The 101,686-nt window shown below is 62.6% G+C and carries 97 protein-coding genes and 2 riboswitches (1 of these 99 only partly in view); of the genes, 59 read left to right on the top strand and 38 right to left on the bottom strand.

Annotated features, from left to right (window positions below):
* Positions 1–107: 107 nt before the first annotated feature.
* Complete coding sequence (locus KHO31_RS26170) at positions 108–386, bottom strand: hypothetical protein (RefSeq protein WP_211624434.1); 279 nt, start codon at positions 384–386, stop codon at positions 108–110.
* Positions 387–596: 210 nt separating this feature from the next.
* Positions 597–1,604: an AAA family ATPase gene (locus KHO31_RS26165; RefSeq protein ID WP_211624432.1), complete on the bottom strand. Its 1,008-nt coding sequence runs from the start codon at positions 1,602–1,604 to the stop codon at positions 597–599.
* A 972-nt stretch (positions 1,605–2,576) separates the two neighbouring features.
* Between KHO31_RS26165 and KHO31_RS26160 the strand changes: the two genes are divergently transcribed.
* Positions 2,577–2,891, top strand: coding sequence for a hypothetical protein (locus KHO31_RS26160; RefSeq protein WP_201071457.1), 315 nt, complete (start codon positions 2,577–2,579; stop codon positions 2,889–2,891).
* A 43-nt stretch (positions 2,892–2,934) separates the two neighbouring features.
* On the opposite strand, the gene KHO31_RS26155 is transcribed toward KHO31_RS26160, so the two are convergent.
* Positions 2,935–3,354, bottom strand: a complete 420-nt coding sequence (locus KHO31_RS26155) for a DUF4279 domain-containing protein (protein ID WP_201071456.1) — start codon at positions 3,352–3,354, stop codon at positions 2,935–2,937.
* A 13-nt stretch (positions 3,355–3,367) separates the two neighbouring features.
* On the bottom strand, positions 3,368–4,285 hold the full coding sequence (locus KHO31_RS26150; protein WP_211624444.1) for a hypothetical protein: 918 nt from the start codon (positions 4,283–4,285) through the stop codon (positions 3,368–3,370).
* A gap of 190 nt (positions 4,286–4,475) precedes the next feature.
* Here KHO31_RS26150 and KHO31_RS26145 point away from each other — a divergent pair, with 190 nt between their 5' ends.
* The 4 genes from KHO31_RS26145 (at position 4,476) to KHO31_RS26130 (ending at position 5,846) form a co-directional block, all read left to right on the top strand.
* Positions 4,476–4,661 (top strand): hypothetical protein, encoded by a 186-nt coding sequence (locus KHO31_RS26145; RefSeq protein WP_201072452.1) that lies wholly within the window; start codon positions 4,476–4,478, stop codon positions 4,659–4,661.
* Complete coding sequence (locus KHO31_RS26140; RefSeq protein WP_201071455.1) at positions 4,580–4,801, top strand: transposase family protein; 222 nt, start codon at positions 4,580–4,582, stop codon at positions 4,799–4,801. The genes KHO31_RS26145 and KHO31_RS26140 overlap by 82 nt, the downstream gene beginning before the upstream one ends.
* Before the next feature lie 291 nt (positions 4,802–5,092).
* On the top strand, positions 5,093–5,470 hold the full coding sequence (locus tag KHO31_RS26135) for a helix-turn-helix domain-containing protein (protein WP_201138720.1): 378 nt from the start codon (positions 5,093–5,095) through the stop codon (positions 5,468–5,470).
* Positions 5,471–5,543: 73 nt separating this feature from the next.
* Positions 5,544–5,846, top strand: coding sequence for a hypothetical protein (locus tag KHO31_RS26130; protein WP_201138722.1), 303 nt, complete (start codon positions 5,544–5,546; stop codon positions 5,844–5,846).
* A 43-nt stretch (positions 5,847–5,889) separates the two neighbouring features.
* On the opposite strand, the gene KHO31_RS26125 is transcribed toward KHO31_RS26130, so the two are convergent.
* A complete protein-coding gene (locus tag KHO31_RS26125; RefSeq protein WP_201138723.1) occupies positions 5,890–6,909 on the bottom strand; it encodes an NADP-dependent oxidoreductase in 1,020 nt (339 codons plus the stop codon).
* 164 nt (positions 6,910–7,073) lie between these two features.
* A riboswitch (yybP-ykoY riboswitch) is annotated at positions 7,074–7,241 on the top strand.
* Between the two features lie 104 nt (positions 7,242–7,345).
* On the opposite strand from KHO31_RS26125, the gene KHO31_RS26120 reads away from it, so the two are divergent.
* The gene (locus KHO31_RS26120) at positions 7,346–8,356 is read left to right on the top strand and encodes a sodium:calcium antiporter (protein ID WP_201085793.1); all 1,011 of its coding nucleotides are present in this window, start codon (positions 7,346–7,348) and stop codon (positions 8,354–8,356) included.
* 25 nt (positions 8,357–8,381) lie between these two features.
* Here KHO31_RS26120 and KHO31_RS26115 read toward each other — a convergent pair whose 3' ends face one another.
* Positions 8,382–9,440, bottom strand: a complete 1,059-nt coding sequence (locus KHO31_RS26115) for an HAD family hydrolase (protein WP_211624430.1) — start codon at positions 9,438–9,440, stop codon at positions 8,382–8,384.
* 623 nt (positions 9,441–10,063) lie between these two features.
* Between KHO31_RS26115 and KHO31_RS26110 the strand changes: the two genes are divergently transcribed.
* The 7 genes from KHO31_RS26110 (at position 10,064) to KHO31_RS26080 (ending at position 19,528) form a co-directional block, all read left to right on the top strand.
* Positions 10,064–10,858 carry a hypothetical protein gene (locus tag KHO31_RS26110; protein WP_236061274.1) on the top strand — a complete coding sequence of 265 codons (795 nt, stop codon included), beginning with the start codon at positions 10,064–10,066 and terminating at the stop codon, positions 10,856–10,858.
* 24 nt (positions 10,859–10,882) lie between these two features.
* On the top strand, positions 10,883–12,298 hold the full coding sequence (locus tag KHO31_RS26105) for a DUF1254 domain-containing protein (RefSeq protein WP_236071472.1): 1,416 nt from the start codon (positions 10,883–10,885) through the stop codon (positions 12,296–12,298).
* A 28-nt stretch (positions 12,299–12,326) separates the two neighbouring features.
* Positions 12,327–13,817 carry a DUF1254 domain-containing protein gene (locus tag KHO31_RS26100; protein ID WP_211624428.1) on the top strand — a complete coding sequence of 497 codons (1,491 nt, stop codon included), beginning with the start codon at positions 12,327–12,329 and terminating at the stop codon, positions 13,815–13,817.
* A gap of 99 nt (positions 13,818–13,916) precedes the next feature.
* A complete protein-coding gene (locus KHO31_RS26095) occupies positions 13,917–14,891 on the top strand; it encodes a SphA family protein (protein ID WP_201071439.1) in 975 nt (324 codons plus the stop codon).
* 6 nt (positions 14,892–14,897) lie between these two features.
* A complete protein-coding gene (locus KHO31_RS26090; RefSeq protein WP_201085795.1) occupies positions 14,898–16,088 on the top strand; it encodes a BamA/TamA family outer membrane protein in 1,191 nt (396 codons plus the stop codon).
* 167 nt (positions 16,089–16,255) lie between these two features.
* Positions 16,256–16,984, top strand: coding sequence for an LbetaH domain-containing protein (locus KHO31_RS26085; RefSeq protein ID WP_201071435.1), 729 nt, complete (start codon positions 16,256–16,258; stop codon positions 16,982–16,984).
* A gap of 168 nt (positions 16,985–17,152) precedes the next feature.
* Positions 17,153–19,528 (top strand): carbohydrate-binding family V/XII, encoded by a 2,376-nt coding sequence (locus KHO31_RS26080; protein ID WP_236071469.1) that lies wholly within the window; start codon positions 17,153–17,155, stop codon positions 19,526–19,528.
* Between the two features lie 22 nt (positions 19,529–19,550).
* Here KHO31_RS26080 and KHO31_RS26075 read toward each other — a convergent pair whose 3' ends face one another.
* The 6 genes from KHO31_RS26075 to KHO31_RS26050 form a co-directional block, all read right to left on the bottom strand.
* Positions 19,551–20,213, bottom strand: coding sequence for an acetyltransferase (locus KHO31_RS26075; protein ID WP_201085796.1), 663 nt, complete (start codon positions 20,211–20,213; stop codon positions 19,551–19,553).
* Between the two features lie 32 nt (positions 20,214–20,245).
* A complete protein-coding gene (vioA, locus tag KHO31_RS26070) occupies positions 20,246–21,394 on the bottom strand; it encodes a dTDP-4-amino-4,6-dideoxy-D-glucose aminotransferase VioA (RefSeq protein WP_201071431.1) in 1,149 nt (382 codons plus the stop codon).
* Positions 21,395–21,440: 46 nt separating this feature from the next.
* On the bottom strand, positions 21,441–23,786 hold the full coding sequence (locus tag KHO31_RS26065) for an O-linked N-acetylglucosamine transferase family protein (RefSeq protein WP_407945965.1): 2,346 nt from the start codon (positions 23,784–23,786) through the stop codon (positions 21,441–21,443).
* A 295-nt stretch (positions 23,787–24,081) separates the two neighbouring features.
* The gene (gene fliT / locus KHO31_RS26060; protein WP_211624426.1) at positions 24,082–24,381 is read right to left on the bottom strand and encodes a flagellar protein FliT; all 300 of its coding nucleotides are present in this window, start codon (positions 24,379–24,381) and stop codon (positions 24,082–24,084) included.
* A gap of 19 nt (positions 24,382–24,400) precedes the next feature.
* The gene (fliD, locus tag KHO31_RS26055; protein WP_211624424.1) at positions 24,401–25,918 is read right to left on the bottom strand and encodes a flagellar filament capping protein FliD; all 1,518 of its coding nucleotides are present in this window, start codon (positions 25,916–25,918) and stop codon (positions 24,401–24,403) included.
* A gap of 158 nt (positions 25,919–26,076) precedes the next feature.
* Entirely contained in the window at positions 26,077–27,222 is a 1,146-nt protein-coding gene (locus KHO31_RS26050) for a flagellin (protein ID WP_201071422.1), read from the bottom strand.
* Between the two features lie 268 nt (positions 27,223–27,490).
* On the opposite strand from KHO31_RS26050, the gene KHO31_RS26045 reads away from it, so the two are divergent.
* Both KHO31_RS26045 and rpsU read left to right on the top strand, forming a co-directional pair.
* On the top strand, positions 27,491–28,432 hold the full coding sequence (locus KHO31_RS26045) for an aldo/keto reductase (protein WP_201085800.1): 942 nt from the start codon (positions 27,491–27,493) through the stop codon (positions 28,430–28,432).
* A gap of 358 nt (positions 28,433–28,790) precedes the next feature.
* Complete coding sequence (rpsU, locus tag KHO31_RS26040) at positions 28,791–29,003, top strand: 30S ribosomal protein S21 (RefSeq protein WP_006050883.1); 213 nt, start codon at positions 28,791–28,793, stop codon at positions 29,001–29,003.
* Between the two features lie 115 nt (positions 29,004–29,118).
* Here the strand turns inward: rpsU and KHO31_RS26035 are convergent, their stop codons facing one another.
* Entirely contained in the window at positions 29,119–29,544 is a 426-nt protein-coding gene (locus tag KHO31_RS26035; RefSeq protein WP_211624423.1) for a hypothetical protein, read from the bottom strand.
* A 336-nt stretch (positions 29,545–29,880) separates the two neighbouring features.
* Complete coding sequence (locus KHO31_RS26030) at positions 29,881–30,477, bottom strand: DNA-3-methyladenine glycosylase I (protein ID WP_211624421.1); 597 nt, start codon at positions 30,475–30,477, stop codon at positions 29,881–29,883.
* A 140-nt stretch (positions 30,478–30,617) separates the two neighbouring features.
* On the opposite strand from KHO31_RS26030, the gene KHO31_RS26025 reads away from it, so the two are divergent.
* Positions 30,618–31,499, top strand: coding sequence for a BadF/BadG/BcrA/BcrD ATPase family protein (locus tag KHO31_RS26025; RefSeq protein WP_211624419.1), 882 nt, complete (start codon positions 30,618–30,620; stop codon positions 31,497–31,499).
* Positions 31,500–31,586: 87 nt separating this feature from the next.
* Positions 31,587–32,408 carry a Cof-type HAD-IIB family hydrolase gene (locus tag KHO31_RS26020; protein ID WP_211624417.1) on the top strand — a complete coding sequence of 274 codons (822 nt, stop codon included), beginning with the start codon at positions 31,587–31,589 and terminating at the stop codon, positions 32,406–32,408.
* Positions 32,409–32,454: 46 nt separating this feature from the next.
* Here KHO31_RS26020 and KHO31_RS26015 read toward each other — a convergent pair whose 3' ends face one another.
* Both KHO31_RS26015 and aqpZ read right to left on the bottom strand, forming a co-directional pair.
* The gene (locus KHO31_RS26015; RefSeq protein WP_211624415.1) at positions 32,455–33,150 is read right to left on the bottom strand and encodes a histidine phosphatase family protein; all 696 of its coding nucleotides are present in this window, start codon (positions 33,148–33,150) and stop codon (positions 32,455–32,457) included.
* Positions 33,151–33,294: 144 nt separating this feature from the next.
* Entirely contained in the window at positions 33,295–34,035 is a 741-nt protein-coding gene (gene aqpZ, locus KHO31_RS26010) for an aquaporin Z (RefSeq protein WP_201071408.1), read from the bottom strand.
* A gap of 290 nt (positions 34,036–34,325) precedes the next feature.
* On the opposite strand from aqpZ, the gene KHO31_RS26005 reads away from it, so the two are divergent.
* On the top strand, positions 34,326–34,628 hold the full coding sequence (locus KHO31_RS26005; RefSeq protein ID WP_201071405.1) for an H-NS histone family protein: 303 nt from the start codon (positions 34,326–34,328) through the stop codon (positions 34,626–34,628).
* A 294-nt stretch (positions 34,629–34,922) separates the two neighbouring features.
* On the opposite strand, the gene KHO31_RS26000 is transcribed toward KHO31_RS26005, so the two are convergent.
* Positions 34,923–35,987 carry a glycosyltransferase family 4 protein gene (locus KHO31_RS26000; RefSeq protein WP_201071403.1) on the bottom strand — a complete coding sequence of 355 codons (1,065 nt, stop codon included), beginning with the start codon at positions 35,985–35,987 and terminating at the stop codon, positions 34,923–34,925.
* Positions 35,988–36,695: 708 nt separating this feature from the next.
* Between KHO31_RS26000 and flhD the strand changes: the two genes are divergently transcribed.
* The 20 genes from flhD (at position 36,696) to KHO31_RS25900 (ending at position 59,042) form a co-directional block, all read left to right on the top strand.
* Positions 36,696–37,016 (top strand): flagellar transcriptional regulator FlhD, encoded by a 321-nt coding sequence (gene flhD, locus KHO31_RS25995; RefSeq protein ID WP_268961893.1) that lies wholly within the window; start codon positions 36,696–36,698, stop codon positions 37,014–37,016.
* Between the two features lie 51 nt (positions 37,017–37,067).
* Positions 37,068–37,628, top strand: a complete 561-nt coding sequence (flhC, locus tag KHO31_RS25990) for a flagellar transcriptional regulator FlhC (RefSeq protein WP_201071398.1) — start codon at positions 37,068–37,070, stop codon at positions 37,626–37,628.
* 252 nt (positions 37,629–37,880) lie between these two features.
* Positions 37,881–38,741, top strand: a complete 861-nt coding sequence (motA, locus tag KHO31_RS25985; RefSeq protein WP_006050895.1) for a flagellar motor stator protein MotA — start codon at positions 37,881–37,883, stop codon at positions 38,739–38,741.
* Positions 38,742–38,762: 21 nt separating this feature from the next.
* Entirely contained in the window at positions 38,763–39,770 is a 1,008-nt protein-coding gene (gene motB, locus KHO31_RS25980; protein WP_201071395.1) for a flagellar motor protein MotB, read from the top strand.
* Positions 39,771–39,854: 84 nt separating this feature from the next.
* Positions 39,855–40,232, top strand: coding sequence for a response regulator (locus KHO31_RS25975; RefSeq protein ID WP_201071393.1), 378 nt, complete (start codon positions 39,855–39,857; stop codon positions 40,230–40,232).
* A 98-nt stretch (positions 40,233–40,330) separates the two neighbouring features.
* Positions 40,331–42,625, top strand: coding sequence for a chemotaxis protein CheA (cheA, locus tag KHO31_RS25970; RefSeq protein WP_211624413.1), 2,295 nt, complete (start codon positions 40,331–40,333; stop codon positions 42,623–42,625).
* Positions 42,626–42,706: 81 nt separating this feature from the next.
* Entirely contained in the window at positions 42,707–43,237 is a 531-nt protein-coding gene (gene cheW / locus KHO31_RS25965) for a chemotaxis protein CheW (RefSeq protein WP_054038497.1), read from the top strand.
* 49 nt (positions 43,238–43,286) lie between these two features.
* A complete protein-coding gene (locus KHO31_RS25960; RefSeq protein WP_211624411.1) occupies positions 43,287–45,176 on the top strand; it encodes a methyl-accepting chemotaxis protein in 1,890 nt (629 codons plus the stop codon).
* A gap of 204 nt (positions 45,177–45,380) precedes the next feature.
* Complete coding sequence (locus KHO31_RS25955) at positions 45,381–46,382, top strand: CheR family methyltransferase (protein WP_407945964.1); 1,002 nt, start codon at positions 45,381–45,383, stop codon at positions 46,380–46,382.
* The gene (gene cheD / locus KHO31_RS25950; RefSeq protein WP_201071384.1) at positions 46,379–47,149 is read left to right on the top strand and encodes a chemoreceptor glutamine deamidase CheD; all 771 of its coding nucleotides are present in this window, start codon (positions 46,379–46,381) and stop codon (positions 47,147–47,149) included. Before KHO31_RS25955 ends, cheD begins: the two co-directional genes overlap by 4 nt.
* 5 nt (positions 47,150–47,154) lie before the next feature.
* The gene (locus KHO31_RS25945) at positions 47,155–48,243 is read left to right on the top strand and encodes a protein-glutamate methylesterase/protein-glutamine glutaminase (protein WP_201071381.1); all 1,089 of its coding nucleotides are present in this window, start codon (positions 47,155–47,157) and stop codon (positions 48,241–48,243) included.
* Between the two features lie 64 nt (positions 48,244–48,307).
* Entirely contained in the window at positions 48,308–48,703 is a 396-nt protein-coding gene (gene cheY / locus KHO31_RS25940; RefSeq protein ID WP_201107660.1) for a chemotaxis response regulator CheY, read from the top strand.
* A gap of 1 nt (position 48,704) precedes the next feature.
* Positions 48,705–49,415: a protein phosphatase CheZ gene (gene cheZ / locus KHO31_RS25935; RefSeq protein WP_236061256.1), complete on the top strand. Its 711-nt coding sequence runs from the start codon at positions 48,705–48,707 to the stop codon at positions 49,413–49,415.
* 278 nt (positions 49,416–49,693) lie between these two features.
* Positions 49,694–50,239 (top strand): DUF2844 domain-containing protein, encoded by a 546-nt coding sequence (locus KHO31_RS25930; RefSeq protein WP_201085805.1) that lies wholly within the window; start codon positions 49,694–49,696, stop codon positions 50,237–50,239.
* Positions 50,240–50,254: 15 nt separating this feature from the next.
* Complete coding sequence (locus tag KHO31_RS25925; RefSeq protein WP_211624409.1) at positions 50,255–51,547, top strand: DUF3443 domain-containing protein; 1,293 nt, start codon at positions 50,255–50,257, stop codon at positions 51,545–51,547.
* Positions 51,548–51,873: 326 nt separating this feature from the next.
* Positions 51,874–53,085, top strand: a complete 1,212-nt coding sequence (gene flhB / locus KHO31_RS25920; protein ID WP_211624407.1) for a flagellar biosynthesis protein FlhB — start codon at positions 51,874–51,876, stop codon at positions 53,083–53,085.
* Positions 53,082–55,184 (top strand): flagellar biosynthesis protein FlhA, encoded by a 2,103-nt coding sequence (flhA, locus tag KHO31_RS25915; RefSeq protein ID WP_201085808.1) that lies wholly within the window; start codon positions 53,082–53,084, stop codon positions 55,182–55,184. The genes flhB and flhA overlap by 4 nt, the downstream gene beginning before the upstream one ends.
* 337 nt (positions 55,185–55,521) lie before the next feature.
* Positions 55,522–57,417 (top strand): flagellar biosynthesis protein FlhF, encoded by a 1,896-nt coding sequence (gene flhF / locus KHO31_RS25910; RefSeq protein ID WP_211624405.1) that lies wholly within the window; start codon positions 55,522–55,524, stop codon positions 57,415–57,417.
* The gene (locus KHO31_RS25905; RefSeq protein WP_201071360.1) at positions 57,410–58,279 is read left to right on the top strand and encodes a nucleotide-binding protein; all 870 of its coding nucleotides are present in this window, start codon (positions 57,410–57,412) and stop codon (positions 58,277–58,279) included. The genes flhF and KHO31_RS25905 overlap by 8 nt, the downstream gene beginning before the upstream one ends.
* Before the next feature lie 28 nt (positions 58,280–58,307).
* Positions 58,308–59,042 (top strand): RNA polymerase sigma factor FliA, encoded by a 735-nt coding sequence (locus tag KHO31_RS25900; protein ID WP_054038479.1) that lies wholly within the window; start codon positions 58,308–58,310, stop codon positions 59,040–59,042.
* 51 nt (positions 59,043–59,093) lie between these two features.
* On the opposite strand, the gene KHO31_RS25895 is transcribed toward KHO31_RS25900, so the two are convergent.
* From KHO31_RS25895 to flgA, 5 genes are all read right to left on the bottom strand, one after another.
* Positions 59,094–59,504 (bottom strand): type II toxin-antitoxin system HicB family antitoxin, encoded by a 411-nt coding sequence (locus KHO31_RS25895; protein WP_201140172.1) that lies wholly within the window; start codon positions 59,502–59,504, stop codon positions 59,094–59,096.
* Positions 59,501–59,683 carry a type II toxin-antitoxin system HicA family toxin gene (locus KHO31_RS25890; RefSeq protein ID WP_201085811.1) on the bottom strand — a complete coding sequence of 61 codons (183 nt, stop codon included), beginning with the start codon at positions 59,681–59,683 and terminating at the stop codon, positions 59,501–59,503. The genes KHO31_RS25895 and KHO31_RS25890 overlap by 4 nt, the downstream gene beginning before the upstream one ends.
* A gap of 307 nt (positions 59,684–59,990) precedes the next feature.
* A complete protein-coding gene (locus KHO31_RS25885) occupies positions 59,991–60,437 on the bottom strand; it encodes a flagella synthesis protein FlgN (RefSeq protein WP_201071355.1) in 447 nt (148 codons plus the stop codon).
* Positions 60,438–60,531: 94 nt separating this feature from the next.
* Positions 60,532–60,891, bottom strand: coding sequence for a flagellar biosynthesis anti-sigma factor FlgM (gene flgM / locus KHO31_RS25880; RefSeq protein ID WP_211624403.1), 360 nt, complete (start codon positions 60,889–60,891; stop codon positions 60,532–60,534).
* A gap of 186 nt (positions 60,892–61,077) precedes the next feature.
* Positions 61,078–62,604, bottom strand: a complete 1,527-nt coding sequence (gene flgA / locus KHO31_RS25875) for a flagellar basal body P-ring formation chaperone FlgA (protein WP_201085813.1) — start codon at positions 62,602–62,604, stop codon at positions 61,078–61,080.
* Between the two features lie 227 nt (positions 62,605–62,831).
* On the opposite strand from flgA, the gene flgB reads away from it, so the two are divergent.
* The 12 genes from flgB (at position 62,832) to flgL (ending at position 75,268) form a co-directional block, all read left to right on the top strand.
* A complete protein-coding gene (flgB, locus tag KHO31_RS25870) occupies positions 62,832–63,326 on the top strand; it encodes a flagellar basal body rod protein FlgB (RefSeq protein WP_201071349.1) in 495 nt (164 codons plus the stop codon).
* A 109-nt stretch (positions 63,327–63,435) separates the two neighbouring features.
* Positions 63,436–63,861, top strand: a complete 426-nt coding sequence (gene flgC, locus KHO31_RS25865; RefSeq protein WP_093640844.1) for a flagellar basal body rod protein FlgC — start codon at positions 63,436–63,438, stop codon at positions 63,859–63,861.
* Between the two features lie 10 nt (positions 63,862–63,871).
* Positions 63,872–64,603, top strand: coding sequence for a flagellar hook assembly protein FlgD (locus KHO31_RS25860; RefSeq protein ID WP_201071347.1), 732 nt, complete (start codon positions 63,872–63,874; stop codon positions 64,601–64,603).
* Positions 64,604–64,646: 43 nt separating this feature from the next.
* Positions 64,647–66,182 carry a flagellar hook protein FlgE gene (locus KHO31_RS25855; protein ID WP_201071344.1) on the top strand — a complete coding sequence of 512 codons (1,536 nt, stop codon included), beginning with the start codon at positions 64,647–64,649 and terminating at the stop codon, positions 66,180–66,182.
* A 19-nt stretch (positions 66,183–66,201) separates the two neighbouring features.
* Entirely contained in the window at positions 66,202–66,960 is a 759-nt protein-coding gene (gene flgF / locus KHO31_RS25850) for a flagellar basal-body rod protein FlgF (protein WP_201071341.1), read from the top strand.
* A gap of 30 nt (positions 66,961–66,990) precedes the next feature.
* On the top strand, positions 66,991–67,779 hold the full coding sequence (flgG, locus tag KHO31_RS25845) for a flagellar basal-body rod protein FlgG (RefSeq protein ID WP_201071338.1): 789 nt from the start codon (positions 66,991–66,993) through the stop codon (positions 67,777–67,779).
* A 30-nt stretch (positions 67,780–67,809) separates the two neighbouring features.
* Positions 67,810–68,508 (top strand): flagellar basal body L-ring protein FlgH, encoded by a 699-nt coding sequence (gene flgH, locus KHO31_RS25840; RefSeq protein ID WP_211624401.1) that lies wholly within the window; start codon positions 67,810–67,812, stop codon positions 68,506–68,508.
* Positions 68,509–68,510: 2 nt separating this feature from the next.
* Positions 68,511–69,707 (top strand): flagellar basal body P-ring protein FlgI, encoded by a 1,197-nt coding sequence (locus KHO31_RS25835; protein ID WP_236061253.1) that lies wholly within the window; start codon positions 68,511–68,513, stop codon positions 69,705–69,707.
* A gap of 12 nt (positions 69,708–69,719) precedes the next feature.
* Entirely contained in the window at positions 69,720–70,718 is a 999-nt protein-coding gene (gene flgJ / locus KHO31_RS25830) for a flagellar assembly peptidoglycan hydrolase FlgJ (RefSeq protein WP_201071331.1), read from the top strand.
* A gap of 412 nt (positions 70,719–71,130) precedes the next feature.
* Positions 71,131–71,904 (top strand): flagellar brake protein, encoded by a 774-nt coding sequence (locus KHO31_RS25825; protein ID WP_201071328.1) that lies wholly within the window; start codon positions 71,131–71,133, stop codon positions 71,902–71,904.
* 156 nt (positions 71,905–72,060) lie between these two features.
* On the top strand, positions 72,061–74,037 hold the full coding sequence (flgK, locus tag KHO31_RS25820) for a flagellar hook-associated protein FlgK (RefSeq protein ID WP_201071325.1): 1,977 nt from the start codon (positions 72,061–72,063) through the stop codon (positions 74,035–74,037).
* Between the two features lie 10 nt (positions 74,038–74,047).
* Complete coding sequence (flgL, locus tag KHO31_RS25815; protein WP_201085814.1) at positions 74,048–75,268, top strand: flagellar hook-associated protein FlgL; 1,221 nt, start codon at positions 74,048–74,050, stop codon at positions 75,266–75,268.
* Positions 75,269–75,423: 155 nt separating this feature from the next.
* On the opposite strand, the gene fliR is transcribed toward flgL, so the two are convergent.
* The 13 genes from fliR to fliF form a co-directional block, all read right to left on the bottom strand.
* The gene (gene fliR / locus KHO31_RS25810) at positions 75,424–76,206 is read right to left on the bottom strand and encodes a flagellar biosynthetic protein FliR (RefSeq protein ID WP_201071319.1); all 783 of its coding nucleotides are present in this window, start codon (positions 76,204–76,206) and stop codon (positions 75,424–75,426) included.
* 46 nt (positions 76,207–76,252) lie between these two features.
* On the bottom strand, positions 76,253–76,522 hold the full coding sequence (fliQ, locus tag KHO31_RS25805) for a flagellar biosynthesis protein FliQ (protein ID WP_201071316.1): 270 nt from the start codon (positions 76,520–76,522) through the stop codon (positions 76,253–76,255).
* Positions 76,523–76,587: 65 nt separating this feature from the next.
* Positions 76,588–77,421 (bottom strand): flagellar type III secretion system pore protein FliP, encoded by an 834-nt coding sequence (fliP, locus tag KHO31_RS25800; RefSeq protein WP_201071313.1) that lies wholly within the window; start codon positions 77,419–77,421, stop codon positions 76,588–76,590.
* Entirely contained in the window at positions 77,421–77,954 is a 534-nt protein-coding gene (fliO, locus tag KHO31_RS25795; RefSeq protein ID WP_236071476.1) for a flagellar biosynthetic protein FliO, read from the bottom strand. Before fliO ends, fliP begins: the two co-directional genes overlap by 1 nt.
* Before the next feature lie 128 nt (positions 77,955–78,082).
* Positions 78,083–78,547, bottom strand: coding sequence for a flagellar motor switch protein FliN (gene fliN / locus KHO31_RS25790; protein WP_201071309.1), 465 nt, complete (start codon positions 78,545–78,547; stop codon positions 78,083–78,085).
* Positions 78,540–79,538, bottom strand: a complete 999-nt coding sequence (gene fliM / locus KHO31_RS25785) for a flagellar motor switch protein FliM (protein WP_201071307.1) — start codon at positions 79,536–79,538, stop codon at positions 78,540–78,542. The genes fliN and fliM overlap by 8 nt, the downstream gene beginning before the upstream one ends.
* Before the next feature lie 50 nt (positions 79,539–79,588).
* Complete coding sequence (gene fliL / locus KHO31_RS25780; RefSeq protein ID WP_201071305.1) at positions 79,589–80,095, bottom strand: flagellar basal body-associated protein FliL; 507 nt, start codon at positions 80,093–80,095, stop codon at positions 79,589–79,591.
* A gap of 1,027 nt (positions 80,096–81,122) precedes the next feature.
* Positions 81,123–82,652 carry a flagellar hook-length control protein FliK gene (locus KHO31_RS25775; protein ID WP_211624396.1) on the bottom strand — a complete coding sequence of 510 codons (1,530 nt, stop codon included), beginning with the start codon at positions 82,650–82,652 and terminating at the stop codon, positions 81,123–81,125.
* 61 nt (positions 82,653–82,713) lie between these two features.
* Complete coding sequence (gene fliJ / locus KHO31_RS25770) at positions 82,714–83,163, bottom strand: flagellar export protein FliJ (protein ID WP_201071301.1); 450 nt, start codon at positions 83,161–83,163, stop codon at positions 82,714–82,716.
* Positions 83,164–83,165: 2 nt separating this feature from the next.
* Positions 83,166–84,842: a flagellar protein export ATPase FliI gene (fliI, locus tag KHO31_RS25765; RefSeq protein WP_211624394.1), complete on the bottom strand. Its 1,677-nt coding sequence runs from the start codon at positions 84,840–84,842 to the stop codon at positions 83,166–83,168.
* Positions 84,836–85,519, bottom strand: a complete 684-nt coding sequence (fliH, locus tag KHO31_RS25760; RefSeq protein WP_201071297.1) for a flagellar assembly protein FliH — start codon at positions 85,517–85,519, stop codon at positions 84,836–84,838. Before fliH ends, fliI begins: the two co-directional genes overlap by 7 nt.
* Positions 85,506–86,501, bottom strand: a complete 996-nt coding sequence (fliG, locus tag KHO31_RS25755; RefSeq protein WP_201071295.1) for a flagellar motor switch protein FliG — start codon at positions 86,499–86,501, stop codon at positions 85,506–85,508. The genes fliH and fliG overlap by 14 nt, the downstream gene beginning before the upstream one ends.
* The gene (gene fliF / locus KHO31_RS25750) at positions 86,491–88,287 is read right to left on the bottom strand and encodes a flagellar basal-body MS-ring/collar protein FliF (RefSeq protein ID WP_201071293.1); all 1,797 of its coding nucleotides are present in this window, start codon (positions 88,285–88,287) and stop codon (positions 86,491–86,493) included. Before fliF ends, fliG begins: the two co-directional genes overlap by 11 nt.
* A gap of 237 nt (positions 88,288–88,524) precedes the next feature.
* On the opposite strand from fliF, the gene fliE reads away from it, so the two are divergent.
* The 5 genes from fliE to KHO31_RS25725 all read left to right on the top strand — a co-directional run bounded on the left by fliE (position 88,525) and on the right by KHO31_RS25725 (position 91,805).
* Positions 88,525–88,860, top strand: a complete 336-nt coding sequence (gene fliE / locus KHO31_RS25745) for a flagellar hook-basal body complex protein FliE (protein WP_201071291.1) — start codon at positions 88,525–88,527, stop codon at positions 88,858–88,860.
* Between the two features lie 295 nt (positions 88,861–89,155).
* Entirely contained in the window at positions 89,156–89,590 is a 435-nt protein-coding gene (gene fliS, locus KHO31_RS25740) for a flagellar export chaperone FliS (protein ID WP_201071290.1), read from the top strand.
* A complete protein-coding gene (locus KHO31_RS25735) occupies positions 89,587–89,913 on the top strand; it encodes a flagellar protein FliT (protein ID WP_074281902.1) in 327 nt (108 codons plus the stop codon). The genes fliS and KHO31_RS25735 overlap by 4 nt, the downstream gene beginning before the upstream one ends.
* Positions 89,914–89,994: 81 nt before the next feature.
* Positions 89,995–91,440 (top strand): flagellar hook-length control protein FliK, encoded by a 1,446-nt coding sequence (gene fliK, locus KHO31_RS25730; protein WP_201071287.1) that lies wholly within the window; start codon positions 89,995–89,997, stop codon positions 91,438–91,440.
* Positions 91,440–91,805 carry an EscU/YscU/HrcU family type III secretion system export apparatus switch protein gene (locus KHO31_RS25725; RefSeq protein ID WP_201071284.1) on the top strand — a complete coding sequence of 122 codons (366 nt, stop codon included), beginning with the start codon at positions 91,440–91,442 and terminating at the stop codon, positions 91,803–91,805. Before fliK ends, KHO31_RS25725 begins: the two co-directional genes overlap by 1 nt.
* A gap of 7 nt (positions 91,806–91,812) precedes the next feature.
* Here the strand turns inward: KHO31_RS25725 and KHO31_RS25720 are convergent, their stop codons facing one another.
* Both KHO31_RS25720 and KHO31_RS25715 read right to left on the bottom strand, forming a co-directional pair.
* Positions 91,813–93,231: a coniferyl aldehyde dehydrogenase gene (locus KHO31_RS25720; RefSeq protein ID WP_201071282.1), complete on the bottom strand. Its 1,419-nt coding sequence runs from the start codon at positions 93,229–93,231 to the stop codon at positions 91,813–91,815.
* A gap of 77 nt (positions 93,232–93,308) precedes the next feature.
* The gene (locus tag KHO31_RS25715) at positions 93,309–94,994 is read right to left on the bottom strand and encodes an isovaleryl-CoA dehydrogenase (protein WP_211624392.1); all 1,686 of its coding nucleotides are present in this window, start codon (positions 94,992–94,994) and stop codon (positions 93,309–93,311) included.
* A 309-nt stretch (positions 94,995–95,303) separates the two neighbouring features.
* Here KHO31_RS25715 and KHO31_RS25710 point away from each other — a divergent pair, with 309 nt between their 5' ends.
* Together KHO31_RS25710 and KHO31_RS25705 are read left to right on the top strand one after the other, a co-directional pair.
* Positions 95,304–96,962, top strand: coding sequence for a GMC family oxidoreductase (locus KHO31_RS25710; protein WP_211624390.1), 1,659 nt, complete (start codon positions 95,304–95,306; stop codon positions 96,960–96,962).
* Positions 96,963–97,114: 152 nt separating this feature from the next.
* The gene (locus KHO31_RS25705; protein WP_211624388.1) at positions 97,115–98,857 is read left to right on the top strand and encodes an OmpA family protein; all 1,743 of its coding nucleotides are present in this window, start codon (positions 97,115–97,117) and stop codon (positions 98,855–98,857) included.
* An 85-nt stretch (positions 98,858–98,942) separates the two neighbouring features.
* Here the strand turns inward: KHO31_RS25705 and KHO31_RS25700 are convergent, their stop codons facing one another.
* Positions 98,943–99,950: a LysR family transcriptional regulator gene (locus KHO31_RS25700; protein ID WP_201121994.1), complete on the bottom strand. Its 1,008-nt coding sequence runs from the start codon at positions 99,948–99,950 to the stop codon at positions 98,943–98,945.
* A 222-nt stretch (positions 99,951–100,172) separates the two neighbouring features.
* On the opposite strand from KHO31_RS25700, the gene KHO31_RS25695 reads away from it, so the two are divergent.
* Together KHO31_RS25695 and ahcY are read left to right on the top strand one after the other, a co-directional pair.
* On the top strand, positions 100,173–100,970 hold the full coding sequence (locus tag KHO31_RS25695) for a glycosyltransferase family 2 protein (protein WP_201138735.1): 798 nt from the start codon (positions 100,173–100,175) through the stop codon (positions 100,968–100,970).
* 81 nt (positions 100,971–101,051) lie between these two features.
* Positions 101,052–101,188, top strand: a riboswitch (S-adenosyl-L-homocysteine riboswitch).
* A 33-nt stretch (positions 101,189–101,221) separates the two neighbouring features.
* Positions 101,222–101,686, top strand: partial view of an adenosylhomocysteinase gene (gene ahcY / locus KHO31_RS25690; RefSeq protein ID WP_120302799.1) — the start only. 951 nt of this gene lie beyond the right edge of the window; the window shows 465 of its 1,416 coding nt (coding positions 1–465); its start codon is at positions 101,222–101,224; its stop codon lies beyond the right edge, outside the window.

Below are 101,686 nucleotides of genomic sequence, written 5' to 3'. Positions count from 1 at the left end.
AGAGCGCCGACGACTACGAGGCGCTGCTACCCTGGAAGCTGGGCAAGCGGGAGCACGAAAAAAACGTCTAGGTCAAGTCTGCGGGAGGGACGTGCTTCGCTGATCGCTTACTTTACATCGACCTCGATGTATTCGGAAATGCGCTTTGCGAAAGCGGATAGTTTCCCGTCGGGAACGTGAAGCACCACGACGTCATGGTCGTCGTGCGCGATGACGGTCAAAAGTTCGATGCCGTCCTTTTTCCATTCTACCGAGCCGTAGTCGTACGCTTTGCGCGGTTTGAACTCAACGGCTATTGTCATTCCCCTGCGTACGGGAAGCCCGAGCTCCTCTCGCTGCTGCTCGAGGTTGTCGATGTTGTCCGTAAGCTCATCGAGCTGCTTCAACAGCCTTTTTCCGTGTGCCCCTCGGTTCCTCTGTGGGGCAGGGTCCCGTACTACATTTAGCGGGGAGCGGAATTTCAACCCGTTCACGTATCCATCAATGGACAGGTGATTTTTAAGTTCGTCTGCCATGCTCTCAAGTTCTGTTTTGTTTTATTCGCTTGAGAGTCTACAACAAGATTTACCGGCACTTGCGGGAGCAGCAACCGGTTTTTACCGGCGTAAGTCGTGACCCTGAGCTCGCTCTTCCAGGTGCAGTATGACGCTTGCCTCACTCACAGTTTGGTGGCCTTCCATAATTGCGTCTTTCAACGCATCAAGGCAGGCCTTAACAATGTCTGCGTGAGACTCACCCTTGCCGGCATTAGCAAGGCGCCGATAGTCAATATCGGACGTCCCGAACACACCCAGGCTGTTCTTCAGCAGCGCTTCAATCTGCCGCTCATCAGGCGCTTCATACTGAATGACGTCGTCAAAACGACGGAATAGGGCTTTATCCAAGTCTTTCCCGTGGTTCGTGGCGGCAATCAGAAGGCTATCCGATGCATCCTGCTCAATGAGCTGCAAGAACATGTTCAGCGTTCTGCGCATCTCGGCCACGTCATGCTGACTGCCGCGCTGCAGTCCGAGCGAATCGAACTCATCGAAAAAATATACACCGCGCGTGGATTTCAGCGCCTCGAAGACCAGCCGTAGCTTTGACGCGCTTTCACCCATAAATTTGGTGATGAGGCTATCGAACCGCGCCGTGAAAAGTGGCAAGCGAAGCTCGCCCGCCAGTGCCGCAGCCGTCATGGTCTTGCCGGTACCCGGTGGCCCGACAAGCAGCAACTTCCGACGGGGGCTCAGTCCGTGGCTGTGCAACTGCTCGTGGTGACGCTGTTCCCGAAGCACGCGATTTAACTTTGTATGGACAGAGTCTGACAACACCATGTGTTGTAAGTGTTCGTGCGGATACTGCACTGTCAGCAATTCGGAGAGTTCGCCCTTCGGCTGAGCGAGTGGAATCGCGCGTTCAGCACCCTTACTCCGCACGGAAGAGAGCCCCGGCTTTCTACCAGCTTTCGCCGCGTCTACCAGGTCACGCAGTTCCGCCGCCAGTTTGGCATGACCACGATGCGCCTCGTCCGCGGCCATTTGCATGGCGACCGCGAAGAAATGCTCGTGATTGTCACCAGCGTACGCGCGCAGTAGTGCTTTCACTTGGTCAGAACGTGCCATCAGGAACCTCAAAAAGTCTCGGAACGAAGTATAGGCTTCCTGCCGGGTTGATGATGCTATTATAGCAACTTGTTGCGATTACAGCATTAACGTCAGCATGATTCCACCCAGAACCCAAGGCGAGCTGATTCGATGGGCACGCGGCAAAAATACTCAAGCTGAATTCGCAGCTGCTCATGGAGTCAACAAATCCTCGTTATCGAGATTCGAAGCCGAAAAGGCGGGCGCGCCTACACACCTGATAAACGATTGCCTCGCACAGCTCGCGGATTTCTTGCTGGCGAATCCTGGCGCCGCCGACGGAATCCAAGACGCATTGGACAACGCTCGGAAAACGGTCTCGTTACTAGAAGGCCTCGCTGGAGTGGACGGGTAAAGTACAGTACATTACTGTATATATATACAGTAATTGGGCGAGTTGGCAGTACCAAATACCCGCTTGGCCGAAGACGACTACATATAGATAGCGTCGCCTGATGCGCGGAAGGCGGAAAAAGCGTGCGACGACCGGAGTTCGAACTCGGTTTTGCTATGCCGGCGAAGTTGAATGGGTAAGCTATGGCTGCACAGCCTTACCAGGCAAGGCTTTGAGAGAGGTTTCTATTGCGACGGCCGTAGGGTGCACCTGAGGCAAGTGCGACATGTGTAGGGTGACAGTAAGCTAAAATCGGCTATCCAGCGCGCCCACCTTCCCCCCAAAGCCAGTCGCAAACATTCGTGAACGACAACAGTAGGGTGTCTTTCGCGACATCAGTAGGGTAACGACACACGGTACAAAATCACCACCACGAGGCACCTGCGAGGCAGTTCAATGTCTAGCCAATGTCTCTCGCCCTGGTAGCAAAAGCGCTACAGCCGCGTCCCCTGCCTCTCCCTCCTCTGAGCTTCCCAGTAACGTCCCCTGTGCGTATTGCCTCTCGCCTGGACAGGCAGTGATCGGGCACACGTATGGTTTTCCTACTGGAGATTACGATGCGGCGTGCCCTAGCCCTGCTGGCCCTATCCACCACCTGTATCACCGCTCACGCATTCAACGCGGCGCAGCGCCGCTACCTCGACGGCATAACCGTGGAGGGCATGGTGCAAATGAGGGATCGCGGGGAGTCTTACGAATCGGCCACCATGCTCTACCGTGGAGCCAATGTGCAGAAGTCGATTGGTGAACGCAACGCCAACAAGATGATCTCGTGGACCGACGCCGTTTATCACGCAGAGTCATTCCGAGGCAAATCACCGACCGAAGCACGCAACGTAGTCACGATGGACTGCCTAGGCGGAATCCAGTGACGGATCCAAGCATCCTCCAGGTCGGCCCGCGCTGCGCCCGCATCTACCGATACTCGTCAATCTCGATTGAGCCGCCGAGAGATTCCATCATCGCCCGGATGTCGCTAGGCACATCAGGTACGCGGTCGCCGGCCTCGTTATCCCAGTAACAGAAGAAACGCATCTTCGCATTGGTTTTGGCGAGGATTTCGCGCAAATCATCTCGTGGCAGTCCGAGCCTCTCTATGAGATACCTCAGGTGCGGCTCAAGCCTGTCGGTTTTCACGGCTACTTTACTGCTAATACTCCAATAGCCGAATCGCCATCTGCTTTCGCTGAGACGGCCTGATGTCGTCACCTTTCGCTCCCCCTTCACTCCGGAACGCTCGGGCGTCACTCCGAAATACGCGGTCCAAAACTCGGGAGGCTCAACGTCCTGATAGATTGAGAAGGAAGCGTATGCAAGGGAGTTATCGGCTGGCATTGTGAATTCGTCCTTAAGGTGCATAGGCATGCATGTTGTCGATGTTCATTCCGTTGAAAGACACGTCCCCATTGTCATGCCAGATAACGTTGTCATCCCCTCTCAGGTCGTTTTCATCCTTCATTGCATGAACCATGTTGCCGAACGTTTTGCGGTCGTAGCCGAGCATTTTTGCTGCGTAGTTTGGATTGTTCGTGCTGGCCGCTAACTCCTCTGTGTCACCGCTCGGTGCATCCTCGCCATAGTCGAACGGCTGCGCATCACCCAGCGGCGTGGAAGTGCCGTCGTCAGCGCTCGGCTGACCGGTGTTGGTGTCATCCGTGCCGGTGTCACTGCCCAGCGCAGCACCGGCCACGTCTTCGACCACGCGAAGCCAATCGCTCGCGATGCGAGCCCCTCTCACGGCGGCCAGTTGTGTTGCCTGCGAGGCTGGGTCGTAAGGGCCAGACAGTACCGGCTCGCCGTTAAACGAGGTGGTGCCGGGTGGGAACAGATAGGCTGAACGCCCCATGCTCCCGCCCCCGCCGGTCGTGGGCCATCTCAGCGGGGCAGGTGTTGGCCGCGACACCCGGCAACTATAGTTCGCTTCGCGATTGATAATCGGCACTAGCCGACCGGACGCAACCGCGTCCTTGAACATGCGTTCGACGCCCGCGTTGTCGTTGGGCAGGTTCCAGTGCGCCACGTTCAGGTGCTCGCTCAGGAACGCCTGAATCTCGCGCAGATTGGTGCCGCCGCTTATTGTTCTCAGGTCCCAGCTTGGCCGGAAATGGCTGGCGAAGTCCCGCTGGTCCTGTTCAAGCTGCTTGCATTCGTCGTCCTTCATGAATCGAAGTGAGTCGCCGGATTCGCTACGGTAAGCATCGGCCAGCACTAGGGTACATTGCCAGCCGATCTCCAGCGGGACATCAAGTGTGTTCCATGACGCCATGCAGCCCCCATTTGACTATAGCCTTCGGAAACTAGCACAGACGCGTCGATCGAACTGTCAAAAAACGTAGCGCTTGTCGGACTAGCGCAGGGCCATCGCATGAAGCGGCGTTAACAATCAAGTCCTTCCAGGAAGGGCTTGTAAACAAAGGCGGAAGCTCGTTAACTATCGTTTTTTGCGCGGCGAAACGATGCACGACGACATCCTGAGCATTGAAGAAGCCTTCGGTGATCTGAAGGACACACGCAGCCGCACGCCGGCCCATGACCTGACCGGAATGTTGATGGTAGCGTTGTGCGCGATTCTCTCGGCTGCGGACAACTGGATCGTGAGCTATGGGGACAGGCAAAGCTGGAGTGGCTGCGCCGCTACATAGCGCTGGAACAGGGCATCCCGTCTCACGACACCTTCGGGCGGGTGTTCGTGGCGTTCAATCCGAAGCAGTTAGAAACCTGTTTCATCCGCTGGATGAGCGCTCTGTGCCCTGGCGCTGGCCGGTCAGGTGGTGGCGATTGACGGCAAGATCGCGGCGCTGCGTGAGCATGACGCAAGCTCGTTGGGGTGTTGCGCGTTTGCAGTACCTGCTAGCCGACGTGCGGGTACTGATTCTGACAGGAACCAACCGTAGCGTCTCCAGTTCTTCCTGCGGGATGCGCGGCATGAATCCGTCCCCGGGTAAAAACCAACCAAGAGGTTTGTGATTAACAATAATGCGATTTTTGAGTACTCTATTAAAGAGTAAAATGATTTATGAGATAGCGAATCGGAGTTATAATAATAGTTGGATTTTCACCGCTGAACTTAGCCATGCACCCAAAGGACGAACAGTTTTTCAAGGCACTGGGCACGCGTATCTCTTGCGCTCGTAAGGCCCACAAGCTCACCCAGCAGCAACTCGCCGAGCGGCTTGGTATTGCCCAGCAGACCCTCGCTCACTACGAAGGCGGGCGGCTGCGACTACCCGCCTCACTGCTACCGGAGTTGACCAGAACACTTGGGCTTTCATCCGATGAACTGCTGGGGCAGAACGTCACCCCAGACGGCAAACGCGGCCCATCCTCTAAGCTGCAACAACAGATCGAGGCGATCAGCCGGCTACCGAAGGCGCGGCAACGCTTCGTGTCCGAGATGCTTGATACGGTGCTGGCACAGGCCAGCAGTAAGGAAGGAGATTTGAAGCAGTAGAAGAAGCGCGGGCCGCATGGGCGGCAACCCATACGGCCCGCTGACCACCACCAACTCATATGAGGAGTTGACCATGGCTGATGCCAATCTTAAACCACGTCGCGCACGCGACAAACACGTCACGCGCATTTCCGTTGCGCTTGAAGCAGACCGCACGCACGAAAACGGCGGGCGTACTGCCTTTCCCTGGATGCAGATTACCGATGCCATGCTCGAACACGCCGGCTTCCTGCCCGGACACCAGGTCCTGTTCAGTATCGACCACCGGCTCGGACACATCACCATTACCCCGGACTATGACTACAGGGTCGCCGGCAGGTACATGACTGCGGCAGAGACCGAGGCCATGCTGCAACGACGCAGCAAACGGAAATGAACAATCCACAAACAACAACCCCGGCTAGCGCCGGGGTTGTCGATCACACCCTGACCAGCAGCTTCCCAAGATTCTTCCCTTCAAACAGGCTATTCAGCGCCTGAGGCAACGCGTCAAACCCATCGACATACGTCTCCTGGTAAACGATCTCCCCGTTCTTCACCCACGGCGCGACGGTCTGCAGCATCTCATCCATCCGATGCACGAAATCACGCGCCAGAATCCCCTGGATCGTCGCACGCTGAAACAGCATGTGCTGCAGGAAACGCGGCGCAAGGTCCGGCGTGTCCAGCCCACCGTCGTATTGAGCGATCGCACCACAGATCACGATCCGCGCGCGGCGCTTGATGAGCGGAATCACCGCATCGGTGACCATGCCGCCCACGTTGTCGAAATAGACATCGACGCCGCCGGTCGCCGCCTGCAGCGCTGACTGCAAGCCTTCGAGCGTGGGATGCGCCCGGTAGTCGACTGCGCCATCGAGCTTCAAAGTGTCCGTCAAAAATGCGCACTTGTCCGGGCCACCTGCAATCCCGATCACCCGACACCCCGCGCGCTTGCCGAACTGCGCGACCAGCGAGCCGACCGCGCCCGCCGCACCGGACACGACCAGCGTGTCGCCCGGACGCGGCTTGCCCGCTTCCATCAACCCGAACCACGCGGTGCGTCCCGGCATGCCGAGCACACCGAGCGCGGTCGAAACCGGCGCGGCGTCGGGGTTCAGTTTGGTCAGTTCGCTGTGATGGCACTTGGCGTACAGCTGCCAGCCGCTATAGGCCGACACCCAGTCACCCTGCTTGAAAAGCGGGCTCGCCGACGCCACCACTTCACCCACCACGCCGGCCCGCTGCACGATCCCGAGCGGATGGGGCACGTCGTAGGTATTGCGTTCGTGCTGCTGGATTCGAATGTACGGATCGACGCTAACGATACGCGCGCGGATCAAAACTTCATTCGATGACAAATTGTCGTCGAGTTCGCTTTCGCGCAACGCGTAATGCTCATCGCCAACGCGTCCTTCGGGGCGCTTGACGTAAAACCACTGGCGATTCTGGTAGTTCATGTTAAGACTCACTGCTGTCGTAGACGGTGAGTGATCTTACCAGCGGTACCATGGCCCGCTCGCGCACCTGACGTCGCATCACGGGACAGGCGCAGCAAAGCCGGTAGGCGCCGGAGCAAGCCTCAACTTCCAAGCTTGTTGAAAGCTGCGCATCCAGTTAGAATCCCCCGGTCATTGGGGAGTAGCCTTCCTTCATCCATTGAAGGAGAGCGCGTCAACATACTTGGCCTGCGGGTCATGGCGCGTTCGACCGGGTCGGTTTGGCGAGACCATTGGCGCATTGCTTCGTTCTGGTCGGACGGGTCGCGGTGCGTCATTGGTTCGTCGCCTACGTCCGACCGCGGAGTTGCCCTGTGAAACATCGTTGTGCCCTGTCAGTCGCCCCACTCGCCCGTCCGTTGTGCCACGTCCCCTTTGCATGTGCAGGGAGCCGCGCATGACCAGTCTCCTGTTCGAACTCGCCATCATGCTGGTCGTCATTCTGGTGGCGGCGGAGCTCTTTACCAATGCACTCGAACATCTCGGCGAGCGCCTGAAAATCTCGGAGGGCGTGACAGGTTCGCTGTTCGCGGCGGTCGGTACCGCTTTGCCGGAAACGCTTGTCCCGCTGCTCGCGATTGCCGGCGGCACCACTGATAGCGCGGTCAATCAGGAAATCGGCGTCGGCGCGATACTCGGTGCGCCGCTCATGCTCTCCACGCTTTCCACTTTCCTGATGACGCTCGCGATCCTCGGTTCGCGCGGCGCCCAAGGCTGGGTCACGCCGGAGCGCACGGGTTTCACGCGCGATCTGAACTACTTCCTGTGCGCCTTCGTGCTGGCGGCCGCGGCGATGTACGTGCCGCACGAACAGATGATCGTACGGGCGCTGTTCAGCGTGGCGCTGGTCGGCGTGTACGTCACCTATGTGGTGATGACGTTCCGCGCGTCGAACAAGCTGGTCGACGCCGGCCACGGCACCGAAGCGCCGGGCAAGATGCTGCTGTCGCGTCTCGGCTTGCCCACCAATCTCGTGACCATCGTGGCGCAACTGGCGGCGGCGGTTGCGTTGCTGGTGTGGGGCGCGGAGGGCTTCATTCACGGTGTACGCGGCGTGTCGCAGACGCTCGGCATCTCACCACTGCTGCTGTCGCTGCTGATCATTCCGATCGCGACCGAATTGCCGGAGAAGGTCAACAGCATCCTGTGGATTCGCCGTGGCAAGGACACGCTGGCGTTCGGCAACATCACCGGCGCGATGGTGTTTCAGGGTACCTTGCTGCCGGCAATCGGGATTCTGCTGACACCATGGACGCCGCGCATCGAAGTGGTGACCGGCATCGTGATTACGCTCGCCGCCGCCGCGTGGCTGCGGATCAACGTGCGCGAGCGTGGCGTGCCGGTGTGGGCGCTGCTGGTGTGCGGCGTGCTGTACGCCACGTATCTGGCGATTACGCTAACCCGCTAAGCGTGGCCTTCCCAACAAGCCGCCTTTAATTGGACGGCGCTGCTGCCGTTGCCGCGCTATCCGGCTTGAACACCGTCCTCCAATCACCCTTCATGTCGACGACGAGCCAGCCTTTCGCGCCGGCTTCGTCCAGACCCTTGTCGAGCTTGCCGCTTTTCGCCGTGCGGTCGTACGCATACTCCCGTTCGCCGTCGGTGTGATGCAGCAGCGCCGCGAAGCGCGGGCCGTCGCCGGCCGAGGTCCATTCGAGCATCGGCACGTCGCCGTCCGCGTTGCCGAACGCGATCACCGGACGCCTGCCGATCACGCGATCGATAGCGAGCGGTTTGGCCGCGCCGTCGACGAGATTGTCGACCTGCGCAAGCCGGGTCAATGAGACCGCGCCGTTCGTCTGGCTGTACTTGTATTTGACGGTGCTGCCGATCACCTGCTCGGGCGGAATGCCATACACGCGCTGCGCCATGTCTCGAACGAACTCGACATCGCTGCCCGTCACCAGGTAGGTCTTGAAGCCGTTGGCGCGCAGATAGGCAAGCAATTCGAGCATCGGCTGATACGCGAGGTCGGTGTACGGCCGGTTAAAGCGCGGATCGCTCGCGGAGTCGAACCATTCGTGCACGAGCGCGGCGAATTGATCGCTGGTCATGCCGGCGTGCGCCGCCGCCAATACCTTCATCGAGCCGGCGTCGCCGCTCGCTGCGATACTTTTCAGATTACCTCGCAGAATCGAGCGGAACGGTTCCTGCCGCTTCCATTCCGGATGCCGCCCGGCCACCGTTTTCACCCGTTGCAGCGCGAACACCAGTTGCACCGAGGCGGGTTGCTCCGGCCACAACGTACCGTCATTGTCGAATACGGCGATCCGGTCAGCGCGCGCAATGAAATCCTTCGACTCGGGCGTGGTGACCAATGTGACGAAATCGACAATCGAGCGTTTGGCCGCTGTGTCGTTCCATGACGCGAGGGCTGCGGCGGTCGACGCGCCGGCCGGCGACTCGCTCGCGTCGTGGCGCGGCGTAATGGTGCAAGCTGAAAGAACCACGACGGTCAAAGCAATGCAGTACCGGTGCATCGTGCGAATCATGAAAGCCTCATCAAATGCGGTGGGTCGAATCTAAAGCGAGCGCAAGTCTAATGGGACGCGGTGATTGTTGCAGCCCATTCTGTTGCTTTTTTGAGCGGCGGCGTCAATGTCAGTAAATTGCAATGACATATGGCGCTATACGGCTTCTTATACGTCGCGCGAACAAATGCTCATGACACTGGCAAAAGATATGCAATGAGAATGGCTATAAAAATCTAAGCCGAGCGAAAATTTCCTAACTTTCGTTCGTGTTACAAATTTATCTCTGTAATCTACTGAAACGTTTGCTACCATCCCGTCACGAAGTTTCAAATTGTGAATTTTTTACCTCCCGCATGCTTCGTTTGGTGCGGCGTCTCTTTATTCTGAAAGGAGCGTCCATGCAAGCCCTGTGTCCGGTCGTACCGTCTTTCCTGCTTGCTCGAGAGACTTAGCGCGATTTAATCGCGCGCCCAATCTGCTTCGCATATTTCCCCGGTTGCGCGTGGCTGCCGGGTGGGTGGATTCGCGCCCGCGATTGGTTTGATTCAATTCGAAAATACGAATGCTATTTCTTTGGCTCTATTTGCTTTAAGCAAAGGAGTGCGTTCGCCTATAAAAATGCCCATGGCCGAGGTACGAGAATGGGTTGTAAATGTGTGGGTTGGTCGGCAGCGTTATACGCCGCCTCGGTGGTGTTGTCGCCTGCGTTCGCGCAGGTTTCGGCCGATGAAGCCAATAAGAGTAATAACCCGCTCAATCTGGCTGCCTCATTCAACATCCAGAATTACTACACGCCAAGCGTGTTCGGTGCGAGCGCGCACACCAACGATCTGCTCTTGCGCCCCACCGTGCCGATCGGCCCGAACAGCCTGATCGGCGTGCCGCAAATCTTCCGCGGCACCGTGCCGGTCAGCACCCGGCCTGACCCGAGCGGTGGTTACAACACCGGCCTCGGCGACCTGAATCTGTTCGACATCTTCCTGCTCTCGCAAGGCGATATGCAGATTGGTGTCGGTCCGCTCGTGACCATGCCGACAGCCACCGACCCAAGCCTCGGAACCGGCAAGTGGCAGGCGGGTCTTGCCGCTGTCGCCGTCAGCGCGACGAAAGCGCGACTCCTCGGCGCGCTGGTGCAATGGCAGCACTCGTTTGCAGGGCAAAGCAGCCGGCCGACCACGCAGTCGCTCACTGCGCAGCCGTTCGGCATTTTCAACCTGCCGGGCGGCTGGTATATCCGCTCGACCGGCACCTGGACTTTCGACCTGCAGCACGGCAGCTACTACATTCCGGTCGGCCTTGGCGCCGGCAAGGCGTGGAAGGGTGGCTCGACCATCTATAACGCGTTTATCGAGCCGCAGTACTCAGTCGCCCATTCCGGCGCAGGTGTGCCGAAGTTCACGATCTTCGCCGGCCTGAACATGACGTTCGGCAAATAGACCGGAAACTGAGGGAAAGCGAACATGACATTTCTTGAACGCCTGCAAATCGGTGCAGTCGTCGCCGGCCTGTCGTTGACAATGTTGCCGGCTACGCAAGCCGCCGCCCAGGCTGCCGCTTCATCCGCGACTGTCACGGTCTCACCGGAGGAAGCGCGCGCGATCGCCAAGGATGCGTATCTGTACGCGTATCCGATGCTGTTCAACTACAAGACGCTCTACCAGCAGGCCGTCGACCCAGGCTCGAAAGCCTACGTTGGCGGCTTCGACAAGTTCCGTCACTACTCGCAGCCGTACGGTCCGGACAACAAGGAAATCGTCACGCCGAACAACGACACGCCGTATTCGTGGGCGTGGCTCGATCTGCGACGCGAGCCGTTGATATTGAGCGTGCCGGCGGTACCGAAGGATCGCTACTACTCGTTCCAGTGCGTCGACATGTACACGTACAACTTCGCCTATATCGGTTCGCGCGCGACCGGCAGCGAGGCGGGCCGCTATCTGTTCGCTGGCCCGAACTGGCATGGCGAGACGCCAAAGGGCATCGACAAGGTAATCCGCTCGGAGAGCGACCTGATCCTCGTGCTCGGTCGCACGGTGCTGAACGGTTCGAGCGACGTAAAAAACGTTCAGGCGATCCAGAAGCAATACAAACTCACGCCGCTGTCCACCTTCGAGCATACGGGCGCACCGCCGCCCTCTCCGAAAATTAACTTTCCGAAGTGGGACGAAGCGAAAGCGACTTCAGTCGATTTCATCGCGTACCTGAACTTCCTGCTGCAATTTACCCAACCGCCCGCACCGTCGGAGGCAGAACTGATGCAGCGCTTCGGCAAGATCGGCATTGCGCCCGGCGCGTCGTTTGATCCTGCAGCGTTGCCGCCCGAAACACGGGCGGCGCTCGGAGCCGGCGTGGCCGACGGCAAAGCGGCGCTCGCCGATGCCGAAAAGCACACCACCGGTTCGTTCGATCTGTTCGGCACGCGCGAGCAAATGAAGGATGACTATGTGAAGCGCGCCGTGGCGGCTGCGATGGGCATTTACGGCAATACCAAGGAAGAAGCGGTGTATGTCGGCACCCATGTGAACGGCGAGCACGAGCAACTGGTCGGCACTCAGCCCTACGTCCTGCACTTCGACAAAAAGGACCTGCCGCCCGCGAAGTTCTTCTGGTCGATGACGCTGTATGACCTGCCTGCGCGTCATCTGGTCGCCAATCCGATCAACCGTTACTCGATCGGCGACCGGACCAAGGGGCTGAAGTACGGCGCGGACGGCTCGCTGGATATTTACGTGCAGAACACGTCGCCGGGTGCGGAGAAGACTTCGAACTGGCTGCCGGCTCCTGCGGGCGCATACGACCTGATCACCCGTATCTACGGCCCTGACCAAGCGGTGCTCGACGGTAGCTGGAAATTCCCCGAACCACAAAAGCGCTAAGCCGCGCATGGACGAATCTGAGGACACTATGAACAAGAAAACAGCGACATGGGTCACGGCTGCCGTGCTGGCGTCGGTCGCCGCCCCCATTCTGGCGAAGACGCAGCAGGATCAGCCGGCCCATACGACCGCCACCACGGCATCCGTGCCGGGCCCAGTGGCGGGCTACGCGATCTCTGAAGAATACGCGCGCCTTGTGGCGCGCCAGACTTACTTCTGGGCGTGGCCGATGGTGAACGTCTACGGCCGCCTGCTGGCGATGAAGCAGATGCCGCAGCCGGGTCTGAACGGCGGCGTCGTGCCGGTCGCACCGCCCAATCATCTGTCGATGCTGCGCGACTATATCGAGCCGCAGGAGCGATTTGTCGCGTGCCCGAACCAGGACGTGGTCTACGGCTCCTCGATCCTAGATCTGAACCAGACGCCGGTGGTTGTGCAGGTACCGGATTTCGGCAAACGTTTCTGGGTCTATCAGGCCGTCGATTTGCGTACCGACGGGTTCGCGAGTCTCGGCAAGATGTACGGCACGCGTCCGGGCTTCTATCTGTTAGCGGGTCCTGACTGGCACGGTCAGGTGCCGAAGGGCATCCGCCAGGTGTTCCGCTCGCCGACCGGAGTCGGCAGCTTCATTCCGCGTGTTTTCATGGACGACACGCCTGAAGATCGCGAGGCCGTGCAGTCGGTGATTTCGAAGGTCGGCCTGTACCCGCTCGCGGAGTACGACGGCAAGGTCAAGGAGACCGACTGGTCGAAGCTGCCGAGCTTTGGCAAGTCCGGCGACAGTTCCGTCGGCGCGAGTGCGGAAGAGATTAAATGGGTCGATCCGAATCGTTTCTGGGACATGCTGCCCGCGGTGCTCGACGAGACGCCGCCGCAACGCGGCGAAGAAGCGCTCTACGCGCAGGCGCGCGCGCTGATCGCGGCGGCGCAGAAAGATCCGGCAATCAAGGCAGCGATCATCGACGAAGCGACCAAGACTGAGACGAATCTGGTCACGCCGCTGTTCAACTTCAACACCTTCGGCAAGCAGTTGCCCGCCAACTGGAACACCATCAGCAACGGCGCGGCATTCGGCACGGACTACTACACGCGCACGGCGGTGGCGAAGTCGAACATCTTCGTCAACAAGCCTAACGAAACCAAGTATTTCTATGCCGATGCCGACGCATCCGGTCAGCGTCTCGATGGCAACGCGCACTACACGGTGACGTTTGCCAAAGATAATTTGCCGCCGGTCAAAGGCTTCTGGTCACTCACGCTGTACAACTCCCACCACTTCTTTTCGCCGAATGCGCAGAAGCGATACTCGCTCGGCACCAAGAACAAGGACCTGAAGTTCAATGCAGACGGCTCGCTGACGCTCTACGTGCAGAGCACCAGCCCCGGTGACGACAAGGTCTCCAACTGGCTGCCGGCGCCGGCGAACGAAGCGTTTTCGCTGTACGTCCGCGCTTATTGGCCGCAGCAGGCGGCGCTCGACGGCAGCTGGACGCCGCCGCCCGTCAAGCGCGAACCGTGAGGCACTCACTGTTGAATACGCGGACCGCATGCTGCTGCGGTTCGTTCACCCCTTGTTCCGCCGCGTCCAATCGCGCGGCACTTCCTATCCGAGGACGCCATGAGTCGCCCAAACCGTTTGTTCAATAGTCGGCCACTCGCTAGCCGGTTGTGCAGAGGTGCGCTTCTTACCTCCGTCGGCTTGTGCCTGTCCCAACAAGGGTGGGCGACCGAAGGTGGCATCGGCAGGCCGATCACCGGCATGCAGGTCACACCGTACGCGGGTGTCGTGCCGCCTACGGACGACTGGATCGTCTCGGCCACCACGATCTACTACGAAGGCTCGCTCGGTGCGAGCAAGACGATTCCGATCGCCGGTCAGATCACGTCGGGCGTCGATGTCACGGCTGTCTACACCATCGTCAACGCGGTCAAGACGTGGGGTATTACCTTGGGCGGCTGGAACTTTGCGTCCTCGTTCGGGGTGCCGCTTCAGTACACCGACATTTCGTCGTTTCACGGCCGGTTGCCGAACGACCACGGCACCCAGTTCGCCGACCTCTTCTTCACACCGGTGGTGGCCGGCTATCACCTGACCAAGACCGACCACATCGCATTCAGTGTGCAGATTTATGCGCCGACCGGTGCTTACAGCACGAGCCGGCTGGCCAACGCCGGCCAGAATACGTGGACCTTCACGCCGACGGTCTCCTACACGAAGCTGTTCCCGAAAGAAGAGATCGAGCTGTCGTTGAACTACGGCGTGGGCTTCTACACGCCGAATAAAGACACGCAATATCACAACGCGCCGGTCAGCGTGCTCGATCTGCTGGCGCTCAAACGCTTCAGCGGCGGCTGGGGTGTCGGCGTGGTGGGCGGCTATATTCAGCAGCTTGGTCACGACAGTGGCGGAATTGCCGATGTCACCGGCGGCAATCAGGGGCATTCGGTAGGTATCGGGCCGATGGTCACGTGGGCGGGCAAGGTTCAGAAGACGCCGGTGTCGGCATCGCTGCGGTGGGTCAACGAGTTCAACGTCAGCAACCGGCCGAAGGGGAACGCGGTGGAACTGTCGGTGAATGCCACCTTCCAGTAACGGAGCATGCATCTGGTGATCCGTTGCTTCTTGCGTGTGCCGTTTTCCGTCGACGCCGTTCCGCCCATCGATGTCGATTCTCCCTGCAGCCGTGTGCTGAGTGCTTCGGCGGTGGCCGCCGCGCTGTTGCTCATGTCGGTCCACGGCCACGCGGAGTCGAAATTCACCGATTCCGAAGACGGTGCATTCGACCTGAGCAATCTGCTGCTGACGCATCGCGGCGTCTTGCCCGTGCCGACGCTGATCACCGAGCCGGCGGTCGGCTACGGCCTGGGCCTCGGCCTGCTTTATTTCTCGCTGCCGAAGAAAAGCGCCGACGCGCCGGACGATTCGAAAGCCCCGCCGAACATCACTGGCCTGGGCGGCTTTGCGACTGGCACGCATAGCTGGGGCGCAGGGCTGATGCACTTCCACACATGGGACGACGACCACATCCGCTATCTCGGCGTGATCGGCAAGGTCGGGTTGCATCTGAACTACTACGGCATCCAGAACCAGCCGCGCGCCTACCAGCTCGACGGTATCGCGGTGGTGCAGCAGGTGCTGTTCCGGATTGGCAACAGCCACTGGTACGTCGGCCCGCGCTATACCTTCTTCGACGCAAGCACGCGCTTCGATTCGACCATTCCGGCGGGGATCCGTCAGTTCGAACGAGACCAGCGCGTCGCCAAGGGCGGTGTGGTGGTCGACTACGACACGCGCGACAACATGTTCTATCCGTCGAGCGGCACCTATGCGGAGCTCGAAGCGGACCTCGCGCGCGGCGGCCTCGGCAGTTCCACCAACTTTCAGGAGCAGACGGCACGCGGCTATCAGTGGATCCCGCTGTCGAAGAGCTGGGTGCTCGGCCTGCGCGCCGACACCGGTTTCTCACAAGGAAACATTCCGTTTTTCGCGCAGCCGTATGTGTCGCTGCGCGGGGTGTCCGATGCGAAGTTCCAGGACAGCAACCAGCTCACCGCGGAAGCCGAAATCCGCTGGAACGCCACGCCGCGCTGGTCGGTGCTCGGCTTCGGCGGGGCCGGCAAAGCCTATGGGCACCTGCATTCGTTTTCGGATGCGCCCACCGCCTTTGGTTTCGGCACGGGTTTTCGTTACCTGGTTGCCCGCAAGCTCGGCGTGACGATGGGGATCGACGTCGCGCACGGGCCGGGGCAGAACGCTTTTTACGTGCAGGTGGGGAGCGCCTGGCGATGAGCCGTGAAACGTGGTTATGCATCGAAGTGGTCGTGAAATGCTCCGCTATTCGACGAAGTGCGCTATCGCGCCCGCCGATATGCTGATTGGGACCATCGTCGCCATTTGCGACCTCGATGTTGAGGCGTGGCCGGCGACGCGATGCGAACCACTTTTTGCGGACCACCATGAACGTAACCACATCAGACGACTTTATCGGAGTTCAGCCCCAACACCCCTTCTCGAAAGCTTTCATCGTGCTGGGGTATCGGGATGGGTCGATCTCGACGATCCCCAATAACTTCTTTCGCGACTGGCTGGATGAAGAAGCGAAGGTTGGGACCTTCTCGATTGGCAAGTGTTCAGGGATCGGTGTCGGTTCGATCGCCAAATACGATGCCGGATTGCAGAAGCTGGTAGTCGGAAAATATGTCGCGGGTGGCTTGAGGCTGAAGTTTCTGCTGAATGGGCAGCACGACATGCGGACGATTTCAACGTCGATGCTCAGCGTTTACGGAAGCGGGCTGAACAACGTACCGCCGCCTCAGTACAGCGACACGGTAATCCGCAACGACGTGTGGATCGGCGACGAAGCGATGTTTCTTGGCGGTTCCACCATCGAAAATGGATGCGTTATCGGTGCAAGAACGGTGGTGCCGCCGAACTTTAAAAGCGAACCCTACGGCATCTATGTGGGTAGCCCTGCACGCCTTGTTCGGTTCCGTTTCTCCGAGCGTATCCGCGAGAAACTTCTTGAGCTTGCATGGTGGGACATGCCGATGCCGTGGATGCAAAGAAATAACGACCGGTTCCTTGTTGACCTGACGGCAGACGAGGGGCGGTCAATGGAAATCCTGGCCGAGTTGCTGCGTGCAAAAAACCAGTCCGTCGAGGCGATGGTCGCGACGAAGACTTGATGCGTTAGCTCGGAGCTGGATGGGATTGCTTGATATTGGAGGTCACGCTGACGGCGAGCAAGAGCGAATTTGCATCCTTGCCGATCAGCGGGCTCGATCGACCTGTCGACCGGGCCCGCTGCGTCCGATGACCGGTCTATCCCGCCGTCAATGCTCATGGAGCGATGCATGCTGAAAACAACGATAAAGCGATCCTTGCTGGTGCTCGCCGGCGTCTGTACGTCGCTTGCAGTGACACTCGCTACGCCTGGGCAGGCGCTCGCCGCTGCCGCGGTGCAGCCCGCATTGCAGCCCCTTCCGACGGTCTGGCCGCGCGACTTCGATAGCGCACAGCAGCGCATCGAGCTGTATCAGCCGCAGGTGGAAGTGTGGCAAGGCAACCGGATCGAAGGGCGCGCGGCTTTCGCCGTCGGGGCAAAGGACGCGACGCCCAACTATGGCGTCGCGCATTTCACGGCGCGTGCTGAAGTCGACAAGACCCGTTCGATCGTACAACTGCTCGACATCGTGTTCGGCCAGGTCGACATGCCGGCTACGCCGTCCGCTGCCGCAGGCGTCAAAACCGCCTTGCAGGCGCGCATCCCGAAAGATGGCCTGACGACCTCGCTCGAACAATTGCAGGCCAGTTATGCCAGCACCCACGAAGGCGGCGAACCCGGCATTGCGGTACAGAACAACGTGCCCAACATCATCTTTGCCGAACGCCCCACGTTGCTCGTACTGGTCGACGGCGACGCAAACTGGCGCGCGCTCGGCGACACGCACTATCAACGCCTGATCAACACGCGAGCGATGCTGCTCAAGGACGCGAGCGGCGTGCTGCATCTGAACGTCGCGGGCTACTGGTACGAGGCGAAATCGCTCGACGGCCCATGGCATCTGAACACGGCGCCGCCACACGAGCTGGTCGCCGCGGCGAAAAACGCGCAGACCAATCTGAAGTCCGACCCGATGCTTCCCGCCGACGGCAAGAAGCCCGCACAGGCACCCGACGTGGTGGTCGCGGCGCAGCCGGCCGAGCTGGTGGTGACGAACGGCAAGCCGGCGCTGCAGCCGGTGAAGGGCGTGAACCTGCTCAGCGTGACCAACGCAGACCACGCGCTCTTCGTCGAGCCGCGCGACAACCATTACTACCTGCTGCTGTCGGGCCGCTGGTTCAGCGCGGCAACGCTGAACGGGCCGTGGACTTTCGTCGACGGCAAGAGCCTGCCCGGCGATTTTGCAAAGATCGCCGCCGACGACCCGCACGCGAATGCACTCGTCTCCGTGCCCGGCACACCGCAGGCGAAAGAGGCCGCGATTGCCGCGACCATCCCGCAGACAGCAACTGTGTCGCGCAAGACCACCACGTTGAAGGTCGTCTATGACGGTTCGCCGAAGTTCGTCGGTATCGCGGGCACGTCACTGTCATACGCGGTGAACACGGCGACGCCGGTGATCCAGACCGCGCCTTCGCAATTCTTTGCGGTCGCCAACGGGATCTGGTTTACCGCGAGCGCGGCGAGTGGCCCGTGGCTAGTCGCCGATACCGTACCGGCTTCGATCTACGCGATTCCGGCGGCTTCGCCCGTGCACTACGTGACGTACGTTCACGTCTATTCGGCGACGCCGGATACGGTGGTGGTCGGCTATACACCGGGGTACATGGGCGTGGTCGTCAATGCGGACGGCACCGTGGTGTACGGCACCGGCTACGTGTACGCGCCGTATGTCGGCGACGTCTACTACGGCTACCCGGCTACCTACGGCTACGGCGCGGGCTTCGCCCTCGGCACCACGGTGGGCTTCGCTTTCGGCTTTGCGATCGGTGCAACGTGGGGCGCACCGTCGCCGTACTGGGGGCCGTATTGGGGCGGTGGCCCGTGGAGCTGGCAATACGCGAACGTTAACCAGGCCAACATCTACGGTCGCTGGGGGCAGGGCACCGTGACCCACGCGAGCGGCTGGAACGGCTGGACAGGCAATAGCTGGGCGGGAACGGCGGCATCCGGTTTCAATCCGTACACCGGCGGTCACTTCCAGGCGAGCCGTGGTGCGGTCGAGAACGCCTACAACGGTAACTTCGCAGCCGGGCGGCAAGGCTCGTTCAGCAATCCGTCGACGGGACGCAGCGGGGCGGCGCGCGGCGGTGTGGTGGGCAACGAAGGCACCGGCGATTATGCGGCGGGCAGGCAGCGCGCCGGCTACAACGCGCAGACGGGACGCTACGGCGCGGCTGAAGCGGGCGTGACCGGCAATGCGTATTCAGGCGATCACCAGGCGGGCACGAAAGGTATCGTGGGCAACAAGGACACCGGCAAGGCCGTCGCGTGGAATAACGGCAATGTCTATGCAGGCAGCGATGGGAATGTTTACCGGCACGATCAGGGCGGCGGCTGGGAGCAGCATAGCGCGGACGGCTGGCAGCCGGTTCAGCCGAACGCCAGCCAGACCCAGCGGCTCGACTCGCTCAGGCAGGGACATGATCTTGGGAATGCGCGGGCCAGTGGACAGTTTCAACCGCAGCGGCACTTCGGCGGTGGGGGTGGACGGTTCAGGCGGTGAGGCGCTGGTGGTTGGGCCGGGGCTAAAGATATTGGTCGCCCTGTTGGCGGTCGCGTACCTTCTTCGCGGGGTTGCCGTACGTCACCGAAAAAGCATCGACCGCCTTCAGAACGATTGATCCGGCGCCCACTACGCTGTGCTCGCCAATTGTGATTCCATGACGCAACACGGCGCCGATGCTCACGGCGGCGTGGTTGCCGATGCGGCAGTTGCCGCCGGTGGTCACGCCCGGCGCGAGGCTCGAGAAATCTTCCATGATGCAATCGTGATCGAGCGACGCCTTCGTGTTCACAATGCAGAACCGACCGACGCGGCAGTCGGCATTGATGACCGCCCCAGCCATGACGACCGTTCCGGGACCGATGCTGGTCCCTTTGCCGATGCTGGCCGCCGGATGTACCGCACTGACGAACGGCAATTGCGGACGGACATCGGCTACTTTGGCGGCTACATTCGCGCGAACGCTGTTATCCCCGATCGCTACGATGACGCCCTTCAGGTCGTGCTCGCTGACCAGTCTGTCCAGATCGGCCTCGCCGCCGAGAACGCGATAACCGAGGGTTGCTTCGCCAACTGCCCGAAAAGCGTCGATGAGGCCGGCGATCCGGTAGCACCCCTGTTTTTCAACGATGTCGATAATGACTTTGGCATGGCCGGAAGACCCAACAAGCACGATGTTTTGCACGGGATACGTCCACCTTCTAAGACCGGCTCAATTCATTGAATACCGGCGACGATGCTGACAATGCGTTCCACCTGTGCCGGGTCCAGATCAGGGTAGATCGGCAGGCACAAAATCCGTTTCGACGCCGCACTGGCCGCGCTCAGGTTGTCCTTGTGCGACGACGGCAGGCCGCGATACATCGGGAATTCGGAAATTAGCGGGTAGAAGTAGCGTCGCGCATAGATATTGTGTTCCTTCAGGCGCTCATACAGCGCGTCACGGCTGATCGGAAAATTGTCTTCGATCTGAACGGGAAAGTAAGCATAATTCGCGACTTTTTCGCCCGCATCCGACAGGCAGCGGATGCCGGGCACGTTAGCCAGCAACTCGCGGTACTGCGCGTCGATTGTCTTGCGTTTGGCCAATGCATTGTCGACGTGTTGCAGTTGCAAAAGCCCAAAGGCGGCATTGATCTCACTCATCTTGCCGTTGATGCCGGCTGCAACGACCGTCACCTCATCCACGAAACCGAAGTTCTTCAGATGGTCGATGCGCTGCTTGGTTTTCGCATCCGGGCAGATGATCGCGCCGCCCTCGAACGTGTTGAAGACCTTGGTGGCGTGGAAACTGACGATCGACAGATCGCCATGCTTGAGCACGCTGCCATCTTCGGTCTGTACACCGAACGCGTGGGCGGCGTCGTAGATGACTTTGAGGTTGTAGTTGTCGGCGATCTTCTGGATGGCTTTCACGTCGCAGGGATGGCCGTAGCAATGCACCGGCATGATCGCGGTCGTTTGTGGCGTGATGGCCGCTTCGATCTTTTCCGGGTCCAGATTGAGCGTGTCCGGATCGACGTCCACGAAGACCGGCTTGATACCGTTCCAGAGGAGCGAATGCGCGGTCGCTGCGAACGAATAGGGCGTCGTAATCACTTCGCCGTTGATGCGCAGGGCCTGCAGCGCCGTGACGAGGGCCAGCGTGCCGTTCGCGAATAGCGCGAGGTGCTGCACGCCCAGATACTCGCAAAGCGCCCTTTCAAGTTGCTGATGGAACGGCCCCCCATTGGTGAGGATTTTGCTGTTCCAGATTTTCTCGAGATACGGCATGAACTCAGCCAGCGGCGGCAGATGCGGCTGAGTCACATAGATGCGTTCATCGTCCAGCGACGCGATCGCACGAAGAGGAGCGCTTGAGCCCATGGTTTCCTCGCTACTGTTTTTTAGTCCGGGTCACGGATGACGGCCGTTATGCGGTGTGAACCGGGTCGCCGCCTGCTGCTTGCGGAACGTGCGTGCTGATGGCTGCTGGAGCGAGACCGTCGCACCAGCGCTGCCACATCGTGCGAAATGCGCGTGAAAGGCTTTCTGCGACAACTTCCGGCTGGAACGGGGCCGACTGCATGCAGCGCTCCCGCAACGCCGTGCGAATGGCGGCGAGTGCGGGGATGTCGGAGGCCAGCTTGACGCCCTTCGCCACGAAGTCGTCCGCATCTTCGGCCGCGAACGCGTCGAGACCCGAATGGGCGAGCCATGCTGTCGCTGCGCGGCTCGCCATTGTTTTGCCGGTTATCGTCAGCGTAGGCACGCCCATCCACAACGAGTTCAGAACGGTCGTCGAACCGGTATAGGGGAAAGTGTCGAGACAGATGTCGACCTGAAAGTGCTGTTGCAGGTAGACCGCTATGGTGGAGCGCGGTCGGAAGGTCAGCCGGTCTCGTGAAATACCCTCGTTGACGAACCAGTTAACGAGGTTTTCATCGCCTTCGTCGCCGGTCATCGAACCCAGCACCATCCGTGAAGTAGGAAGCTCGCGAAGCAACCTCGCCCACACCGCGATCACGTCGGGGCGCAACTTGTTCAGCCGGTTGAAACTGCCGAACGTGATGTAGCCGTTGTGCATGGCAGGCAGGATGTTGATCGGCGGCGAATTCCTGTCCGGCTGGAACGGTCCGATGGCGGCCAGGTGCACGAGCTTCTCGGAGAACTGCTGCTCGATTTCGCCGAACGGCGTAAAGAAGCGGTCGCTGAGATAGTAGTCCATCGCATCGAGACCGGTCGTCGCCGGGTATCCGATCCAGCTCACCTGAATCGGTGCAGGCTTGCACGCAAACGCCTGCAGCCGGTTACGACCGGTGTGCCCGCTCAGGTCGATCAGGATATCGATTTTATCGGCGCGGACTTTGGCGATGAATTGCTCGTCCGTCATGCCGGAGATCATGCTCCAATGGCGCGCCTGGGTTCGCAACCACTGCGTGTAATCGTCCTCTTGCACATGGTTGTAATAGACATGGAGCTGCAGGCTCTCGTCTTTCGCGAGCGGTTCGATGATTGGCATTAGATAGGATGCCACTGCATGCCGGAACAGGTCGCCGGAGACGATGCCCACTTTTAACTGGCGATCAGGCGCGCGGCTATTCGTATGACGCGGCTTCGGCAAGCGCAGCGATGCTTCATGAAGCCGGGCAAACTCGCGATGTTCGGCGTAGATTTGCTCCGCAGCGATGCTAGGGTTGTGCGCGATGGTGAAGAGCAAATTGCTGCGCGTCGGTGCATTTTTGGGATCGAGCTCGAGCGCGCGGCGAAAGCATAGCTCGGCCTCGTCCGTGGCGCCGGCGTTAAGCAGAACGACGCCCAGCGTGCTATGCGACTCCGCGTAGTCGGGCGTGAGTTCGGTTGCACGACGGCACTCGGCGATCCCTTCGCGGGTGCGGCCTAAGCTGGCGAGCACCATGCCAAGGATACGATGACCTTCTGAATGGTCCGGATGCAGTTCGAGCAGTTTTCTGCACTCGGCTTCTGCATCGGCATACTGACCAAGCAAGCGCAGCAAGTCAGCCAATGCCTTGCGAACGTCGGGATCGCCGCTACCAAACGTTATGGCGTTTCTCAGGGGCTCGGCGGCGTCGCTGTATTGGCCAGCTTTATGAAGAGCGATACCGAGGCAACGCCACGCGAAGCCGCTCGACAGAAATCGTTCCGTCAGGCTTCGTCCGAGCTTGATGGCATCCGGAATGTGGCCTCTGGCGTAGAGCGTGTTGAAGCGGCTTATCTCTTGTGGAGAGGGGCGGCGCGTATCGAGTGCTGCCGTTGTGGCCTCCGTGGCGTCCCGGTCCGTCGAAATGACCACCGTCGTAGAGGGTTCCGGCGATACAACGACCGGCGCGACCGCGGCAGTGGCGTACCCGGCACTGCCGTGTGCCATCCGCGTAATCAGTCCGTCGACTGCTGGCCCCTTCAATCCCCTTTGCTGTCCCATTTCGAGTGCCAGCCATGCCGCCTGAATCTGGTCCGCGTCGATCAACGCGTTGATGTACGCGACCCAGAATTGCCCGTTATTCGGCGAGCCGCCGAGCGCGGCTTCGAGGTGTGGCACGGCCTCGACAGGACGGCTGCGCTGCGCGTACAGCACGCCGAGGTTGTACTGCACGTCGGTGTGGCCGGGCATGGCTTCGAGGATCGCCTTATACAGCGCTTCGGCGTCGTCGAACTCCTCCTTGTGGTGGTGCGCCAGCGCGGTCTGCAAAACCAGAGCGATGTCATGCTCGAGCTGTTGTTCGGGCGTCAAAGGTCCAACGGTTGGCTGCTCGTGCAGGAGAGTCATGGTGTCAGCGCAGAATGGTCTATGACGGAAATTGTGCGACGGGGAGGGCGTTTCCGATGCGCGGAGATGACGGTGAAAAAGCCGCCTGTTTAGCGCATGGAGAGCGGCGGGGGAAGACCGAACGCCAAGAAAAAAGCCCGCACGAGGCGGGCTGAGGGAACGAGCGCGCCTCACTTCAGCGCGTGGTTCTTATTATTGGGTACTGCAGTTCAGTGCTACGGTGCCGTTCTGCGGGGCGATCCTGCGCTTCGGCCCGTACGGTTCGGCCGCCGGACTTTGAGCCCGCTTACAGCCGGGCGATCCTCTGATATTCGCCGGCGGCTTTGGTGCGCCCCATCGCCGCTTCGAACTCGATGTGCAGTTCGTTCTGGGTGGTTTCCGCGTCGGCGAGTAGCGCTTCGTCGATGGCCTGAATCCGGCGGATCATCTCCAGCGCCGCCGGTTCCTGATCCGCCGACAGCGACATCAGCAGCGGCGAGCGCGCTTCGGTCAGGCGGGCCGCTTCCGGCCAGTCCGCGAGCGAGGCGGCCTGTTCGATTTCCCGGGTCATCGAGAGCAGCCGTTCGATCAGTTCGGTCTGGTTCATTTCGATCGGGTCCCTAGACTTAGGTGTTGTTCGCGGACGCCAGCGCGCCGGCGCTGTTGGCGCCACCGAACAGGGCGGTCAGGTATTGCGAATTGTTGTTCATGGTTGCCATCAGCGTGTCGAGCGCGGTGAACTGTGCCTGATACTGGCTCGTCAATTGAGCCGTGTAGTCGGCGAGCGCGCCTTGCTGCGTGGTGATGCTCGCCAGATCGGTATTCAGCGCAGTGGTGCGCGTATCGATGAGGCCGCCGGTCTGCGTGAAGTTGGTGATGCTGGCGTTCAACTGCTCGGCGATGCCGTTGGTCGAGTTGAAGAGTGACGCGACTGTCGCTGGACTGCTCGTCAGCGCGGTGCTCAGCGTGGTGTTATTAATCACCATCGTGCCGTCTGCCGGGTCGTCCTTCAGCGTGATACCGATTGCCGCCAGCGTGCTGCCCGTGCTGCCCGAGCCCACGGCGCCCCCGACGATCGTGGCCAGCGTGTTCTGGATCGTCTGCAGCGTCGAGTCGCCCAACAGCGGGCCTTGCGACGAAGACGAGGAATTGAACGAAGTGAGCGTCGCCATCGTTGTGACGACGGTGTTGTAGAGGCTGACGAAATTGTTGATCGCGGTGCTTTGCGCCGAGGTGTCGGCCGCAATGTTCAGCGTCTGCGTGGTGCCCGTGGAAGCGGCCGCCAGATTCAGTGTAACGCCGGAAATAGCGGTGGTCACCGAGTTGGTCGAACTGCTGGCCGCGATCCCGCCGATCGTGAATTCCGCATCCTCGGCAGCCGAGCTCTGCGTCCAGGCGTTGCTCGAATTCGCGGAAGTAATCGTCGACTGGCCCCCCGTGGTGCTAGCAGTCGAAGTCACGCCGAGGCTCGACAGGCCGTTGTCGGTGGTGACGTTGCTGGTTGAAACGTTGATGACGTTGGCTGCGCCTGTATTCGCCGCGCGCAGCACGAGGTGGGCGCCGGTCGAGCCGGTCACGATGGTCGCGGTCACGCCGGGGTTGCCGCTACCCGAGTTGATCGCGGAGGCAATGCCGGCGAGCGTGTTGTTGGTGCTGTCGACGTTGATATTCATCGACTGGCTGCCGAGCGAGATCGTCAGCGTGCCAGTGCCCAATTGTGTCGTGGCGCCGAAGGCTGCCGAGGACAAGGCCTGCGAGCTGGCAATCTGAGTGACCCCCACCGAGTAGCTGCCGGCAACGGCGCCCGTACCTGCGGTGGCCGTCAGTCCAGTGCCGCTTGCGGTTGCCGCGAAAGTTGACAGCGTGGCGCCGGTGGCAAGGCCTGCCATGCCCGACTGTAGCGCGTCCAGCGCGGCGGTCAGGGCACCGTATGCGGATACCTGCGTACTGTCCGAAGTTTGTTGCGCCGTCAGAGACGCGGCTTGTCCCGCGGTCTTCGCGTTCACGAGCGCCGTAACGAGCGTCCCGACGTCCATCGACGAATTGCCGGTCGAACCGCTAATGATCGATTGCGCGGCCGATTGCAAAGCGGCATTGGCGGCGGCGGTTGACGCAGCTGTAGACGTGGTTGAGATCGAGGACATTGCAGAGGCTCCGGGCGTCTGGAAATCTGTATTGGGTGGTGCGCGATGCTACATCACTTCGTGATGGGAATGCACAGCGGGAGGCATGCCTCCCGCTGTTTGGAACCCGGTGATGCGCCGCACTCGCGTGCGGCGCATCACCGTTACTGCGTCAGCTCTTATTGCAGGAGCTTCAGAACTTGCTGCGGGTTCGAGTTAGCTTGCGCCAACACCGAGATACCAGCTTGTTGCAGCACTTGCGCCTTGCTCAGGTTCGCCGTTTCTTGTGCGAAGTTGGCGTCCGTGATTTGCGATTGTGCCGACGACAGGTCGGTCGACTCAGCTTGCTGCGACGTCGCAATTGCCGTGAAACGGTTTTGTGCGGCACCCAGCGATGCTTGCAGGTTGTTGACGGTCTGCAGTGCGTTGTCGATGGAGACCATCGCTTCGTTGGCGCCGGTGACGTTGCTGATGTTCAGGTTCGAAACCGTCGGCGGGGCGTTGATCGCATCGATCTGCGCGACTGCTGCAACCTGAGCAGCGGAAGCTGCGCCCGGTGATTCTGCACCGGCGCTGAGCGCCAAGGTCGTGATGGCAGTGCCGGTACCTGCCGCCGTGCCCGAGCTGAAAATCGCGGCCGCGACTGTCGAGGCGATCGCCTGGTTGTTTTGATCGGTGAAGGTGAAGCCGCCCTGTCCGTCCGACAGCACGTTGACCGCCGTGATTGCCGGGGTAGCAGCCGACGTGTAGACACCCGATGCAGTCAGGCTGACCGAAACCGTACCAACCGTTTGACCCGTTTGCACCAGGCCGCCACCGATCTTCGCTGCCGACATCGACTGGCTCAGGTTCAGGCTGATGGTCTGGCCAACGTTCGCGCCGACCTGGAACGTCAGGCTGCCTGCCGAGCCGTCCAGAATGTTCGTGCCGTTGTACGTCGTTTGCGACGCGATACGGTTCACTTCCGAGATCTGTGCCGAAACTTCTTGTTGCAGTGCTGCCTGGTCGCTCGACGACAGCGTGCCGGTCGATGCTTGCACGGCCAGTTGGCGAATACGTTGCAGGCTGGAGGTCAGCGACGACAGTGCGCTCGATGCGGTTTGAATCATCGACACGCCGTCATTCGCATTCGACACGCCTTGGTTCAGGCCGTTGATCTGCGTTTGCATACGCGTCGAGATTGCCAGACCTGCTGCATCGTCAGCTGCGCTGTTGATGCGCTTACCCGACGACAGGCGCGTGATGGCTTGCGAGAGGGCGCTTTGCGAGCCATTAAGGTTTTGCTGTGCAACCAGCGAGTTGATGTTGCTATTGATTCCGAGCATGAAAATCTCCTAAATAAGCCTTGAGCCCAATACGCCACGTTGGCATCGGCGGAAGCACTCGTTCATTGCTGGCCGCCTCAGTGAAGGTTGACGGCGCGTCTAAAAAAAACTTGAGGAACTTTGTGCAATAGCGACCCAATTGTTTTTCGTATCGGTTGGGGGGCCGCTGGTCCACGAGCCGCTTGCAGCCTTGTTTGGGAGATCCACTGCAGGTATCAAAAAGACGGCGTATTCTCTTTTTTCTCTTATGACAAACCCTGGAGAAATCATGCAAAAGCGCCGGATTGGACGTTCCGAATTGGAGGTCGCGCCGCTTATGTTCGGTGGCAATGTATTTGGCTGGACCGCCGATGAAGCGACCTCGTTTTCGATCCTGGATGCATTTGTCGATGCGGGGCTCAACTTTATCGATACCGCGGATGTCTATTCGGCGTGGGTGCCGGGCAATCAGGGCGGCGAATCGGAAACCCTCATCGGCAAGTGGTTCAGACAGAGCGGCAAACGCGACAAGATCGTGCTCGCCACGAAGGTTTCGAAGCACCCGCAGCGCAAAGGCTTGTCGGCCGCGAACATTCAGGCGGCGGTAGAAGAATCGCTGCGACGCTTGCAGACGGATTACATCGATGTCTACTTTTCTCACGACGACGACACCGAAACACCTTTGACCGAAACCCTTGGCGCGTATCAGAAGCTGATCGAGGCGGGCAAGGTGAGAGTGATCGGCGCGTCGAACTACAGCGGCGCGCGCGTCGAGGAAGCGCTCGCCGTGTCCCGTCGGGATGGACTGCCTGAGTATCAATTGCTGCAGCCGGAGTACAACCTGTACGACCGTGAAGAGTATGAGCGTGACATCGAGCCGGTGGCGCTGGCCAATCAGCTCGGCGTCGTGGTGTATTACAGCCTTGCGAGCGGCTTTCTGTCCGGCAAATACCGCTCGCAAGCAGATCTGGCTAACAAGGTGCGCGGTAACCGCGTCGAGAAATATCTGAATGAGCGTGGTTTGCGGATTCTGGACGCGCTCGACCACGTTGCCGAGCGGCATGCCAGCGCGCCGGCCACCGTCGCACTGGCATGGCTGATCGCTCGCCCAAGCGTTACGGCCCCAATTGCCAGTGCGACGTCGGTCGACCAGCTCAAAAGCCTGGCCGCAGCCGTCCATCTGATGTTGACTGGCGACGATATCCGCGAACTGGACGAGGCGAGCGCCTGAGCGCGCAGGGGACCTGGCGCGATCGCTAAACCCCTGGTAGGATGGAGAGTTTCCTGATATCATCAGGAGTGAATTGAGATCTTTGCCTGTTTCGTCAATGTTTTTCATTGATGAAAGGTTGGCGAAACGGCAACAGACGCGGCTTCGGCATCACGTCTGTCCGCGTTCCGCGGTGAACTCCCCACCTCTCTTTTCCGGCCTCCGTGGCCGTTATGCCTCTCGTTTCATTCGTGGTTTGGCCGGGTTCTGCCCGCGTTTGCCTGTTACTGGCCATGAATCGAAACGACCGGAGGGCCGGCGCGTGAGCGGTATGCCGCCACGCAATTTACCCCTATCAAGTGATTGAGTTAGGAATTAAATGACGACGATTCTTCTGAAAGAAAACGAGCCGTTCGAAGTGGCGATTCGCCGCTTTCGTCGCGCAATCGAAAAGAATGGCCTGATCGCTGAACTGCGTGAGCGCCAATCGTACGAAAAGCCGACCACGGCACGTAAGCGCAAAAAGGCTGCTGCTGTGAAGCGCCTGCACAAGCGCCTGCGCAGCCAGATGCTGCCGAAAAAGCTGCACTAAGCACGCTTTTCCGCACGCCGAACGGCGGTGTGAGCTTCGAAAGAAGCCACATCGCCGTTTTGCGTTTGGGGCGCTGGTTTGTGTTGGGCTTTTGCGCTTGCACGGAGGCGTTGCGTTACGCGGCGCTCCTCAGACGCTCGGCGGAGAGGCCGAATTGCCGGGCAATTGAGTCCAGACGCTCATGCCACTCCCACGTGCCGAACACGTCGTGGACGTTTTGCAGGCAACTGAGCAGAGTGACCGTGACCGGGTCGTACACATTGATGCGGGCACGCAGGAGCGCCCTTTTAAGCGCAGATATGCCGGCATCCATATAAGCGGGCACCTCGACCGGCGCTTTACCGATGTAGCGCACCGGAACGCCTTCCATTGCGGTCATATAGTCGCGCGGCTTGATGAAGTTGCCGACCGGGCAGCCGCCGCAGTAGCCGCGGTAAGCGCCGCCGCCGCGCGGCAGCAAGGCGGCGCGTTTCTGGCAGAGCAGATGGACTACGGCCTGATCGAAAATCTCCTGATGCGTCAGGAAGCTGAGGGCTTTCATGGTTGGTCTCCCATGCGTTACGCAGCGGTTATTCGTTGTTCGAGCGCATGAACGGCAGTATCGGGCACGCGCCAATTGGCGAAACCCGGACTAGCATGGCGAAAAACCTTCAATTCGCGGGTTTGGCTCATTTGCCGTTCATGCCGTTCATTCCGGTCTGGCGACGCCGCACGTCACCGTGGCGGCCAGCGCTCATCACGTCTATAACGACCGGGTGCGCGAAACGCGTAGAGAGGGCTTTACCGGATAGCCGGCGGTCGTGAGGGCTTGGGTTCCGCGCAGTCTTTACCGCGGTCCGTCTGAGCCTTGTACTTTTTCGTTTCGGCGACCGCCGCATCAGCCGGCTTTGCGATTGCGTCCCTTCTTGCCGAGCGCCGCGCATCGCGCGCGGCACATGCAGCTTGCCTCATGGTCGTTCACCATGCCGACCGCCTGCATGAACGCATAGCAGATTGTCGAGCCGACGAACTTGCAGCCGTAGCGCTTTAGCCCCTTGCTGAGCGCGTCCGAAATTTCGGTCGATGCCGGCGCCTGTTTATACGATGCCCAATCGTTCTGGATCGGCGTCTGATCGACGAACGACCACACGAAGTTGGCGAGCGAGCCGTGCTCGGCCTGGATCTGCTGCACGGCGCGCGCGTTGGTAATGGCCGACTCGATCTTGCCGCGATGCCGCACGATACTTTCGTCCAGCACCAGCGCATCGACGTGTTTGGGCGTAAAGCGCGCTACCTTGTCGATGTTGAAGTCGGCGAATGCCCGGCGATAGCCGATTCGTTTGTTGAGAATCGTCGACCATGACAAACCCGCCTGCGCACCCTCCAGCACAAGCATTTCGAATAAGTGCTGATCGTCGCGCGAGGGCACGCCCCATTCGGCGTCGTGGTAGTGTGCGAGCGCTTCGCTCGATACCCAGTTGCATCGCTGTGTCACTTTCGCGCTCCCGCGTTGTCATGTCGCCCGTCAGCATAGCGGAAGCCGTGCCCGCTGCAAGCTGGCCATTCGGCCGATTGCCGGATTGAAACTGACCTGCCACGCTATACGTTATTCACCACCTGAACTCACTCAATTCGATGAACAAAGACCTCTTTCTGATCGGCATTGACGGCGGCGGCAGCGGTACGCGCGTCGTATTGGGCAACGCGCAGGGCCGCGAACTGGCGCAGGCGGCGAGCGGGCCATCGGGTTTGGGCCTCGGTGTGGAGCGCGCGTGGCAGGCTATCGGCGCCGGCTGTGCCGACGCATTTGCACGTGCCGGCGCGCAGCTGGACTGGTCGCGCTGCGTACTCGGCTGCGGATTGGCAGGCGTCAACAATCGCGACTGGCTGGCCGCGTTTCGCGCGCAGGCGCCGGCGGTCACCGGGCTCGCGGTGGAAAGCGATGTGTACACCACTTTGCTTGGTGCGCACGGCGGCGCGCACGGCGTGGTCGTCGCGCTTGGCACCGGCAGTCAGGCGGCCGTGCTTGACGCCAATGGCGAATGCCGAGTCGCCGGCGGCTTCGGTTACCCGTCGGGCGATGAGGCGAGCGGCGCCTGGCTCGGGCTGCGGGCGATCGTGCACGCTCAGCAGGCGCTCGACGGGCGTGCGCCCAACGACGATCTGGCGCAGGCGCTGCTCGCCCACACCGGTGCGCATGATCGCGACAGCCTCGTAGTCTGGCTGTGCGAAGCCAATCAGACCGCTTATGCGAGGCTTGCACCGGTCGTCATCGCGCATCGCGCGCATCCGTTCGCGGCGCGTTTGCTCGGCGAGGCCGGAGTTGACGTGGGCAAGATGATTGCCGCGCTCGACTCCTCGGCGACCCTGCCGGTCGCGCTGTGCGGCGGTCTCGGCGCACCCTTGCGCGAGTATGTGCCGCAGATTTATCAGGCTCGCTTACGCGAGCCGTTGGCGGACTCGGCACACGGCGGTTTGCAGTTGGCGCAGCGCGAAGCGGCTCGCGTCGCCGGGTGAGAATCGTCCGGCCTGCCGGGTGCGATCTCGCGGATGCGGCGCACAACGGTAAAATGCGATCTTTGACGCTGCCCGGCTGCTCACACTATGTACAAAGTCATTGCCACGGATCTCGACGGCACGCTGCTCAACGCCGATCACCAGGTGGACCCGTTCACGATTGCTACCGTGCGTAAGCTGGAAAGCGATGGGCTGCACTTCGTGATCGCGACGGGGCGCCATTACTGCGACGTCGCGGGCATTCGCGATCTGCTGGGCATCAACCCGTATCTGATCACGTCGAACGGCGCACGTATTCACGCGCCGGACAACACAGTGATCCACGCAGACGACCTGCCTCCGGCCATCGTGCAGCGACTGGTCCAGCCGGAAATCTCTGGCGCGCATGGCCGTGTGATCGTCAACCTGTTCGCCGACCAGGCGTGGTTGATCGACCGGGACGCGCCGCATCTGCTGAAATTCCATCAGGATTCCGGGTTCACGTACGAGGTAACCGATCTGCCTAAGCACGACGGTGTCGACATCGCCAAGGTCCTCTACATCGGTGAGCCCGCCGATCTCGCGCAGGTCTCGGCCAATCTGGCGCACGAATTCGGCGACGCGCTGTACGTCACCTATTCGCTGCCGGATTGTCTGGAAGTGATGACTTCGAACGTATCGAAGGGGCGCGCGTTGCAGATCGTGCTCGAGCGCCTTGGCGTCGCCGCCTCGCAATGCGTGGCGTTCGGCGACAATATGAACGATATCGATCTGCTGGAGACAGCCGGCCATCCGTTCATGATGAACAACGCCAATCCCGATCTCATCACGCGTCTGCCGAACGTGCCGCGCATCGGCAACAATTTCGAAGCGGGCGTCGCGCACCATCTGCGCAAGCTTTTCTCGCTCGACGACGAGCTGACATCCTGAAACCGGACAACCGCGCCCGCAATCGAAGCTTGTATCCGTAACCCGACTAGTCAGTCGAGCCCGCGGACGCGCCCGCCGCAGCAGCAGAAGAGGCGCCTGGCAACGCCGCACATGGGCAATCCGCAGCGCGGCCGTTCAGTCCCTGGCGGTCAAGCTTGAAGCTGGCGTGGGCCGTGCCGTTTTGCCAGTCGAGCCGAACAATATAGATACTGTCGAAGTCGTCGCTGTGCCAGTTGGGGACATCGGCGGCATTGCCGCCATGCGTGCTCATCATCTGGCGAAGCAACTTCACGATCAGCTTGTGCTCCCACGCAACGACAATCAACTTGTTGCGATTGGCCGGATTGACGAGCGCCGCGCCGAGTTGGTCGATCTGGGCGAAGCCATACGGCGTTTGCACCGGCATCTGAAATTGAATGGCAGTCGGCTCGATAGTCGCAAGCGGCCGAATATAGTAATAGGGATGGCCGCTGTCGTCCTTTTGCTGGCTGGGATCGGGCGCGTAGATCGCGTCCGGTTTGCCGAACTTGGCGGCGATCACTGCCGGCAACGCCAGCGCGCGGTTGAGCCCTTGGCAATTGAGCTGACCGTAACCCTTGGCAGGTTTCTCACCGTGGCGCACGAATACGAGCGTTTCAGTATTGCTGTCCGCGGCATGGGCCGGGGGTAACGCTAGGACGCCGACACACAAACCGCCGATGGCGAGTGCGACGCCACGCAGGAATCCGCGGAAACGGGTCATCGATAGCACCTGTGTGAGCTTGGAAAGTCGCACGATTCTAGCAGTGGGCATCGGCAAGCCACCGGGCCACTGGCATCGTGAGCACAAAAACAAAGCGGGCGCCGTGGCGCCCGCTTTGACTGTATGGATACGCCCACTCGCTGATCAGTCGAGCGCAAGTTCCTGCGAATTGCCGCGGCGGCTGTCGGCGATGAGCGGGTACAGCACGCCTGCGATCATTGCGCCGATGATCGGTGCGACCCAGAACATCCACAACTGATCCACCGCTGCGCCGCCGACAAACAACGCCGGGCCGGTCGAACGCGCCGGGTTGACCGACGTGTTGGTGACCGGAATCGAGATCAGGTGAATCAGCGTCAGGCACAAGCCAATGGCGATCGGCGCGAAGCCGGCCGGCGCACGCTTGTCGGTCGCACCGAGGATGACGAACAGGAAGAAGCCGGTCATCACCACTTCGCAAATGAACGCGGCAGCGAGAGAGTAGTGGCCCGGCGAGCGTTCACCGTAGCCGTTGCTGGCGAAACCGCTGGCGACGAGGTCGAAACCCGGCTTGCCCGAGGCGATCAACGACAGCACCAGCGCACCCAGCACCGCGCCGATGACTTGCGCGACGATGTACGGCACCAGGTCACGAGCCGGAAAGCGACCGGCGACGGTCAGGCCGACGCTTACCGCCGGATTCAGGTGGCAGCCGGAAATGTGGCCGATCGCATAAGCCATTGTCAGGACAGTGAGGCCGAATGCGAGCGAGACGCCCACGAAGCCGATGCCCAGACCGTGGACCGGGCCGGCGAAGTTAGCGGCGAGGACGGCGCTGCCGCAGCCCCCGAGCACGAGCCAGAAGGTGCCGAACAGCTCGGCAGCAAGGCGCTTTGACAACTGCATGATTGGTAATCCTAAAATGTTTGTCGCTTGGAGTGACATGAATGCTAAGCGCAGGTGCATGCCATTGAGCGCGCAATTTTAGGCAAAGACCGCCGGATTAGGTGTCAAGAATTGTCAATATGGAGTCGCCTTCACCTATTATTACCCGATAAAGATCTCGTTTTACAATTCATCGACGCTTAATAATTATCAGATGAAATCTTCCTAAATCGGTATTATTGTCCATTGCGAATTTTTATAATTGCAGCTAGTCTGCGAGCGAATGAGTTCTAAAAAAGGGGAGAACCGAAATGTCTCAATATGCAGACCTCAAGGCGCAGATCGCCAAATTGCAGGCACAAGCAGACGAAGCCCGGCGTACTGAAATCGACAACGTTGTCGCAGATATCCGCCAAAAGATCGCTGAATACGGTCTAACGGCTCAAGACCTTGGCTTTGCAGTTGCTGCCAAGCGCGGACGCCCGCCGAAGAAGGCACCGCTGCCGGCCAAGTACCAGGATCCGAAATCGGGCAATACCTGGAGCGGGCGCGGCAAACCGCCAAAGTGGATTGTCGGCAAGAATCGCGAGCGCTTTCTGATTGGCGCGGTTTGAATGCCATGCCGGTCCAGGCGAAAGCCAATTGAAGGTTGGTCGCTTGCCGGTTGTTTATGCGTGCAGCGCTAATCCGGGATGGAAGCGCATCCACGCCGGTATTAAAAAAAGCCGCCCTTGAGAGGCGGCTTTTCCGTAGTCGAAGCGGGTTAACTCCTGGTAACCACTCGCGCAAACGATTCACCGGGTGAATTTACTCACGATTGGCGTGCGAATCGGAAAGCGGCGTAAGTGGCAGAAGCACGACTTAAGCGGCTGAGCGCATAAAAAGCATCAGCCGTTTAAGCGCGTCGCTCAACCCACCGCCACCTGGCGCAACATGGGACGGCGCGTCGCTTCGATCAGTGCCGAATAGCCATCAACGTAATTCTGGGCCATCGTTTTCGAACTGAAGCGGCGTTCGAACTGCGCGCGAATCTCCGTGCGCGACAATTCGTCCAGGCGCTGCAGCGCAGCCACCGCGCCTTGAACGTCCTCGACAATGTAGCCGGTCACGCCGTGATCGATGACTTCCGGTACCGAACCTCGGTTGAACGCGATCACAGGTGTGCCGCATGCCATCGATTCGATCATCACCAGCCCGAACGGCTCCGACCAGTCGATCGGGAACAGCAGCGCCTTGGCGCCTGACAGGAACTCCGGCTTCTGCGCTTCGTTGATCTCGCCGACGAACTCCACATGCGCCATGGAGAGCAGCGGTTCGATTTCCTTCTTGAAGTATTCCTGGTCGACCTTGTCCACCTTGGCGGCGATCTTCAGCGGCAAACCGCTTTGTGCAGCGATCTTGATAGCTGTATCGACGCGTTTCTCCGGGCAGATACGGCCGAGGAACGCCAGATATTCCGGCTTCTTGTGTGTCTGCGGCGTGAGCAACTGCTCCGGCAGGCCGTGGTAAATCGTGTTCAGCCAGTTGGCCTGCTGCAGCGGCAGGCGCTGCGAGTCCGAAATCGACACCACCGGCACATTCGAGAATGCGTCGAACACCGGTTGCAGTTCCGGCAAGTCCAGACGGCCGTGAAGCGTCGTCACGAACGGCGTGTCCATGGTGGTGAAGAGCGGGAACGGCATGTAGTCGAGGTGAAAGTGCAGCACGTCGAACTCGTGCGCGACCTTGCGCACCTTTTCCATCATCAGGACATGCGGAGCCAGCGCGTCGCGGATCGTCGGGTCAAGGCGCAACGCTCGAGGCCAGCAGGCGTCGAGGTTCGCGGAGGTGACCGAGTCGCCGCTTGCGAACAGCGTGACGTCGTGACCGAGGTCGACCAGCGCTTCGGTCAGATACGAGACGACACGTTCAGTGCCGCCGTAGAGTTTCGGCGGGACAGCTTCGTACAGCGGCGCAATTTGTGCGATTCGCATGCGGTTTCTCCTGTTCTTAACGGCTTCGCACGGCGGCGCTCGAGTAGAGCGAGGCGCGAATACCTGACGGACGGTTGGGCGCGGTAAGCCGCCGCCCGGGGGTGTTCCGAACCTGTGTCGGGTAATCCCTTAGCTTCATTATCGGGATCGGCCACACTAATTCGAGTTATTTTTCAAACACTTAATGTTGTTACAGCACGAAACATGATGCGTTACAGGTCGGCAGGCGGGCTATCCCGAGAGTCGGAATGTCCGGCTGGGTGGATCGTCAGACACTGAAGCAATAGGAGCAAGGGGCGGTCCCGGGGACTGGAGCCCGGGCCCTACACCACGCGCGTTGCGCAGAAGTGAAAACGTCTTATAATTCTTTCTCACCGCTGCAAGGTGCGGAGCGTGAGTCACTCAGGACTCACCATTTGGTTCACATTTCTGCTGAAGAATTATCCAAAGCGCATCGCGAGTCCCAAGCTGCGCGCCGCTTCGCCCACCCAGCCGTATTTCTGACCCTCTCCGTGTAGGAAAAATTCCTACACGAATGACGGATTAATCCGTCAGACAGCCAGGGTGTCTGTCCGATTTTCGTCCGCCCCCCATTTCGACACAATGCTCGCAAGACCAGAAACGAGCCGATTCGTGCGGTTTAAGTGCGCGCGTTCGAGCAAACGTTTCCGTAACGGCCTGACCAGCCAGATACACCCCGGGGGAATCATGAGCGCGACAAGCGAAATGCTCAATGAGATCAGAGAAGTCAACCTGTCTTATCTCCTGCTCGCGCAGCGTCTGCTGCGCGAAGACAAGCCGATGGGCATGTTTCGCATGGGGATTTCGGACCAGTTAGCCAATGTGCTCGCCAATCTGTCTTTGGCGCAGACCGTGAAGCTGGCGGCGTCCAATCAGGTGTTGTGCCGTTTCCGTTTCGATGACCATGCCGTGCTGTCCGCTCTTGCGGACAAAGGCAAATCCAGCGCCGTGGCTCAGGCGCATTCCGCGATCCTGATGGCAGGCCAGCCAGTCGAGCAACTCGGCTGATGGCAGCTTGTAGTTCAAAAAAAGCGCTCAGGACGGGGGAAATGCAAGCGGATGGCATCTAAAAGTGTTGTGCAGGAAGTCAGGGAAATTACCCTGGCCATCGAATTGATCGAGCTTGGCGCGCGTTTGCAATTGCTGGAAGCTGAAACCAGCCTGTCGCGCGATCGGCTCATCAAGCTGTACAAGGAACTGAAAGGGGTGTCGCCGCCCAAGGGCATGTTGCCGTTTTCGACCGACTGGTTCATGACCTGGCAGCCGAACTTTCACTCATCGCTGTTCTACAACATCTACCGTTTCATGGCAGGGCATGGCGGCTGCCAGACCATCCAGTCGATCGTGAAGAGCTACCGGCTCTATCTGGAACATGTCCAGTTGCACGACGACGAGCCCGTGCTCAGTCTCACGCGCGCCTGGACGCTGGTGCGCTTCTTCGACTCCGGAATGCTGCAAATGACCGCCTGCTGCCGGTGCGGCGGACATTTTGTCGCGCATGCCCACGATCCGCAGCACGCCTTCGTCTGCGGGCTGTGCCAGCCGCCTTCGCGTGCCGGCAAGACAAAGAAATTCGCCGACGCACGAGCTCGCGAAAGCCTCGCCGCGCTTACGGTCTGACTAGCGGGGGCAGCACCGGCCCACGACCTGCAACCGTGGGCACGCGTCGTTGCCCACGCCGTTGCACACGCTCATAACCCCATCCGGCGGGCTTTCCGGCCCGGCCGACCGGTGCCGGACCTGGCCGGGGCGGTTTAACCCGCCTCTGGTTTACACCGGAGCGACGCGCCGCTTTTCCGTCAAAGTTTTCTGCTCCGTTGCCGTAAACCAGATTAACGACGGTCACCGTCGCTTCTTTGTGAGGGCTCGGCAGTGCTGATTTTCGTGGGAACACTCGTGACGCTATTGTCCGTCTTCGGCGGTTACGCGCTGGAAGGCGGCCATCTCGGCGCGCTGCTGCAGCCTGTCGAAGTGCTGATGATCGTCGGTGCCGGCGTCGGCGCGTTCATTCTCGGCAACGGGATGAAGACGATCAAGGCGACGCTGCGCGTCATTCCGACCCTGTTCAAGGGCGCAAAGTACAACAAGGACGTCTACATGGAGCTGATGGCGCTCCTTTACGTCCTGCTGGCCAAGGCGCGCAAGGAAGGCACGCTGACGCTGGAAGCCGACATCGACGATCCGTCGAAGAGCCCGATCTTCACCCAGTATCCGAAGATCCTCGCCGACCATCACATCATCGAGTTCCTGACCGACTACCTGCGTCTGATGGTCGGCGGCAACATGAACGCGTTCGAGATCGAAAGCCTGATGGACGAGGAGATCGAGACGCATCACCAGGAAGGCGAGGCGCCCGCGCACGCCCTGAATAAGGTCGGCGACGCCATGCCGGCGTTCGGGATCGTGGCTGCGGTGATGGGCGTGGTGCACACCATGGCCTCCGCCGACAAGCCGCCCGCGGTGCTCGGCGAGATGATCGCCCAGGCGCTGGTCGGCACCTTCCTCGGGATTCTGCTTTCGTACGGGCTGATCGGGCCGCTCGCGAGCGTCGCCGAACAGCGCGTGACCGAGTCGACCAAGATGTTCCAGTGCATCAAGGTGACGATTCTCGCCAGCCTGAATGGCTATGCGCCGGCGATTGCCGTCGAATTCGGCCGCAAGGTGCTCTTCTCGACTGAGCGTCCGTCGTTCGCCGAGCTCGAAGAGCACGTGCGCCGCGTCAAAGCCAAGTAACGGGCGCCGGGAACCGATTCGATGAGCAAGGACAAAGACCGCGCCATTGTCGTCAAGCGCGCCGCGCCGAAGAAGGCTGGCCATCACGGCGGAGCGTGGAAGCTCGCGTACGCGGACTTCATGACCGCGATGATGGCGTTCTTCCTGCTGATGTGGCTGCTCAGTTCTGCCTCCACCGTGCAGTTGAAGGGCATCGCCGATTACTTCAACCAGCCGTTGAAGATCACGCTATGGGGCGGCGATCGCAGCGCCGAGGACTCGAGCATTCTGAAGGGCGGCGGCCGCGATATTTCGACCGATGCACAGGGCATCACGCGCGCAACGGACGGCGCGAACAATCGCGCCGAGCGCACGGCCTCCCATAACGACGAGGACGCGAGCAAACAGTCGCAGGGCGAGCTGGAACGCCGCGAACAGGTCCGTTTGCACGATCTGCAGGTCAAGCTGATGGCCGCGATCGAAGCGAACCCCGTGCTGCGCCAGTTCAAGCAGCAGATTCGCATCGACTCGACACTGACCGGCCTGCGTATCGAAATCGTCGACTCGCAGAAGCGACCGATGTTCGCGACCGCGAGAGATGTGGTTGAACCGTACATGCGCGACATCCTGCGCGAAATCGGCCACACGCTGAACGACGTACCGAACCGCATCATCGTGCAAGGGCACACCGACGCCGTGCAGTACGCGGGTGGCGAGAAGGGCTACAGCAACTGGGAACTGTCCGCGGACCGCGCCAACGCGTCGCGCCGCGAGCTGATCGCCGGCGGCATGGACGAAGCGAAGGTGATGCGCGTGCTCGGCCTCGCGTCGACGCAGAACCTGAACAAGGCGGATCCGATGGACCCGGAAAACCGCCGCATCAGCATCATCGTGCTGAACAAGAAGTCGGAGGAGGCGCTTGACCATGACGACTCCACCACGACCACCTTGTCGGACGATGCAGCCGGCTCCAAGCCGCTGCTGCAAAGACTTGCGCAACCGGTGACGGTTGCACCGAAGGTGCCGGCGGTAGCGCCGGCAGCCCAGTAACAGATAGCGACCGGCTGGCCGGTCCATGCGCCCAGGTGGCGCGGACAGCCAGCTGATCCATTGCGTAAGTGCAGCGAGGTTTTCATGATCAGGCACATCCTGGCAATCGACGATTCGGCATCGATGCGGCAAATCCTTGCCGCAACGCTGACGACGGCCGGCTACGAAGTGACGCTCGCGGCGGACGGCAACGAAGGGCTCGAAAACGCGCTCGCGATGTCGTTCGACCTCGTGCTGACAGACCAGCACATGCCAGGCAAGACCGGCCTCGATCTGATCACGGAGCTGCGCGGCAACCCCGCTTACCAGGCCACGCCCATCCTCGTCCTCACGACGGAATCGGGCGAGCCGTTCAAGGCGGCGGCGCGGGCCGCGGGCGCGACCGGCTGGATCGAAAAGCCGCTCGACCCCGACATGCTGACCGAACTGGTGGCGGCGTTAGGCGAACCGGACGAGGCATGAGCGCCCCATCAGCACCCTTTTTACACAAGTTATAGAAGCTTTCGACGCGGCGGCACGGCAGCCCAAGCCTAGACAGGAACTCTCGCGGTGACCCAGGCATGACACTCGACATCACTCAGTTCTATCAGACGTTCTTCGACGAAGCGGACGAACTGCTCGCGCAGATGGAGCAGTTGCTGCTCAATCTGGATATCGCGCACCCGGACCCCGAAGACCTCGCGGCGATTTTCCGCGCGGCGCATTCGATCAAGGGTGGCGCGGCGACGTTCGGTTTTACCGCGTTGACGGAAACGACCCACATTCTCGAATCGCTGCTCGACCGCGCACGCAATAACGAACTCGTGCTGCGCAAGGACATGATCGACACGTTCCTCGAAACCAAGGACGTGTTGTCGGGCCAGCTCGCCGACTACCGCGCGAGCGCCGAGCCGGATACGGCTGTTGCCAAGGCGATCTGCGCGAAGCTCGAAAAGTTGAATGCGGAAAGCCACTCAGGCGCGGAACCGGCCGTAGCGGTGGAAGTTGCAGCACCAGTAGACGCACAAATAGCAGGTCAAGGCGGTACCCCGCCCGAGCACGTCGTCGAACAGGCGGTGCAGGCGGCGGGTGAATGGACTGACGGCGAACCGGCACAGACCGGGCAAGCCGGAGGGGCCGGTGAAGAAGGCGGCCCCCATCTGAAAATTACGCTACGGGGCGTTGGTGAGAAGGACCAGGAACTGCTGGCCGAAGAGCTCGGCAACCTGGGCAACATCGTTGGGCGGGTCAAGAGCGGCGGCGATCTGACGCTGTGGCTCCAGACCGATGTAACTGCCGACGACATTATCGCTGTGTGCTGTTTCGTGATCGACGACAGTCAGATCTCGATCGGCCGCGGCACCGCGCCGGCGGACGAGACGCAGCAAGGCGAACCTGGAACGCCTGACGCTGCCGATTCGGCCCCGGCACAAGCGGTACAAGCAGTGCAGACAGCACAAGCAGTAAAGGCGGAGCAGGCAGCATCGTCGGCACCGGTGGGTCACACCGCTGCGCCCGCCCAAGCCGCTGCCACGCACGGACTGTTCGACGCCGCTGCGGCTTCGGCCTCCACTGCGGCGAATACCCCGGCGCCCGCCGCGGCTGCGCCTGCAGCAGCGAGCGGTGCATCGGCGGCCGCCGAACAGGACCGCAAGGCGGCGCGTCCGGCCGCGGCAGCAGGCGGCGCGGAGGGCAGCTCGATTCGCGTCGGCGTCGAGAAGGTCGATCAGCTGATCAACCTGGTCGGCGAGCTGGTGATCACGCAGGCGATGTTGGCCGAGACCACCAGCACGTTCGATCCGGCCTTGCACGACCGGCTCTTCAACGGCATGGCGCAGCTCGAGCGCAACGCCCGCGACCTGCAGGAAGCGGTGATGTCGATCCGCATGATGCCGATGGACTACGTGTTCAGCCGCTTCCCGCGTCTCGTGCGCGATCTGGCGGCGAAACTCGGCAAGGAAGTGGAACTCGTCACCTTCGGTCAGGCGACCGAACTCGACAAGAGCCTCATCGAACGGATCATCGATCCGTTGACTCACCTCGTGCGCAATAGTCTCGACCACGGCATTGAAACCGTGGAAGCGCGGCGCGCGGCGGGCAAGGATTCGACCGGCCAACTGGTGCTGTCGGCCGCGCATCACGGCGGCAACATCGTCATCGAAGTGAGCGACGACGGCGCCGGCTTGCGCCGCGACAAGATTCTCGCGAAGGCGGCCAAGCAGGGCATGCAGGTCAGCGAAACGATGTCCGACGAAGAAGTCTGGAACCTGATTTTCCTGCCGGGCTTCTCGACAGCGGAGCAGGTCACGGACGTCTCGGGCCGCGGCGTCGGCATGGACGTGGTGAAGCGGAACATCCAGTCGATGGGTGGTCACGTGGAAATCACCTCGCATGCGGGCAAGGGCAGCACCACGCGCATTGTTTTGCCGCTCACGCTGGCGATTCTCGACGGCATGTCGGTCAAGGTCGGCAACGAGATCTTCATTCTGCCGCTGAACTTCGTGATGGAGTCGCTGCAGCCGCAAGCCGAGGACATTTATACGGTCGCCAACGGCGAGCGCGTGGTGCGCGTGCGTGGCGAATATCTGCCGCTCGTCGCACTGCACGAAGTGTTCACGGTCGAAGGCGCCAAGCAGGAACCGACGCAAGGCATCGTCACCATCATGCAAACCGAAGGGCGCCGCTTTGCGATGCTGATCGACGAACTGGTGGGGCAGCAGCAGGTGGTCGTGAAGAATCTGGAAACGAATTACCGCAAGGTGCACGGCATTTCCGCCGCAACCATCCTCGGCGACGGCAGTGTCGCGCTGATCGTGGACGTGGCGGCGCTGAATCGCGAAACGCGCCATGCGCACGGCGCGATGAGTCTCGCATGACATCGCTAATGGCATCCGTCGGGCACGCAGTTTTCGCAACACTCACTCAATTTATTTCATCCCAACCGTTTGGGGGCTAACGTGGCAGAAGTCCAATCCATCAATTCGAGCGTCGCGAACGCGACGAATGGTCGCCGCGACGCGCAGCAGGCAGACGCCGGCGGTCAGGAATTCCTCGTCTTCACGCTCGGCGCCGAAGAGTACGGCATCGACATTCTCAAGGTGCAGGAAATCCGCGGCTACGACAACGTGACGCGTATCGCCAATGCGCCTGAGTTCATCAAAGGCGTGATCAATCTGCGCGGCATCATCGTGCCGATCGTCGACATGCGCATCAAGTTCCATCTGGGCCGTGTCGAGTATGACCACCAGACGGTCGTGATCATCCTGAACGTCGCGCACCGCGTGGTCGGGATGGTGGTGGACGGCGTGTCGGACGTGCTGACGCTCGCCACCGACCAGATCATGCCGGCGCCGGAATTCGGCGCGACGCTGACGACCGAGTACCTGACGGGTCTGGGCACGGTCGACGGCCGCATGCTGATCCTGATGGACATCGAGAAGCTGATGACCAGCCGTGAAATGGCGCTGATCGAAACGCTCAGCGCGTAAGCATCAATACGCGCCAGTACGAAAGACAGATCGAACAGGGAGCATCAAGATGCTGAGCAGGTGGTCGATTCGCACATCGTTGACGGTGGTGGGGATCATTCTGGTTGCGCTGACCGTCGTGGTCGGCGCGCTTGGTCTAACCGCGCTGAACGGCGCGAGCCAGTCGCTCGACCGTATCGCTCGCGGCGATCTGGTCGCCATTCACGCGCTCGACGATGCTTCGGCGTATCTGTTGCGTTCGCGTCTCGCGATAGACCGCTTCAACACGCTGTCGGCTGCGGGCAACGCGGACGAAGCGAAGAAAGCGATCGATCGCGCGCAGGAACTGCTGACCAAAGGCAATCAGAGCTGGCAGATCTATCTCGATGCGCCGAAGCAAGGCATCGATCAGGCGCTTCTCGACGACGTGCTCGCCAAGCGCACGACGGTGATGCATGAGGGCGTCGATCCGGAGTTCGCGGCCCTGAACGCGAACGACATGACCGCCTATCACGCGATCGCCGATACGAAGATCAGCCCGATGTTCATCGCCTACGACGGCGCTGCATCGGCGGTCATCAAGGCATTGCAGCAAAGCGCGGTCGACCAGCAAGTTGGCGCGCAATCGAACATGTCGCTGATGACGACACTGATCATCGGCGTCACTGTGGTTGCGCTGCTGATGGTGGTGGGCATCCGTTTTGCACTGCGCGGCCTGATCGTGCAGCCGCTGAACGACGCGACGGTATGCTTCGAACGGATCGCGTCCGGTGATCTGTCCGAGCAGATCGAGGTGTTCAGCCGTAACGAAATCGGCCGCCTCTTCGCCGGCATCAAGCGGATGCAGGAAAGCATGGCGACGATGGTGAAGGCGGTTCACAGCAGCACTGAATCGATCGACACCGGCGCGCGCGAAATCTCCATGGGCAACACCGATCTTTCGCAACGCACCGAACAGCAGGCCGCTTCGCTGCAGGAAACCGCGTCGAGCATGGAGCAGCTGACCGGCACCGTGCGCCAGAACGCCGAGAACGCGCGCCAGGCGAGCCAGTTGGCCGTCAACGCGTCCGATATCGCGACGCGCGGCGGCGACGTGGTGAGCCAGGTCGTCACGACGATGCAGGACATCGCGACCAGTTCGAACAAGGTCGTCGACATCATCGGCGTGATCGAAGGCATCGCGTTCCAGACCAATATTCTTGCGCTGAACGCGGCCGTCGAAGCCGCGCGGGCAGGCGAACAGGGGCGTGGTTTCGCGGTGGTCGCAGGCGAAGTGCGCAGCCTCGCGCAGCGCAGCGCCAGCGCCGCCAAGGAAATCAAGGAACTGATCGGCGACTCCGTCGACAAGGTGCAAAGCGGCTCGGTGCTGGTCGGCCGGGCGGGCACCACGATGGACGAGATCGTGCAGGCGGTGCGCCGCGTGACCGACATCATGGGCGAAATCAGCGCGGCTTCCGAAGAGCAGTCGGGCGGGATCGAACAGGTGAGCCGTGCGGTCGTGCAGATGGACGAAGTGACGCAGCAGAACGCCGCGCTGGTCGAACAGGCGGCTGCTGCGGCGGCATCGCTCGAAGAACAGACGCGCCAGTTGCAAGCGGTGGTGAACGGCTGGAAGGTGGCCGGAGGGCAGACGCGCAGCACCGTGGCCGCAGCCCGTCCGCAACCCGCGGCACGCTCGACCGGCAGCAAGAGTGGCAGCAAGAGTGGCAGCAAGGGCGGCAGCCAGCACGTGCAGCCCGCCAAGGCGGCGCCACAAGCGGCGGCGCAGTCGGCAGCGAACACAGCGTCTCATGCGGCGACCCATGCAACGCCGGCTTCGGCCACTCATGGTGCCGATGCCGCACGTATCGAACCGGCTCTCAAACCGAAGACGGCCCGCGCCGCATCCGAATCCGCAGCACGTCCGGCCGCAGCAGCCGCGCCGACGGCAGGATCGGACGCGGACTGGGAAACGTTCTAGGAAGTGGCACAAAGACATGCGGTCATTCGGCATCTCGCTCCATGAGGGGCGAATCATCGAAGCACGCTTACAAGGCGTGTCGCGGGCCGACTGTGTGTTGGCAGAACTCGCGGGCGGGCGCGACCCCGCGATCACAATCCCTTTCGCCAGAAGCAATCCTTTTGGCGAGAAACGGGATGGCTCGTATTGCAGGCAGGAACTTTCATGATGGCAACGCGCGCACAACCACGTCCGCAACCGGCACGTCCGCAATCGGCGAGTCCGGCACGTCCCGAACGGATGGAATCGGCTAGATCCGGTGAGCAAGGACGGGATTTCGAATTCACATCGGCGGATTTCGCTCGCATTCGCGATCTGATTCATCGCAGTGCGGGCATTTCGCTGTCGGACCACAAGCGCGACATGGCGTATAGCCGTCTGGCGCGCCGGCTGCGTGCCCGTGGACTCGAGACCTTCAAACAGTACCTCGATCTGCTCGAAGCGGAAAACGATCCGGCCGAGTGGGAAGCCTTCACCAATGCGCTGACCACCAACCTCACCGCGTTCTTCCGCGAAGCCCATCACTTTCCGATCCTCGCCGAATTCGTGCCGCGCCGCGCGCAGCCGGTTTCGGTGTGGTGCTCGGCGGCCTCGACCGGTGAGGAACCGTATTCGATCGCGATGACGCTGATCGAAGCGCTCGGCGACAGTGGCGCACGTCAGGCCAGCGTGCTCGCCACAGACATCGACACGCAAGTGCTGGCGAAAGCCGAAGCCGGCATGTATCAGTTCGACCAGGTGAAGCATCTGTCGCCCGAGCGCCTCAAACGGTTCTTCCTGAAAGGCACCGGCGCGCACGCCGGGATGGTCAAGGTGCGCCCGGAAGTGCGCGCGATGGTGCGCTTCGAACAACTGAATCTGACCGACCGCGATTACCAGTTGCGCTCGCAGTTCGACGCGATTTTCTGCCGCAACGTGATGATCTATTTTGACAAGCCGACGCAGGCGCAGGTGCTCGCGCGCTTCGAGCCGCTGATGAAATCGGGTGGTTTGCTGTTTGCCGGCCACTCGGAAAACTTCACCTATGTGACGCAGGCGTTCAAGCTGCGCGGCCAGACCGTTTATGAACTGACGCGCGACACAGGCGCTGCCGCACGCACGCCGGCACGGTCGTCGAACCATGCGAGCCATGCCGGCAGCGCAACGACTAACGGGGTGATCGCATGAGCAGCAGCCTGCCGATCGCCTCCAATCTGTACTTCGACAACCACTTCCAGCGCCCCGGCGTGAAGCTGTTGCCAAACGAGTTTTACACGACGAACGAAGACATGGTGCTCGTCACCGTGCTCGGTTCGTGTGTCGCGGCCTGCATTCAGGATCGCACGGCCGGCATCGGCGGTATGAATCACTTCATGCTGCCCGACGACGGCGCGGACGCCGGCCAGCCCGCGTCGGATTCGATGCGCTATGGCGCGTACGCAATGGAAGTGTTGATCAACGAACTGATCAAGGCCGGCGGCCGGCGCGAGCGTTTCGAAGCCAAGGTGTTCGGCGGCGGCGCGGTGCTGGCCGGCATGACGACGATGAATATCGGCGATCGCAATTCGGAATTCGTGCGCCGCTATCTGGCGCTTGAAAAGATCCGCATCGTCGCTGAGGATTTGCAGGGAAATCATCCGCGCAAGGTCGCTTTCATGCCGCGCACCGGCCAGGTGATGGTGAAGAAATTGCGCCTGCAGCAGGAAGCGGGCGTGGCCGAACGCGAACAGGCGCTGATGCGGCAAAGTGCCGAAGCGCGCGCCGAGCGGCTCGCGGCGGCGCGCAAACGGGTCGAGTTGTTCTCGACGCCGGCACCAGCCAGACCCAAGGTCGAACTGTTCGGGGCGGCAGGGAGCAGTGCGGGCGCAGGCGCAGTGAAGCCGCGCATCGAACTGTTCCGCGCAAGCCCGCGCCCGATTAATTCAAACAACGCCAGAACTACAGAGGAGGCGTGAGCGCTGTGCAAAAGATCAAAGTACTGTGCGTCGACGATTCGGCGCTGATCCGCAGCCTGATGACGGAAATCATCAATGGCCAGCCGGACATGACCGTCGTGGCGACCGCACCCGACCCGCTGGTCGCGCGCGATCTCATCAAGCAGCACAATCCGGACGTGCTGACGCTCGACGTCGAAATGCCGCGCATGGACGGCCTCGACTTCCTCGAGAAGCTGATGCGCCTGCGGCCGATGCCGGTCGTGATGGTGTCGTCGCTGACCGAGCGCGGCAATGAAATCACGCTGCGCGCACTGGAACTGGGCGCGGTCGACTTCGTCACCAAGCCGAAGGTCGGCATTCGCGACGGCATGCTCGACTATTCGGAAAAGCTCGCCGACAAGATTCGCGCCGCAGCCCGTGCCCGAGTGCGCCAGGCCGCGCCGGTGCAGCACGCGGCCGCTCAGGCGGCGCAAGCGCCTGCCGCCGCCGCGCCGCTCTTCAACAATCCGCTGCTCAGTACCGAGAAGCTGATCATCGTCGGCGCCTCGACGGGGGGCACCGAAGCGATCCGCGAAGTGCTGGTGCCGCTGCCGCCGGATGCACCTGCCGTGCTGATCGCGCAGCATATGCCGCCGGGTTTCACAAAATCTTTTGCGCAACGCCTTAATGGTTTGTGCAGGATTACCGTTAAAGAGGCAGAGCACGGCGAACGCGTGCTGCCGGGACATGCGTATATCGCGCCCGGCCACGCTCACCTGTTGCTGGCCCGCAGCGGCGCGAATTATATTGCGCATCTGTCGGACGAACCGCCGGTCAACCGGCACCGTCCGTCGGTGGACGTGCTGTTCCGTTCAGCCGCGCAGCACGCAGGCAAGAATGCGGTCGGCGTGATCCTGACCGGGATGGGGCGCGACGGCGCCGCCGGACTGCTGGAGATGAAAAAAGCGGGGGCGTACACCCTTGCACAGGACGAAGCGAGCTGTATCGTCTTCGGCATGCCGCGCGAAGCCATTGCGCTCGGCGCCGCGGACGAAATTGCGTCGCTGCCGGAGATGAGCCGTCGTGTGATGGCGCGTCTGTCGTCGATGGGTGACCGCGTACAGCGGGTATGATGCGCGCGAAGTGAATTGAACAGGCGGTCTTGCGCCGCATCATGGATCAAGCAAAGGGAATGAAATGGATAAGGGAATGAAGATTCTGGTGGTTGACGACTTTCCGACGATGCGCCGGATCGTTCGCAACCTGCTCAAAGAGCTCGGCTATTCGAACGTCGACGAGGCGGAAGACGGTCAGGCCGGCCTCGCGCGTTTGCGTGGCGGCACCTACGAGTTCGTGATCTCCGACTGGAACATGCCGAACCTCGACGGTCTGGCCATGCTCAAGGAAATTCGCGCCGACGCCCATCTGACGCATCTGCCGGTGCTGATGGTGACAGCCGAGTCGAAGAAGGAAAACATCATCGCGGCGGCGCAGGCCGGCGCGAGCGGTTATGTTGTCAAGCCGTTTACGGCCGCGACGCTCGACGAGAAGCTCAACAAGATTCTCGAGAAGATGGCCAAGACCGGGAGCTGATGTGAATCTGCCGACCAACGCGCAAGGCGCTGAAGCGGTCAGCGAGAGCGGTGACTTCGCGTCCGACCGCATTCTCGCCCGTATCGGACAACTGACGCGCACGCTGCGCGACTCGATGCGTGAGCTCGGGCTCGACAAGCATGTCGAGCGTGCGGCGGAAGCCGTGCCCGACGCTCGCGACCGTCTGAAGTACATCGCCGACATGACCGAGCAGGCCGCCGAGCGCGTGCTGTCCGCGATTGACATCGCCAAGCCGATCCAGACGCAACTGCAGCAGGACGCGGCAGAGCTCGATGCGCGCTGGGAAAAGTGGTACGAGGCGCCGATCGAGCGCGACGAAGTGCGCGCGGTGATCAAGGACACGCGGGCTTTCCTGCATGGCGTGCCCGAAGCCACTGGCGCGACCAACGCGCAGCTGATGGAGATCATGCTGGCGCAGGACTTCCAGGATCTGACCGGCCAGGTCATCAAGAAGATCACGGATGTCGTCTACCTGATCGAGCAGCAGCTGCTCGGCGTGCTGGTCGAGAACATCGCGCTCGAGCGGCGCGAGCAGTTCGCGGCGAATGCGGCGGCACTGGCGGCTGAGCCGTCGTCCACCGGCAGCCCCGAACATCTGCTGAATGGTCCGCAGATCAATCCGGAAGGCAAGACGGACGTGGTGCAGGACCAGTCGCAAGTCGACGATCTGCTGGCGAGCCTCGGCTTCTGACCTGCGAGGCGCCCGCAAGGACGCGACGCCGGATCGCCGGACCGGTATGTACAGCAAGCCACGCTCTCGCGTGCGCTTGCTGTCTGCCGACACAAACCACAGGCATACTACGGGCTCAAGCAGCGGCACGGCTCTCCGGTGAGAAGCAGTCACCGGTCGGTCGCACAGTGGGGCATCCCCTCTGAGTGCGACCGCAGCGGTGCCGTATGATCTGCATACATGCGGCCGGTTCGTACGAGGTGCGAGCCGAGCAGCAGCAGCTTGGGAGGAGCCTTGTCATGTGGAGTCGTGTACGTCGCGCCGGGTTCGTTACGGCGCTAGCATTGCCCTGTTCATTGTCAGCCGTGCAGTCCGCATATGCGGGGCTGGGCGGCGCCCCGATGACGCCCCCTACGGATGCGTCGGTTTCTTCCCGCACCGTGCAGCCCGGTACCAGTTCGGCAGCGGCTGCTCAAAGCGTGATGCGTTCTGCATCCAGCGCGGCCTCTTCTACCTCGGCTTCCGCGTCCTACACCGTGCGTGAAACGACGTTCGGCAATGGCACGGTCGTGCGCGAATACCTTGCCGCGGACGGTTCGGTCTTCGGTATCGCGTGGCGCGGTCCGCAAATGCCCGATCTCAACGATCTGCTCGGCAGCTATTTCCCGCAGTATGTCGCCGGCGTAAAAGCCGTGCGCGCGGCGCGCGGAGGCGCTCGTGGCCCCGTTGCGGTCGACCAGAGCAGCCTCGTGGTCCGCTCCGGCGGCCACATGGGCGCGTTTAGCGGTCAGGCCTGGTTGCCTCCGGCGTTGCCTGCCGGCGTCAGCGGCTCCGACATCCAGTAAGGGCGGGGACGAACGATGCGAACCATGCAAAGTGCAATGAAGTTCAAGGGCTGGGTGCGGGCTGTCGTGGCCGTGGCGTTGGTGTCGGTGGTGGCCGCATGCGGCGGTGGCGGCTCCAGTTCCAGCGACAATTCGTCGAACGCGCTGAACGGTGGCTCGCTGCCGCCCAGCCCGACCCAGCAACCGATCGCCTCGACCGCGGGGAATACTGTGCCGATTACGGTCGGGCCGGGTGTGAACGGTGTGATCAATATTCCAACGGTTAGCGTGACGGTATGCGCGCCGGGTTCGGCATCCAATTGTCAGACCATCAGAAACATCCAGGTCGATACCGGTTCGTTCGGGCTGCGTGTGGTCAGCTCGGTGCTGAATAGTTCGCTACTCGGTGCGTTGCCGGTCAGTACCGCGGCCAACGGCGCGCAACTTGCCGAGTGCGCGACTTTTGCCGACGGCTACACGTGGGGCACGGTGCGCACGGCAAGCGTGACGATGGGCAGCGAGACGACGACCAGGGCCATCCCGATTCAGATCATCGGGGACAAGGCTTCGAGCACGGTGCCGTCACCCGGTTGCGGCAGTGGTTCAGCGGAAAACACCGCCAGCGATCTCGGCGCCAACGGCATTCTGGGCATCGGCACAGCGCCCACCGATTGCGGCGCAACCTGCGCGAACGCACAAACCGTCAACTACAGCAATTACTTCGCGTGTCCGGGCGGCACCTCCTGTACCCGCGCCACGGTGCCGCTCACCCAGCAGGTCGCCAATCCGGTCGCGAACTTTCCGGTCGACAACAACGGCGTGATCGTACAACTGCCGCCGGTGCCGGATACCGGTGCGGCGTCGGCCATCGGCACGCTGGTGTTCGGCATCCGCACGCAGTCGAACAATGCACTTGCGGCCGCGCAGACCTTCACGACCGATGCCTTCGGCGACCTGAACAACAGCGTTTACAACGGTACGACGGTGTCGGCGTTCCTCGATTCAGGTTCGAACGCCTACTTTTTCGCCGATAGCTCGCTCACGTTGTGTGGCAGTAATTTCGCGGGGTTCTATTGCCCGTCGGCTGCGCAAACCCGGTCGATCACCCTGGTCGGCCTGAACGGCACGAAAGCGGGCGCCAGCATCGGCATCCTGAGCGCGTCCACGCTGTTCGGCAACAGCAGCAACTATGCGTTCAACGATCTGGCCGGACAGATTGGTGGCAACAGTAGCTTCGATCTCGGGTTGCCGTTCTTTTATGGCCGTTACGTCTACTACGGCTTCGATCAGACGGCGAGCGGCGGTCAGACGCCTTACGTCGGCTTCTGAGGCGCATGGCGAAAGCGTAAGAACCGACCGGACATCCGCGCGAAGCCGCGCGGATGTCCGGTTGGCCGTAGCTGGCACCCATAGCAACCGCATCTAGCCATCCGGCCCCGGCCCTCAGTTGGCCGCCCGCAGCCCGCGCCCCTGTCGTCCGAGCAGACCCGCCCCGGCCCCACCAGCAAGCCCCGCCGCGCAGTTTGCCGGCTGTTCCATCCCTCGAAATACCCCCCTTTCTCCGCCCTTATCCGCCGATCAGCGCTTGCGTCGAGCGGGAATAATCGCTCTCACTGGAAAGAGGCGTCGTGCCTCGGCCAACTGGAGAGTTTTTTGTGGCAGAGGACAGCGACCTCGAAAAAACCGAATCAGCCACTCCCCGGCGCCTGCAAAAGGCGCGCGAGGAAGGGCAGATTGTGCGTTCGCGGGAGCTGTCCACGTTTGCGCTGCTGGCAGCGGGATTCTTCGGTGTATGGGGCATGTCCGGCAGTATCGGCGAGCATCTGCAGGGGATGCTGCGCTCGGCCTTTACGTTTGACCACGCCACTGTCTTCGAAACCCGCCGCATGATGATCGGCGCGGGCGCCGCGAGCCGCGAAGGCCTGTATACGCTGCTGCCGATTCTGGCCTTCACCGGCGCGGCCGCCCTGCTCGCGCCGATGGCGCTGGGCGGCTGGCAGTTGTCTTCGAAAGGCCTCGAACCCAAATTCAACCGGCTCAATCCGATCGAAGGGCTCGGCAAGATCTTCTCGATCAACGGGCCGGTCCAGCTCGGCCTGTCGCTCGTGAAGACCCTCGTGGTGGGCTGCATCGGCGGCTCGGCGATCTGGAATCGCCGCGAGGAAATTCTCGCGCTGGCGACCCAGCCGTTGCAATTGGCGCTCGCCAACACCGTGCATCTGATCGCGGTGTGCTGCGGCATGACGGTGGCGGGCATGTTCGTCGTGGCCGCGCTCGATGTGCCGTATCAACTCTGGCAGTTCCATAAAAAACTGCGCATGACGAAGGAAGAAGTGAAGCGCGAACACCGCGAAAGCGAAGGCGATCCGCACGTCAAAGGCCGGATTCGCCAGCAACAGCGCGCCATTGCCCGCCGCCGCATGATGACCCAGGTGCCGAAGGCCGATGTGGTGGTGACCAACCCGACGCACTTCGCGGTCGCGCTGCAGTACGCAGACGGCGAGATGCGCGCGCCGAAGGTCGTCGCCAAGGGCGTGAACCTGGTGGCCGCGCGGATTCGCGAAATCGCCGCCGAAAACAACGTGCCGCTGCTCGAAGCACCACCGCTCGCGCGTGCGCTGTATCACAACGTCGACCTGAACCGTGAGATTCCCGGCCCGCTCTATGGCGCGGTCGCCGAAGTGCTCGCGTGGGTGTATCAGTTGCGACGCTTCAAGACCGAGGGTGGCGAAGCGCCGGTCGCACCGACCGAATTCGACGTGCCGGCGGACCTCGACAAGGGCGGCGTATCGGACGATGAAGCCGAGCAGGAAGCCGCCGACACGCTTAATAACACTAACGACGACGCTTCAGGAGCCTCCGCATGAACGCTCGCGCCGGATTCCTGTCCCGACGGCCGGATGCCTTGAGCGGCACCAATTTGCGCGCCCTCGCCGGGCCGGTGCTGATCGTCATGATCCTCGGCATGATGATTCTGCCGTTGCCGCCGTTTCTGCTGGATCTGCTGTTCACCTTCAATATCGCGCTTTCCGTGATGGTGCTGCTCGTCAGCATGTACACGATGAAACCGCTCGACTTCGCCGCTTTCCCGAGCGTGTTGCTGTTCTCGACCTTGCTGCGCCTGTCGCTGAACGTAGCGTCCACGCGGATCGTGCTGCTGGAAGGTCACACCGGCCCGGATGCGGCGGGCCAGGTGATTGAGTCGTTCGGCCACTTCCTCGTGGGTGGCAACTTTGCGGTTGGTATTGTCGTCTTTGTCATTTTGATGGTGATCAACTTCATGGTGATCACCAAGGGCGCAGGGCGGATCGCGGAAGTGTCCGCGCGCTTCACGCTCGATGCGATGCCCGGCAAGCAGATGGCGATCGACGCCGACCTGAACGCCGGCCTCATCAACGAAGATCAAGCCCGCAAGCGACGCCTCGAAGTCTCCCAGGAAGCTGAGTTCTACGGTTCGATGGACGGCGCCAGCAAGTTCGTGCGCGGCGATGCGATCGCCGGTTTGCTGATCATGGTGATCAACATCTTCGGCGGGTTGATTGTCGGGATGGTCCAGCACGGCATGGACTTCGCGTCCGCGGGCAAGACCTACACGCTGCTCACAATCGGTGACGGCCTCGTAGCACAGATCCCGTCGCTGGTGATTTCGACGGCGGCCGGTGTGATTGTTTCGCGCGTCGCGACCAACGAAGACATCGGTACGCAGCTGACCGGCCAGCTCTTCACGAATCCACGCGTTCTGGTGATCACGGGCTGCATTCTCGTGCTGATGGGCCTGATCCCGAACATGCCGCACTTCGCGTTTCTGCTTCTCGGCGGTGGCCTGATTCAGCTCGGCCGCACGATGAAGAAGCGCAGCGAAGACCGCAAGAACAGCGCGACGCTCGTCGACGTCGCACCGGCCGCGATGACCCCGGTGGAAAACACCGAAGCGAGCTGGGACGACGTGACGATGATCGACACGCTCGGTCTCGAAGTGGGCTACCGGCTGATTCCGCTCGTCGACAAGAACTCGGACGGCGAACTGCTCAAACGCATCAAGAGCATCCGCAAGAAATTCGCGCAGGAAATTGGCTTCCTGCCGCCGGTGATCCATATCCGCGACAACCTCGAATTGCGGCCGAACGGCTACCGGATCGCGCTCAAGGGCGTCGAGGTCGGGATCGGCGAAGCGTATCCGGGGCAGTGGCTGGCGATCAATCCGGGGCAGGTGTCCGCCGCGCTGCCGGGCACGCCGACGCAAGATCCGGCGTTCGGTTTGCCGGCGATATGGATCGATACGAATCTGCGCGAACAGGCGCAGGTGTACGGCTACACGGTGGTCGATTCGAGCACGGTGGTGGCTACGCACCTGAATCACCTGGTGGTCACGCATGCGTCCGAACTGCTTGGCCGCCGCGAAGTGCAGTCGCTGCTGGAGCGGATGCAGAAGGACACGCCGTCGCTGGTCGACGATCTAGTGCCAAAGTCGCTGCCGCTCACCACCTTGCAAAAGGTGCTGCAAAACCTGCTGGAAGAAGGCGTCCCGATCCGCGATATGCGGACGATTCTCGAAGCCCTGTCCGAGCACACGCCGAAGATCACCGACGCGCACGATCTCACCGCTGCCGTTCGCCTCGCGCTGGGCCGGGCGATTACGCAGCAGTGGTTCCCGGGCGTGGGCGACATGCAGGTGATGGGCCTCGATTCGAATCTGGAGCGGGTGTTGTCGCAGGCGCTTTCCACCGGCACCAATCCGGGCCTTGAACCGGGTCTCGCGCATACGCTGATGAACGAAACGCAGAAGGCGATGACGCGTCAGCAGAACCTCGGGCTGGCGCCTGTGCTGCTCGTGCAGCACGCGCTACGGCCGATGCTCGCGCGCTTCCTGCGCCGCAGCCTGCCGCAATTGAAGGTGCTGTCTTATGCGGAAGTGCCGGATACGCGCAATATCAAGGTCGTGAATCTGATCGGGGCGCATGGTTAAACCCCGCGCGGTTAGCCGCAGCTGTTCCAGACCGATGGTTTCCGCCGGCGCTCTTCGAGCGCCGGTTTTCATTTCGGCACCTGACTTTTCGCGTCGCAAGCGCGTGGAGGAGGTCATGCCGCGCTCGCGAAAGCGCCGTCGGACGCCGCTGGAGCGCCTGTTTCAAACCGTCGTGCGTGTGAATCGAAGTGCGTTTCCATCGCCCGAATTACCCACCTTTAACGGTCTTTATCCATCGATCGTCACTCGACAGGTTTCGCAATAATGATCTCAATGGGAAGCGGTGTGTTGCCGGTCCGTTAGTCCGTAAGTCCGTTTAGCTCATCGGGGGTCCAGCTTGAACATTCGTAAATTTGTCGGTGCTACCAGTCGCGATGCTCTGCGTCTCGTGCGCGAAGCTTTGGGCCCGGATGCCGTCGTTTTGTCCAATCAGACGATGGACGACGGCAGCGTCGAGATCGTCGCACTAGCCGACAGCGACCTCGCCGCCATCACGCCGAAAGCGCCGCGCGGTAGAGCAGGCGCACCGCTGGCCGCACCGATGAACGCCTTGGCCGGACAACAGCCCGCCCGCGCCAATCCGACGATGCAAGCGAATCCGTATGCGAGCGGCATGCCCGATGTGTTCTCGTCCGTGTTCGGCGCAAGCCCGGAAGCAGGAGCCGAGAACATGACGTCGAACGCCGCCGGCGCTGCTTCAGGCTCAGCCGCGAAGTCCGCCGTCCCCGCCGCGCCGAAGGCCGCGCTGCCGAACGCCTCCAAAGCAGCGCTGGCCACACCTGCCGCGGCATCGCCGTCGCAACCGATCAGCATCGAGCAACCCAGCGCCCGCGCTGCGGCGACGCGTCTCACCGACGACATCCGCGCCGATCTGCTCAAAGCCGCCGGCATGCCGGCAGCGCCCGCCACGCCTGCAGTCGATGCGCCGCGCACGATGGCCGAATCGAATCCCTGGCTGATCGACCACGCTCGCCGTATCGCGGCCGAACAGCAGGAACAAGGCGCGTACAGTGCGCGCCCCGCAGCGATGACACCCGCTGCCGCAATGGCCAAGGGCCTCGGCGCCGCGGTCGAGCCGACCGCACAACCGGCCGTGCCGCCAGTCACCGATACGCCCGAGTGGGCTCGTGAAGCCGCGCAAGTCGCCGCGCGCCGCGCCGCCCAGAAAGTTGCCCCGCCGCTGCCTACCGGCGACGACGCCCGCACGCCCGCCTCGGTCGCCGAAGCGATCAAGGCGCGTATGGAGCAGGTGGTCAACGACACCGTGATGAGCGAGCTGTCGTCAATGCGCGGGATGATGGAAGAACACTTCGCCGGCCTGTTGTGGGGCGATCGCCAGCGCCGCAGCCCGACGCGCGCCGCACTCACCAAGCATCTGTTCGCCGCCGGTTTCTCCGCGCAACTCGTGCAGATGATGGTCGACAACCTGCCCGACGACGTCGACAACATGGAAGGCGGCATGGCGTGGGTGCGTTCAGTGCTCGAATCGAACCTGCCGGTGATGGAAGACGAAGACGCGCTGATGGAGCGCGGCGGCGTGTTCGCGCTGATGGGCCCGACGGGCGTCGGCAAGACCACGACCACCGCCAAGCTCGCCGCGCGCTGCGTGATGCGCTTCGGCGCCAGCAAGGTGGCGCTCCTCACGACCGACAGCTACCGGATCGGCGGCCACGAACAACTGCGCATCTTCGGCAAGATTCTCGGCGTGTCGGTTCACGCGGTGAAGGACGGCGCCGATCTGCAGCTCGCGCTCTCCGAGTTACGCAACAAGCACATCGTGCTGATCGACACGATCGGCATGAGCCAGCGCGACCGCCTGGTGTCCGACCAGATCGCGATGCTGTGCCGCGCCGGACTGCCGGTGCAGCGTCTGTTGCTGCTCAACGCGACGAGCCACGGCGACACCTTGAACGAAGTCGTGCAGGCCTATCAGCGCGCGCCGGATCAGCAGCCGCTCGCCGGCTGCATCCTGACCAAGCTCGACGAAGCCACCAATCTGGGCGGCGTGCTCGATACGGTGATCCGCTACAAGCTGCCGGTGCACTACGTGTCGACGGGTCAGAAGGTGCCGGAAAACCTGTACGTCGCGACGAAGAAATTCCTGATCAAGAGCACGTTCTGCATTCCGCGCGACAACTCCCCGTTCGTGCCGCACGACGACGACATTCCGGGGCTGCTGTCCGCGTTGTCCGCGCGTTCGACGGCCGAACTGCACGAGGTCCGCTTTGGATAAGCTCATCTCCGACCAGGCAGAAGGACTGCGGCGCCTGTTGGCGAGAAGCGGCTCGCGCGTGCTTGCGGTGATGGGCGGCTCGGCCGGCGTGGGCTGTACGACGACGGTGGTGAACCTCGCTGCGGCGCTTGCGCAACAGGGCAAGGACGTACTCGTGATCGACGAGTGTCTTGGCGAGAAATCGGTGAGCGCGACGCTTGGCGGCGTGCGCGGCGCAGGCAATTTTGCGGCGGTGATGCGCGGCGAGATGACGCTCGACGATGCCGCCGCGCGCCATGCGCTCGGCTTCTCCGTGCTGGCCGCCTCGCGCCACCACCGCGAAGGCCACACGGCTGAGCAGTTTGGCGTGGTGTTGCGCGGCTCCGCCGACATCGTGCTGATCGATGCGCAACTCGACCCGCAAGGTCACCTCTCGCCCCTCGCGATGCAGGCGCACGACGTGATGATCGTGACAAGGGTTGCCGCGCAAGCGATCACCGAGGCGTACGCGTGCATGAAGCGTCTGCACTACGCACACGCTACCGCGCAGTTTCGCGTGCTGGTGAATCACGTGCAGAGCGTGGACGACGCGCATACCGCATTCGTCAATCTGGCCGGTGTGGCCGGACGCTACCTGACGGTGGCACTGGAAGACGCCGGTTGCATTGCCGCCGATGCGCGGATGGCGCGAGCCCTGGAGTTGTCGCGTTGTGTCGTCGATGCCTTCCCATCGACACCGGCAGCGCGCGACTTCCGGCACCTCGCCGCCGAATTGCAGTACTGGCCGATGCGGCCAGCGATGTCGTCGCAAACGCCCTGGATGGCGCCTGCGACAGTTACAGCGGCGCAACACGCCGACCAACCGTCCGTGCAGCACGCCTGAGAGGCGGCACAGGGACAAGGGGAGCACGATGTATAACGCTCAGGGAAAGATTTCCCAAGCCGAAGTTCTGACGAAGTACGCGCCTCTGGTGCGTCGCCTCGGCTTGCAGCTCGTTGCCAAGATGCCGGCGAGTGTCGATCTCGACGACCTGATCCAGGCCGGCATGATCGGACTGCTGGACGCGGCGAGCCGCTACAAGGAAGACCAGGGCGCGCAGTTCGAGACCTATGCCAGCCAGCGGATTCGCGGCGCAATGCTTGACGAGTTGCGCAGCAACGATTGGCTGCCGCGCAGTTTGCGGCGCACTTCGCGTGAAGTCGAATCTGCCGTGCACAAGGTTGAACAGAATCTGGGCCGCTCGGCGAGCGAAACGGAGATCGCCGAGCATCTGCAGATGCCGCTCGACGAGTATCAGTCGATGCTCCAGGACCTGCACGGCAGTCAGCTGATCTATTACGAAGACTTTGACCGTTCCGCGGACGACGAGCCGTTTCTCGACCGTTACTGCGTCGATCATTCGGACCCGCTGTCGGCGCTGCTGGACGACAGCTTGCGCTCGGCGCTAGTCGAGGCGATCGACCGCCTGCCGGAGCGCGAGAAGCTGCTGATGTCGCTGTACTACGAACGCGGCATGAACCTGCGCGAAATCGGCGCGGTCATGGAGGTCAGCGAGTCGCGGGTGTGCCAGCTGCACAGCCAGGCCGTGGCGCGCTTGCGCACGCGTCTGCGCGAGATGGCCTGGGCGAACGCCGAGGCGACTTAAGCTTTGGTGGATTGATGTTCGAGCGGCGGTGCGCGAAACGTCCGCCTTTGCTCATGCATTCGCCATTTCATGCTCGGCGGCCAGCGCGAGAAACGCCGAACGCGACATGCCGCGCGCCTGTGTGTAAGCGTCGATATCGTGAACCAGCGTCTCGGGCAGCGAGATATTGATGCGCACCGCTTTCTTCAACGCCGGAATATTCCGCGTTGTCACGAAACCCCACGTAAAACCCGCGTAGTCCGGATTGCGCCGATGCTCATCTAGCGTCAGCCGTTCGGGGATCGGCAAGCCTTCGTCGAGCAGCGTATCCAGATGCGCCTCGATCGCTTCCTTCGCGTTCGTATAGGCTTCTTCCAGCGAATCACCCGCCGAATGACAACCCGGAAGGTCGGGAACGACCACGCCGAACGCCAGATGCGTGTCACCAGGCTCGATCGCGATCGGGAAAATCAGGTTTTTCATTTCAGGCCCGCCTGTTTCAAGATGCTGTTCAGTGTGCCGGGTGGAAGATCTTTCTTCGGATGCGGGATGGTCACGAGCCCGGCTTTTACCGCGTGCCGGAATTGATGGTGACTGCCCGATGTGCGAATCAACCGCCAACCAGCGGCTTGAATCAGCTTGACGACCTCGGCACTGTTCATATTGCACTCCTCGGATCATACACACGATTACACAACCTCGCTAGTGGGTAACGTTCCGCTTGGCCCGTCGGAAGCAGCGTGGAAAAGCTGCGCGTGACGGCGGGTAACCTCAGTGGGGGAGCCTGTGATTTCAACGTGACGAAGGATTCCGCGCTACCTGGCCGGATGGCCAACGCGCGCAGGAGGAGGGCGTAGGTACCCTGTGTGGGAGGGGAAAACAAAAGGGCTCGTCAAAGACGAGCCCTTTTGTTCAATGCAATTTACTCAACCGCGTCAGCGCGTGAAACGCGCCGTTCCAGCGAAATCTTCAAGCGGCCGGACGCGCGGGAATCCGGCCATCCGGTCCGTAGAAGCCGGCTTTCTGCGGGACGGCCACTTGTAGCGCCGTCAGTGCTCGCTGGTTGTAGTCCATCCGCACGCGGATCAATTCACCGTTACTCGTATTGAAGCGCCGCGCCCGTTCGGCGGCCTTTTGCAGTAGCGACCATTGCCCGGCGATCCGCGCATCCGCGCTGGCCGCGAGCTCCATGCCGGGCCAGCCGGCCGGCAAACCCATTTCCGCAAGCAGCGTATCGCGGGTGGTCTCGAGCTTGGCGAGCACGCCGATCAGTTCGGTTTTCTTCTCGACGATCGGCGGCAGCAGTTCCAGCGGCGACAAGGCGGTCAGTGCCTTGGTCTCGAGCGTCAGAATCGAGGCAAAAGCCTCGACGGCCGAATATTCTTCGATGAGGGTGGCAAGCAGGGCGTCTTTCATCTCAACAACTCGCTGAACACGGCGGCTCGCACATGATCTGCGAGCCGGGTTTGTCGAATGCCGCCCGGCAATTCACCGTACTTCGATGCGTCGATTAGTTGCCGGTCGACGAGGTTTTGCTTTGCAACAGTTCGCGTGCGGTGTTCAGCACGCCGTCGGCGATCTTGCTCGAATCGATCGTCAGCGAGCCGTCTTTGATGGCTGCCTTGATCGACTCCACATGCGCCGTGTCGATATCGGCCGAACCGGACGCCGCGAGGCTGCGCAGATGCTGCGACAGACCCGACAGGCTGACGCTGGCGTCGCCCGAGCTCGAACCGCTGGTGGTGGTCGGCGAGTTCGTGCCCGCACTCTGCGCATTGCTGTTCGCGGTCGCCGCGTCGCTTTGCTGCGAGCGGGACAGGGCGTCTTTCAACGTCGGCAGATTCGAATTGGTTGTGGAATCGACTTTCACGATTGGCTTCCTGAACGATTTGATTCTGATAACGGCAACCCGTGATCAAAACTTTAGCGCAATCGCTCCGGGCGTTACCTTTCCTTACAAGTCGATTTGACCCCGCGACGGGCTCTATGGCCGCTATATCCACAGCGCCTGAAGCCGCATCGGCGCGCAGGCTGCCGGGCTTGCGGCCGCCCCGCTTCACAGCTGGATCTCCACCGTCGAACCATCCTTGACGATGCCGGAGATGATCTGGCCGTTGGCCGTCTTTACCCGGACTTGCTGGCCTGGCGAGGCATTGTTCATCGCGCTGCCTTCCGCCGAAATCGCGAAACCCTCGCCGGCCGCGACGACCCGCACCGTTTGCCCGATCGACACCGCCGACGCGCTTTTCAGCATGTCGCGGCGCAGCGGCATGCCGCCGGCGATGCGCACGAGCGATACCGAGCCGACTGCCTGCGACGGGTCCGTGACGATCGCCTGCGGCAGACCGGTCAGGTCGCCGTCGCGCGCAACGAGGTCGGCGGCGGTGAGCACTTCGCCCGGCGCCATCGCGCGGGCGGCCAGATAGTAGGTGGCGCGCAACGAAATGCGCGCTTGCAGATAAATAGTCCACGGCCGTTCGCCGGCGCAGCGCACGCCGACGGTCATGCGGCCCCACAGGCGCGCGCCGCTTGGCATGAAGGGTTCCAGCGTCGTGCAGGCCGCGAGGCCACGCGGGAAGGCGGGCGACACGGTGATATCGACCTTGCCGGGCAAGCCGGCCGATTGCTGCTGCAAGAAGGCGAGCGCGGCAGTGCGAATCGCCTCGGCGTCTTGCTGGCCGGCCGGCGGCACGGGTTGCGCCACCGCTGCGGGTTGCAGATTCTGCTGCGCGACAGCCGGCGCCACCTGGCGCATCGAGGGCGTGCGGGCGATGGTGGCGGGCGGGGTCGGCATCGGTGCGGGTGTCGGGGCAGCGGCCGCCGTGGTCACGACAGGCTTGCCGTTCGCGCCCAACTGGGGCGGCTCACCGCGCGATGCAAGACTGTCGAAGCCACCGGCAGCGGGTGCGCTGGCGGCTATGCCGTTCGGTGCATTGGCGATGACTGACTGCACGCCGGCGGCCTGCCGCCCGGCATTGAGTGACGGCGTCTGCGTCACCACAACCGGCACAACCTGACGGGAGCCCGGCGCCCCATTGACGCGTGCCATGCCGGTCGCTGGATTAGCTGCAGCCGCAGCCAGGCCGGCACTTCCAGTCGCGGGGATTGTCACGACGCCGTTCGCGTCGGGCTTGAAGTTGGTGCGGATCATTTGCGGTGCGGCAGGCGGTTCGCCCGCGCCCGGAATGACGATCGAGCCGCTTGCGTTGGCGGCGCGCGTGAACTGATCGGCGTCGCGCGCAGCCGGTCCCGGCGTCAGCGACTGCGCGGTGGCAGCGGCCAAACTCGCCGCGGACCCCACGCGCCTCGCCGGTGCCGCTTGCATCTGCGCCGCCAGGTCGTTGAGGGCGGCCGGATTCTTTTCTCCCGGACCGGGAATCACGATTGGCCCGCCGGCGTCCTGAGCCTGCGCGGCGGCCGGCAGCAGCACGATGCCGCCAGCGACCCATACAGCCAGGCTCATGACGAGGCGAGTCAGCAGACGGGGCGCACCGCGCGAAGTACGCCGCACTACGTCCGCACCCACGCGATGCGCCGCCGCGCGGCTCGCGCGGTGCGTCAGATCGAAGGTGGGCTGGTCCATCGTGATTCTCCATCGAATGCATCGGTACGCCTTGCATTCTAGTGAGCGCCCCCATTGCGCAAACGTTGAATAGAAGCCCCCTTTCCCGGTTATTCGTCCGATTGCCGCTTGCGTTCGGCCCATAAGATGCACCTCATGCAAAAAGGTCTTTCCGCCCGGCGCAGTCCTCACGCGAGGCTCAGCGAGGTGCGAGCGGGAAGCCTCGGGAACGTTCTCCGGAGATTTATATGCTGGACAAACTCGATGCCGAATTCGCCTTTGGCCGCCAGGCGCTCGATGTGCGCGCTTACCGGCAGGAACTGCTGTCGTCGAATATCGCCAACGCCGATACCCCCGGGTACAAGGCGCGCGACGTCGACTTCGCTTCGTCGCTGGCCGGCGCGCTGAAGAAGACGGGCGGTAGTACGGGCACGGGCGCCTCGAACAACTCGACGCTCGCCATGACGCAGCCCGCAGGGGTGACGAGCGGCATGTCGATGGTGTCGACCGCGCCGGGCCACATGTCCGGCCGCGCGACGCTGACACCGACCGGCGGCACGCCTGACGATTACGGCAATCTGCAATACCGCATTCCGCTGCAACCGGCGCTCGACGGCAACACGGTCGACATCGATACGGAGCGCGTGCAGTTCGCGGACAACACGTTGCACTTCGAATCGGGCATGACCGTGTTGTCGAGCCAGATCAAGACGATGCTCGCGGCAATCCAGTCGGGCTCGTAAATAGCCGGCACAACGACCGGCGCCGCACAGAGTCACGCAGTACGCAGGAACAAATCGCTACGGGATTTAACTTGAGGCCGGGTCGAACCGGCAGGAGAGGTCAGGAAACATGCCATCCCTGATGAACATTTTTGGTGTTGCAGGCTCCGCGATGTCAGCGCAGTCGCAGCGGCTCAACGTCACGGCGTCGAATCTCGCCAACGCGGACAGCACGACCGGCCCCGACGGCCAGCCCTACAAGGCCAAGCAGGTCGTGTTCGCGGTCAGCCCGATCGGCGGCGCCCGCACGGGCTCTGGCCAGCAGATCGGCGGCGTGCAGGTCACCGGCGTGGTCGACGACCCGACGCCGATGAAGACCGCCTACGACCCCGGCAACCCGGCAGCCAATTCGGACGGTTACGTCACGCTGCCCAACGTCGACCCGGTGCAGGAAATGGTCAACATGATCTCGGCCTCGCGCTCGTACCAGGCCAACGTCGAGACCCTGAACACCGCCAAGACACTGATGCTGAAAACGCTCACGATCGGAACCTGAGGAGAATTCCTTGACCACCAATACCACCATCGGCAGCAACGGCACGAACGTGTCGCAGACGCTGCTCGATACGATGAACGGCACCAGCAGCACCAAGAGTGCGACCAGCGCGACCAGTTCGACGGGCAGCACGTCGGGCACCTCGGCGACCGATCTGCAGAACACCTTCCTGCAACTGCTCGTCGCGCAGTTGAAGAACCAGGATCCGACCAATCCGATGGACAGCTCGCAGATGACTTCGCAGCTGGCGCAGATCAACACGGTGTCGGGCATCAGCCAGCTGAACACGACGCTCAGCTCGCTCGCCACGCAGATGTCGGCAGGCCAGCAGTCGCAAGCCGCGCTGCTGATCGGCTCGACCGTGCTCGCGCCGGGCAGCTCGGTGACCGTCGCGAGCGGCAAGGCCAGCTCGTTCGGCGTGCAGCTCGCCAACGCAGTGGGCGATCTGCAGGTGGTGGTGAAGAATTCGGCAGGCCAGATCGTCAACACGATCGACCTCGGCAAGCAGTCGGCCGGCACGATTCCGGTGGGCTGGACGCCGACCGACACGGCCGGCAACACGCTGCCCGACGGCACCTACACGATCAGCGCGGTCGGCACGATCAACGGCCAGCAGGCTACGGCCACGACGCTCGCGGGTGCAACGGTGCAAAGCGTCGTTTCGCAGAGCAACGGTACGCCGGGCCTCGTGCTGTCGAACGGCACGACCGTGGGGCTGACCAGCGTCGCCGCCATCCTCTGATTCAGATTCAGTCAGTTACGACTTTCCAGATACGGAGACCGTCATGGGTTACCAACAAGGTTTGAGTGGTTTGTCGGCATCGTCGAGCGACCTCGACGTGATCGGCAACAATATCGCCAACGCGAATACGGTTGGCTTCAAGAGCGGCGCGGCTCAATTCGCCGACATGTACGCCAATTCGGTGGCGACGGCGGTGGGCAATCAGATCGGTATCGGTACGAAGCTCGCCGACGTGCAGCAGCAGTTTTCGCAAGGCACGATCACCAGCACCAACCAGGCGCTCGACGTCGCCATTAACGGCAACGGCTTCTTCCAGCTGTCGAACAACGGCTCGCTGGTGTACTCGCGCAACGGCGTGTTCCAGCTCGACAAGAACGGCTACATCACCAACGCGCAAGGCCTGCAACTGATGGGCTACGCCGCGAACAGCTCGGGCATCATCAATACCGCGCAAACCGTGCCGCTCAGCGTGCCGACCGCGAACATCGCGCCGCAAGCCACCACCAAGATCGTCGCCGGCCTGAACCTGAACGCGCAAGATCCGCTGATGCTCGGCACGCCGACCGTGGCGACCGTCAGCAGCACGGGTACGCTCTCCACCACCGGCGCGACCATCACGAATACGGCTTCGGGCACGAACAACGACAACTACACCGTCACGTTCCCAACCCCGACCACCTACACGGTGACCGACAACACGCTCGGTACGTCGACCAACGGCGCGTACACCGCCGGCACGGCGATCCCGCTCGGCAACGGCCAGACCATTACGTTCAACGGCGTGCCGGCTGCTGCGGGCACGGACAGCTATACCGTCAAGCCGACCGCCGTCGCGTTCAACCAGAACAGCTCGTCGACGTACAACTACTCGACCAGCACGACGGTCTATGACTCGCTTGGCGGCTCGCAGACGGTCAACATGTACTTCGCCAAGACCTCAGCGGGCACGTGGAACGTGTACGCAGGCACGTCGACTGGCACGGCAAACCTGGTTGGCCAGGCGAACTTCAATTCGTCGGGCACGCTGCTCGGCACGACCCAGGTTGTGACACCGGTGGCGAATCCGCCGACGTTCACTGCGACCACCACGCCGTTCGTCTACAACTTCAGCATTCCGACCACCGACGGTTCGTCGACGCCGCAGAACCTGACGCTGAACATCGGCGGTACGACGCAATACGGCGGCAAGGATGGCGTGAACTCGCTGCAGCCCGACGGCTACGCAGCCGGCACGCTGACGAGCTTCACGATCGGCGCCGACGGCACGCTGACCGGCAACTATTCGAATCAGCAGACCGCGGCGCTCGGCCAGATCGTGCTCGCGAACTTCTCGAACCAGAACGGCCTCGTGAACCTCGGCAACAACGAGTTCCAGCAGACCTCCCAATCGGGCGTCGCGCAGATCTCGGCACCGGGCTCGACCAACCACGGCGTGCTGCAAGGCGGCGCGGTGGAAAACTCGAACGTCGACCTGACGAGCGAACTGGTCAACCTGATCACCGCGCAACGCAACTATCAGGCGAACGCGCAGACGATCAAGACCCAGCAGACCGTCGACCAGACCCTGATCAACCTGTAAGCGACCGGGACTCTCCATCATGGATCGGCTGATCTACACCGCGATGTCGGGCAGTACACAAGCGCTCGAACAGCAGGCTATCGTTGCCAACAACCTGGCGAACGCCTCGACCACCGGCTTTCGCGCGCAACTCGCGACTTTCCGGGCAGTGCCGATGGCGTTCGGCGACGGCAGTTCGATCAACGACAACACCACGCGCACCTTCGTGCTGTCGTCGACGCCGGGCGCCGACTATACGCCGGGGCCGATCCAGCAGACGGGCAACCCGCTCGACGTGGCGATTCAGGGGCCGGGCTGGCTGGCGGTGCAAACCGCCGACGGCAACGAGGCTTATACGCGTGCCGGCAATCTGCATATCGACGAGAACGGACAGCTGGTGAACGCCCTGAACCAGACGGTGCTCGGCAACGGCGGTCCGGTATCGGTGCCGCCGGGTGCGGAAATCACCATCGGCAAGGACGGCACGGTGTCCGCGCTGACGCCGGGCGATCCGCCGACCGCGGTGGTGACCGTCGATCAGCTGAAGCTGGTCAATCCGGATCCGCAGACCATGACGCGTGGCGACGACGGCCTCTTTCGGACCGCCGACGGCAACCCCGCCGATGCCGATCCGGCCGTCACGCTGGCGCCGGCTTCGCTCGAAGGCAGCAACGTGAATCCGGTGAGCGCGATGGTCTCGATGATCACCAACGCACGCCAGTTCCAGATGCAGACCAAGCTGCTGGAAAACGCGGACAAGAACGACCAGTCTGCCAACCAGCTGCTCAGCTTTAGCTAACGGGTTGCTTCGGCACCCAGGAGAAGAAGAATGAACCGCTCACTCTACATCGCCGCTACCGGCATGAATGCGCAACAGGCGCAGATGGACGTGATTTCGAACAACCTCGCGAACGTCAGCACGAACGGCTTCAAAGGCTCGCGTGCGGTTTTCGAGGATCTGCTGTATCAGACCATCCGCCAGCCGGGTGCGAACTCGACGCAGCAAACCGAACTGCCGTCCGGCATCCAGCTCGGCACTGGCGTGCAACAGGTCGCCACCGAGCGCCTGTACACGCAGGGCAATCTGCAGCAGACCGGTAATTCGAAAGACGTCGCCATCAACGGCCAGGGCTTCTTCCAGGTGCAGATGCCCGACGGCACGACCGCTTACACCCGCGACGGTTCGTTCCAAACCAATGCGCAGGGCCAGCTGGTAACGTCGAGCGGCTATCAGGTCATCCCGGCCATCACGATTCCGACCAACGCCACCTCGCTCACGATCGGCAGCGACGGCGTGGTGTCGATCACCGTCGCCGGCTCGACCAACAGCCAGCAACTCGGCTCAATGCAGCTCGCGACCTTCATCAACCCGGCCGGTCTGGATGCGAAGGGCGAAAACCTGTTCGCGGAAACCGCTTCGTCGGGCGCGCCGAACATCGCGCAACCGGGCCTGAACGGCGCCGGCACGTTGAATCAGGGGTACGTGGAAGCATCGAACGTGAACGTGGTGCAGGAACTGGTGAACATGATCCAGACGCAGCGCGCTTACGAAATCAACAGCAAGGCCGTGACGACCTCCGACCAGATGCTGCAGACCCTCAGCCAGATGCAGGTTTGAGGGACAGGGAATTAAGAGGCGGTAATCAAGATGTCGCACTTCACTCGCAATCCGGTCCATTCGCATACCGCTCAGGCACTCGTGCAGCTCACGCTGCTTACGGCGCTGGGCGGTTGCGGCCTCGTGCCGAAGCAGCCGATCACGCAGCAACCGATGACGGCCGTGCCGCCGATGCCACCGCAGATGCAAACGCCGGGCTCGATCTACAACCCGGGTTACGCGGGCCGGCCGCTGTTCGAAGACCAGCGGCCGCGCAATGTCGGCGACATTTTGACGATCGTGATTCAGGAAAATGTCAACGCGACGAAATCGTCGGGCGCCAACGCGAACCGGACGGGCAGCACCAACTTCAGCGTACCGACGGCGGGCTTCCTGGCTGGACTGTTCGGCAAAACCAACCTGAGCGCGAATGGCGCGAACGTGTTCAACGGCACTGGCGGCGCGAACGCGTCGAACACCTTCAACGGCACGATCACCGTGACGGTGACGGGCGTGCTGCCGAACGGCAACCTGGCGGTGAGCGGCGAGAAACAGATGTTGATCAACCAGGGCAACGAATTCGTGCGTTTCTCCGGCGTCGTGAATCCGAATACGATTTCCAGTCTGAATGCCGTGTACTCGACCCAGGTGGCCGATGCGAAGATCGAATACTCCGCGAAGGGCTATCTCGACGAGGCCGAAAACATGGGCTGGCTGCAGCGCTTCTTCCTCAACGTGTCGCCGTGGTGATCATGCGTACCGTCTTCTCCCGCTCCGGCCGCTTCGCGCGACTTGCCAAACTGGCTCGGCTTGGCCGAGTGTGTGCGTTCATCGCGTTGGCCTGCGCGGCGCTGCCGGCGGCGACCCCCGCCTATGCCGAACGTCTGAAGGACCTTGTACAGATTCAGGGCGTGCGCGACAACCCGTTGATTGGCTACGGTCTCGTTGTCGGCCTCGACGGCACGGGCGACCAGACCACGCAGACGCCGTTCACCACGCAGACGCTCGCCAACATGCTGGCGAACCTCGGCATCTCGATCAACAACCAGGCGGCGGGCTCGAGCAACTCGCAATCGTCGCTGTCGAACATCCAGTTGAAGAACGTCGCCGCGGTGATGGTGACAGCGGTGCTGCCGCCGTTCGCGCGTCCCGGTGAAGCGATCGACGTGACAGTGTCCTCGCTCGGCAATTCGAAGAGCCTGCGCGGCGGCACGCTGCTGCTCACGCCGCTGAAGGGCGCGGACGGCCAGGTGTATGCGCTTGGCCAAGGCAATGTGGCGGTCGGCGGCGCCGGCGCGAGCGCGAACGGCAGCAAGGTTCAGGTGAACACACTCAATGCGGGCCGCATCTCCGGTGGCGCGATCGTCGAACGCGCGGTGCCGACCTCGGTGTCGCAAGCGGGCACGATGCAACTCGATCTGAATGAGATGGACTATGACACCACGCAGCGCGTGGTGGCAGCGGTGAACAACGCATTCGGCAGCGGCACGGCCACGGCGCTCGACGGCCGCACGATTCAACTGCGCGCGCCGTCCGATCCGGAACAGCAGGTCGCCTTCATGGCGCAATTGCAGAACCTCGACGTCAGGCCGGCGCAAGCCGCCGCGAAGGTGATTCTGAACGCGCGCACCGGGTCGATCGTGATGAACCAGATGGTCACGCTGCAAAGCTGCGCGGTGGCGCACGGCAATCTGTCGGTGGTGATCAATACGCAGCCGGTGGTGAGTCAGCCGGGCGCGTTCTCGAACGGCCAGACGGTAGTGGCCAAACAGTCGCAGATTCAGATGAAGCAGGACAACGGCGCACTGAAGATGGTGACCGCCGGCGCAAATCTCGCCGAAGTGGTGAAGGCGCTCAACGCACTGGGTGCGACGCCCGCGGATCTGATGTCGATCCTGCAGGCCATGAAAGCGGCGGGCGCTCTGCGCGCCGACCTGGAAATCATCTAAGGACGACACAAGATGAATTCGGATACGACCAATTCCGCCAATGTGGCGAACGACCTGACCCAGCGCTTCGCGCTCGACGTGCAGGGTTTCGGCAAATTGAGTGCGCAGGCCAAGGCTTCGCCGCAAGCCGGCATGAAGATGGCCGCTCAGCAGTTCGACGCGGTGTTCACGCAGATGATGCTGAAGAGCATGCGCGATGCGACGCCACAGGATGGCCCGTTCGATTCGCACGACAGCGCCACCTTCACGTCGATGATGGATCAGCAGTTGTCGCAACAGCTGTCGCAGAAGGGCATCGGCGTGGCTGACGCGATGCTCAAGCAGATGATGCGCAACCAGGGTATGCAGGTGGGCGGCGCGAGCGGTGCAAACGGCGGCCTCGCCGGCATGGCCAATTCGTTGGGTGGCGGCAGCAGCGGCGACGAAGGTCAGACTGCGGCGCTGAACGCGCTTGCCAAGGCCTATGGCAATGCACAGGCCAACGGCCAGTTGGCGATGGGCAAGGGCTACTCGGCCAACAGCGCACTGACTCCGCCGCTGAAAGGCGACGGCAGCTCGTCGAAGGTCGATGCCTTCGTCGACAAGCTGGCCGAGCCGGCGCAAGCCGCCAGCGCGGCAACCGGCATACCGGCGCGCTTCATCATCGGCCAGGCCGCGCTCGAATCGGGCTGGGGCAAGAGCGAGATCAAGAAGTCGGACGGTTCGACCAGCCACAACGTGTTCGGCATCAAGGCGACCAAGGACTGGACCGGCAAGACCGTCTCGACGGTCACCACCGAATATGTGAACGGCAGGCCGCAGCGCACCGTCGAAAAATTCCGCGCGTACGACTCGTACCAGGAAGCGATGACTGACTACGCGAGCCTGCTCAAGGGCAATCCGCGTTATGCGCAGGTGATCAATTCCGCGCATGACGTGAATGGCTTTGCCAACGGCATGCAGCGCGCAGGTTACGCGACCGATCCGCATTACGCGAAAAAGCTGATGTCCATCATGCAGAAAATGGGCTGAGCTGCCGTTAATGCAGGAGTGCGGTCGTAGTTGGCTGCGCAGTTGATCAGTTTATGCAGTTTGATTTTCTCGAATAAAGCCATGCACGCGACGGGGCCAGGTGCATAACAAGACGGACGAGGCCGGCCGCCTACGGGCGGCCGGTCGAACCGCGAGACCGGCGTGCTCGCCGCCCAGTATTCGATGTCCCCGGACTTCACCCACGGCATATCGGTTTTAACGTTTGCGGCAAATATTTCATTACAGCGCCCTAAATTTTGGCTGAGTGCTGCCGCTAATCAGTTAGACCCGATACCGGAAAGCGTTGTAATGTCCGGTTGAATGCGCGTGCTGCGGCTTCGATGAAGACCGCGCGAAAGCCCCGGCAGGAGCCCTGGCACGCGCCCGCAAGAACATGCATACCGGCAAGCCCATGGATACTACCCAGTCGCACGGTCAGACCGAAGCTCCCGGCCAGTCGCACGCCTCGCTAGACGAAAGCGCACCCGATTTCGGCCGTCGCAATCCGCTGGAGATTGGCGTTCAGTTACGCAATCTCGTCAATCGAGGCGATTTCCTCACCGTTGAATACGCGGGCGGTCAGCTCGTGACGCGCCTGCTCGACGTCGACGTGCGCGGACGCACCTTCACTTTCGATTGGGGTGCACTCTCCGATCAGAACAAAGGCTTATTGGGCGCGCCGCGCTGCCAGTTCCACGCGTCGCCTGATGGCGTGCGTGTCGAATTCGCCACCGGCACGCCGCGCGAAACCCGCTATGAAGGACTGCCCGCATTCGAGTCCGACTTCCCCGAGGTGCTGTTCTACGTGCAGCGCCGCGAGTATTTCCGCGTCGATGCGCCGATTCTCGATCCGTATATGTGCAGCGGCCGTTTGCCCGAAGGCGATACGTTCCGCTTCGAGGTGCACGATCTGTCGCTCGGCGGCGTCGGCATGCGCACCACGGATCAACGCGTGGCCGAATTGCCGATGGGCACGCGGCTGCAGGATTGCGAACTGTCGCTCGGCTCGCTCGGCCGGCTTTCGCTCGATCTGCAACTGGTGTCGCACCGCTCCACCGCATTGCCGAACGGCACGCAACGTTACCAACTCGGCTTTCGTTTTCTGACGCTGCCGGGCAGCGCCGAAAACACGCTGCAACGCCTGATTACGCAACTCGAAATGAAGCGCCGCGCGCTGGCGCGCTGACAAGCGAAAAAGCCTTGCGGCTCATGCCTCGCAAACGTTGAAACAAACGTCGAACAAGCATCTGGATGGCCCTCAATTTTTTCTCGTGGGGGCCGTTAAACAAGATGTTCAAGCAACGCGGTGGCACGTGGTCGGTGTCGCCCTTCAGGATGACGCATGTCGAGCAACCTCATCAATCTCGGACTCAGTGGACTGAACGCAGCCCAGTGGGGACTCACGACGACCGGCCAGAACATCAGCAACGCGTCGACGCCAGGCTATACGATCGAAACCCCCGTCTATGCGGAAGCCGGCGGCCAGTACACCGGCTCGGGTTTTCTGCCGCAGGGCGTCTCGACCGTCACCGTGACGCGCCAGTACAGCCAGTATCTGACCACTGAGCTGAACAACGCGCAGAGCTCGGGCAGCTCGCTGACGGCGTACAACACGATGATCTCGCAACTGAACAATCTGGTCGGCAGCCCGACAGCCGGCATTGCAAGCGCGATCACCAGCTACTTCACCGGTTTGCAGAACGTCTCGAACAACGCATCCAGCCTGTCCACCCGCCAGGGCGCGATAAGCGGCGCGCAGACGCTCGTCAACCAGATCAATGCCGCGGGTCAGCAATACGACGCGATGCGCCAGAGCGTCAACACGCAGCTCAGCAACACCGTTGCGCAAATCAACAGCTATACGCAGCAGATCGCCCAGTTGAACGGGCAGATCTCCCAGGCCAGCACGCAAGGTCAGCCGCCGAACCAGTTGATGGATCAGCGCGATCAAGCCGTATCGAACCTGTCGCAACTGATCGGCGTGAACGTCGTAAACAGCAACGGCAGCTACAGCGTGTTCATGGGCAACGGCCAGCCGCTCGTATCGTCCACCAATAGCTACAACTTGGGCACGGCGCCTTCCACAGGCGACACCAGCGAACTGTCGGTGCAGTATCTCGGCCAGGCCGGCGCGAACCCGGCCGCCGCGCCGCAAAACCTGCCGGATAGCAAGGTCACGGGTGGCACGCTCGGCGGTCTGCTGGCGTTCCGCAGCCAGACTCTCGATCCGTCCGAAGCGCAACTCGGCGCGATTGCGGTGAGCTTTTCCGCCCAGGTCAACGCGCAGAACGGCCTCGGCATTACGCTCGCCGGCACCCAGGGCGGCGCGCTGTTCTCAGTGGGTGGCCCGACCGTCTACGCAAACCCGCAGAACACCGGTAACGCGTCGCTGAACGTCTCGTTCGCGAATCCCGCGCAGCCGACTACCGGCGACTACACGCTGGCCTTCAACGGCAGCACCTACACGCTGACCGACAATTCGACCGGCAACGTGGTAGGTTCGGCGGCCAATCTGACCCAGCCGATCAACGGTCTGAATTTCTCGACCACCGGCACGATGAATGCCGGCGATTCGTTCACGGTCGAACCGACCCGCGGCGCGCTGAACAGCTTCAACACGGCGACCACGGATCCGTCGGCGATTGCCGCCGCGGCCCCGGTGCTCGGCGCCGCAACGCCGAGCAATACCGGCACCGGTACGATCACGCAAGGCACGGTGACGGCGGGTTACACGATGCCGAATGCGACCACCACGCTGTCGTACAACGGCGCGGGTCTCTCCGGCTTCCCGGCCGGTTCGACGGTGACGGTAGCGGGCACGCCCCCCACCTCTTACCCGATCGCCACAGCGGCGACCGTGGTGCCGTATTCGTCGGCCACGGGTGCGTCGCTGACGATCACCAACCCGGCCTTGGGCCAGATGAACAACGTCTCGGTGACGATCAGCGGCGCACCGGCTGCCGGCGACACGTTCACCATCGGCCCGAACACCGGCGCAAGCAACGACGGCCGAAATGCGCTGGCGCTGTCGAACCTGTCCGCGGCGAAGGTATTGTCGGGTGGCACGGTCACGCTGACCGGCGCGTATGCGAACTACGTCAACCAGATCGGCAACCAGACCAACCAGATTCAGACCTCGAGCACGGCACAGACCTCGCTGGTGACGCAGATCACCACGGCACAGCAGTCGGTTTCGGGCGTGAACATCAACGAAGAAGCAGCCAACCTGCTTCAGTATCAGCAGCTGTATCAGGCGAACAGCAAGGTCATCCAGACTGCGCAGACCCTGTTCCAGACGATACTCGGCATCTTCCAGTGAGGCGTTGAACATGCGCATCTCCAGCACGCAGTACTTCAACATGAACGTGGCGACGATGAGCGATCAGCAAGCTCAGTTGTCGCAGTTGTATCAACAGATCTCGACAGGTGTAAGCCTCTCCACGCCGTCGGACAATCCGCTCGGCGCGGCACAGGCGGTCTTGTTGAGTTCGACGGCGACGAGCCTGTCGCAATACACGACCAATCAGGGCTCGGCGCTCTCTTCGCTACAACAGGAAGATTCGACGCTGGGCAGCGTCAATACGGTGCTGCAGAGCATTCACACGCTGGTGCTGAGCGCTGGCGACGGTTCGCTCAACAACGGCGACCGCGGCTCGATCGCGACACAATTGCAGAGCTTGCGCAGCCAGTTGATGACGCTCGCCAATGCGACCGATCCGCAGGGCAACGCCTTGTTCGGCGGCTATCAAAGCACCGCGACGCCTTACACCACCAACTCGGCCGGCGTTGTGACTTATTCGGGCGATACCGGTTCGCCTTCCATGCAGGTCACGTCGGGGCATACGATTCAGACCGGCGACAATGGCATCGCGATCTTCGGCAGCGTTGCAGCAATCGGCACGAGCTCGGTGCCGGCCGCGACGGCCGGCAATACCGGCACGGGCGTGATCAGCACCGTCAGCCTGACGAACCCGACCAATCCGGCGAATGCGGATACGTACAGCATCAACTTCACGTCGGCGACCACCTACACGGTGACCCAGACCCCGCCGACCGGGGCGCCGACCACGAGCGCGCCGCAACCGTTTACGGCCGGCTCGGCGATCACGCTTGGCGGCCAGACGGTGAACATCACTGGCGCACCGAACGCGGGCGACAGCTTTTCCGTTACGCCGGCCACGCAAGGCAGCATGGATGTGTTCGCCAATCTGAGCCAGTTGATCAACACGTTGCAATCGCCGCTGTCCGGTGGCGCCTCGACGGCCAGTTTCCAGAGCGCGCTGACCACTAGCATGACCCAGCTCGAAAACACGATGAACAACGTCGTCACCGCTCAGGCGGCGGTGGGTGGCCGCGAGCAGCAAGTGCAAGCGCTGCAGACCGTTACGCAGACCAACACGTTGCAGACGGCGAGCAATCTGGCGGATCTGACCCAGACCGACATGGCCAAGACGATCGGCCAGTACACGATGACGCAGAACGCGCTGCAGGCGGCGCAGCAGGCGTTTGTGAAGATTCAGAGCGTGTCGCTGTTCCAGTACCTGAACTAAGCGGACGCTCAGTCTGAAAGAGAGAAGGGCGGAAGCCGGTATGAGCCGGTTCCGCCCTTCTTTGTTTTGGGTGGCCGATGTGTGGCGAGAGAGCGTGAGCGACGTGCTCAGCAGGTGCGGCTGACGCGAAGCCGGTCGCCGTCCCGGAAGCCGTGCTACTTAAACCCGGCCGCCACGCGTCCCATCTGATCGATGCCGACGTCGAACAGGCGCATGAAGAACGGAATCATGTTCGGGATCATCAGCTGCAGGAGCAGCATGCCGATCAGCATCGTCAGCGGGAAACCGATCTGGAATACGCCGATTTGCGGCGCGGCGCGGTTCAGAATGCCGAGCGAGATATTGGTGATCAGGAGCGCGACGACCACCGGCAGCGACAGTAGCAGGCCCGCCGAAAACACCGTGCTGCCGAAGTTCGCCAGCGTGCGCCAGCCGGGCGCGCCCAGAATGTTCGCGGACACCGGCACTGACTGAAATGTAGTCAGCAGCGCGCTGATCATCTGCAGGTGGCCGTCGATTACCAGAAACACCAGCATGGCGATCGTGGTCATGTAGCTCGACAGCACCTGGCTCGAACTGCTCGCCTGCGCGTCGAAGAACGTCGCGAAGCCGAGGCCCATGCCCAGACCGACGAAATCGCCGGTGGCGCCGATCGCCTGAAACACGATCTGCATCGTCATGCCGAGCGCGATGCCGATCAGGAACTGGTTGACGATGATCCACACGCCTTCGGCGGAAAACACCGTGACTTGCGGCAGTGCGCCGAGCGTGGGCGCGACGATGATCGTGATGAAAGCGGCGAGGCCGATCTTCACGCGCATGGGCAGCGAGCGATTGCCGAGCACCGGCGCGGTCGCCACCAGCGCGAGAATTCGCACGAACGGCCACAGGAACGCCGTGAGCCAGGCGTTCAGTTGGGCGTAGGTGACGGAAAACATGACGGTGGGTGAGGGCGGAAGCGCCGAGCAGAGGCCGGGGCCGCGCTCAGTTGACGAGCGTCGGGATGTTGGTGAGCGTCTGGCGCAGATAGTCGAGCATGGTGGTCAACATCCACGGACCGGCGATCACCATCGTGATGGCGATCGCGAGCAGCTTCGGAATGAACGACAGCGTGCTTTCGTTGATCTGCGTGGCGGCCTGGAACAGGCTCACTACCAGACCGACCACCAGTGCGACGAGCAGCAACGGCGCGGCGAGCAGCAGGCCGACATACATGGCCTGGTGCGCGAGCGTCATGACGGATTCTTGATTCATGGCGAGTCGACCGGAAGCGTGAAGGGTTGAGTGAGCTGGTTAAATGAGCTGGCTAAATGAGCCGGTTAAACAAAGCTCTGCGCGAGCGAGCCGAGCAGCAATTGCCAGCCGTCGACCAGCACGAACAACATCAGCTTGAACGGCAGCGAGATGGTGGCGGGCGACACCATCATCATCCCCATCGACATCAGCACGCTCGCTACCACCATGTCGATGATCAGGAACGGGATGAAAATCGTGAAGCCGATCTGGAAGCCCGTTTTCAGTTCGCTCGTCACGAACGACGGCACCAGCAGCGACAGCGGCACGTCTTCCGGGCCTTGCATCGGCGCGGCGTGCGAGATGCGGGCGAACAACGCGAGATCGCTTTCGCGGGTCTGGCGCAGCATGAAGGTCTTGAACGGCGCGAGGCCGCGGCTGACGGCCGTCTCCATCGGCATCGAGCCTTCGGAGAACGGCTTGTAGCCATCGTTATAGGCCTTGTCCAGCACCGGCGACATCACGAACAGCGTGAGGAACAGCGCGAGACCGACCAGCACCTGGTTAGGCGGCGTGGTCGTCGTGCCGAGCGCTTGGCGCAGCAACGACAACACGATGATGATGCGCGTGAAGCTCGTCATCATCAGCACCATCGCCGGCAGGAATGACAGCATCGTGAGCAGCAGCATTGTCTGCACGCTCAACGAGTAGGTCGTGCCACCGTTCGGGCCCGGGCTCGTATTGAAGGCCGGCAAGCCGGCGGTTTGCGCGAATGACAGCGTTGGCAGCGCGAGCATCAGCGCCGGCAATGCGACTGGCGCGACACGGCGCAGGACGGGGATGACTTTCGAGGCGGCGCTAGACATGCGAGTGGCGTGCGCGCGGCGCACGAATTGCGCTGATTGAAGACTGAACTGCATTACCGATCCCCGCTGCCTTGCCCATTGAAACGTTTGCCCACTTCGCCTTTTAAAGCGTCGCGAAAGCGTTGGCCGAAGCTGCCGGGCAGCGCTGCACCCGAAGAACCCGATGCGCCTGGTGCGGCCGCTTGCGTGCCTGCGACCGGGTCGACCGCGGCCGAGCCGGCGGGCATCGTGTGCAGCAGACGCACATTACCGGGCGCCGTGCCGAGCACGAGCCACGTATTACCGATCTCGACCACGGCGACCCGTTCCTTGCCGCCGAGCGAGGCACCGCCGATTGTCTTCACGAGGCCGCCGCGATTGGCGGGCTGCAAGCCGAAGCGGCGCGCGAGCCATGCACAGGCGAACACCAGGCCGATCACAACCAGCAGGCCGACGATGGTTTGCAACACCGCGCCGACGCCAAGCGCCGGAACGGCCGTGCCGGCACCCACACCCGACGCGATTTTCGCGGCGTTGTTGACCGCGTTCATGTCGGCTGCGTGTGCGGCCGATGGTGCGAATGCCGCCATGGCGGCCAGTGCGGCCATTAGCGCCGACGTAGCCGCGCCCGTTGCCGCGGTTGCCGCGAGGCGAGCGCGATGGAGATCGTTGCGCGACGCATGCGACTCAGGTGAACCATGCGACATGCGCGACGCGGCGCGACCGGCAACGCGTTTCATCGATTCAGCTTCCGGATGCGTTCGGACGGCGTGATGATGTCGGTCAGGCGGATACCGAACTTGTCGTTCACGACCACCACTTCGCCCTGAGCGATCAGGCAGCCGTTGACCAGCACGTCCATCGGTTCGCCGGCCATGCCGTCCAGTTCCACAACTGAACCCTGCGCGAGTTGCAGCAGGTTGCGGATCGCGATCTTGGTGCGGCCGAGTTCGACGGTCATCTGGACGGGAATGTCCAGGATCATGTCGATGTCATTGCGCGTCGAGGTCGGTTCGACCTTCGAGAGCGGCTGGAACACGCCTGCGGTGGTCGCGCTGACTTCCGTGTTGTCGTTCTGCTCGGCCAGCGCGCTGGCCCAGTCGGCCATCGCCGCTTCGTCTTCGGCGCTGGCTGCATCGGCGGCCAGTTGCGGCTCGCCAGCGGCCAGTTCGGCCTCAGTCTTTGCGTTCAGGTCACTCATATCCACCATCCTTCATTGTGTCGGCTGCGCTGATCATTTTCTGGACCCGCAACGCGTACTGACCATTGAAAATTCCGTAGCCGCATTCCATCACCGGCACGCCGTCGACTTTAGCCGTGATGTGTTCGGGGATGTTGATCGGCAGAACATCGCCCTTGCGCATGTTCAGGATCTGTTCGAACGTGACCGGCACCTGGGCTAAGTCGGCGGTCACTTCCACTTCTGCTGCCTGCACCTGCTGCGACAGCACGCGGACCCAGCGGCGGTCGACTTCGAGCGCCTCGCCCTGGATCGGCGACGAGAGAATGTCGCGGATCGGCTCGATCATCGAATACGGCATGCAGATGTGCAGCGTGCCGCCCGTCGTGCCGAACTCGATCGAGAACTGCGTGACGATGACGATTTCGTTCGGCGTCGCCACGTTGGCAAACTGCGTGTGCATTTCCGAGCGTACGAATTCGAACTGCAGCGGGCGCACGCTTTTCCACGATGCCGCGTAGTGCTCGAACGTGAGATTGAGCAGCTTCATGATGATGCGCTGCTCGGTTGCCGTGAAATCGCGGCCTTCGACGCGGGTATGGAAACGCCCGTCGCCGCCGAACAGGTTATCGACCACGAAGAACACCAGATTCGGGTCGAACACGAACAGCGACGTGCCGCGCAACGGCTTCACGTGGACCAGATTCAGGTTGGTCGGGATCGGCAGATTGCGGGTGAACTCGCTGTACTTCACTACCTTCACAGGACCGACGGAGATTTCCGCCGAACGCCGCATGAAGTTGAAGATACCGACGCGCAACAGACGCGCGAAGCGGTCGTTGATGATTTCAAGACCCGGCATCCGGCCGCGGACGATGCGTTCCTGCGTCGCGATGTTGTACGGGCGTACGCCCGCACGGTCGGTCTGCTCGGCTTCCGAGTCGGACTCGCCGGTGACGCCCTTGAGGAGGGCATCGACCTCCTCCTGGGACATGAACTCTTCGTGGCCCATTCCTTATTCCTCGTGCGTCCGGCGGTTAATGATGGCGGCGTGAAATAAGTTCACTGCACGACGAATTCGGTGAACAGCACGTCCTGGACATGGATCGGCGCCGCGCCTTTATCGGTCGGCTCTTCGATCAGGGTCTGGAGTTCGGTGGCCAGCGCGCGTTTGCCTTCGAGGGGCGCGAGTTCTTCCGGGTGTTTGTTCGACAGTGCGAGGAGGATGCGGCTGCGCACTTCCGGCATATGGTCGGTGAGTTCCTGCTGGGTTTTCGGGTCGTTGAGCTTGAGCGTCAGGCCGATCCGCAGGAAGTGTTGCTGACCGTCGTCCGATTGCAGGTTGACGGTCATTGATTCGAGCGGGAAGAACAGCGGCACGGCGAGTGGCGCCGGCGCGCTGGCCATTGCCGCTGCCGCGGGGGCTGGGCTGCGCTGGGACATGAAGAACCACACACCCGCGCCGGCAGCGCCTGCGGCGATGACCGCGATGAGGACGATCAGGAGAATGCGCTTCAAGGGGCCCGGCGAGGCGGGCGCGGCTTGCTGGTTTGCGGTCGTGGTTGCCATGAGGTTTGCTTTGCTTGCCTTTAGTGCTGGTGATGGTGATTGTTGTTTATTTGCCTGCGGCGCGATGGGTCGAAAAGAAGGGTTATTGAGGGCTATCTCTGGTTTTTGCCCGTTCGGGCGGATGATCGCCTCGCGGCGTGGGTTTTGGTTTTTTTGCCTCTGGCGGCGGGCAGGTTTTTGTTTGCCTGCGGTGTTGGGTTTTGCCTGATTTGTTTTGCCTTCGCGGCGCTTATTGTCTGGTTGCCTGTGGCGTTGGGCTTTCGTTGATCTGGCCTTTTGGCCTTTCCTTGAATTGTTAGTGGTCTATTAGCGTTGCCCCTGTGCGGGGCGGCACTTACTTTCTTTGCCGCCGCAAAGAAAGATAAGCAAAGAAAGCGGCTCACACCGCCAGCTCATAAGCGGGTCCCCTGGCTTGGAGGGGCAGTGGTGCATCTGGAATCGGTGTTCTCGCACATTCAGCCCTGGTGACAAGGCCGTCATACTTCCGGCGGCGCTGCGCGCGCCGAAAGGTACTTCATCAAACCGTCCGATTGTTCTCGCGCCCGCCTTCAATTTGGCACCGCGGCTCATCGTCCCACCGCGAACGCGCTAGAGACGCCGAGGCGAAGCCAATGACCCCCACCACACTCAACCGAAGCCCGGGGGTTTCCCATGCATACCCGTCCGCGACGCACGTAGTGCGGAGTGGGAGCTGATGACTCCTTTGTCACTAACGCTGAAGGCGCGAGGGCACGGATTCCAGATGCACCACTACCCCCTCCGAGCCAGGGGACCCACTTAAGAGCTGGCGGTGTGAGCCGCTTTCTTTGCTTATCTTTCTTTGCGGCGGCAAAGAAAGTAAGTGCCGCCCCGCACAGGGGCAACGCTAATAGACCAATATCAATTCAAGGAAAGGCCAAAGAGTCAGATCAAGGAAAGACCAACCCCGTAGGCTCACAGAAACAAGCACCGCGAACGCAACTCAAATCAAGCAAACCCCAACGCCGTAGGCAAAAAACCAAAGCGCCGCACAGGCAAAAAAGAACCATTAAGCAAACGTATCCACCAACCCCACACTACGCCGCACGGCAACATTAGCCACGACAGAATCAGAATCCGAACCACCGCCACCGGCAAAAGACCCGGCAGCTCCGCTGCTCCCCCCGCCGGAACGGCCGGAGTTCGAGCCCTGCTGCTGGCCGCTCTGCCGAGCAAACCCATCACTAACACTAGCGCTCCCCAACCCAATCCCATTGGACTCCATCGCCTCGCGAAGCTTCGGCAACGCTGCTTCGACAGCTTCCCGCACCTGCTGGTGCTGCGAAACAAACAACGCATGTGCATGGTTATCGGCAACCTGCAACACAACCTGTAGCGGCCCCAGATCCTTCGGATTCAAAGTCAGCTCGGCACTCTGCGAATGCGCATTCGACAAAAACACCACCTTCTGACTCAACGCATCTTCCCAATCCGTCGTGCCCACCTGGGGCGATAACGCATTCGCAGCTTCCGCCGCACCAGCGTTACCCGTCGTTTGAACGGCGGCCGTCGTACTCGCGGCGCCCGCTGCGGCCTGCCCGGCTGCCAGCGCAGCCGTCGCGGCATCGGCCGCGCTCTTGAACGACGTCAGATCGTCAGCTTGCGCACCACCGGCAGCCGTCGCGCTCAACGTGTCAGCCGCAGCCTTCGCTGCCGCCGATGGATCAGCCACCGTCGTGGCCGCCGCGGTCAACGCGGCCTTGCCCGCGCTCGTTCCCTTGCCGTCACCGAACAAGCCGGCTGCAAGCGTCTTGCCGTTCGCCGATCCGTTCAGTCCGTTGTTCGCGCCAGTACCCAGACCGCTCGCCGCCGTCGCAGCGTTCGCCGCCGCGCCGCTCGCCAACGCCTGCGCCGGAACCACGCCCTGGCCGCTCGCCAGCGCGGCCAGCGCCGCCTGCAAGGCGTCCTGCGCCGACTTCGGATCGGTTGCGGCAGTCTTTTTGCCCGTGGTGCCGCCCGTCGTCGTGTCCGTGCCCGTGCCGGGCAGCGTGGTCGCAGCATCAGTCAGCGCCGTGGCGGGATCTGCCGTCGCCGGGTCGGTGGCGCTGTTCGCGGAGGCCTGAGCTAGAGCCTGCGCCTGCGCAGCGGCCGCTGCCGCGTCGGCACCGGTTTGTGCGGTCGCGTTGCCTGACTTCGGCGGTGTCGCGTTGGTGTTGCCGGTCGAAGCCTGCTGTGTATTGGCAGAGGAAGCGCCCGACGATGACGCGGACGACGAGCCGGATGAGGATGCGCTCGTCGAGTTACCGTTGTTTGTGTTGCTGCTCGCGGCATCCGGGCTCTTCGTCGACGGATCGGGCGGCGGCGCGTCGTGCACGCTCGACGACGATGCCGAGGACGACGAACCGGAAGAAGACGAAGAAGAAGACGACGGCGCCGGCGGCTTGCTTGCGCTTTGCGCGGCCGCGTTGTTTTGCAGGTTGATGCTCTGCTGCAAGGTTTGCGAGAACGGCTTGGCGTTTACCGCAGCGGCCATGGCCGCGCTGGTGGGCGTGCTGCTGGCAACGCCGAGCAGTGAGCCGATTTGTGAAAGAAGCGACATTGGGAATCCTGTCAATCGGTCAAACGGGGTGTTCGGTCAATCGAGGTGGCGCTCGGGTGGGTCAGACGCCCTCGGCGCGCATCCTCAGAATGCGGGCGGCGTGTTCGTCGGAGTCGCGCTGGTCGCGTCGCGCCACGGTTTTTGCTTCGGCAGCTTCGCCACGCGTCCGCAACACTTCATACGAACCGAGCTTCTGTTTCTGGCGCTGCCAGTCGGGCTTGGCAGTCTCGACGCGTGCATTGGCGGTCACTAGCAGGTTGCGCTGCTGTTCGATGGCGGCGTCGAGCGTGTCGATAAATGCCTGGAAATTGCGCATGTTGCCCGCGGGCATGCCCGTCTGGGCGGTCGCGGTGAAGCGCGCGTGATATTCGTCGCGGTACTGCACCAGCGCGTCGAGTTGCGACTGCACGTCGTTGCGCTCGCGCTGCGCGCGGCCCAGACGTTGTGCGGCGGCATCGACATCGTCCTGCGCTAGGCCAATGAGGGTCTTGATCGGAAAGTGATTCGCCATCGTCAGCCTCCTTGGGCAAACAGAGCGTCCAGCATGTCGAGACTCGGTTCAAAGTTCGCGCACTCGCGAAAACCTTGCTGCAAAAACGCTTCCATCCGCGGATACAGCGCAATTGCGCGGTCGAGCAGCGCGTCGCGCCCGCTTGAATAGGCGCCGACGTTGATCAGATCGCGGTTGCGCTGATAGCGCGACAGCATCTGCTTGAACATACGCGTCTTGTCGAGATGGTTATCGTCGATCAGCGCGGTCATTGCCCGGCTAATCGAGGCTTCGATGTCGATCGCCGGATAGTGGCCAGCCTCGGCGAGCGAGCGCGACAGCACGATATGGCCGTCGAGAATCGCCCGCGCGGAATCGGCGATCGGGTCCTGCTGGTCGTCGCCTTCGGTCAGCACGGTGTAGAACGCGGTGATCGAACCGCCGCCCGCCGGGCCGTTGCCGGTCCGCTCGACGAGCGCCGGAAGTTTGGCGAACACCGAAGGCGGATAGCCCTTGGTGGCGGGCGGCTCGCCCACCGCCAGCGCGATTTCGCGCTGCGCCATCGCGTAACGGGTCAGCGAATCCATCAGCAGCAGCACGTGCTTGCCCTGATCGCGAAAATATTCGGCGAGCGAAGTCGAGTACGACGCGGCCTGCATCCGCAAAAGCGGCGAGACGTCGGCCGGTGCGGCGATGACGACCGAGCGGGCGAGGCCTTCCTCGCCGAGAATCTGTTCGATGAATTCCTTCACTTCGCGGCCGCGTTCGCCGATCAGACCGATCACGATCACCTCGGCGCTGGTGTAGCGGGCCATCGTGCCGAGCAGCACCGATTTGCCGACGCCCGAGCCGGCGAACAGGCCCATGCGCTGGCCGCGGCCCACGGTCAGGAGCGCGTTGATCGCGCGCACGCCGACGTCGAGCACCTTGTGAATCGGCTCGCGATTCAGCGGGTTAATGACCGGTGAGGACAGTGGCGCGTCAGCATGCGTGCCGAGCGGGCCGAGTCCGTCGAGCGGGCGGCCGGACGCATCAAGCACGCGGCCGAGCAATTCCCAGCCGACCGGCAGGCGTTTCGCGCCCGCCATGGGATCGGCGATGGGCGCGCTTTCGAGCGGATAAACGCGCGCGCCGGGCAGGAGGCCGATCACTTCGGTAGTCGGCATCAGAAACAGTTTGTCGCCGGAGAAGCCGACTACTTCGGCTTCTGCCATCGCCAGCGAACTGCCGAACGGCAGTTCGATCATCACTTCGGCGCCCACCGAAAGGCGCAGGCCAACCGCCTCGAGCACCAGACCGGCGGCGCGCGTCAACCGTCCGCAGGCACGCATCGGCTTGGCGATCGCGTTGCGCGCGCGTAGCGCGTCGAGCCGGCCGCGCCAGGCTTGCATGTGCGGGTTGCTGTCGAGAGCGGGATCGTAAGGGGTGTGGGCGGCGGGGGGGGAAGCGGGGCTCGAAGCGGCATTTGAAGCGGCGAATTCGCGGCTCGCCGCCACGCCCCTCGCTGGATGAACATTAGCCGGATGGCCGGCCCCCGGATCGCGCAGCGCCGATTCGATGGCTGCAATGGCTTCCGCAGCGGACGGGGGGGCAGCCGGCACATCCACCAGCGCCTCGGCGCCGAACGAGGCCAGCGCCAGCTCGCGTTCGAGCGGCGTCAGATCGCTGGCGCGGATCTCTTCGAGCGTCGGCTTCACCATGTGCTCACTTTGCCGAGTGCGGCAGCGACGCGTTCCCAGCGCGTGTCGATGCCGGCGTCGACCTCACCGGTGCCGGCCTGCGCGCGGCAGCCGCCGCGTTCGACCGACGGATCGGTACGCACGGTCCAGCCACGCGTTTGCAGTTCTTCCATCAGATAGGCTTCGACGACCGGCAGGTCGGCGGGGCTGACGATCAGCGCGGGCGCGCCGACCAGCGCCGGTTCGGTGGCCAGCACCTCACGGGCAGCGGCAATCAGCGCGGTCGGATCGTGCTGCACATGCTGGCGCACCACCTGTTGCGCGATGTCCAGCGCCAACGCAACCAGCGTCTCGGAGATCGCGCCTTGCGCGCCGTCGAGTGCTGCCTTGAAGGTTTCGGCCAGCGCGGCAAGACGCGCCGCTTCTTCACGCGCTTCGCTTTGGCCCTGCTCGAAACCCTGTGCGTGACCTTGCTCGTAACCGGCCTGATAACCGAGCGCCTGCCCGGCGACGTGACCCGTCGCGATGCCCTGTGCATGCGCGGCGTCGCGTAGACGTTCGAGTTCGGCTTCGAAAGCGCCGTCGTCGACTTCGGGTTCGGGCGGCGCGGGCGGCACCGGATCGAACGAGGCCATCTCCCAGCGCTGGTAGGCCGAGAGGCTTTCCTTTGCCGAGGAGTTCTGATCAGACATATGCATCTTCCGCCTTGCCGCCTAGAACGATCTGGCCGCTTTCCGCCAGATTGCGCACGATCTGCAGGATGCGGCGCTGCTGCGTCTCGACTTCGGAGACGCGGACCGGGCCGCGCGCATCGAGGTCTTCGGCGAGCAGTTCGGCAGCACGCTGCGACATGTTCGACAGGAACTTCTGGCGCAGCGCGGGCGGCGCGCCCTTCAGCGAGATGATCAACGCCTCGGACTCGACTTCCTTCAGCAACAGCTGGATCGCGCGGTCTTCCAGATCGAGCAGGTTCTCGAACACAAACATCTGATCAATGATCTTCTGCGCGAGTTCCGCGTCGTATTGGCGAACGTTCTCGATAACGCCTTCTTCATGGTTGCTCGACATGAAGTTGAGAATTTCGGCCGCCGTGCGGATGCCGCCCATCGGGCTGCGCTTGAGGTTGTCGCTGCCGGACAGGAGGCCCGTCAGCACATCGTCGAGTTCGCGCAGCGCGGCCGGCTGGATACCGTCGAGCGTTGCGATCCGCAACAGCACGTCGTTACGCAGACGCTCGGTGAAGCAGGCGACGATTTCCGAAGCCTGATCGCGGTCCAGGTGAACGAGGATGGTCGCGATGATCTGCGGGTGCTCGTTCTTGATGAGTTCGGCCACCGCCGCGGAGTCCATCCACTTGAGGCCTTCGATGCCGCTGGTATCGCTGCCCTGCAGAATCCGGTCGATGATCGCGCCGGCCTTGTCGTCGCCGAGCGCCTTGGTGAGCACCGAACGGATGTACTCGCTCGAATCGAGCGACATGCCGGTGTGCGTTTCCGCCTCGCGGACGAACTCCTGCAAGACCTCGTCGACCTGCTCACGCGTCACGCTTTTCAGCGCGGCCATGGCGACGCCGATCTTCTGAACCTCACGCGGCCCGAGGAACTTGAACACCTGCGCGGCTTCTTCCTCGCCGATCGACATCAGCAGGAGCGCGCTCTTCATTACGCCTTCAGCGCTCATCAGTCACCCAATTTTTCACGACGGTTGCGACGATCTTCGGATCCTGGCGCGCGATGTTGCGCGCGAACTCCAGGTTCCGCTCGTATTTGTGTTTGGCGCTTTCGAGCGCGAGCATTTCGCTGTCCGTTTCCAGCTGGACGACTGAGCCCTCGCGTTCGGCGGCCGGAATGCCGTCGAGCAGGATCGGCTCGTCGCCCGGCGACGGCAGCGCTGCGGCGGCGACCGACTCAGGCGGCGGGAAGGCGCGGCGCAGCGCCGGCTTCACCATCACGAAGTAGAGGAACAGGGCGACTGCGCCGATGCCGAGGTAGGTCGCGATCTGCTTGGCAAGCGCGATCATGTCCGGCGTGCGCCACCACGGCAGGTCGGCATTCGGATCGATGTCGACGGAGAACGGGCTGTTGACCACGTTGACCGAGTCGCCGCGCGCCTGGTCGAAACCCATTGCGTCCTTCACCAGCTGGTTGACCTGCGCGAGTTTGTCGGCGGTAACCGGTTGCATCGTCGCGTGACCTTTGGCGTCCACCACCCGCAGATAGTTGACCACCACCGCCACCGACAGGCGCTTGATGCCGCCCATCGGCTGCTCCAGATGGCGCACGGTCTTGTCGAGTTCGTAGTTGGTGGTCGAGTCCTTGCGGTCGCTGACCGGCGTCGTGGTGACGCCCGGCGTGCCGTTACCCGCCGTGATCGGTGCGGAAGCGGGCTGCGGCGGCTGGTTCGACAGGGCGCCCGGCACGCCCGAGGCGGCCGCTTGCGACATTTCGGTGGCGGTGCTCGATTGCTGGCTGCGGATCGCCGCCTGCTGCGGGGTGCCGTTCGGGCCGTAATTTTCCGAGGTCTGCTCGCTGCGCGAGAAGTCGATATCGGCACTGACCTGCGAATGCGCGTTGCCGGCGCCGAACAGGGGCGACAGGATCGCGTCGATGCGTTGCTGGGTGTTGCGTTCGATCTGCTGGCGATACTTCAGTTGCGAGGCATCCAGCCCGCTGCCGGTGGACGGCTGCGTCAGCAGATTGCCGTCCTGATCGAGGATGGTCACGCCCTTCACCGGCATATCCGGCACCGCCGACGACACCATATGGGTGATCGCCATCACCTGGCCTTCATCGAGCGCGCGGCCCGGGTAAAGGTTGACCAGCACGGAAGCAGACGGCGCTTCCTTGTCGCGCACGAACACGGAAGGCTTCGGAATGGCCAGATGCACGCGCGCCGACTTCACCGACGAAATCGACTCGATCGTGCGCTCCAGCTCGCCTTCCAGCGCGCGCTGGTAATTGATCTGTTCGGCGAACTGACTGATGCCGAACTTCTGGTTGTCCATCAGTTCGAAGCCGACCGAACCGCTCTTGGGCAGACCTTGCGAAGCGAGGCGCAAACGCATTTCATGCACCTGCTCGGACGGCACGAGGATCGCGCCACCGGCGTCGGAAAACTTGTAGGGGATGTTGGCCGCCTGCAGCGCGGTGATGATGGCGCCGCCGTCGCGGTCCGACAGGTTGCTGTAGAGCACCTTGTAGTCCGGAGCGCGCGACCACAGGAACAGACCCGCGACGATGGCGACCAGCAGCGCGACCGCGAAGATCAGCGGGGCGCGCGGGTTGCCTCGCATTTGTGCGAGACCCGACAGACGCTGGCCGAAATTGCCGCCCAGGTTGCTTCCCAGGCCGCCGAGGTCCGCTGCGCCGCCGGCCTGGCCGGTGCCGGCAGCACCGGCGCCAGGCTGCGCGCCGGCGAGGCCCATGCGGGCATCGGGGTTGATCAAAGAGTTGGCTGACGAATCCATGCGTCGGGTATCTCCGGGATGCCTTTGCGTTCTGCCGCTTGAGCGCACCGAGGGTCGGCGGGCGTGCGGACAGAGACTTTCACCCTTGAAATTATCCGCAGCGCGGCTCAACCCGATTGCTTGAATAGAGCCGGGTTTCCCCCCTAGTTTCGGGGCTTTCCCGGATAACCCACTGCTATGCTTTCGTCCAGATCGGTACGGTTTCTGGCATGCCGGTCGTCATTCCCTGGAGAGAACATGACTTTGCCCGTGAACGCGCTCTCGTCGGCGCTGCAACAGATGCAGTCGATGGCAGCGCAAGCGGCCGGTAGCAGCAGCCCGGTCGCCGACCAGTCCGGCGCGGCGACGGCCGGCGGTTTCGCCTCGGCGCTGAAGGCGTCGTTGGACAAGATCAGCGGCGATCAGACCAAGGCGGTCGGCGAATCGCAGGCGTTTGAACTCGGCGCGTCCAACGTCTCGCTCAACGACGTGATGGTCGATATGCAGAAGGCCAACGTCGGCTTCCAGTTTGGCCTGCAGGTGCGCAACAAACTGGTGTCGGCCTATAACGACATCATGCAGATGTCGGTGTGAGTGCGATTCGGGCGGCAGGGCTGTTCCGTCCGCCCGAACGCACCCGCCCGGATGCAACGCTGTGCGGCTGCACCGCAGGACTGTCCGCCCGGCGCGCCCTTGAGGTGCTTCGTGGCAGGCGGCCTTGCCGCGCCCAGCGCGATATCGGCCCTATCGGCTCCTTAATCCTCCTTACATCGGCCTAAAGCTTTCCCGCTGCCTATCCGATAACCAGATACAGGCAGAAATCAGGGTGCGGCAACATGCCCGGATGGGGTGCCACGACCAACTGCAGTGCAAGAGAGGAGGAGCGCCGATGTTTTCCCCAGGACACTCTGGAGCCAATGCGTACGCACGCGTCGGCGTCGAGACAGGGGTGATGGGCGCGAGTCCGCATCGTCTGATCGTGATGTTGTATCAGGGCGCCCGGCAAGCGATTGCGCAGGCACGCATGCATGTGCAGCAAGGCAATGTGCCGGCTCGTGGTGAGGCGATCGGCAAGGCGATTCAGATCGTCGAAAGCGGGCTGCAACTTTCGCTGAACCTTGAGGTGGGCGGCGAGGTTGCAGAGCGGTTGGACGCGCTATATACCTATATGTCGCGCCGGCTGCTCGAGGCCAATATAAAACAGAGCGAGGCAATGCTGGTCGAGGTCGATGGCCTGCTGGCGACACTCGAAGAGGCATGGATCGGGATTGCCCCGGAGATCGCGCGGATGGCAGCCCAGCCGGCCGCGGAAAGCATGAGATGACATCGAACGCAGAATATTTCGCCCGCTACGAGGCGATTGCAGCGATTTCCCGCCGCATGCTGACGGCTGCCCGGCGCGCCCTGTGGAACGATCTGGTCCACTTGCAGGAGGACTATCGGAAGTTGGTGGACGCGTTGAAGGACGCGGAAACCGGCGTCAGACTGGACGATGCGGAGCGCCTGCGCAAATACGCACTGATCCGGCAGATCCTGGCCGACGACGCGGCGATCCGCGATCTGGCGAATCCGCGCATGGCCAATCTGTCGGCGCTGTTCGCCGGACGGCCGACTCGCGTGCTCAAGGAACTGTACGGGGCGCGCTGAGTTTGCCTGCGGGCACCGCGCTGCCTGAGTCCGGCTGACGGTATTTGAGCGCGCTGCCGCCAATGTGACCAAGGAATCGGTATGAACGGAATCGACGCGGTCGTCACTTCGCTGCTCGCGAACCGGGTCGACAGTCTGCTCAATCTCGCGCCGGGTAGTGCGACCGCCTCGCAGACCGGTGCTGCGGGCGTCGATACCGAGGTTCTTAATACCACCCCCGTTGCGCCCCCGGCGACACCGCCGGCTTCTGCGCAAACCGCGCTGTCCGCCGTCGCGCTCACGCTCAATGCGATCGTGAGCTCGGGCGGCGAGGCGACTCCGGCGGTGCTCGGCCAGACGCCGATCTGGCCGGCTGCGCCGGCGCTCGACGTCGAGGCCGGCGGTTTGCCACTCTTCGATACGGCGGCTACGAGCGCTGCTTCATCCGCGAATCCGAATACTGCCGGTGCTGCCGGTACTGCCGGTACCACGGGTGCCGCCAGTACCGCGGCGACCGCCAATGTGGCGGCGGCTCAGGTGCCCGTCGCGGCGCTCGCGGCCGCGCTCGAACGGACGGTTGGCGACAGCGGCCTGTTCTACGAATCCCATCTCGCGCAATGGCTGGCCGGCCAGCGCCCGCCGGCCGCCCTGGCTAGCGAGGCGCAAAACAAGCTGGTGGCCGCCGCCGCGCAATTGCCGCTCGACTGGGCGAGCGACGCCGATCAGGCCGCTTCCCCGAATGGGACAGGCCGGCCAGGCATGGGCGCGGGCCCCAACGGTCCGGCCAACGGCGCACCGGACGGCAATGCGGCCGCCCGCGCGATGCCGTCCATCCAGACCGCGCAGGCTGCACGCTTTGTGGCCGGCGAGGTGCTGGCGAGCTCTCTTTCCGATCTGAACGGCCAGCCGGCGCACTCGATGCGCAGCGCCGCGGCGCAACTGGCCGACGACGGCTCATCGCAAAACCCGCAATCGATGGCGGCCGCGGTTCATCCCGCGACCGTTCCTTTGGTGCGCCAGCAACTCGATCTGCTCGCCACCGGGCAGTTTCGCTGGACCGGCGAAGCATGGCCGGGCGCCAAGCTCGACTGGACCATCGAGCAGGACGGCGACGAATGGGACCGCAGCGGCGGCGGCACAGCGAGCGAGGACGATCAGCCCTGGCGTACGCGACTGACGCTTTCGCTGCCGACGCTCGGCACGGTCGATGCGGACTTGACGCTGACCGGCACGCGGCTCGTCGCGCGCGTACAGGCCAGTCCGGGCGGCGCGGCACGGCTCGCGATGCAGGGTGAGAACTTTCGTCAGCGGCTCGCGGCAGCGGGCATCGAGCTGAGCGGGCTGACGATTCGCGAGATCGGCGGCGGCTTGCCGGCTACCGCGGCGGGTGCCGCAGGTGCTGCGGCGGCCGGGCAGGCAGCAGCGTCGGCGTACGCACGCTCGGCTTCGGCTGCCTCGTCAGCTGACAAGGCGCCAGCAGGGCGCCGCACGACGCGTGTCACCGGTCCGGGAGTTGCGCCGCTCGACGACTTCGATTGGGATATGTGATGAGCCGCAAACATCGCCGCAGCGCGGCCGCGCTCGTCTACGACGCAAAAGGCAGCGATCCCGCACCGCGCGTGATCGCCAAAGGCTACGGCATGCTGGCCGAGATGATCGTACAGCGTGCCAAGGAAGCCGGCCTCTATGTGCATGAGGCGCCGGAAATGGTCTCGTTGCTGATGCAGGTCGACCTCGATACGCGGATTCCGCCGCAGCTTTATCAGGCGGTGGCGGAGTTGCTGGCGTGGCTGCACCGGCTGGAAAGCGGCGCCGAGGATGAGCCCGAAAGCGGCGTAGCCGCCGCGCAGGACGTCACCGATGTGGTCGCCACGGATATTGCGGATGTTTCCGGTGGGGCGCCGGGGCGCTGAGTGCCCATCAAAACCGCATCATCAGTTTCAGCAGCGCATTCACCCGCTTGCCGTACGGCGGCGAGATCCATCCGCGTGCGTTCAGGCGCGCCTGCGTCAGGATCGGCTTCATCTTCGAGAAGGTCACGAAGCCTTCGTAACCGTGATACGCACCCATTCCGCTCGCGCCGACACCGCCGAACGGCAGGCTTTCGCACGCCAGATGCATCAGCGTTTCGTTGATCGCCATGCCGCCCGCGATGGTGTCGCGCGTGACGCGCTCGATGGTCGCGGTGTCGTCGGCGTAGAGATACAGCGCGAGCGGACGCGGACGCGTGTTGATCCATGCGATGGCGTCGTCGAGCGTGTCGTACGGGACGATCGGCAGCAGCGGGCCAAAGATTTCCTCCTGCATCAGCGCGCTTTCATCCGGCGCATTCGTGACGGCGATCAGCGGGAAGCGGCGGCTTGCCTCGTCCGGCGTGCTGTCGGTGAGCGTGTGCAGTTGCGCGCCGGCGGCCTGCGCTTCGTCGGCGAGACGTTGCAGCCGTGCGAAATGCCGCTCCGAGATAATCGACGTGTAGTCGAGGTTGTGCGCAAAGTCGGGATACATCTTCGCCATCCGCGCGCGCGCCCGCTCGATGAACGCCTGCTCCTTGCCGCGCGGCACCAGCACGTAGTCCGGCGCGACGCAGGTCTGGCCCGCGTTGAGCGTCTTGCCGGCAACGAGGTTATCCACCGCGTTGTCGAAGCGCGCGTGCTGCCCGATGATGGCCGGCGACTTGCCGCCGAGCTCCAGCGTGACCGGCGTCAGATGTTCGGCGGCGGCGCGCATCACTTCATGGCCGACCTTGGTTGAGCCGGTGAACAGCAGATGATCGAACGGTTGCGCGCTGAACGCGGCGGCGAGCGTGGCGTCGCCGTTCACTACGGCGACGTGATCGCGCGCGAAGGTCTGGCCGATCAGCTGCTCGAATAGCGCCGAGGTGCGCGGCGTCAGTTCGGACATCTTGATGATGGCGCGGTTGCCGGCCGTCAGGGCACTGATCAGCGGGCCGGCGGCGAGCAGCACCGGATAATTCCACGGCACGATGATGCCGACCACGCCGAGCGGCTGCGGGACGACTTTCGCGCGCGCCGGCATCAGCCATTTGCTGGTGCTGCGGCGTTGCGCTCTCATCCAGCGCTTGCCGTGCCTGAGCGCGGCGTCGATCTCTTCCTTGATCAGTAGGAATTCGGCGAGTAGGACTTCCTGTTTCGCGCGATTGCCGAAGTCGGCGTTCATGGCGTCGGCGAGTGCGTCGCGGTTGTCGAGCATGACTTTGCGCAGTGCTTTCAGATGTCCGGCGCGAGCTTCCCACGACGGATACGGCGCGCGTAAGTAAGCATGGCGCTGCTCGCGCAGCAATGCTTCGAGCGCGGCGACCTCCGGCAGATCGTTCTTCATGTATGCCCACTCCCTGATGGATAACGTTGCGCGTCGAGTCGCGCTTATTGATGTCTTGCCGGTCTGTCCACTTCGTATCAAGCCGGAAATGCCCGCTCGATGATTGCCGCGTGGTCGAACGTCGCCGGTAGCGTGCCGTACACGCGGCCGCTCTCGCCGCAGCCGTCGGCGAGACGCGTCGCGATGAAGGCATCGGCCACTTCCGGCGGCGCGTGCTTCACCAGCAAGGTGGCTTGCGCGATCAGCACGATCTGTTGCGCGATCCGTCGCGCGGATGCTTCGCGATGCTCGGCGGGTCCGTTGAGCGTGGCGACGAGCCTGCCGAGCGCGGCGCTCAAATCCGGGTGCCCTTGCGCGTCCGCTTGCCACGCGGCGAACAAGGCCTGCGCCGCTTCGGGCTCGCGCTCCATGGCGCGCAGCACGTCGAGACACATGACATTGCCCGAGCCTTCCCAGATCGAATTCACCGGCGCTTCACGATAGAAGCGCGCCATCGGACCGGTTTCGACATAACCGTTGCCGCCCCAGACTTCCATTGCCTCGCCGGTGAATTCGAGCGTGCGTTTGCAGACCCAGAACTTCGCCGCCGGGGTCACGATCCGGCGCCATGCGCGCTCGGCCGGCGCGGCCGTCGACGCATCGGCGGACGCTTCAAATGCCCGTGCGAGCCGCATGAACAGCACCGTCGCGGCTTCCGATTCCAACGCCAGGTCGGCGAGCACATTACGCATCAGCGGCTGATCGGCCAGATGCCGGCCGAAGGCGCTGCGGTGCCGCGCATGGTGAATCGCCTGCACCAGCGCCGCACGCATCAAGGCTGCGCTGCCGATCACACAATCGAGCCGCGTGTAGTTCGCCATTTCGATGATGGTCGGCACGCCGCGGCCTTCGTCGCCGATCATGATGCCGAACGCATCGAAGAACTCGACTTCACTGCTGGCATTCGAGCGATTGCCGAGCTTGTCTTTCAGACGCTGGATCTGCACGGCGTTCTTGCTGCCGTCCGGCGCGAAACGCGGCACGTAAAAGCACGACAGGCCTTCGTGGTCGTCAGTGCGGGCGAGCACCAGATGCGCGTCGCATTGCGGCGCGGAGAAAAACCATTTGTGACCGACGAGGCGGTATTCGCCGCCGCGGCCGCTGCCGCGCGTGGCATGCGCGCGGGTCTGGTTGCTGCGCACGTCCGAGCCGCCTTGTTTCTCGGTCATACCCATGCCGATCATGGCCGAGGTTTTTTGCGTGAGCGGCACGTCGCGCGGATCGTGTTCGCGGGCGTAGAGCTTGTCACGGAGCGTCTCGAACAACGCGGGTTCGCGCTGCAGCACCGGGATGCTCGCGAAGGTCATCGTCAACGGGCAGAGGGAGCCGGATTCGAGTTGCGCGTGCAGGAAGTAGCCGGCGCAACGCGCGACCATTGCGCCGCGCTGCGGATCCGAAAACGGGAGCGCGTGCAGGCCCTCACGGCGCAACAGCGACAGCAGCGTATGCCACGAAGGATGAAACTCCAGCGCGTCGATGCGTTCGCCGCGCGGGTTGTGCGTGAAAAGTTCGGGCGTGTGGCGGTTCGCCAGTTCGGCGAGCGCGAGTGTCTCCGGCGTGGTGAGCGCCGCGCCGTGCCGCTGCAGCGCCTCGCGATGCCACGCGGCGCCTTCGCGTTCGAGGGCGGCAGACAAAGCCACGTCGCTCGAAAACAGGTTGTAGTCCGCAAGCGGAGGCGCCTGATTTGTCACGTCGTGGGTGTGGTCGAAGCTATGCCGTTCCATCTGCTGTCTCCGTTCACCGGATGCGCGCCGTCGCTGATCGACGGCGTGCTGTTTTATCGTGGCGTGTCGTGCTGCACGCTTAAAGGATGACGCGCTGGGCGCTGTGTTTGAATGCCTTGCGCCGCAGCCTGTCGGGCGCATGCGCGTCTTTCATCATAGGGTCGCGGGAGGGCTTTCGTTTAGAGGGATCGCTCTGACACCAACCCGCCGTCGCGCCCGAACGCTCCCTACAATGCCGATGAAACACACGTAGACAAGTGTGAACGCGACAGGGGCCGCGAGCAACGCGGCCTCCACCAGGAGGAGCGGATGCAATACGACTACATTATCGTCGGTGCGGGCTCAGGCGGCTGCTCGCTCGCGAGCCGTCTGGCGGATAGCTGCCCCGACGCAACGATCGCCCTGATCGAAGCCGGCCCCCATACGGACCGCAATCTCTTCGTGAACATGCCGGTAGGCGTGGCGGCCGTCGTGCCGCACAAACTCAAGACCAACTACGGCTATCTGACGACACCCCAGCCGGGGCTCGGCGGACGCCAGGGCTATCAGCCGCGTGGGAGGGGCTTCGGCGGGTCGAGCGCGATCAACGCGATGATCTACACGCGCGGCCATCCGCTCGATTACGACGAATGGGCGCAGCTCGGCTGCGAAGGCTGGTCCTGGGCAGACGTGCTGCCGTATTTCCGCCGCGCCGAAGGCAACGAGCGCGGCGCCGATGCATGGCACGGCGCGGACGGGCCACTGACGGTGTCCGATCTGCGCTATCGCAATCCGTTTTCGAAGCGTTTCGTGCAGGCTGCGACCGAAGCCGGTTACAAACCGAACAGCGACTTCAACGGCGCGGATCAGGAAGGCGTCGGCTTCTATCAGGTAACGCAGCGCGACGGGCGCCGCTGCAGCGTCGCGCGCGCCTATATCTACGACCGCGAACGCCCCAATCTCCATACGATCGCCGATGCGACGGTGCTGCGCGTGACCTTCGACGGCAAGCGCGCGAGCGGTGTCGAAATCGTGCGCGGCGGCCGTACCGAAACGCTGGAAGCGCGCGCCGAGGTCGTGCTGGCAGCGGGCGCGTTCAATTCACCGCAACTGCTGATGTGCTCGGGTATCGGGCCGGCTGTGCATCTCCAGTCTCTGGGCATCGCGGTACTCCACGATGCGCCCGAAGTCGGCCAGAACCTGATCGACCACGTCGACTTCACGATCAACAAACGGGTGTCGTCGATCGAACCGACCGGCTTTTCGATTCGCGGCATCGCGCGGATGCTGCCGCAGTTTGTGACTTTCATGCGGCATGGCCGCGGCATGCTGTCGAGCAACGTCGCCGAAGCGGGCGGCTTTCTGAAGAGCCGGCCGACGCTCGATCGTCCGGACCTGCAACTGCATTTCTGCGCGGCGATCGTCGACGATCACAACCGCCATATGCACTGGGGCCACGGTTATTCGCTGCACGTGTGCGTGCTGCGGCCGCATAGCCGTGGCACGGTGACGCTCGCCAGCGCCGACGCGCGCACGGCGCCCGTGATCGATCCGCGTTTTTTCAGCGACTCGCGCGATCTCGACCTGCTGGTGGAAGGTGCACAGATGGCGCGGCGCATTCTCGACGCGCCTTCGCTCGCGCTGCATGGCGGCAAGGAGCTGTACACGCATTCTGGCCAGACGGCGGCGGAATTGCGTCGGACCATTGCGGAGCATGCGGACACGATCTTTCACCCGGTAGCAACGTGCCGCATGGGCGGCGACGCGCACTCGGTGGTCGATCCGCAGTTGCGGGTGCGCGGCGTGACAGGGCTGCGGATCGTCGATGCATCGGTAATGCCGACGCTGATCGGCGGCAACACCAATTCGCCGACCGTGATGATTGGTGAGCGCGCGGCTGAACTGATCGCGGCGAGCCGGCGCGAGGGGCAAAAGGTGTCGGCGGCGTCGCCCGATGTTGCCGGCGTGACAGCCCATCAATATTCCTAATTTGGCTCGCAAATATAAGAATATTTAGGCGAACGTCTGCTAATTCGTCATAAATTGTGCCACTTCGTTTATGAGATTTCCCCAAACCTATAATCGCGCCGCGAAAAAGAGCGCGTCAGGTGACGCGTTCGGGAACTCGAGGAAGCGAAGCGATGAGTATCAATGTGATTCAGCTGGTTCAGTCCGCGTTGACGGACAGTGTCGTGCGACAGCTGGCAGCCCGCTTCGGGCTGCCGCCGGACGCGACTCAGAAGGTGCTTGCAACAACCGGCCCCGCGCTAGTCGCGGGCCTGATGCAGAAGGGCGCGACGCTCGACGGCGCGCGCTCGCTGTTCGCAACAATCGTCTCGTCTGAGGTGAACGGGCACATCGCCGAGCAGTTGCCGCAGCTGCTCGGCAGCACCACCGGCGTGAGCCAATTGGAAGGTGTGGGGCGTCACTTGCTCGAGCGCGCGCTCGATCGCCGTGTCGATACGCTCAGCGACGAAGTCGCCACTCAAACCGGCGTGCCGGCGCATGCGACGCACGCCATGACGGGTATCGTCGGCGCAACGCTGCTGGGCCTGCTGAAGCGGCATTTTCTCGAAGGTCAGGGCAACGTCGGCCAACTGCCGACATTGCTGGGCCATCAACTGCCTGCCATCGCACCGTACCTGAACGACCGTCTGATGGCCGGCCTTGGCCTGAGCGGACTCGGCGCGTTTACTGGCAATATTTTGTCGCAGCTGAAAGCTGTCTCAGCGCACATCGACCATCCGACGCCTGCTGCCAAGCCGGTGGCCGAGGCCCTGTCGAGCGTCCGCGTGCCTGCCGACGCGGTGGTGCGCGAAGAGCGCCGTTCGCGCAAGTGGCTGTGGTGGCTGCTCGCGGCGATCGCCGCGGTGCTGGCCTTCCTGTTCCTGCGCGGCTGCCATAATGAGCAACAAGGCGAGCAAAGCAGCGAGCGCAGTGGCACGGAAGCCGCGGCAGTTGTGCAGCCCGCGTCCGCACCGGCTGAGGCTTCGGCCGCCGTAGCACCGGCCAGCGATGTCGCGGCGTCGACACCTGCGGCCAGCGCCGCCGCCGCAAGCGAAGCGCAGCAACCTGCCGCCGCGCCCGCGCCGACCAAAGACAGCCAGCTCAGCTTCACGGTCGACACCGCCGGTAAGCCGACGCTCACCGCGACGGTCGGCAGCGAAGCCGAAAAGGCCCAACTGATCGACGCGCTGACGAAGCGCTTCGGCGCTGACCGTTTCGTCGCGAACATCACCGTCGATCAGGATACCAAGCCGGCTGACTGGCTCGCCCATCTGGACGGCCTGCTGCCGCTGATGGCGTTGCCGGGCGCGGAAGTGAAAGTGGACGGCGCGCACATCGAACTGAGCGGCAGCGCGGCGAACGCGAAGCTCGGCTGGCTCGACAAACTCAAGTCATTGTTCGGCGCGTCGTATCAGATCGGTTCGTTCAACGTCGAACAGGCGGTCGCCAATGCAACCGAGAACTTCCGCGGCGCGATCAAGAACCTGCTCACGCCGGACAGCTCGTGCGCGGCATCGGACGTGGTCAAGGTGCTGAATCTGCAGGTGATCAACTTCACGAGCGCCAGCGCTCGCGTGCCGGCCTCGGCGCTGGAAGATCTGAACCAGTCGGCGCAAGTGCTGAACGCGTGCGTACGCAACGGCAAGACGGCCAAGCTCGAAGTGGCCGGCTATTCCGATAATGTCGGCGGCGCACAAGCCAATCTGCAACTGTCGAAGAAGCGCGCCGAAGCGGTTCGCGCGTATCTCGTGAAGACGGGTGTGCCGGCTGATTCGCTGGTCGCGCAAGGTTACGGCGACGCGCGTCCGGTCGCGAGCAACGACACGGCGAGCGGCCGCTTTGCCAACCGTCGCATCGAGTTTGTCGCGCAGCCGTAATGACGGCGTTTGGTGAAGGATTAAGGTAAGCCGTTGAGGCGCGCCTGAAAAACATGCCGCCCGGCTCGCGCCGGGCGGCATGTTGTCATTTGGCCGGCCGCGTTTGCGGTGGCCGTGTTTGCGCTGACTGCGTTTGCGGCGGCGGTGTCTGAACAGGCGCCGTGATGCCGGTCATGCCGATGCCCGGCCCCAGCATGAAATCGTCGCCGGCCTGGCCCGGCAGCGCCTCGCGAGCCACCTCCAGCCACGCGCGCGCCGCGTGCGACAGATAGCCGTTACGGCGCCAGCCGATCGCCATTTCCCACGGAATTTCCGGTTCCACCACGGGGCGGCAGGTGAACTGCGCCGCATCGAGCCGCCGGCAATACGGTGCCGGCAACAGCGCGATGCCGACGCCGGCCAGTACCAGCGCCGCCATGAAATCCCAATGCCCGCTGCGCCCCACGATGGTCGGGGCAAAACCCGCGGTGCGGCACGCATTCAGCACGACATCGTTGAGCGCGAGACTCTCGCCATAGAACACGAATGGCTCGTTGGCGAGTTCGGCGAGCGGCACTTCGTGCAGATCGTCCCAGCGCGAGCCGGTGCGCGCGACCAGCCAGAGCAATTGGCGTGTCATCGGCAGCACTTCGATGTTTTCCGGGTCAACCGGTTGCAGTACGCCACCTAACTCCAGTTCGCCATGGATCAACGCGGTTTCGATCGCGCGCGAACCCTGCTCGAACAGCTTCAGTTCGATTTTCGGGTAGCGCTGGCGAAAGGCGGCAATGGCGGGCGTGAACAGCGAGCCGCCCATCGGCGGAATTCCGATGGTCAGTTCGCCGCGGCCGAGCGTGTCGAGATCGTTCAGCTCGGCCTGCAACTGCGCATGTGCGGCCAGCACGTCCTGACCGCGCTGGTAGACGATCCGGCCGGCGTCGGTCAGCACCATCTGGCGCCCGTCGCGCAGCAGCAGCGGTGAGCCGATTTCGTCTTCCAGCGACTTGACCATCTTGCTGATGGTCGGCTGTGTGACGAACATCTGCTCGGCGGCGACAGTGAAGCTCTGTTGACGGACTACTTCGACGAAATACCGCAGCGCACGTAGTTCCACGATCTCAGGCTCCAGAATTCCAATTTGGAATGATTTTTCTGATTGTAAGTCATTATATTTATGTTTCGGTGCGGGGTGATGACCCGCGGGGTATCGGCGCCGTTCGCGCGCTGCGCGTTGTTCGGCGCGGCCGCGCGCGCCGCCTTTCCAGGATGGCCGCCGCCGGAAGCGGGATAACATCGGCGGTTCTCTACTGTTGGCCCGCAGCGCCTGTACCCATCCATGACGCCCATTTCGATCATCATTCCCTGCTACGACGGCGCGGCAACGCTCGCCCGTGCGCTCCAGAGCTGCCTGATTCAGCCGGAAGCGGCGCAGATCATCGTGGTGGATGACGGCTCGACCGATGCATCCGCCGACCTGGTCGCACATTACGGGCAGCTCGATCCGCGCGTGTGCCTGCTGCAGATGCCGTACAACGGTGGCCCGGCTCGAGCGCGCAACTGGGGCGCGATGCATGCGTCGCATGATCTGCTTGCTTTCCTCGATGCCGACGACGAATACCTGCCCGGCGCCCTGGCCGCCGCGAGCGCGTTCCTCACGCAGAACACGAAGGAAGTGTCGGTGCGGCTCGACGTCGACTACGTGGATTTTCCGGCCGATCTCACGAGTCATCGTGACTTCGCGCGGCACGCCGCAACACTCAGCAATACAGTGCCGAGCAGTCTGACCATCCGCCGCGCGGTGTATGCCGCACTCGGGGGCTTTCCGATGGACGACGCGTTCCGCCGTATCGGCGGCGAAGACGGCGCGTTTTCGTGGGCCCTGCGGGACATTTTCGGCAACCGGCGTCTGGACGACGTGAAGCGCGTACGCATGCATTACCACACGGGCATTCACGCCGAACGTTATTTCCGCGTCGCACTGGGCTTGCAGACACCGGATCCCGCCGACGTGGCGGATGCATTCCGGTTTTCGAGGCAGTTTCTCGAAACCGCGCGCGCGGGCATCGAGCAATTACGCGCGGCAAGCGTCGCTGCCGAGCCCGCCGCTTCTGCCCTCCCGAATCACGCTGCGTAGATTCCAGGCGCCACAAAAAGCGCCAACCCCGCCAGTTCCTTCACGCCCCGAAGCCATCTCGATTTGCTACAATCGCGGTTCGTCTTCGAGGAGCGTTGCGACGGGTACCGCGAATCAGCATATTCGCTGGCCGCCCGCCAGGCTCGGAGGCTTCAATCGGAGGGCCAGGACGCGCATTGCGCATTCCTATCCACCGCATCGAACCGCGCTCACGTCAAATTTCTAGTCAATTTCTTAGAAAGGAGGGCGTGATGAACGCCGCTGTTCTCGATTCAAAGCAAGATTTTCTCGTCGCCGATATGTCGCTTGCAGCCTGGGGCCGCAAGGAACTGAACATCGCCGAAACCGAAATGCCCGGCCTCATGCAGACGCGCGAGGAATACAAGAGCTCGCAGCCGTTGAAGGGCGCGCGCATTGCGGGTTCGCTGCACATGACGATTCAAACCGGCGTGCTGATCGAAACCTTGACGGCACTCGGCGCAGATGTTCGCTGGGCATCGTGCAATATCTTCTCGACGCAGGATCATGCAGCCGCCGCGATTGCGGAAGGCGGCGTGCCGGTGTTCGCGTTCAAGGGCGAATCGCTCGACGAATACTGGGAATTCTCGCACCGCATTTTCGAATGGCCGAATGGCGAATTCGCCAACATGATCCTCGACGACGGCGGCGACGCCACGTTGCTGCTGATCCTCGGTTCGAAGGCCGAGAAAGACCGT

The sequence above is a fragment of the Paraburkholderia domus genome, assembly GCF_905220705.1.
Lineage (GTDB): Bacteria > Pseudomonadota > Gammaproteobacteria > Burkholderiales > Burkholderiaceae > Paraburkholderia > Paraburkholderia domus.
This window is presented reverse-complemented; position numbering and strand designations above follow the sequence as displayed.

Coding starts and splice junctions, on each gene's coding strand:
- KHO31_RS26165 (WP_211624432.1), bottom strand. CDS start 1,604: ATGGCACGTTCTGACCAAGTGAAAGCACTACTGCGCGCGTACGCTGGT.
- KHO31_RS26160 (WP_201071457.1), top strand. CDS start 2,577: ATGCGGCGTGCCCTAGCCCTGCTGGCCCTATCCACCACCTGTATCACC.
- KHO31_RS26155 (WP_201071456.1), bottom strand. CDS start 3,354: ATGCCAGCCGATAACTCCCTTGCATACGCTTCCTTCTCAATCTATCAG.
- KHO31_RS26150 (WP_211624444.1), bottom strand. CDS start 4,285: ATGGCGTCATGGAACACACTTGATGTCCCGCTGGAGATCGGCTGGCAA.
- KHO31_RS26145 (WP_201072452.1), top strand. CDS start 4,476: ATGCACGACGACATCCTGAGCATTGAAGAAGCCTTCGGTGATCTGAAG.
- KHO31_RS26135 (WP_201138720.1), top strand. CDS start 5,093: ATGCACCCAAAGGACGAACAGTTTTTCAAGGCACTGGGCACGCGTATC.
- KHO31_RS26130 (WP_201138722.1), top strand. CDS start 5,544: ATGGCTGATGCCAATCTTAAACCACGTCGCGCACGCGACAAACACGTC.
- KHO31_RS26125 (WP_201138723.1), bottom strand. CDS start 6,909: ATGAACTACCAGAATCGCCAGTGGTTTTACGTCAAGCGCCCCGAAGGA.
- KHO31_RS26120 (WP_201085793.1), top strand. CDS start 7,346: ATGACCAGTCTCCTGTTCGAACTCGCCATCATGCTGGTCGTCATTCTG.
- KHO31_RS26115 (WP_211624430.1), bottom strand. CDS start 9,440: ATGATTCGCACGATGCACCGGTACTGCATTGCTTTGACCGTCGTGGTT.
- KHO31_RS26110 (WP_236061274.1), top strand. CDS start 10,064: ATGGGTTGTAAATGTGTGGGTTGGTCGGCAGCGTTATACGCCGCCTCG.
- KHO31_RS26105 (WP_236071472.1), top strand. CDS start 10,883: ATGACATTTCTTGAACGCCTGCAAATCGGTGCAGTCGTCGCCGGCCTG.
- KHO31_RS26100 (WP_211624428.1), top strand. CDS start 12,327: ATGAACAAGAAAACAGCGACATGGGTCACGGCTGCCGTGCTGGCGTCG.
- KHO31_RS26095 (WP_201071439.1), top strand. CDS start 13,917: ATGAGTCGCCCAAACCGTTTGTTCAATAGTCGGCCACTCGCTAGCCGG.
- KHO31_RS26090 (WP_201085795.1), top strand. CDS start 14,898: ATGCATCTGGTGATCCGTTGCTTCTTGCGTGTGCCGTTTTCCGTCGAC.
- KHO31_RS26085 (WP_201071435.1), top strand. CDS start 16,256: ATGAACGTAACCACATCAGACGACTTTATCGGAGTTCAGCCCCAACAC.
- KHO31_RS26080 (WP_236071469.1), top strand. CDS start 17,153: ATGCTGAAAACAACGATAAAGCGATCCTTGCTGGTGCTCGCCGGCGTC.
- vioA (WP_201071431.1), bottom strand. CDS start 21,394: ATGGGCTCAAGCGCTCCTCTTCGTGCGATCGCGTCGCTGGACGATGAA.
- fliT (WP_211624426.1), bottom strand. CDS start 24,381: ATGAACCAGACCGAACTGATCGAACGGCTGCTCTCGATGACCCGGGAA.
- fliD (WP_211624424.1), bottom strand. CDS start 25,918: ATGTCCTCGATCTCAACCACGTCTACAGCTGCGTCAACCGCCGCCGCC.
- KHO31_RS26050 (WP_201071422.1), bottom strand. CDS start 27,222: ATGCTCGGAATCAATAGCAACATCAACTCGCTGGTTGCACAGCAAAAC.
- KHO31_RS26045 (WP_201085800.1), top strand. CDS start 27,491: ATGCAAAAGCGCCGGATTGGACGTTCCGAATTGGAGGTCGCGCCGCTT.
- rpsU (WP_006050883.1), top strand. CDS start 28,791: ATGACGACGATTCTTCTGAAAGAAAACGAGCCGTTCGAAGTGGCGATT.
- KHO31_RS26035 (WP_211624423.1), bottom strand. CDS start 29,544: ATGAAAGCCCTCAGCTTCCTGACGCATCAGGAGATTTTCGATCAGGCC.
- KHO31_RS26025 (WP_211624419.1), top strand. CDS start 30,618: ATGAACAAAGACCTCTTTCTGATCGGCATTGACGGCGGCGGCAGCGGT.
- KHO31_RS26020 (WP_211624417.1), top strand. CDS start 31,587: ATGTACAAAGTCATTGCCACGGATCTCGACGGCACGCTGCTCAACGCC.
- KHO31_RS26015 (WP_211624415.1), bottom strand. CDS start 33,150: ATGACCCGTTTCCGCGGATTCCTGCGTGGCGTCGCACTCGCCATCGGC.
- aqpZ (WP_201071408.1), bottom strand. CDS start 34,035: ATGCAGTTGTCAAAGCGCCTTGCTGCCGAGCTGTTCGGCACCTTCTGG.
- KHO31_RS26005 (WP_201071405.1), top strand. CDS start 34,326: ATGTCTCAATATGCAGACCTCAAGGCGCAGATCGCCAAATTGCAGGCA.
- KHO31_RS26000 (WP_201071403.1), bottom strand. CDS start 35,987: ATGCGAATCGCACAAATTGCGCCGCTGTACGAAGCTGTCCCGCCGAAA.
- flhD (WP_268961893.1), top strand. CDS start 36,696: ATGAGCGCGACAAGCGAAATGCTCAATGAGATCAGAGAAGTCAACCTG.
- flhC (WP_201071398.1), top strand. CDS start 37,068: ATGGCATCTAAAAGTGTTGTGCAGGAAGTCAGGGAAATTACCCTGGCC.
- motB (WP_201071395.1), top strand. CDS start 38,763: ATGAGCAAGGACAAAGACCGCGCCATTGTCGTCAAGCGCGCCGCGCCG.
- KHO31_RS25975 (WP_201071393.1), top strand. CDS start 39,855: ATGATCAGGCACATCCTGGCAATCGACGATTCGGCATCGATGCGGCAA.
- cheA (WP_211624413.1), top strand. CDS start 40,331: ATGACACTCGACATCACTCAGTTCTATCAGACGTTCTTCGACGAAGCG.
- KHO31_RS25960 (WP_211624411.1), top strand. CDS start 43,287: ATGCTGAGCAGGTGGTCGATTCGCACATCGTTGACGGTGGTGGGGATC.
- KHO31_RS25955 (WP_407945964.1), top strand. CDS start 45,381: ATGATGGCAACGCGCGCACAACCACGTCCGCAACCGGCACGTCCGCAA.
- cheD (WP_201071384.1), top strand. CDS start 46,379: ATGAGCAGCAGCCTGCCGATCGCCTCCAATCTGTACTTCGACAACCAC.
- cheY (WP_201107660.1), top strand. CDS start 48,308: ATGGATAAGGGAATGAAGATTCTGGTGGTTGACGACTTTCCGACGATG.
- KHO31_RS25930 (WP_201085805.1), top strand. CDS start 49,694: ATGTGGAGTCGTGTACGTCGCGCCGGGTTCGTTACGGCGCTAGCATTG.
- KHO31_RS25925 (WP_211624409.1), top strand. CDS start 50,255: ATGCGAACCATGCAAAGTGCAATGAAGTTCAAGGGCTGGGTGCGGGCT.
- flhA (WP_201085808.1), top strand. CDS start 53,082: ATGAACGCTCGCGCCGGATTCCTGTCCCGACGGCCGGATGCCTTGAGC.
- KHO31_RS25900 (WP_054038479.1), top strand. CDS start 58,308: ATGTATAACGCTCAGGGAAAGATTTCCCAAGCCGAAGTTCTGACGAAG.
- KHO31_RS25895 (WP_201140172.1), bottom strand. CDS start 59,504: ATGAAAAACCTGATTTTCCCGATCGCGATCGAGCCTGGTGACACGCAT.
- KHO31_RS25890 (WP_201085811.1), bottom strand. CDS start 59,683: ATGAACAGTGCCGAGGTCGTCAAGCTGATTCAAGCCGCTGGTTGGCGG.
- KHO31_RS25885 (WP_201071355.1), bottom strand. CDS start 60,437: ATGAAAGACGCCCTGCTTGCCACCCTCATCGAAGAATATTCGGCCGTC.
- flgA (WP_201085813.1), bottom strand. CDS start 62,604: ATGGACCAGCCCACCTTCGATCTGACGCACCGCGCGAGCCGCGCGGCG.
- flgB (WP_201071349.1), top strand. CDS start 62,832: ATGCTGGACAAACTCGATGCCGAATTCGCCTTTGGCCGCCAGGCGCTC.
- flgC (WP_093640844.1), top strand. CDS start 63,436: ATGCCATCCCTGATGAACATTTTTGGTGTTGCAGGCTCCGCGATGTCA.
- KHO31_RS25855 (WP_201071344.1), top strand. CDS start 64,647: ATGGGTTACCAACAAGGTTTGAGTGGTTTGTCGGCATCGTCGAGCGAC.
- flgF (WP_201071341.1), top strand. CDS start 66,202: ATGGATCGGCTGATCTACACCGCGATGTCGGGCAGTACACAAGCGCTC.
- flgG (WP_201071338.1), top strand. CDS start 66,991: ATGAACCGCTCACTCTACATCGCCGCTACCGGCATGAATGCGCAACAG.
- flgH (WP_211624401.1), top strand. CDS start 67,810: ATGTCGCACTTCACTCGCAATCCGGTCCATTCGCATACCGCTCAGGCA.
- KHO31_RS25835 (WP_236061253.1), top strand. CDS start 68,511: ATGCGTACCGTCTTCTCCCGCTCCGGCCGCTTCGCGCGACTTGCCAAA.
- flgJ (WP_201071331.1), top strand. CDS start 69,720: ATGAATTCGGATACGACCAATTCCGCCAATGTGGCGAACGACCTGACC.
- KHO31_RS25825 (WP_201071328.1), top strand. CDS start 71,131: ATGGATACTACCCAGTCGCACGGTCAGACCGAAGCTCCCGGCCAGTCG.
- flgK (WP_201071325.1), top strand. CDS start 72,061: ATGTCGAGCAACCTCATCAATCTCGGACTCAGTGGACTGAACGCAGCC.
- flgL (WP_201085814.1), top strand. CDS start 74,048: ATGCGCATCTCCAGCACGCAGTACTTCAACATGAACGTGGCGACGATG.
- fliR (WP_201071319.1), bottom strand. CDS start 76,206: ATGTTTTCCGTCACCTACGCCCAACTGAACGCCTGGCTCACGGCGTTC.
- fliQ (WP_201071316.1), bottom strand. CDS start 76,522: ATGAATCAAGAATCCGTCATGACGCTCGCGCACCAGGCCATGTATGTC.
- fliP (WP_201071313.1), bottom strand. CDS start 77,421: ATGCAGTTCAGTCTTCAATCAGCGCAATTCGTGCGCCGCGCGCACGCC.
- fliO (WP_236071476.1), bottom strand. CDS start 77,954: ATGGCCGCACTGGCCGCCATGGCGGCATTCGCACCATCGGCCGCACAC.
- fliN (WP_201071309.1), bottom strand. CDS start 78,547: ATGAGTGACCTGAACGCAAAGACTGAGGCCGAACTGGCCGCTGGCGAG.
- fliM (WP_201071307.1), bottom strand. CDS start 79,538: ATGGGCCACGAAGAGTTCATGTCCCAGGAGGAGGTCGATGCCCTCCTC.
- fliL (WP_201071305.1), bottom strand. CDS start 80,095: ATGGCAACCACGACCGCAAACCAGCAAGCCGCGCCCGCCTCGCCGGGC.
- KHO31_RS25775 (WP_211624396.1), bottom strand. CDS start 82,652: ATGTCGCTTCTTTCACAAATCGGCTCACTGCTCGGCGTTGCCAGCAGC.
- fliJ (WP_201071301.1), bottom strand. CDS start 83,163: ATGGCGAATCACTTTCCGATCAAGACCCTCATTGGCCTAGCGCAGGAC.
- fliI (WP_211624394.1), bottom strand. CDS start 84,842: ATGGTGAAGCCGACGCTCGAAGAGATCCGCGCCAGCGATCTGACGCCG.
- fliH (WP_201071297.1), bottom strand. CDS start 85,519: ATGCATATGTCTGATCAGAACTCCTCGGCAAAGGAAAGCCTCTCGGCC.
- fliG (WP_201071295.1), bottom strand. CDS start 86,501: ATGAGCGCTGAAGGCGTAATGAAGAGCGCGCTCCTGCTGATGTCGATC.
- fliF (WP_201071293.1), bottom strand. CDS start 88,287: ATGGATTCGTCAGCCAACTCTTTGATCAACCCCGATGCCCGCATGGGC.
- fliE (WP_201071291.1), top strand. CDS start 88,525: ATGACTTTGCCCGTGAACGCGCTCTCGTCGGCGCTGCAACAGATGCAG.
- fliS (WP_201071290.1), top strand. CDS start 89,156: ATGTTTTCCCCAGGACACTCTGGAGCCAATGCGTACGCACGCGTCGGC.
- KHO31_RS25735 (WP_074281902.1), top strand. CDS start 89,587: ATGACATCGAACGCAGAATATTTCGCCCGCTACGAGGCGATTGCAGCG.
- fliK (WP_201071287.1), top strand. CDS start 89,995: ATGAACGGAATCGACGCGGTCGTCACTTCGCTGCTCGCGAACCGGGTC.
- KHO31_RS25725 (WP_201071284.1), top strand. CDS start 91,440: ATGAGCCGCAAACATCGCCGCAGCGCGGCCGCGCTCGTCTACGACGCA.
- KHO31_RS25720 (WP_201071282.1), bottom strand. CDS start 93,231: ATGAAGAACGATCTGCCGGAGGTCGCCGCGCTCGAAGCATTGCTGCGC.
- KHO31_RS25715 (WP_211624392.1), bottom strand. CDS start 94,994: ATGGAACGGCATAGCTTCGACCACACCCACGACGTGACAAATCAGGCG.
- KHO31_RS25710 (WP_211624390.1), top strand. CDS start 95,304: ATGCAATACGACTACATTATCGTCGGTGCGGGCTCAGGCGGCTGCTCG.
- KHO31_RS25705 (WP_211624388.1), top strand. CDS start 97,115: ATGAGTATCAATGTGATTCAGCTGGTTCAGTCCGCGTTGACGGACAGT.
- KHO31_RS25695 (WP_201138735.1), top strand. CDS start 100,173: ATGACGCCCATTTCGATCATCATTCCCTGCTACGACGGCGCGGCAACG.